Here is a 115343-nt window from a genome sequence, read left to right on the forward strand (position 1 = left end):
GGGGCGGATCGGCGCGCTGCTGGCCGACGAGGCACGGCACGGCGCCGGCCTCACCCGCGAGCTGCGGGCGGTCCTGGCCGCCGACCGGGACTGGCAGCGGGACATGGCGGTGGCGGAGCTGCGCGCCGCGCTGGGCGCCCGGGCGGACGGCCCGCACGCGGTGGTGTGCGTGGCGCCCTGGCCCTCGGCCGGCCCCGACGACGCGCCGTCCCTGCGCACGCTGCCCGGCGCGGAGGCCCTGTGCGCGCTCCCCTGGGGGGCGGACGGCCGGTGCCTGGCGGTGCTGGTCCGGCTGCGCTCGGCGGAGACCCCGGCCCCGGCGGCCTCGGTGGCGGGACGGCTGCTGGAGCGGGCCGGCGGGGCGTCCGCCGCGGGGGTCGCGGCGGGGCGGGCGGGCCTCGCGGAACTGGGGGCGGCCTGGCGGGAGGCGTCGGCGGCGGCCCGGGCGGCGCTGGCGGAGCCGCGCCTCGGCCCGACGGCCCCGTGGGCGTCGATCGGGCCCTACCGGCTGCTGACCTCGCTGCCGCCCGGCTCCGCCGACGACCCCGCCGTACGCGCCCTGTCGACCCCGGCCCACCGCGAACTGGCGCGCACCGCCGAGGCGTACCTGGACTGCGCGGGACAGGCCGGCCGTACGGCGGCCCGGCTGGGGATCCACCGGCAGACGCTGTACTACCGGCTGTCGCGGGTGGAGCAGCTGACGGGACTGGACCTGGACGACGGCGAGGACCGGCTGCTGCTGCACATGGCCCTCAAGGCGCGACGGCTCTGAGCCCGCCGCCCGCCGCCCGTTGACGGTCGGCGGTCGGCGGTCGGCGGTCGCGCGACCATGATCGAACCATTGTTGAAAATGATTGTCATCGTGCTACGGTCGGTGCACCCTTGAACGTTTGACGACCTCTCCGGAGTGCTCCGTGCGCCTGCCCGCCCGCCGTCTGCTGCCCGTACCGGCCCTCGCGGCCGCCTCCGCGCTGCTCGGCGGCTGCTTCGCCGGGAACGGGACCGCGGCCGGCGGCGCGGACGGCGGGCGGGTGCGGCTCGCGATGATGCAGCCGCCGCGCTCGGGCCTGTCCCCGCTGTCCGACGACGCCTTCAAGCTCTCGCGCTGGTCGACCGCCGAGACCCTGGTGAAGCTGGACGCGGCCGGTGACGCCCGCCCCGCGCTCGCCACCTCCTGGCGGCAGGACGGCCGGTCCTGGAGCTTCGAGATACGCGCCGGCGTCACCTTCCACGACGGCACGGAACTGGACGCCGAGGCCGTCGTGCGCTCGCTCACCCGGGCCGCCGGCGCCTCCCCCAAGCCCCGCATCCTGGACGGCGTCGAGCTGACCGCGCGGGCCGCCGACGCCGACACCGTCACCGTCACGACCGCCGCCGCCGACCCGCTGGTCCCGCAGCGGCTCAGTTCGCCGCAGCTGGCGGTCCTCGCCGCGAAGGCGTACACGGGCAGGACGGTGAACCCGGTCGGCGCCGGCACCGGCCCGTTCGAGCTGACGAAGGTCGAGGGCACCTCATCCGCCACCCTCGACCGCTACGACGCCTACTGGGGCGGCAGGGCGAAGGCCCCCGGCATCGACGTGCGGTTCGTGCCCGACGGCACCGCGCGGGCCGCCGCCCTGCGCAGCGGCGAGGCCGACATCGTGGAGGCGGTCCCCGTCTCCCAGGCCGCGCTGCTCGACGAGGACCTCGTCACCGAGGTGCCCATGCCGCGCACCAACACCCTGTACCTCAACACCCGCAAGGGCCCCTTCACGGACCCCGCGCTGCGGGCCGCCGCCCGTGCCGCGATCGACGCGGAGTCGATCGTGAAGGGCGTCTACGAGGGCCGCGCCGACGTGGCCGAGGGACTGCTCGGCCCGGCGCTGCCCTGGGCGGCGAAGCTGCGCGCGCCGGTCACCCGCGCGAAGGCCGGCGCCCCGGCGGGCCGGACCGTCACCCTCGGCACCTTCACCGACCGCGCCGAACTCCCCGAGGTCGCCGCCGCGCTGCAACAGCAGCTCCAGGAGGCCGGGTTCACGGTGAAGCTGGACGTGCGCGAGTACGCCAACATCGAGTCCGACGCGCTGGCGGGCGAGTTCGACGCCTTCGTCCTGTCCCGCGCGACCGTGCTGGACTCCGGCGACCCGGCCGCCTACCTCTACAGCGACTTCGCCTCCGACGGCTCCTTCAACATCGCCCAGCTCCGCGATCCCTCGGTGGACGCCCTGCTGAGGAAGGCCGGCGGGACGCCCACGGGTGACGCCCGCCGCAGGGCGGTGGTCGCCGCCGAGGCCGCCGTCCTCGCGACCGACGCCGCCGTGCCGATGCTGCACGAGCGGGTGATCCAGGGTGCCGCGGCCGGGGTCGTCGGCGCCGCCCACGACCCGCGCGAGCGGGAACTGGTCACGGCCGCCACCCACGTCAGGTGAGGCTCCGGCTCCCCCGGCCGCGTGCCGCCGGGCCGACCCGGTCCGTGTCCCTCCTCGCGGTCGTCACCGCCGTCGGCCTGCTGCCCTGGCTCTCCGGCCGCGACCCCGCCCTGTCCGTGCTGCGGGCCCGCTCCGCCGAGCAGGAGCCCACCCGGGAGGCCCTGGACGCCGTACGCCGTGACCTCGGTCTGGACGACGGGCCGCTGTCCCTGCTGGGCGGCTGGGCCGCCGGCCTGGTCCGCGGCGACCTCGGGACCTCCTGGGTGTCCGGCGCCGAGGTGGGCCCCTCCGTGCTGGCCGGTTTCCAGGTGTCGCTGGCCCTGATGGGCGCGGCGCTCGGAGTGGCGGTGCTGCTCGGCGCCGCGCTCGTCGCGCCGGTGCTGGTGCGCGGGCGGGCTTCGGCCGGCGCGGGCGCCGCCATGCTGGCCGCCGTACCGGAGTTCCTGTCGGCCACCGTCGGGCTGCTGGTGTGCGGGGTGTGGCTGGGGTGGCTGCCGACGTCCGGCTGGGAGGGCCCCTCGTCCATGGTGCTGCCCGCCGTCTCGCTCGGCGTCCCGGCGGGCGGCCTGCTCGGCCGTCTCGTCGCGGACGCGCTGCCGGCCGTCCTGGCGGAACGGTGGGTGGACCTGTGGCGGGGCGCCGGGGTGAGCCGCGCGCGGATCTCGGCCGCCGCCGTGCGCCGGGTACTGCCGCCCCTGGTCCCGCAGTTCGGGATGGCCGCCGTCGGCCTGACCGGCGGGGCGGTGGCGGTGGAGACGGTGTTCGCGGTCCCCGGCATCGGCCGTACGGCGCTGGGGGCGGCCAAGTCCCAGGACCTGCCGCTGCTCCAGGGCGCGGTCCTGTCCCTGCTGCTCCTCGGCCTGGCCATCGGCGCGCTGTCGGCTCTGGTACGGCGGCGGCTCCTCGGGCCCGCCCTGCGGGACGCCGCACTGGCACTGCCGCCGCCCCTGCCGGTCCGCGTCCGCCCGGCGGTCCCGCTGGTCCTGGCGGCGCTGCTCGCCACGGTCGTCGGGTGGGGCCTGCTGCGCGACCCCTACGCGGTGGACACGGCGGTCCGGCTGGTCCCGCCGTCCTGGGCGCATCCGCTCGGCACCGACGGACTCGGCCGTGACGTGCTGGCCCGCCTCGGGCACGGAGCGGCGTCGACGGTCGGCACGGCGGCGGCGGTCTGTCTGCTCAGCCTGCTCCTCTCCCTCGCGCTGGGCTTCCTGCCCGGGGTCGCGGCCGGCGCGGCGGACATCGCCAACGCGCTGCCCCCGGTGATCGCCGGCATCCTGGTCGCGGCCGTCTCGGGTCCCGGCACCGGCGGGGCGGCCCTCGCGGTCGCCCTGATCTCCTGGCCGCCGCTGGCCGCGCACGCGGCGGCACTGGTCCAGGAGGTGCGGGCGTCGGGGTTCCTCACCGCCCAGCGGGCCATCGGCGCGCCCCCGTCGTGGATCCTCACCCGCCACGTCCTGCCCGCGGTCGCCGCGCCCGTCGCCCGGCACGCCCTCCTCCGCCTGCCCGGCATCGCCCTCGCCCTGGCCTCCCTGGGCTTCCTCGGCCTCGGCGCCCGGCCCCCGGCCCCCGAGTGGGGCCTCCTCCTGGACGAGTCCCGCGCCTACGTGGAACGCGCCCCGTGGGCCGCCCTGTCCCCGGCGGTCGCCCTGGCCCTCCTGGCGGGGCTGGCGGTCTCGGGGGCGGCGTACGCCCGGGGCGTCACCCGGACCACCGGAGGGAGGCCGGGCGCCGATGCCTGAACCGACGACACAGCGGCCGGAGCGGTCAGGACGGCCGGAGCGACCGGGACGGCCGGAGCGGCCGGGACCGCCCGCCCCCCTGCTCTCGGTGCGCGACCTGCGGATCTCCTTCGGCGGCACCGAGGTCGTCCGCGGGCTCTCCTTCGACGTCCGGCCCCGTGAGGTCCTGGCGCTGGTCGGCGAGTCGGGTGCGGGCAAGTCCCTCACGGCGCGGGCCCTGCTCGGGATGCTCCCGCGCGGCGCGGCGACGGCCGGGGAGATCCGGCTGGACGGCTCCACGGACCTCGCCGCCGCCCGGGGCCGCCGTATCGCGCTCGTGCCGCAGGACGCCCTGTCCGCCCTGTCCCCCGTGCACCCCGTCGGCGACCAGCTCGCGGCCGTCGTGAGGTCGTTGCACCGCGTCTCCCGCTCCGAGGCCCGCGCCCGCGCGGTCGCCGCACTGGACCGGGTGGGCATCCCGGACGCCGCCCGCCGGGCGCGGGCGTATCCGCACGAGTACTCGGGCGGGATGCGCCAGCGGGCGGTGATCGCGATGGCGATGCTGGGCGCGCCCGGCCTGGTGGTCGCCGACGAGCCGACCACCGCCCTGGACGCCGGGCGCCGGGCCCAGGTGCTGCGGGTGCTCGCCGAGCAGCGGGAGGCGGCCGGTGCCGCGCTGCTCCTCGTCACCCACGACCTGGACGTCGTACGCGAGCACGCGGACCGGGTCCTGGTGATGTACGCGGGCCGGGCGAGCGAACTCGGTCCGGCGAAGGCCGTGCTGGACCGCCCGCGCGCGCCCTACACCGCCGGCCTCCTCGCCTCGCTCCCCCAGGACGGCCCCCGGCGCCGCAGGCTGCCCACCCTCCCCGGCACGCCGCCGGTGCCGGGCGCCCTGCCGCCCGGCTGCGCCTTCGCGCCGCGCTGCCCGCTGGCGGCGGACCTCTGCCGCACCGAGGAACCCGAGCCGCGCGGCACGGACGGACGCCTGGCCGCCTGCCACCGGACCGACGAGGTCCCGGCCGACCCGGCCACGCTGTTCCGGGAGGGACGACCGGCATGACCCACCTGCTCGACGTGCGCGGCCTCGTGGTCCGCTACGGCGCCGTCACGGCCGTGGACGGCGTCTCCTTCACCCTGGAGGCGGGCGAGACCCTCGCCCTCGACGGCCCGTCCGGCTGCGGCAAGTCGACCACGGCCCTGGCCGTCCTCCAGCTGCGCCGCCCGGACGCGGGCGAGGTCCGTTTCGAGGGGCGGGAGCTGACGGTGCTCAGCGAACGCGAACTGCGTCCCCTGCGTCCCCGCATGCAGCCGGTCTTCCAGGATCCCTACGGCTCCCTCGATCCGCGCCGGCGTGTCCGTGACGCGGTGGCGGAACCCCTGAAGGTCCAGGGCCGCTGGACCGACGCCGACGGTCCCGCCCGCGTGGCCGCGCTCCTCGACCGCGTCGGCCTGGACCCGGCGTACGGCGCGCGCCGCCCCCACGAACTCTCCGGCGGGCAGTGCCAGCGCGCCGGCATCGCCCGCGCCCTCGCCTCCGAGCCCCGGCTGCTGGTCCTGGACGAACCGGTGTCCGCCCTGGATCCGTCGGTCCGCGCCGGGGTCCTGAACCTCCTGGCCGACCTCCAGGACGACCTCGGCCTCGGCTACCTGTTCATCTGCCACGACCGGGCCGTCGTACGGCACTTCGCGGACCGGGTGGTGGAGATGCGCGACGGACGGGTCAGCCCTTCGCCGCCGCGATGATCCGGCGCAGCCCCTCGGCGAGCTGGTCCGCCTCGGGCGCGCTCTTCGGGTCGAAGGTCCACTGCGCGATGAGGCCGGTCATCAGGGTCACGTAGAACAGGCCGACGGTGTCCGCGGTCTCGTCGGAGACGTCCTCCTCGCAGCCGCCCATGAGCAGCGGGACGAGGCCCCGTCCGGCCTCCCGCTGGGCCCGCGCCAGATGGTCGCGCACCTCGGGCAGCTGGTCGCCCATGACGAGGATCTCCATGCTGAGCCGCCACAGCGAACCGGGCTCGCGCATGGTGTCGATGATGTTCGCCCACACGGAGCGGAAGCGTTCCGGCGAGCCGGGCTCCCCGGCCGGTCCCGCCCCGCCGCCTCCCGCGAAGGCGTCGCCCATCCCCTCGACCAGCGCCACGTAGGCCTGCGCCAGGAGCGCGTCCTTCGAACCGTAGTGGTAGCCGATCGAGGCCAGGTTGGTCCCCGACTCCTTGACGACGTCCCGCGCGGTGGTGCGCGCGAACCCCTTCCGGAGCAGGCAGCGCTTGGCGCCCTCGAGCAGATCCTCACGGTGTCCCATGCGGGGCAGCCTACTCCGCCGTCCATACGGATGTCCTACACGATCGTTTTATACAAACGTTCTAGACGTACGTTTAATACGGTCGTACAGTCGCCGGCATGACGAACTCGACGAGCACCTCCCCGGCCGTCCGTGCCGGACGCCGCGAATGGACCGCCCTCGGCGTGCTGATGCTTCCGCTGCTCCTGGTCTCGATGGACGTCTCCGTCCTCTACTTCGCCGTCCCGGCGATCAGCGCCGACCTGGAGCCGACCGGCACCCAGCAGCTGTGGATCTTCGACGTCTACGCCTTCGTCCTGGCGGGCCTGCTCATGACGATGGGCTCGCTCGGCGACCGCGTCGGCCACCGGCGGCTGCTGCTGACCGGAGCCGTGGCCTTCGGCACCGCCTCGCTCGTGGCGGCGTACGCGAACAGCGCGGAGACCCTGATCGCGGCGCGCACGGTCCTCGGCGTCGGGGGCGCGACCCTGATGCCGTCGACGATGGCCATGCTCCGCACGATGTTCACCGACCCCGGCCAGCGCGCGAAGGCGATCGGTCTGTGGTCCGGCGTGATGACGGCCGGGATCGCGCTCGGTTCGGTGATGAGCGGGGTGCTCGTCGAGCACTTCTGGTGGGGCTCGGTCTTCCTGGTCAACCTGCCCGCCATGGCACTGCTGCTGGTCCTCGGCCCGCTCCTGCTCCCCGAGGCCGGGAACCGTGCCGCCGGCCGCTTCGACCTGCCGAGCGTCCCGCTGTCCATGGCCGCCGTACTGCCCGTGGTCTACGGCCTGAAGGAGATCGCCTCCGAGGGCTGGAACGTCCGCTACGTCGTCCCGGTCGCCGTCGGCCTGCTCTTCGCGGCGCTCTTCGTCCACCGCCAGCGCACCTGCGCGTCACCGATGATCTCCCCGGACCTGTTCCGCGGCCGGGGCTTCGGCCCCGCGGTCGCCCTGAACCTCGTCTCGGCGTTCGGCGTCATGGGCTCGGCGTACTTCACCACGCAGTACCTGCAGTCCGTGCTCGGCAAGAGCGCCCTGGAGGCGGCCCTGTGGGCGCTGCTGCCCTCGGTGCCGATCGGCGCGGCGGCGCCGGTGGCCACCGGGCTGGTGCGCAAGGGCGTCGACCGCGCCCACGTCGTGACCGCCGGCTTCGTGATCGCCGTGTCCGGCTTCGGCCTGCTGGCCCTCGCGGGCACGGATGCGATGTGGCTGGTGCTGGCCTCCTGCGCGGTGCTCGCGGTCGGGAGCGTGGTGGTGATGTCCCAGATCATGGACCTCGCGATGGGCGCCGCCCCGGTGGAACGGGCCGGCGCCGCGTCGTCCCTGATGGAGACCGGCTCGGAGTTCGGCGGCGCGCTCGGCATGGCGGTCCTCGGCTCCGTCGGCACCGCGATCTACCGCCACGGGATCCCGGCCACGGCCCCTGGTCCGGCGCGCGAGACCCTGGGCGGCGCGCTGGCGGTGGCCGACCGGGTGCCGGGCCTCGCCACGGCCGCCCGGGAGGCGTTCACCGACGGGATGCAGGGGGCGGCGGTCACCGGGGCCGTACTGCTGGCGGGTGCCGCGGTGCTGGCCGCGGTCACGCTGCGGCGGGCCGGGGTGCACGAGCGGACGCGCGAGCGGACCCGCGGGCGGACGGACGGAACCCCGGACCGGCCGAGCGCGCTCGGCCGGTCCGGGGAAGCCTGAGGAAGAGGGGCCCGGCACGGGGGGGGGCCGGGGCGAGGGGGTCCGGGGCGAGGGGGTCCGGGGCGAGGGGGTCCGGGGCGGCGGCCCGGCCCCCTCGGCCGTGTCAGACCAGGTTCACCGCGCGCGCGGACGTCGCGCCGATCTCCGCGGCGACCTCGCTCAGCACCCCGGCGGGCACCGCGTCGTCCACGGTGAGGACGGCCAGCGCCTCGCCGCCGACGGCCGCGCGGGCGACCTGCATGCCGGCGATGTTGATGCCCGCCTCGCCGAGGATGCGCCCGACGGTGCCGACGACACCCGGACGGTCCTCGTAGCGCAGCACCGCCATGTGGTCGGCGAGCGCGAGGTCCACGTCGTACTCGCCGACCGCGACGATCTTCTGCAGGTGCTTGGGACCGGCCAGCGTGCCGGACACCGACACCTCCTCGCCGTTGCCGAGCGTGCCGCGCACGGTGACGACGTTGCGGTGGTCGGCCGACTCCGAGCTGGTGGTCAGCCGCACCTCGACGCCGCGCTCCTGGGCGAACAGCGGGGCGTTGACGTACGACACGGTCTCGTCGACGACGTCCTCGAAGACGCCCTTGAGGGCGGACAGCTCCAGCACCTTCACGTCGTGCTGGGTGATCTCGCCGTAGACCTCGACGTCCAGGCGGACGGCGACCTCGCCCGCGAGGGCGGTGAAGATGCGGCCGAGGCGCTCCGCGAGGGGCAGGCCCGGCTTGACGTCCTCGGCGATGACGCCGCCCTGGACGTTCACCGCGTCCGGGACCAGCTCGCCGGCGAGGGCGAGGCGCACCGAGCGGGCGACGGCGATGCCGGCCTTCTCCTGCGCCTCGTCGGTGGAGGCGCCGAGGTGCGGGGTGGCGACGACCTGGTCGAACTCGAACAGCGGGGAGTCCGTGCAGGGCTCCTTCGCGTACACGTCGAGGCCGGCGCCGGCGACCCGGCCCTCCTTCAGCGCCGAGTACAGCGCCTCCTCGTCGACGATGCCGCCGCGGGCCGCGTTGACGATCCGCACGCTCGGCTTGACCTTGCGCAGCGCCTCGTCGCCGATCAGGCCGACCGTCTCGGGGGTCTTGGGCAGGTGGACGGTGATGAAGTCGGAGACCTCGAGCAGCTCGTCCAGCGACAGGACCTTGACGCCCATCTGCGCGGCGCGCGCGGGCTGCACGTAGGGGTCGTAGGCGACGACCTTCATGCCGAAGCCGGACATGCGCTGGGCGACGAGCGCGCCGATGCGGCCGAGGCCCACGACGCCGAGGGTCTTCTCGGCCAGCTCCACGCCGGTGTACTTGCTCCGCTTCCACTCGCCGTTCTTCAGGGCGGCGTTGGCCTGCGGGATGTGGCGGGCGGTGGCGAGCAGGAGGCCGCAGGCCAGCTCGGCGGCGGTCACGATGTTGGAGGTGGGGGCGTTGACGACCATCACGCCGGCCTTGGTGGCGGCGGAGACGTCCACGTTGTCCAGGCCGACGCCGGCTCGTGCGACGACCCTCAGCTTGTTCGCGGCGGCGATCGCCTCGGCGTCCACCTTGGTGGCGGAGCGGATCAGGATCGCGTCGACGTCGGCGATGGCCGGGAGCAGTTCGGCTCGGTCCGCTCCGTTGCAGTGCCGGATCTCGAAGTCCGGACCGAGCGCGTCCACGGTCGCGGGCGACAGCTCTTCAGCGATGAGTACGACAGGTTTCGAGCTCACGTGAGTCCTCACAAGTCAGGGTGCACCTCCCATCCCTCGACGGCTATGGGGGCGCGTGCGGACGGCCGTCCCGACGGCCGCAGGCGGAGGAGGGGCTAGCCGCGTGGAAGACGCACGACGCTGTGGGCCTGACGCGTATTAGTGCAGCAGTGTAGTGCCGCGGCGAGAAACGTCTTGCGCCTCTGCGGAAGGATCACCCGTCCGTGGTCGGACGGGGTGGACAACACCATGGCACATGGCGTTACCCGGGGTTCGCCAAAGGGGCCGGAGCGCGCCGCTCCGGCCCCGGCGTGAGGCTTACGCCTCCTCGTCGACCCAGCTCATCAGCTTGCGGAGCTGCTTGCCGGTGGTCTCCAGCAGGTGCTCGGAGTCGGCCGTCTTGTACTCGTCGTACTTCTTCAGGCCGCCGTGGTACTCGTCCATCCACTGCCTCGCGAAGGTGCCGTCCTGGATCTCGGCGAGGACCTTCTTCATCTCGGCCTTGGTGGCGTCGGTGATGATGCGCGGGCCGGTGACGTAGTCGCCCCACTCGGCGGTCTCGGAGACCGACCAGCGCATCTTCTCCAGGCCGCCCTCGTACATGAGGTCCACGATCAGCTTCAGCTCGTGCAGGCACTCGAAGTAGGCGATCTCCGGCTGGTAGCCGGCCTCGACCAGGGTCTCGAAACCGGCCTTGACCAGCGCCGAGGTGCCGCCGCACAGCACGGCCTGCTCACCGAACAGGTCGGTCTCGGTCTCCTCGGTGAAGGTGGTCTTGATGACACCCGCGCGGGTGCCGCCGATCGCCTTGGCGTACGACAGGGCCAGCGCGAAGGCACCTCCCGTGGCGTCCTGCTCGACGGCCGCGATCGCGGGGACGCCGCGGCCCTCCTCGTACTGGCGGCGCACCAGGTGACCCGGGCCCTTCGGGGCGACCAGGGCGACGTCCACGCCGGCCGGGGCCTTGATGAAGCCGAAGCGCACGTTGAAGCCGTGCGCGAAGAACAGGGCGTCGCCGTCCTTCAGGTTCGGGGCGATGGACTCCTCGTAGACCTGGGCCTGGATCGGGTCCGGGATCAGGATCATGATGAGGTCGGCCTCGGCGGCGGCCTCCGCCGGGCTCACCACGCGCAGGCCCTGCTCCTCGGCCTTGGCCTTGGACTTGGAGCCCTCGTGCAGACCGACCCGCACGTCCACACCGGAGTCGCGCAGCGACAGGGCGTGGGCGTGGCCCTGGCTGCCGTAGCCGATGACCGCGACCTTGCGGCCCTGGATGATGGACAGGTCGGCGTCGGCGTCGTAGAACAGCTCGGCCACTTTGGGTTCTCTCCTTGGTGTGCAGGTGTTGCGTCCCACCGTATGACGGCGGGCGGAAGGGACGTTTCGGGGTCTCGGTATACGGGCGGCCGGTGTCGGCCGCCCGTGTTCCGTCGTTACGCCGACCGGTCGAGCGCGCGCAGGGAGCGGTCGGTGATCGAGCGGGAGCCGCGGCCGATCGCGATCGTGCCGGACTGGACCAGCTCCTTGATGCCGTACGGCTCCAGCATCTTGAGCATGGCGGAGAGCTTGTCGCTGCCGCCGGTGGCCTCGATGGTCACGGCCTCCGGGGAGACGTCCACGGTCTTGGCGCGGAACAGCTGGACGATCTCGACGATCTGCGAGCGCGTCTCGTTGTCGGCGCGCACCTTCACCAGGACGAGTTCGCGCTGAACCGCCGATCCGGGTTCCAGTTCGACGATCTTCAGCACGTTGACGAGCTTGTTGAGCTGCTTGGTGACCTGTTCGAGGGGCAGTTCCTCGATCACGTTCACCACGATGGTGATGCGCGAGATCTCGGGGTGCTCGGTGACGCCGACCGCGAGCGAGTCGATGTTGAAGCCTCGGCGGGAGAACAGGGCGGCGATCCGGGCGAGGATGCCGGGCGTGTTCTCCACCAGGACGGAGAGCGTGTGCTTGGACATGTGTCTGGGTCTTCCTCGCTCAGTCGTCTTCGTTGTCGCCGAAGTCGGGGCGGACGTCCCGGGCGGCCATGATCTCGTCGTTGGAGGTGCCGGCGGCGACCATCGGCCACACCATCGCGTCCTCGTGGACGATGAAGTCCACGACGACCGGGCGGTCGTTGATCGAGTTCGCCTCCTCGATGACCTTGTCCAGGTCGTCCAGGGACTCGCAGCGGATGGCGTGGCAGCCCATCGCCTCCGACAGCTTCACGAAGTCGGGGACGCGGGTGCCGTTGTTGGCCGCGGCGCCGTCCGCGTCCGGGCCGCTGTGCAGCACGGTGTTGGAGTAGCGCTGGTTGTAGAAGAGGGTCTGCCACTGGCGGACCATCCCGAGGGCGCCGTTGTTGATGATGGCGACCTTGATCGGGATGTTGTTCAGGGCGCAGGTGGTCAGTTCCTGGTTGGTCATCTGGAAGCAGCCGTCGCCGTCGATCGCCCAGACGGTCTTCGAGGGGACGCCCGCCTTGGCGCCCATCGCGGCGGGGACCGCGTAGCCCATCGTCCCGGCGCCGCCGGAGTTCAGCCAGGTGGCGGGCCTGTCGTACTTGATGAAGTGCGCGGCCCACATCTGGTGCTGGCCGACGCCCGCCGCGAACACCGTGCCCTCGGGCGCGAGCTGCCCGATGCGCTCGATGACCTGCTGGGGGGAGAGCGAGCCGTCCGCGGGCTGGTCGTAGCCCAGCGGGTAGGTCTCGCGCCAGCGGCTCAGGTCCTTCCACCAGGCGCTGTAGTCGCCCGGCCCGGTCTCGGTGTGCTCCTTCTGCACGGCCTGGATCAGGTCGGCGAGGACCTCGCGGGCGTCGCCCACGATCGGCACGTCGGCGGCGCGGTTCTTGCCGATCTCGGCCGGGTCGATGTCGGCGTGCACGATCTTCGCGTACGGGGCGAAGCTGTCGAGCCTGCCGGTGACGCGGTCGTCGAAGCGGGCACCGAGGGCGACGATCAGGTCGGCCTTCTGCAGTCCGGTGACGGCGGCCACCGAGCCGTGCATGCCGGGCATGCCCAGGTGCTGCGGGTGGGTGTCGGGGAACGCGCCCAGCGCCATCAGGGTGGTGGTGACGGGCGCGCCGGTCAGCTCGGCGAGGACCTTCAGCTCGGCGGTCGCGCCGGCCTTGAGGACACCGCCGCCCACGTAGAGGACCGGCCGCCTGGCGGCGGTGATCAGCTTGGCGGCCTCGCGGATCTGCTTGGCGTGCGGCTTGGTCACCGGGCGGTAGCCGGGCAGGTCCATGGTGGGCGGCCAGGAGAAGGTGGTCTTCGCCTGGAGGGCGTCCTTGGCGATGTCGACCAGGACCGGGCCGGGGCGGCCGGTGGAGGCGATGTGGAACGCCTGCGCGATGACCCGCGGGATGTCCTCGGCCTTGGTGACGAGGAAGTTGTGCTTGGTGATCGGCATGGTGATGCCGACGATGTCCGCCTCCTGGAAGGCGTCCGTGCCGATCGCCTTGGACGCGACCTGGCCGGTGATCGCGACCAGGGGCACCGAGTCCATGTGCGCGTCGGCGATCGGGGTGACCAGGTTGGTGGCGCCGGGGCCGGAGGTCGCCATGCAGACGCCGACCTTGCCGGTGGCCTGCGCGTAGCCGGTGGCGGCGTGGCCCGCGCCCTGCTCGTGACGGACCAGGACGTGGCGGACCCGGGTCGAGTCCATCAGCGGGTCGTAGGCAGGAAGGATCGCACCGCCGGGAATGCCGAATACCGTGTCGGCGCCGACCTCCTCGAGAGAACGGATGAGGGACTGCGCACCCGTCACGTGCTCGACGGACGCGGAGTGCTGTCCTCCGGATCGGGGCCGCGGCTGCGGGTGGTGGGCCCCGGTGGCCTGCTCGGTCATCGGCATTCTCTTCTCGATGCTGAGGGTTTTTGCGAGGTTCGTACGGTGTGCGACTGCTGGACGGCAGGTGCTGGTGCAACAAAAAACCCCTCGTGCCGAAAGGCAAGCGAGGGGAGCGCGCCGGAGTGGTCGCTGGGGATTCCGGATCGTCCTCCGGTGTGTCCCAGCTCAGCCGACGCGCTGTCCAAGTACGAGAATTCGGGTGCGCATGGCATTGACCCTCCCCCCGGCACGCACCGACTGTCAAGTGGGTGGGACGGGGGTCTCATCATGTGAACGCAGGGCCGTGCCGCCACCGAGGTTTCCGCCGCCCAGGACCGCCGGGACGCCCCGGGTGTACACCCCCGCCCCGCCTCCGGCGAACGCGGGCTCGGCGGGCTCGTGCGGCAGCGGGCAGCTGCCCCGGCCGAGCGCCCTGCGCAGCCGGTACTCGTCGAGCGGCCCGGCGAACGCCATGCCCTGCCCGTGCGTGCAGCCCATCGCGCGCAGGGCGACGACCTGCTCGGGCAGGTCCACGCCCTCGGCCACGGACTGGAGCCCGAGGTCGCCGGCGATCCGCAGCAGCCCACTGGTGATCTTGTGCAGCCGCGTGGACTCCACGACCCCCTCGACCAGGGTGCGGTCGAGCTTCAACACGTCCACGGGGAGCCGGCGCAGGGCCGTTATGGCCACGCCGCCGCCGAAGCCGTCCAGCGCGACGCGGACACCGAGGCGCCTGAGCGCGGCGAGCCGGCGTTCCAGTTCCTCCAGCGCCACCCCGGCCTCGATGTCGGTGAGCTCTATCACCAGCGAGCCGGACGGCAGCCCGTGCCGGGTGAGCAGCGCCTCGACGGACCCCGGCGGCAGTGAGCGGTCCAGCAGGCGGCGGGCGCCCAGCCGGACCACCACCGGTACGTTCAGTCCGCTCGCGGTGCGGTCGGCGGCCTGCTCGACGGCCCGCTCGAGCACCCAGCGGGCCAGCTCGGCGCTCCGGTCGCCCTCGTCCGCCGCGCGGAGGAACTCGGCGGGGGTGAACAGCACGCCCTGGGAGGACCGCCACCGGGGCTGCGCGGCGACCGACGAGATCCGGCCGTCCTCCAGCCGCACCACGGGCTGGTGCAGCAGCGCGAACTCGCCGTCGTGCAACGCGGCCCGCAGCCGCGTCGCCAGTGCCGCCTTCCGTACGACGTCCTGCTGCATCTGCGGCCTGTACAGCTCGACCCGGCCCTTGCCGGTCGCCTTGGCCCGGTACATCGCGAGGTCGGCGTTGCGCAGCAGTTCGCCGGCGCCCGCCCCCGCCTCGGCGAAGGCCACCCCGATGGAGGCGGCGACCCGCACCTCGTTGCCGTCGATCGGGTAGGGCTGGGAGAGCGTGATCCGCAGCCGGTCGGCGAGTTCCAGTATGTGGCCCTCGCGGGCGGCGCGGTCGCGGGTGCCGTCGCCGACGATCAGGGCGGCGAACTCGTCGCCGCCGAGCCGGGAGGCGGTGTCCCCCTGCCGGACGGCGTCCTGGAGCCTGCGGGCGGCCTGGACGAGGAGTTCGTCGCCGGCCTGGTGGCCGATGGTGTCGTTGACGGCCTTGAAGCCGTCGAGGTCGATGAAGAGGACCGCGGTGTTGCGCAGGGCGATGCCCCGGTCGGAGCTGCGGCGGCCGGAGAGCGCCTGCTGCACGCGCCGGGTGAACAGGGCGCGGTTGGGCAGGTCGGTGAGCGGATCGTGCTCGGCGTTGTGCTGGAGCTGGGCCTGGAGGCGCACCCGCTCGGTGACGTCCCGGCTGTTGAAGATCAGGCCGCCGTGGTGCCGGTTGACGGTGGACTCGACGTTCAGCCAGCCTCCCCCGCTCCCGGCCCCGCCCGAACGGGAGGTGCCCCCGTGGCCGGAGCGGAAGCGGCACTCGATGCGGGTGGTGGGTTCCTCCTGGGGGCTGGCGGCCAGGAAGCGGCGCACCTCGTGCACCACGCACCCCAGGTCCTCCGGGTGGATGAGGTCGGCCAGTTCGGTGCCCACCAGGTCCTCGGCGGACCGTCCGTAGACACCGGCGGCGGCCGGGGAGACGTAGCGCAGCACGCCGCTGGGGGCGGCGATCATGATGACGTCGCTGGAGCCCTGCACCAGGGAGCGGAAGTGGTTCTCCTTCTGGGCCAGTTCCTGGGTGAGGGTGATGTTGTCGAGCAGCATGATGCCCTGGCGCACCACGAGGGCCAGCACCACGGCGCCGCCGGTGAGGAGGACGACCCGGTCGACGCTGCGGCCGTTGAGGACGTTGTAGAGGATCCCCAGGGTGCAGACGGCGGCGGCGAGGTAGGGCGTGAGGGCGGCGAGGGAGCCGGTGATGGGGCGGGTGCCCGGGAAGCGGCTCGGGTCGGCTCCCCGCGCGGGCGGCCGGGGCGGACGGCCGCCGGTGCGCTGTCGGGGCAGGTGCTCGTGCACCACGCGCGGGTGCGCCGCGGCACTCGCGCGGTGGTGCCGGCCGGCGGCCCAGGGGGCGTAGGCGAGGAGCAGGGAGCCGGCGAACCAGCCGGCGTCGAGGAGCTGGCCCGAGCGGTAGTTGTGGTGCATCAGCGGCGAGGTGAACAGGGCGTCGCACATCACGGTCAGCGCGAGCGCGCTGACGGCGGTGTTGACCGGCGTGCGGTTCACGGGCGAGCGCCGGAAGTGCAGCACCAGCACCATGCTGACCAGGGCGATGTCGAGCAGCGGATACGCCAGGGTGAGGGCGGCGTGCGCCACGTCGGGTCCGTCGAGTTCCGCGGCCTGGGCGAGCGCGAGGCTCCAGGAGAGGGTGAGCAGGGAGCCGGCGATCAGCCAGGCGTCGAGCGCGAGACAGACCCAGCCGGCCCTGGTCACGGGCCGGGCGGCGAGCACCAGCAGGCCCACGATCGCGGGCGGCGCGAAGCACAGGAAGAACACGTCGGCGTAGCTGGGGCTGGGCACGGGGCGCTCCAGGACGACCTCGTACCACCCCCAGACCAGGTTGCCCAGGGCCGCCATCGCCGAGGAGAACGAGAACAGCAGCCAGGCCGGACGCAGGCGGACGCGGCGGGTGCGCGCGTAGAGGAAGCAGGACACGGAGGCGGCGCCGGCCGCCGCGGCCAGTCCGAAGTCACCCATGACGAGCGCGACCCGGCCGGACCCCCAGCCGAGCGCGGAACCGACGGCGTACCCCGCGCAGACCAGGGCCAGCAGGAGTTGGTGGACCGTGTTCGATCCGGGGCCGCCGGGGGACCGCGGCCCGGCGGGCGGCGCCCCCTCCGGGGCCTGCGTCCGCGGTGCTCCGTCGAGGAGGGTCGTGGAGGTCGGCGGTGAACTCACCGGGGCCTCCCGGTGCTTGCCGCTCCCGCGTCCCGCACGCCCCGGTGCGCCGGGTGGGCGTGGTCGCGGCGGCCGCCGTGTCCCCGGCGGTGACGGTCGCCGTGCCGGATCCGGTGGGCCGTGGGGCCGTCGCTCGCCCGCCCGGCCGTGCAACGGCGTCGTCGGCGGCGGCTCCGCCGCGTCGGGTCGTTCGTCCATAGGCCGTGCATCGCCCGTCGCCCCCCTCACAGTCTGAGATGTTCAACCCGGCGCCGAACGGTGCGCGGCGCAGCCCCTGTCGGGACGATACACCAGGATCGTCACTCAGGGACATAGCTTCTCTACGCTCAGTGACGACCGGCGACCGTGCCCGTACGGAACGCGTCCGGAGGGCTGCGGAGGGTGCCCGGAACGCGTCGCGCGCGTGCCGTGGTCCTCATGCCCCGTCGGCGGCGCCCGTCGTCAGGATCACGTTGCGCAGCGGCTCCCGGTTCACGAACCGGCCCAACTGGTCGGCCAGCAGCCGCTTGGCGCGCGGCAGGAAGGCGGAGGTGGGCCCGCCGACGTGCGGACTGATCAGGACGCCGGGCGCCCGCCACAACGGGTGGCCCGGGGGCAGGGGTTCGGGGTCGGTGACGTCCAGGGCGGCGGTGAGCCGGCCGCTCTCCAGCTCGGTGAGCAGGGCCTCGGTGTCGACGACCGCGCCGCGGGCGACGTTGACGAGCAGCGCGCCGTCCTTCATCCGGGCGAGGAAGCCGGCGTCCACCAGGCTGCGCGTGGTCTCGTCCAGGGGCGTGGAGAGGATGACGACGTCCGCCTCGGGCAGCAGTGCGGGCAGTTCGGTGAACGGGTGCACGGGGCCGCGCTCCGTAGCGCGCGCGGAGCGCGCGACGCGCGCCACCCGCGCGACCTCGAACGGCACGAGCCGGTCCTCGATCGCCGAGCCGATCGCGCCGTACCCGACGACGAGGACGTTCCGGTCGGCGAGCGCGGGGTGGAACCCGCTCTGCCAGTGGCCCTGTTCCTGGGCGCGCACGAACGCCGGGACGCCGCGCAGGGAGGCCAGCGTGAGGGTGAGCGCCAGCTCGGCGGTGCTCGCCTCGTGCACCCCGCGCGCGTTGCACAGCCGCACGCCGGACGGGAGGCCGGCCAGGCTCGCGATGACGTCGTCGACGCCGGCGGTGAGGGTCTGCACGACGCGGACCCGGCGCATCTTTGCCAGTGGGCGCACCTTCACGGACTGCCGCTTCATGTAGGGCACCACGTAGAAGACGCAGTCGGCGGGGTCGCCGGGGAACTCCTGCTCCCCGTCGGGGCCCCCGTCCCAGAAGAGGGGGTTGAGCCCCTCGGGGAGCCCTTCGATCTCGTCCGGCGGGATGGGCAGCCACACGTCAGCAGTCATGGTCGGGAGGCTATGTCAGGCACGCGCGCGTGCAGAGGTTAGGTTGGTGGGCCGGGCGAGGGAGGGTCACGAGCAGGTGGAGCGCAGGACGATCGGCGCGGCGGCGCTCGCGGTGGGGGCCGTCGGACTCGGGTGCATGCCGATGAGTTGGGGGTACAGCGGGTCGCGGCAGCGGGGCGACGAGTCGCTGCGGGCGCTGCACCGGGCGCTGGACCTGGGCGTCTCCCTGCTGGACACCGCCGACATGTACGGGCCGTTCACCAACGAGCTGCTGCTGGGGCGGGTGTTGAGGGAGCGGCGCGGGGACGCGTTCGTGTCGACGAAGGCGGGACTGCTGGTCGGCGACCAGCACATCGTGGCCAACGGCCGTCCCGGGTACGTGAGACGGGCGTGCGACGCGTCCCTGCGGCGGCTCCAGACGGACGTCATCGACCTCTACCAGCTGCACCGCGCCGATCCGGAGGTCCCGGTCGAGGAGACCTGGGGCGCGATGGCCGACCTGGTCCGGGCGGGCAAGGTGCGGGCGTTGGGGCTGTGCGCGGTGGGCGCGCGCGGCGGGCGCCGTGCGAGCGGCCGGCTGTACGACGCGACGATCCGGCAGCTGCTGCGGGTGCAGCAGGTCTTCCCGGTGAGCGCGGTGGAGGCGGAGCTGTCGGTGTGGTCGCCGGAGGCGCTGGACGCGCTGCTGCCGTGGTGCGAGGCGCGCGGCATCGGCTTCCTCGCGGCCATGCCCCTGGGGAATGGTTTCCTCACCGGCACGCTGACCCCCGGCGAGGGCTTCGAACGCGACGACATGCGGGCCCGGCACCCCCGGTTCACCGCCGAGATGATGGCCGCGAACCAGCCGATCGTCGTCGGTCTGCGCCGGGTGGCGGCCCGGCACGGCGAGGACGTGACGGCCGCGCAGGTGGCGCTGGCCTGGGTGCTGGCGCAGGGGCGGCACGTGGTGCCGGTGCCGGGGACCAAGCAGGAGCGGTGGGTGACGCAGAACGCGGGCGCGGCCCGGCTGCGGCTGACCGGGCGGGACCTGGCCGAGGTGGCGGCGCTGCCGGCGGCCCGGGGGTCGTGGGACTGAGGCCCGGGTCGCCGTCCGCGGCGGGGACGGGGAGCCGACGCCGCGCGGAAGGGGAGCCGGCGCCGCGCGGAAGACGGGGCCGGGCGCCGCACGGAAAACGGGGCCGGGCGCCGCGTCGGGTTCCGGAGATCGGGAACCCGTGGGGCGCGGGCGGTGTATGACAAGGGGAACCTGCCGCTGGACCGCCGCGTCGAAGGGACCGAGATCGTGCAACGTCGCTCAGTGACGGCCGTACTGGCCGCGAGTGTGCTCCTGCTGACGGCGGGCTGCTCCTCGGACGGCGGAGGGCCGCCGGGGGCCGCCCCGAGCCCGTCCGCGAGCCCCTCGGCCGCCGTCTCCCCGCCGGCCGCCGAGGAGACCCCGCCCGCGAAGGGCGCGGTCGCGGTGGTGCGTACCGTCGCCGAGGGGCTCGCCACCCCCTGGGGCCTCGCGCCGCTCCCCGAGGGCGGCCTGCTCGTGGCCTCCCGCGACGAGGGGACGATCACCCTGGTCGACACGGGCAGCGGGAAGAAGACCGAGCTGGGCGAGGTGCCGGGCGTCTCGGCGGCCGGCGAGGGCGGCCTGCTCGGCATCGCCCTGTCCCCGGACTACGCCTCGGACCGCATGGTCTACGCCTACTTCACCTCGGCGTCCGACAACCGCGTCGTACGCATGCTGTACGACGCCGAGCGGCCCGCCGGCGAGCAGCTGGGCGCGCCGGACACGGTCTTCCGGGGCATCCCCAAGGGCATGATCCACAACGGCGGGCGCATCGCCTTCGGCCCGGACCGGATGCTGTACGTGGGCACCGGCGAGAGCGGCCGGCAGGGTCTGTCCCAGGACAAGGGGTCGCTGGGCGGCAAGATCCTGCGGCTGACCCCGGAGGGCGAGCCGGCCGCGGGCAACCCCTTCCCCGGCTCCCCGGTGTACTCGTACGGCCACCGCAACGTGCAGGGCCTCGCCTGGGACGCGAAGCAGCGCCTGTTCGCCGCCGAGTTCGGCCAGAACACCTGGGACGAGCTGAACGCGATCGTGCCGGGCGGCAACTACGGCTGGCCGGAGGCCGAGGGCAGGTCCGGTGACGCGAAGTACCGCGATCCGGTCGCGCAGTGGCACACCGACGAGGCCTCGCCCAGCGGTGTGGCCCACGCCGGGGGCTCGATGTGGCTGGCGGGTCTGCGGGGGGAGCGCCTGTGGCGCGTCCCGCTGAAGGGCACGGCGGCGTCGGCCGCCCCGCAGGCGTTCCTGGAGGGGAAGTACGGCAGGCTGCGGACCGTCGTGGCGGCGGGCGGCGACAGGCTGTGGGTGACGACCAGCAACACCGACGGGCGGGGCACGCCGAAGAAGGGCGACGACCGGATCCTGGAGCTGAAGGTGAGCTGAGGCGTCAGGCCGCCCGCGGGCCCGCTCTCAGCCGCGGGGCTCCGCCGCCGGGGTCGCGCCCGCCCCGTCCGCGGGATCGGGCGGCCGCACGACGACCTTTCCGGACCCGAGGTCTATCGGCCCGTGTCCGGGGTCGGCGTCGCCGACGTCCTCCCGGGTCAGCTCCAGGCGGTTCTGCTCGTCACGGGTGTGCTTACGGCCGGGTGCGAACAGTTCCTCGAACATGGTGAACACGGCGCCTCCCCTGCCGGTTCCCACCAGGGTACGGCTCACCCCGCGGACGGCGCCCGGAGGGCGTCGGCCGGGAAGAGTTCCAGCCGGTGGGCCACCGCCGCCGCCTCGCCCCGTCCGGAGACGCCGAGCTTGGCCAGGATGTTGGAGACGTGCACGCTCGCCGTCTTCGGGGAGATGAAGAGTTCCTCGGCGATCTGCCGGTTGGTGCGGCCGGCCGAGACCAGGCGCAGGACGTCGCGCTCCCGGCCGGTGAGGCCGAGGGCCTCGACGGGGTCGGTGGCGGCCGGGGCCGGGCGGGGACCGGGCGTGAGGGGCAGCCGGGCGCGCCGGCCTAGCCGGGCGACGGCGTCACCGAGCGGTCGGGCGCCGAGGTGGGCGGCGACGGCGTGGGCGAGGCGGAGCAGCTCGGCGGCGCGGTCGCGTTCGTCGTCGCCGCCCTCGGTCAGCAGGGCCTCGGCCAGGCGGTAGCGGGTGCGGGCGAGGTCGTGGGGGCGCTCCGTCGTCTCGAAGGCGGTGACCGCCGCCGCCCAGTCCGGCGGGCCGTCGCGGCCCTCGGCGCGCAGCAGTTCGGCGCGCAGCCAGAGTTCGTGGGCCCGCCAGACGGGGACGACGGCGACGATCTTCTTCGCGGCCGCCCGGACGCGTTCGAGGAGTTCGGCGCGGCCCGGTTCGGCGGCGGGCAGGCCGCGGGCGTCGCCCTCGGCGGCGGCCACGGTGAGGAGCAGGGGCCAGGCGTACCGCTGGGCGCCGGGCGGGAAGCCCCGGTCGAGGACGCGGGTGAGGTGGGCGCGGGCCTCGGGGAGGCGTCCCTCGACGGCGGCGAGGGCGATGGCGAGGCGGGTGAGGGGGAGGTCGTGCTGGGGCGCGCGGTCGTGGGCACCGAAGAACTCCTGTGCCGCGGCCAGTTGGCGTCCGGCCTCGGCGTGGTCGCCCCGGTGCAGGGCGAGTTCGGCCCGCAGGGAGGCGTGGCCGCCCCGGATGCCCACGCCCTGGCCGATGCGGCCGACGGCGGCGCAGGCGCGGTCCGCCTCGTCCCAACGGCCCAGCGACAGCAGGGACTCGGCGAGGTTTCCCCAGATCCAGGCCTCCGTCTCGGACAGCCCGTGCCGTCGCGCGTAGGTGATGCCCTCCTCCAGGATCGGCAGCGCCTCGCCGGAGCGGCCGACCGCTTCGAGTTCGGAGGGGAGGTTGACGTAGGCGTTCAGCGCGACGGACGGGATGTCCTCCGCGAGGGCCTGGTCCTTGACGTCGTACAGCTCCGTGAGGCCGGGCTCGACGTGGCCGGCGTCGACCATGAGGACGCCGAGGATCTGGCGGGCGTCGAGTTCGATCTCGCGGACGCCGACCATGCGGGCGTACTCCACGGCGTGCTCGGCGGCGGCGTAGGCGTCGGGTCCGGGGGCGTGCAGCATGGACCAGTTGGCGACGTGGGTGAGCACCTCGGCGTGCACCTCGCTGGGCGGCAGGCCGCGCAGCAGGTCCTGCGCGACGGTCAGTTCCTCCCGGCCGCTGCCACGGCCCAGCGAGCGCGTCAGCCGGGAGCGCTGCACCCAGAACCAGGCCGTGCGCAGCGGGTCGTCGTCGTCCTCCAGGAGGCGCAGCGCCCGCTTGGTGATCTTCAGGGCGCGTTCGCGTTCCCCGCACAGGCGGCCGGCGACGGCGGCCTCGGCCATGAGGTCGAGGTAGCGCAGCGGGGTGGTGTCCGGGTCGCAGCCGCAGGCGGGGTAGGCCTCGGCGTAGTCGAGGGGGCGCAGCCGGTGCCGTACGTCCTCGGGGGCGGCGTCCCAGAGTTCCATCGCGCGTTCCAGGAGCCGCAGTTGCTCGCTGTAGGCGTGGCGGGAGCGGGCGGTGACGGAGGCGTCGAGGACGGCGGGGAGGGCCTTGGCCGGGTCGTGGGCGTGGTACCAGTAGCTGGCCAGGCGGGTGACGCGCTCGTCGGCGGGCACCAGCGTCGGGTCGGCCTCCAGGGCTTCGGCGTAGCGGCGGTTGAGGCGGGAGCGTTCGCCGGGCAGCAGGTCGTCGCCGACCGCCTCGCGGACCAGGGAGTGGCGGAAGCGGTAGCCGTCACCGCCGGGGGCGGCGAGCAGGAGGTTGGCGCCGACGGCGGCGCGCAGGGCCTCGATGAGGTCGTCCTCGGTGAGCCGGGAGACGGCGGCCAGCAGCCGGTGCTCGACGGTGGAGCCGCCCTCGGCGACGATCCGGGCGACCTTCTGGGCATGGTCGGGCAACGCCTCGACGCGGACGAGGAGCAGGTCGCGCAGGGTGTCGGTGAGGCCGGTGCAGCAGCCCTCGTGGGCGGCGACGGCCAGTTCCTCGACGAAGAAGGCGTTGCCGTCGGAGCGTTCGAAGATGTCGTCGACCTGGGCGGGATCGGGTTCGGCGGCGAGGATGCCGGCGATCTGGCGGCCGACCTCCTCGCGGGTGAGGCGGGCGAGTTCGAGGCGGCGGACGGTGCGCAGCCGGTCGAGTTCGGCGAGCAGGGGGCGCAGCGGGTGGCGGCGGTGGATGTCGTCGGAGCGGTAGGTGGCGAGGACGACGAGGCGGCCGGTGCGCAGGGTGCGCAGCAGGTAGGAGAGGAGGTGGCGGGTGGAGGCGTCGGCCCAGTGCAGGTCCTCCAGGGCCACCACGACGGTGCGGTCGGCGGCGACGCGCTCCAGGAGGCGGGCGGTGAGTTCGAAGAGGCGGGCCATGCTCTCCTCGTCGTGCCGGCCGCCGCTCGTCTCCCCCACCTCGGGCAGCAGCCGGGCGAGTTCCCCCTCCTGGCCGGCCGCGGCGGCGGCCAGGTCGTCCGGCAGGGCCCGGCGCAGGGCGCGCAGCGCGGTGGAGAACGGGGCGAAGGGCAGTCCGTCGGCGCCGATCTCGACACAGCCGCCGACCGCGACGACGGCTCCCCGGCGGTCGGCGGCGGCGGCGAACTCCTCGACGAGCCGGGTCTTGCCGACCCCGGCCTCACCGCCGATCAGCAGGGCCTGCGGCTCCCCCGCGGCGGCGCGTCGGAGCGCGTCGTTCAGGGTGTCCAACTCACCGGTGCGGCCGACGAAGACGGGGCTGACGGACCTGTTCTCCACGGGGGCGAGCATCGCACGGCGGTGCGAGGGGGGCCCAGCGGTTATCAGGGGCGCGGTCGTGACCTGCCACGCGGTCGTGACCGGCGGCGCGTCCGTTGCCGACGGCGCCGGTCCGCTGAATGCCGTCGCCGGCACGGCGGGTGTCGTTGCCGGCACGGCGGCGGTCGTGGGCGGGGCGGGGCGGCCGCCCCCCGTGCGGCCGCCCCGCCGTGTCCCGCTGCTCACGCGGTCCGGGCGGACCGGCGCCGGCGGGGGCGGCGGGTATGCGGTTCGCTCCGGGGTACCGCGGTGCGGGCGGCCCGCTCCGCGGCCTCCCGGCGGGCGGCGCGACGGCCGCGGACGGCCGCGCGGGCCAGCCGCTCGTCCTCGGCGCGGCGGAGCAGTTCGGCGGAACGGGCCTGCTGGAGCTCGTACGGGTACACGGTGGACGTCCCCCTGGAGGTCGGTGGAGCCGGCGCCGCCCGGTGCGGCGCTCTCGACGTCTCGACCTTCGTCGCCCAGGGGGGTCCACCGCATCGGGCGAGTTCCGCATCTTCGGGGCCGGGCGGGGCCTTAGACGCGCGGAAAGGGGCCCCGGTAGGCCCGTAAGGTGCTTACGGGCCTTACCGGGACCCCTCGTGCGGCGCGCCGGGTCAGCCGGCGGAGGGCAGTCCGAGCAGGGCGCCGGTGTACTTGAGGACGGCCAGGAGCAGGCCGATCACGCCCAGCGTGACGCCCGCCCAGGCGACGGACCTGATCCAGGGGGCCCGCACCCTGCCGGGAGCGCCGAAGGCCGGCCGGGCCAGCACCACGACGCCGGTGACGAGCGCGGCCAGCGCGAACAGGCCGGCCCACAGGGCGGTGGTCCGCCAGGCGTCGCCGTAGACGGCCTGGACCTGCTGGGCGACGCTCGCGGTCGACGACGTCTCCAGCTGGCCCACCAGGGTCTGGCGCGCGGAGGCGACGGTCCCGATCCAGCCGCCGTCGAGCGACACCAGGCCGAGCGCGGCCGAGACGACGGCGCCGGCGCCCAGGCCGACGGCCGGGCGGCTCTCCTCGACGGCGGCGCCGTCCCCGTCCTCCTCGCCGTCGCCGCTCCCCTCGCGGGCCTCGCTCTCGCCGCGGGCCTCGCTCTCGCCGCGGGCCTCGCCGCCGTGCTCGCCGTCGCCGCCGTCCCGCACACCGGCGGCGGGCCCGGGGGCCGGCGTCGCCCCGACCTTCGCGTCCTCCGCGTCCTCCGGGTCCTCCGCGGTGATGTCCACCGTCTTCTCGTCGCGCTTCGCCTCGGCGGCCTCGTCGGCTGTCCTGGTTCCCATGCCCCGCACCGTACGGACGCTCTCTGAGAGGTTCCTCAACGGTCGCTGTGAGCGGCACGCGCGCGTGCGGAACGCCACTCGGGGGCCAGCACGGACCACACTTCCAGGTCGTGGCGCACCCCGCGGTAGGGGAAGGCCTCGCGGCGCACTCCGTCGCGGGTGAAACCGAGCCGCCGGGCCACGGCGAGGCTGGGCGCGTTGCCCGCGGAGGCGACCCACTCGACGCGGTGGATGCCGCGCTGCTCGACGGCGTGGTCGATGAGCACCCGCATCGCGCGCGTGACGAGGCCGCGCCCGGTTCCGGCGGGCTCGAGCCAGCAGCCGACCTCGCAGTTCGCCTGGGCGGCGTCGAAGTTCAGGAAGAGCACGCCGCCGACCAGCTCGCCCGCCAGCCAGATGCCGTGCAGCGCACCGGTGTCGGCGGCGCGCATGTCGGCGTACCGCTGGAGCACCTCGCGCGCGCCGGGCACGTCGGTGGCCTTGGCGGCGAACGGGATGTACTGGTTGATGAACTCCCGTCCCCGCTCCAGGTGCGTCAGGAACTCCTCGTCGTGCCAGGGCTCCAGGGGCCGCAGTTCGGCCCCGTCACCCAGCGGTGTCGTGTACATCCTGCTGTCGCTCCCTCTCCGGTTCCGCCACGGCCCCGGTGAGCTTCTCATGGGCGGCCCGGCACTCGGGGGGTTCGATGCTGATCCGCGGCAGCCGCCGGTCGAGCCAGCGGGGCAGCCACCAGTTGGCGCTGCCGAGCAGGTGCATGAGCGCGGGCACGAGGAGGGTGCGCAGGACGAACGCGTCGAGGGCGACGGCGGCGGCCAGCGCGATGCCGAACATGGCGATCACCCGGTCGCCGCTGAGGACGAAGGCGAGGAAGACGGAGATCATGATGACCGCGGCGGAGTTGATCACCCGGCCGGTCTCGGCGAGCCCCACGCGCACGGCCCGCCGGTTGTCGCCGGTCTCCAGCCACTCCTCGTACATGCGGCTGACCAGGAAGACCTGGTAGTCCATGGAGAGGCCGAAGAGCACCGAGACCATGATCACGGGAAGGAAGGGCTCGATCGGCCCGGCCCGGCCCAGGCCCAGCGCCTCGCTCCCCCAGCCCCACTGGAAGACCATGACGACGACCCCGAAGGCGGCGGCGACGGCGGCCACGTTCATCACGGCGGCCTTGACCGGTATGCCGACGGAGCGGAAGGCGAGCAGGAGCAGCAGGCAGCCGAGGCCGACGACGGCGCCGACGAACAGCGGCAGCTTTCCGACGATGACCTCGGCGAAGTCGTCGTAGCCGGCGGTCACCCCGCCCACCTGGACGTCGAGGGAGGTGCCGGTCTCGGCCCGCGGCAGCACCTCGCCGCGCAGCAGGTCGACGAGGTCGCTGGTGCGTTCCGACTGCGGCGAGGACTCCGGTACGACGGTGAGGTACGCGGTGTTCCCGCCCGCCCCGTAGGTCACCGGGGCCACCGCGGCCACGCCCTCGGTGCCGCGCAGGGTGGCGTCGAGGTTGTCCAGGGCGAGCCGGTCCTCGGCGCCGCCGACGCGGGTGACCAGGGTCAGCGGGCCGTTGACGCCGGGCCCGAAGCCCTCGGAGAGGAGGTCGTAGGCCTGGCGGGTGGTGGTGGAGCCGGGGCGGTTGCCCTGGTCGGAGGTGCCGAGGCGGAGGGAGAGCGTGGGCAGGGCGAGCCCGGCGATCACGGTGAGGGCCAGCGCGCCGAGCAGCTTGGGCCGGCGCTCCACGAACGCCGACCAGCGGGCGGCGAGGCCGGCCGGCAGCTCGGGCTCGGGCCCGTGGTCGGCGAGGCGGCGGCGTTCGCGGCGGCTGAGGGCGCGCGGGCCGATGAAGGACAGCAGGGCGGGCAGCAGGGTGACGGAGGCGGCGACCGTCAGGACGACGGTCAGGGAGGCGGCGAGGGCCACGCCGTTGAGGAAGTCCAGGCGCAGGACGAGCATGCCGAGCAGTGCGATGCACACGGTCGCACCCGCGAAGACGACGGCCCGTCCGGTGGTGGCGACGGCGTTGACGGCGGCCTCGGCGACCGGCAGGCCGCGTTTGAGGCCGCGCCGGTGCCGGGTCACGATGAACAGCGCGTAGTCGATGCCGACGCCGAGGCCGACGAGCATGCCCAGCATGGGCGCGAAGTCGGCGACGGTCATGGCGTGCCCGAGCAGCACGATCCCCGCGTAGGCGGTGCCGACGCCGACCAGGGCGGTGGCGATGGGCAGCAGCGAGGCCGCGAGCGAGCCGAAGGCGAGGAACAGCACGACGGCGGCGACGGCCACGCCGACGACCTCGGCGAGGTGCCCGCCGGAGGACTCGGTGAGCGCGACGGCGCTGCCGCCCAGCTCCACCCGCAGCCCGTCCGTCCGCGCCGACGCGGCGGTGTCGACGACGGCCCACGCCTCGTCCCGGTCGATGCTCTCGGCGCCGTCCTCGAAGGTGACGGTGGCGTACGCCGTGCGGCCGTCGCCGCTGATCCGGTCGGCGCCCTGGTCGTCGTAGGGGCCGGCGACGGAGGCGACGCCGGGGAGGTCCGCGATCCTCGCGAGGGTGCGGGTCATGGTCTGCTCGACGGCGGCGGCGCGGACGGTGCCCGCGTCGGTGCGCCAGACGACGGTGTCGCTGTCACCGCCGAGGCCGGGGAATCCCTCCGCGAGCAGCCGGGCGGCCCGGCCGGACTCGGTGCCGGGGACGTCGTAGTCGTTGGAGTACGACGATCCCGCGATCACGGCGGCGGCGGCCGTCCCGCCGAGGGCGAGGAGCCAGAGCAGGACCGCGACGAGGCGCTGCCGGACACACCATTGTGCAAGGGCTGCCACGAAACATGCTCCCGGGGACTATGGGGATCTTTGGCCGGGAACATCCGCACACGAAAGGAACAGCCCGCAAAGAACGCATGAGCAAAGTGAGGCCACTCTCGCAGGCATAGATGATCGTTTGAGCGGTTCGTGGTCTTGTTCACAGCGTTGCGAGGGAAGTCACAGGGCGACGACGGCGCATCCGGGCGGCACGCATCGGCCCGGGAACTCCGGCCCGGGGGCTCCGGCCTGCCGGGCCGGACCCGCGCCCCGTCAGTCCGACTGGTCGCCGACGGCCATCACCATCACCCCGACGATCAGCAGCCACAGCGCGCGCCGGGTGCGGCCGCGGGAGCCCAGCAGCGCGGCGAGCGCGCACACGGCGGCGCCCAGGGCGTAGGCGGCGGGCACCAGGGCCGGGGCGGAACCGGTGAGGCGCAGGAGGGCCGCGGCGAACCCGGCGAGGGTGAGCAGGGCGCCGGTGCCGGCCGCCGTCCAGCGGGCCCGCCGGGCGTCCTCACCGGCGTGCTCGTCGGACTCGTCGTGCATGCCGGACTCGTCGTGCCCGCCGGGCTCGTCGTACCCGTCAAGCTCGTCGTGCCCGCCGGGTTCCCGGACGTCGGGGCCGTCCGCGCCGGTGCCCTCGGCGAGCGGGCCGGAAGGGGCCGTCTCGGCCGAGTCGGCCGTCTCGTCCATGTCGGCCATGTCGTGTGCCTCGGTCGCGTCGGTCCGTATGCCGTCCCGGGTGTCGGAATCGGTGCGTCCACTCATGGCGGGCGAGCGTAGCGCCTCGGTCCGGGAGACGGAGAAGGGGGATGCGCCCAGGTCGGCGCATCCCCCTCGGGGACCGGGGTCCGGGCTCAGCCCTCGCTGACGCCCAGCTTCTCCAGGATCAGCTCCTTGACGCGGGCCGCGTCGGCCTGACCGCGCGTGGCCTTCATGACCGCGCCGACCAGGGCGCCGGCCGCGGCCACCTTGCCGCCGCGGATCTTGTCGGCGACGCCCGGGTTGCCGGCGATGGCCTCGTCGACCGCGGTGCCGAGCGCCGAGTCGTCGGAGACGACCTTCAGCCCGCGCTGGTCGACGACCTCGTCCGGGGTGCCCTCGCCCGCGAGGACGCCCTCGATGACCTGACGGGCCAGCTTGTCGTTCAGGTCGCCCTTGCTCACCAGTTCGGTGACGCGGGCGACCTGCTCGGGCGTGATGGCCAGTTCGTCCAGTGCCTTGCCGGACTCGTTGGCGCTGCGCGCCAGTTCGCCCATCCACCACTTGCGGGCGGAGGCCGCGTCGGCACCGGCGTCGATGGTGGCGACGATCAGGTCCAGCGCACCGGCGTTGAGGATGGCCTGCATGTCCGTGGCCGAGATGCCCCACTCCGCCACCAGGCGGTTGCGGCGGACCAGCGGCAGTTCGGGCAGGGCGGCGCGGATCTCCTCGACCCACGCGCGCGAGGGGGCCACCGGCACCAGGTCCGGCTCGGGGAAGTACCGGTAGTCCTCGGCCTCCTCCTTCACGCGGCCCGAGGTCGTCGACCCGGTGTCCTCGTGGAAGTGCCGGGTCTCCTGGACGATCGTCCCGCCGTCGTTCAGCACGGCGGCGTGCCGCTGGATCTCGAAGCGGGCCGCACGCTCCACGGACCGCAGCGAGTTGACGTTCTTCGTCTCCGAGCGGGTGCCGAACTTCTCGGTGCCGTGCGGGCGCAGCGACAGGTTCACGTCGCAGCGCATCTGGCCCATCTCCATGCGGGCCTCGGAGACGCCGAGCGCCTTGATGACCTCGCGCAGCTCACGGACGTAGGCCTTGGCCACCTCGGGGGCGCGCTCCCCGGCACCCTCGATCGGCTTGGTGACGATCTCGATGAGCGGGATGCCGGCGCGGTTGTAGTCCAGCAGGGAGTGGGACGCGCCGTGGATGCGGCCGGTCGCGCCGCCCACGTGGGTCGACTTGCCGGTGTCCTCCTCCATGTGGGCGCGCTCGATCTCCACGCGGAAGGTCTCGCCGTCCTCCAGCTGGACGTCGAGGTAGCCGTTGAAGGCGATCGGCTCGTCGTACTGGGAGGTCTGGAAGTTCTTCGGCATGTCCGGATAGAAGTAGTTCTTCCGGGCGAAACGGCACCACTCGGCGATCTCGCAGTTCAGCGCGAGACCGATCTTGATCGCGGACTCGACGCCGGTCGCGTTGACGACGGGGAGCGCGCCGGGCATCCCGAGGCAGACCGGGCAGGTCTGCGAGTTGGGCTCGGCACCCAGCTCGGTCGAACAGCCGCAGAACATCTTGGTCTTGGTGCCGAGTTCGACATGGACCTCGAGGCCCATGACGGGGTCGTAGGACGCCAGCGCGTCCTCGTACGACACCAGGTCGGTCGTGATGGTCACGGTGAAACTTCCCTCTCAGCCCAGCAGGACGTCGTCGTCGCCCAGCCGCTTCAGCTCGCGGTAGAGAATGGCCAGGTTGGTGACGACCGCCGCGCCGGTCACGACGGCGTCCAGCAGCCGCAGCGTGTCGCTGTCGGTCCGGGCCTTCCTGATCTGTTTGACGACGCCGATCGCGCCGAAGGCCGACGTGGCCATCGAGACGTAGAGACCGGACTTGGACTTCTTGAAGCCCTTGGCCTTGGACAGTGTCTTGCTCACAGCGACGGAGCCTCCTCGAGCAGCGGGTGCCCCCACTTTTCCACGAAGGCGGCCTCGACGGCGGCGCCGACCTTGTACAGCCTGTCGTCCTTCAGCGCCGGGGCGATGATCTGGAGGCCGACGGGGAGGCCGTCCTCGGGGGCGAGACCGCAGGGCAGCGACATGGCCGCGTTGCCCGCCAGGTTGGTGGGGATGGTGCACAGGTCGGCCAGGTACATCGCCATCGGGTCGTCGGCGCGCTCGCCGATCGGGAAGGCGGTGGTGGGCGTGGTCGGCGAGACGATCACGTCGACCTGCTCGAAGGCCTTCTCGAAGTCGCGCGTGATGAGCGTGCGGACCTTCTGGGCGGAGCCGTAGTAGGCGTCGTAGTAGCCGCTCGACAGGGCGTACGTGCCGAGCATGATGCGGCGCTTGACCTCGGGGCCGAAGCCCGCCTCACGGGTGAGGGAGGTCACGTCCTCGGCGGAGCGCGTGCCGTCGTCGCCGGTGCGGACGCCGTAGCGCAGGCCGTCGAAGCGGGCGAGGTTGGAGGAGCACTCCGAGGGCGCGATCAGGTAGTACGCCGACAGCGCCAGGTCGAAGGACGGGCAGTCCAGTTCGACGATCTCGGCGCCCAGTTCCCTCAGCAGCGCGACGGACTCGTCGAACCGCTGGATGACGCCGGCCTGGTAGCCCTCGCCGCGGAACTGCTTGACGACGCCGACGCGCATGCCCGCCACGCTGCCGTTGCGGGCGGCCTCGACGACCGGCGGGACGGGGGCGTCGATCGACGTCGAGTCCAGCGGGTCGTGCCCGGCGATCACCTCGTGCAGCAGGGCCGCGTCCAGGACCGTGCGGGCGCAGGGCCCGCCCTGGTCGAGGGAGGAGGAGAAGGCGACCATGCCGTAGCGGGACACCGCGCCGTACGTCGGCTTCACGCCGACCGTGCCGGTGACGGCGGCCGGCTGGCGGATGGAGCCGCCGGTGTCGGTGCCGATGGCGAGGGGGGCCTCGTAGGAGGCGAGGGCGGCGGAGGAACCGCCGCCGGAGCCGCCGGGGATGCGGGTGAGGTCCCAGGGGTTGCCGGTGGGGCCGAACGCGCTGTTCTCCGTCGAGGACCCCATGGCGAACTCGTCCATGTTGGTCTTGCCGAGGATCACCACGTCGGCGGCCTTCAGCCGCTTGGTGAGCGTCGCGTCGTACGGCGGGATCCAGCCCTCGAGGATCTTCGAACCGACGGTCGTCGGGATGCCCTCGGTGGTGAAGATGTCCTTGAGCGCCAGGGGGACGCCGGCGAGCGGGCCGAGCTTCTCGCCGCGGGCCCGCTTCTCGTCGACGGCGCGGGCCTGGGCCAGCGCGCCCTCGCGGTCGACGTGCAGGAAGGCGTGCACCTTCTCGTCGACGGCCTCGATGCGGGCCAGGTGGGCCTCGGTGACCTCCACGGCCGTGAGGTCGCCGGAGGCGATCCTCGCGGCGATCTCGGCCGCGGTGAGCTTGATGCAGTGTTCGATGTTCTTGGCCGTCATTGCGGTTAGTCCTCCCCCAGGATCTGCGGCACCTTGAAACGCTGCTGCTCCTGGGCCGGGGCGCCGGAGAGCGCCTGCTCGGGGGTGAGCGACGGACGGACCTCGTCCGCGCGCATGACGTTGGTCAGCGGGAGCGGGTGCGAGGTCGGCGGTACGTCTTGGTCGGCGACCTCGCTGACGCGGGCGACCGCGCCGATGATGTCGTCCAGCTGTCCCGCGAAGTGGTCGAGCTCTTCGGGCTTCAGCTCCAGACGCGCCAGCCGGGCGAGGTGGGCGACCTCCTCGCGCGTGATGCCAGGCATGCAGCGTTCCTCTGGGGGTGAGTGAGTGTGCTTTGGGGTCCAATCCTATGGGGCGGCGGCGCGTCCCCGTTAAACGGTTTGCCGGGCGGCCCTCGCCGCCGCCCTCGTCGCGGCTTCGTCCCGGCCTTCGAGTCACCGCGCGAGGACGCCGACGGCGGGGCAGCGCCACCGGGAAGAGGCGCCCTCGCTCGGCCGGGCGGACGGCCGGGCGTGCGGGCGGGCGGGCGGGCGTGCGGGCGGGCGGGCGGGCGGGCGGGCGTGCGGGCGTGCGGGCGGGCGATCACTCCTCGGACGCCGCGGGCAGCGCCGCCGCCGCGGGCCGCTGCCAGCCCCGCGCCCCGCGGGCCCGCAGCCACGCGGTGGTCTCCTCCGGGGGCATCGCCGCCGCGACCAGCCACCCCTGCACGGCGTCGCAGCCGAGGTCGCGCAGCCGCTCCCACGTCTCGTCGTCCTCGACGCCCTCCGCGACCACGAGCAGCCCGAGGGAATGCGCGAGGTCGACCGTGCAGCGCACGATCTCCGCGTCCTCGGTGTCCACCGCCAGCCGGGCCACGAAGGACCGGTCGATCTTCAGCTCGCTCACCGGCAGGCGCCGCAGGTGGACCAGCGAGGAGTAGCCGGTGCCGAAGTCGTCGAGGGACATCTTCACGCCGTGCCCGGTGAGCGCGTTGAGGGTGTCGGCGGCGCGCTGGGGGTCCTCCAGGAGGACGTGCTCGGTGATCTCGAGCTGGAGCGCCGCCGCGGGCACCCCGTGCCGGGCGAGCCGGGCCGCGACGGAGCCGGCGAAGCCGGGGGTGTGCACGTCGCGCGGGGAGACGTTGACGGCGACGGGCACGTGCAGGCCCTGGGCGCGCCACCGGGCGACCTGGGCGAGGGCCGTGTCCAGCACGTACTCGGTGAGGTGGGGCATCAGTCCGGAGGACTCGGCGATCGCTATGAACTCGTCCGGCGGCACCTTCCCCCGCTCGGGGTGCACCCACCGCACCAGTGCCTCGAGCCCGGCGACCTGTCCGTCGAAGCGGACCTTGGGCTGGTAGTGGAGCTGGACCTCGTGCGCGTCGAGCGCGCGGCGCAGGTCGCCGAGCAGACCGAGCCGGTCGGGGGTGTTGGAGTCGCGCTTGGACTCGTAGACCTCGACTCCCGTACGGTCGCGTTTGGCCTGGTACATCGCCACGTCCGCCCGCCGCAGCAGCCCCTCCGCGTCGAGCGCGTGGTCGGGGAAGACGGCAACTCCGGCGCTGGCCTCCAGGACGAGGGTGAGCCCGTCGAGGTCGAGCGGTGAGCCGAGGCCGGCGACGAGTGCGCGGGCGACGCGGGTCGCGGAGGTCGTGGAGTCGGCGACGGGCAGTAAGACGGCGAACTCGTCGCCGCCGAGCCGCGCGACCTCGGCCCCGCGCGGGAGGGCCAGCCGGAGCCGGTCGGCTATCTGGAGCAGCAGCCGGTCCCCGGCGAGATGACCGAGCGTGTCGTTGACCGACCGGAACCGGTCGAGGTCGATCAGCATGAGCGCCGCGCGGGCGCCGATGCGTTCGGCGTCGTCGAGGGCGGTCCAGATCCGCTCCCCGAGCCACTGCCGGTTGGGCAGTCCGGTGAGCGGGTCGCGCAACTGCTCCTCGGCGCGGGCGCGGGCCATCCACAGCGTGGAGTCGAGGGCGATGAGCGGGATGGCGAACAGCGGCAGCAGAATCGGTTCGGCCACGGCGACGACGCACACCAGCGGGGCTATGCCCAGCAGGGCGACGGCGACCAGGCTCTGTCTGAACAGGGCCGTACGGGCGACGGTGGGCAGCCCGCCGGTGCGGGGCGTGTGCAGGTACCAGAGCAGGACGCGGGTGACGGCGAGGTAGGCGACGGCGACCAGCGCCACCTGGGGCGCGGTGGAGAGCGTCCAGGTGTCGGGGGTCCAGGGCCGCTCGACGGACGGCACCGGCCCGCACGCGGCGAGCAGCAGCGCGCCCGTGCCGATGCCGAGGATGTCCACCGCGCCGTGGAGTACACCCTGCCGCCAGCGGTGGCGGCGGGCTATGCCGACCAGGACGACGACGGTGAGGCTGACCAGACCGGCGGGCAGCCAGCCGTAGAGCAGCAGGACGGCGAGGGTGAGGGCGGCTCCGGAGCCGGTGCCGCCCCACCAGCGGGCCCGGCCCAGCATGACGAGGTGGCCGACGACGACGCCGGTCAGCACGGCCAGCGACCAGCCGACGGTGCCGGACGGGAACAGCGCGTGGCTGCTGGTGAAGGCCCGGTAGAAGGCGGCGCCCAGGGCGAACCCGGCGGTCGCGACGACGGCCGCCGGCAGCGCGGGCCAGGACGGGTGCCGTTCCGCGTCGGCCCCGTACGGTCCGGAGGGGACGGCGCCGTACGGGCCGGAGGCGTCGGGGCCGGGCGGGAACGCGGCGGGGGCACGCGGGTCCGTCCGGGTGAGCGGGTCGCCGGCGCGGGCCGGTCCGCCCGGGGGCCGCTCTGACCACGCCACCCACCGGCCGCCCCACCAGGCGTCGGTGACCCGGCGCCGGGGCAGCCCAGTGTCCGGGGCGGCGCTCTCGGTCGGTTCCATTCCCGTCCCTCTCACAGCCGGCGGTGCCCACGCCACGCGGTCCGCTGCCCGACGGCCTTGCGCGGGCGCCGCGTCGGAAGACCCTTGCCCCGCTCGTCAGGAGCGGGGGACGCCCGACCGCGGCGGGGCACGGCGGGCGCGTTTCTCAACAGTAGGCCGCGGAAGGCTTCCACGGGCAGCGGTCGTCGACGGTCGCCCGAATGCGCCCCCGGCACCCGTAAGCATCCGATATGCGCCGATCGGGTGGTCTTCGGCCGCCGGTCCTCACGACCCGTCGGCCGGCAGGGCGGCTTCGGCGGCCGCCTGCGGCCCCTGTTCGAGCAGGACCGTGAAGCCGTCCTCGTCCAGCACCGGCACCTTGAGCTGCACCGCCTTGTCGTACTTCGATCCGGGGCTGTCACCCACGACGACGAACGAGGTCTTCTTCGACACCGATCCGGTCACCTTCGCCCCGCGGCTCTGCAGGGCGTCCTTGGCGCCGTCCCGGGTGAAGTGCTCCAGGGTGCCGGTGACCACGACGGTGAGGCCCTCCAGCGGCCGCGGTCCCTCGTCCTCGCCGGAGCCCTCCTCCTCCATGCGGACGCCGGCGGCCTTCCACTTGCGGAGGATCTCGCGGTGCCAGTCCTCGGCGAACCACTCCTTGAGGGAGGCCGCGATGGTCGGGCCGACGCCTTCGGTGCCGGCCAGTTCCTCCTCGGTCGCCTGTTCGATGCGGTCGATGGAGCGGAACTCGCGGGCCAGCGCCTCGGCCGCGACCGGACCCACGTGCCGGATGGACAGTCCGGTGAGGACGCGGGCCAGCGGGCGCTCCTTGGCGGCCGCGATGGTCTCCAGCATGGCGAGCGCGTTCTTCTTCGGCTCGCCCTGCTGGTTGGCGAAGACGGTGGCGATCTTCTCCTCGCCGGTCTTCGGGTCCCGCTTGGGCAGACCGCTGTCCTGGTCGAGGACGTACGCCTTGATCGGCAGCAGCTGCTCGACGGTGAGGTCGAACAGGTCGCCCTCGTCGGCGAGCGGCGGCTCCGCGGGCTCCAGCGGCTTGGTGAGGGCCACGGCGGCGACGTACCCGAAGTGGTCGATGTCCAGGGCCCTGCGGCCCGCCAGGTAGAAGAGCCGTTCGCGCAACTGGGCGGGGCACGTACGGGCGTTGGGGCACCGCAGGTCGACGTCGGCCTCCTTCATCGGCCGCAGCGGTGTGCCGCACTCGGGGCACTCGGACGGCATCACGAACGCGCGCTCGCTGCCGTCCCGCAGGTCGGCGACCGGTCCGAGGATCTCCGGGATGACGTCACCCGCCTTGCGCAGCACCACGGTGTCGCCGATGAGGACGCCCTTGGCCTTGACCACGTCCTGGTTGTGCAGGGTCGCGAACTCGACCTCGGAACCGGCCACGGTCACCGGCTCGACCTGCGCGTACGGCGTGACGCGGCCGGTGCGGCCCACGCCGACGCGGATGTTGACGAGCTTGGTGTTGACCTCCTCCGGCGCGTACTTGTAGGCGATCGCCCAGCGCGGCGCGCGGGCCGTGGAGCCGAGCCGCCCCTGGAGCCGGATCTCGTCGAGCTTGACGACGACTCCGTCGATCTCGTGCTCCACGGAGTGCCGGTTCTCGCCGTAGTACGCGATGAACTCCCGTACGCCGTCGAGGCCGTCGACCACCTTGTTGTGCCGGGAGGTGGGCAGGCCCCAGGACTTGAGGAGGTCGTACGCCTCGGAGAGGCGGACGAGGCCCTCGTACCCCTCCAGGGCGCCGATGCCGTGGACCACCATGTGCAGGGGGCGGCCCGCGGTGACGCGCGGGTCCTTCTGGCGCAGGGAACCGGCCGCCGCGTTGCGCGGGTTGGCGAAGGGCTTGTCGCCGGCCTCGACCAGACGGGCGTTCAGCTCCTCGAACTTCTCCATCGGGAAGTAGACCTCGCCGCGGATCTCGACGAGGGAGGGGACGCCGTCGCCGGTCAGCCGGTCGGGGATGTCCGCGATGGTGCGCACGTTGGGCGTGATGTCCTCGCCCGTGCGGCCGTCGCCGCGGGTGGCCGCGCGGGTGAGCCGGCCGTTCTCGTACGTCAGGTTGACGGCGAGGCCGTCGACCTTCAGCTCGCACAGGAAGTGGTACGCGGAGGCGCCGACGTCCTTGTGGACGCGCTCGGCCCAGGCGGCCAGCTCCAGGTCGTCGAAGGCGTTGTCCAGCGAGAGCATGCGCTCGCGGTGCTGGACGGCGGTGAACTCCGTCTCGTACGCGCCGGCGACCTTCTGGGTGGGCGAGTCGGGGGTGCGCAGCCCGGGGTACCGCTCCTCCAGCGCCTCCAGCGAGCGCAGCAGGCGGTCGAACTCCGCGTCGCTGACGACGGGGGCGTCCTTCACGTAGTACCGGAAGCGGTGCTCCTCGATCTGCTCGGCGAGCTGCGCGTGCTGCTCCCGCGCCTCCGTGGGCACCGCCGTCTCCGCTTGCCTGTCGCCGGCCACCGTGTGGTCCTCCCGTTACTCTGGGTTGTCCGCGAGGGATCTCGCCGCCCGGACGCAGTGGGCGAGGGCCTGCCGCGCGTACGCGGGGGAGGCCCCCGCGAGGCCGCACGCCGGAGTGACCGTCACGGCCTCCGCGAGGAGGTCCGGTCGCAGTCCCAGCCTGCGCCACAGCGTCCTGACACCCATGACGCTACCGGCAGGGTCCGACAACGCGGTGTCCGTGCCCGGCACGACACCGACGAACAGCCGGGTACCCGCCTCCACCGCCTCGCCGATCGCCTCGTCGTCACGTTCGGTGAGGAGCGAGAAGTCGAACGAGACGGCCGCCGCACCGGCCCGGCGCAGCAGGGCGAACGGGACGTCCGGCGCGCACGAGTGCACCACGACGGGGCCGCCGCCGTGCACGTCCACGGTCTCGCGGAGCGTGGCCTCGACGACCTGGCGGTCCACGGCGCGGTACGTGCGGTAGCCGCTGGCGGACCGGACGCGGCCGCGCAGCACGGCGGTGAGGGAGGGCTCGTCGAGCTGGAGGACGACCTGGGCGCCCGGGACCCGGCGCCGCACCTCGGCGAGGTGCAGGCGCAGGCCCTCCGCGAGGGAGGCGGCGAGGTCGCGGCAGGCGCCGGGGTCGGAGAGGGCGGCCTCGCCGCCCCGCAGCTCCAGGGCGGCGGCGAGACTCCACGGGCCGACGGCCTGCACCTTCAGCTGCCCCTCGAAGCCCTGGGTGGCCTCCTCCAGGGCGTCGAGGTCCTCCCGCAGCCAGGACACCGCCCGCCGGGTGTCCCGGCCGGGCCGGTCGCCGAGGCGCCAGCCGCTGGGCTCCACGCGCGCGTACAGCTCGACGAGCATCCCGGCGGTGCGGCCGATCATGTCGGCGCCGGGGCCCCTGCCGGGCAGTTCGGCGAGGAAGGGGAGGTCCTCGAAGGACCCGGCGACCGTCCTGGCGGCCTCCCTGGCGTCACCGCCGGGCATCGAACCGATCCCCGTGGCGGGCCCGAACCTGAAGTGTGCGTTCACGGACGGAAGCCTACGTACTCCGGGTGCGCCCCCACACACCCCCGCGGCGGGGAGGCCCCGCCGCGCCCCCGCTACCGGCCCGGACGCACCGTCAGGTCGTTGACCTCCGCGTCCCGCGGCAGGTCGACCGCCATGAGGATCGTCGTCGCGACCGACTCGGGGTCGATCCACTCCCCGGGGTCGTAGGACTTCCCCTCCTGCTGGTGGACCTTGGCCTGCATGGGGCTGGCGGTGCGGCCGGGGTACACGGAGGTGACCCGCACCCCGTTGCCGTGCTCCTCGGCCCGCAGGGAGTCCGCCAGCGCCTTCAGCCCGTGCTTGGAGGCGGCGTAGGCCGACCAGTCGGCGCTCGCCCGCAGCCCCGCCCCGGAGTTGACGAACACCACGTGCCCGCGGGCCGTCCGCAGCTGCGGCAGGAAGTGCCGGGTCAGTTCGGCGGGGGCGATCAGGTTGACGTTGAGCTGGTGGCGCCACGCCTTGGGGGTCAGCTCGCCGACCGGCCCGAGGTCGACCACGCCGGCGACGTGCAGCAGTGAGTCCACCCGCTCCGGCAGCGACTGGTGGGAGAAGGCCCAGCTGAGCCGGTCGGGGTCCGCGAGGTCACCGACGAGCGTCCGCGCCCCCGGGAACTCGGCCGCCAGTTCCTTCGCCCGCCCCGCGTCCCGCGCGTGCAGCACGAGGTCGTCCCCGCGCGCGTGGAGCCGGCGGGCGACGGCCGCGCCGATGCCGGAGCCCGCCCCGGTGATCACATGAGTAGCCATGCCCGCCATGCTCGCACCACCGCAGGTCCGCCGGTCACCTCAGGTCCGCCGGTCGCCGTCGTCCGCCGGTACGCCGGTACGCAGGTCGCCGGTCCGTCGGTACGCCGGTCGCCGGTCGCCGGTCCGTCGGTCCGTCGGTCCGTCGGTCCGTCGGCTCAGGCGATGCCCCGGCTCTCCTCGAGGTAGGCGAGCGCCCCGACCGGCTCCTCCGCGAAGAACACCAGGTCCGTGAGGGGCCGGGGCAGGAACCCCTCGTCCTCCATGCGCCGGAACTGCTCCTTGAGGCCGTCGTAGAAGCCGGCGGTGTTCAGCAGGACGACGGGCATGTCGGTGTGGCCGTGCTTCTTCAGCTCCAGGATCTCGGTGGCCTCGTCCAGCGTCCCGGTGCCGCCCACCATGATCACCACCGCGTCGGCCTTCTCCAGGAGCAGCCGCTTGCGTTCGGCGAGGTCGTCCGCGATCACCATCTCGTCGGCGCCGGGCCGGGCCCTGGCCGCGAGGAAGCCCACGGAGACCCCGCAGAGCCGGCCGCCCGCCTCCTGCACGCCGTCGGCGACCACCTTCATCAGCCCGACGTCGGAGCCGCCCCACACGAGGGTGTGCCCGCCCTTGCCGAGCAGTTCGGCGAATTCACGGGCGGGTCCGGTGTAGCGGTCGTCGAGGTCGGCGGCGGAAAGGAAGACACAGATGCGCATGCCGCCACGGTACGCGGGAAGAATCGGCGGCCCGCGAGCGCTGTCCCCGGTATGGCCGACGGACACACGATCACGATCGAGCAGGGCACCCGGCACGTGCGGGTCGTCCACGGGGACCAGGTACTGGCCGAGACGGACCGGCCCCTGATCCTCAGGGAGACCGGCTGCCCGGTGCGCTACTACCTCCCCGCGGAGGACGTACGCCTGGACCTCCTCACCCCCTCCGACACCCACACCCACTGCCCGTTCAAGGGCACGGCGTCCTACTGGTCGCTGCCGGACGCGCCCGACCTCGCATGGGCGTACCCCGACCCGAAGCCGGACGTCGAACAGATCAGGGACCACCTGTGCTTCTACGAAGCGGAAGTGTCGTAGGCCGATAACTCCCCCGTCCTGGGGCAGTCTGCACAGGCATGGACAAGAAGACCCTTTCCCGTGACGGCACCTCCCTCGCGTACACCCGCGCCGGGCAGGGCCCCGCGGTCATCCTGGTGAGCGGGGCCATGTCGACGGGCGGCACGGTGGCACCCCTGGCCGGGCTCCTCGCCCGGCACCACACCGCCCTCTGGTACGACCGGCGGGGCCGCGGCGGGAGCGGCGACACGGCGCCGTACGCGGTGGAGCGCGAGGTCGAGGACCTGGCGGCGCTGATCGAGGCGGCGGGCGGGGAGGCGGCCCTGTACGGCGTCTCCTCGGGCGGCGCGCTGGCCCTGGAGGCGGCGGCCGCCGGGCTGCCGGTGAGCCGGGTGGCGGTGTACGAGGTGCCGTACACGGACTTCTCCGAGGGCGGCGCCGGGGAACACGCCGCCTACACCCGGAATCTGACGGAGGCACTGGAGCAGGACCGCCGCGGGGACGCGGTGGAACTGTTCCTGCGCCTGACGGGCCTCGCGGAGGAGATGATCCGGGGCGCCCGCCAGTCCCCGATGTGGCCCGCCATGGAGGCCATCGCCCCCACCCTGGCCTACGACGACGCCCTCCTGGGCGACGGCCTGGTCCCCCGCGAACGGCTCTCCTCGATCACCGTCCCGGTCCTGTCCCTGGCCGGCTCCGCCAGCCCGGCCTGGCTGCGCCGCGCCGCCGAGACGATCGCGGAGGCCGTGCCCGAGGGCACCTACCGCACCCTGGCGGACCAGACCCACATGGTGGACCCGAACGCGCTGGCGCCGGTGCTGGCCGAGTTCTTCGCGTCGTAGGATCGACGGTCACACGTGGCAGTCCACGCGCGGGTGGCGGCGCGGTCCTTCCCGTCACGTCACCCGCGCGCGTATCGGCTCCCCGGGGACCGGAATCGGTTGCCGTCATCGGCGGGACAGCGCCTCACGCTGCTCCACGCCACAGCTCCTGGCCGGACGGCTACGGCACCGGTGCCTCTGTGGCCCAGCAGCTTCCGTCAGGGTTGTACGTCCAGTGGCTGCTCACCCGATCGCCGTGGAGCGATGATCCGGTAGTGGTTGTCGAAGGACAGAATCGTGGGCCGCTGGAGCCGCCAGGCCAGACACGCGTTGACGGCATCGGTCAGGCCGATCGCCTGCCCCATGTAGTCACGCTGGATTTTCTCCGCCTCGCCGAGGAGCTTCCCGTCGACGACGGGGACGCGCGCGTAACCCGTCCCGACGAGGGCCCGCAAGCGGGATACGGCCTCTACGGCTTCCTTCTCCGAGGCCTGCTGGTGAAGGAGGTAGTCGAGCTCGGCAAGAACGAGGGGGGACAGGACGAGAATCCTGGCCACCCCGAAGGCATCGATTCCGTCCTGGTGCCGATCGTCGCGACGGTTGAAGGCGGCGAGCAGCACGCTGGTGTCGGCAACGGCGAGGTTGACGGGCTCGGTCACGTAGAGCTTCCACCCCGCAGGTATTCGCGGACGCGACTTGCCAGGTCGGGCGGCCCGTCGAAGATCCCCCACTCCTCGACCGCGTCACCGACGCTTCCCTCGGGGATGACGAGCTTCCCTGCGGCCCATTCGATGGCGAGCGCCTCGGGGGTTCGTCCGTCGAGGGCGGCAAGGTCGCGGAGGACGCCTGCCATCGCGCCCGAGACCGTGACATGAGCCTGGATCGGCTCAGGGTCCTGGGGTGGCAGGGCCTGGCTGTCTGCTGCCGAGATCATTGGATGCTCCTTCGGCTCCGGCTGTTCCGACTCTATATGCCAGAGGTCGAGGCAAATGATCCGAATCCGGCGGGTCCACACGACCAGGCCGAGACGCGTTCCCCGCCCTGAGCGCAAGAACACCGCTCCGGATCGTTCACCCCGTCAAGCGGCGAGCCCGGGCACGGAATCACTCCCGGACGACGGGCCTGGCGGGAGGGCGAGTTCGAACCAGCTCGTCTTGCCGGCGGGGCCGTACGGTCCCTCCCCCGTGCCACAGCCGCCCCGACGATCCGCACCCGTGTTATGCCTGTCCCGACCCGACCTTCACGCGGCGCCCCCGCTGCGCGAGTGTTCGCGGAGCGGGGAGGCCCGTGACCGTCCGGCAGCGGAGACCATCCCTGCGGGTGCGGGAGCAGTGACGACTCCGCCCCCTGTGGGGGTGCGCGGGATCATTTGGGGACGCCTGTCACAACAGGTCCGAGACCCCGCCCTTCCGCAGTAGCCATTCCCTGACCGAAGAAGCTTGGCCAAGGAGCCGTCTGACCTGCACCCCCTCTTCGCGCGAGGTCACCCTTGGTAGCGGGGTGAAGTCGTCGGGAATAACGTCCAGCAAGCTCAGCACGTGGCCTCCCTCCCGTGGAGCGATCAGCAGTTCGCACCGCAGGTGACGTGGAACGTCCGGGCGGTGGGACAGGCTGTGCCACAGGATCGGCCACAGGTAGTGGGTGCCGTCGGACGCCGCGTTCGCCTGCACCCACGCCGGATCCAACCGCTGGCTCAGGCCGAGGCCGCACGCCCGCTCCTCCAGCCTGAACAGCGAGGCCGAATCAATGACCTTCACCTCGCGAGGCAGCGGCTGGTCGAAGTCCATCACCCCATGCTGCCCAATAGCACCCCGCGTGGGGCAACCGACCCCAAAGAGTCGTTCCGCCAGGAGTTCTTAGCGCACGGCCTCGCCTGTCACTTGCCGTCGAGACGGATCGGATTCCATGCATAGGCTCTCGACGACTCCGGGGGTCAGGCCGCGAGGGTCGGCGGAAGTCCTGGGGTGAGGGCGAGTTCGAACCAGATCGTCTTGCCGACGGGGCCGTACGGTCCCTCCCCCGTGCCGCAGCCGCCCCAGCGGTCCGCGAGCAGGTCGAGGATCAGGAGACCTCGCCCTCCGTCGGCGCACGTCGGTACGACCGGGGACGAGACCATCGGCGGCAGGTCGGGGGCCATGTCCCAGACGCTGACACGGAGCACGGGGTCCAGCCAGTGCAGCCGGACGAACGCGGGCCCCTTGGTGTGCCGCACCGAGTTCGTCGCGAGTTCGGACGTCAACAGCTCCGCCCGCTCGACGAGTTCGGCGAGGCCGTGGGCGGTGAGGACGGCCCGGAGGGTGAGGCGGGCGATGCCGGGGGCGCGGGGATCGCAGGGGAAGTGGAGCTCGTAGCTCCAGGGGGCGGTGAAGGGGAGGGGCGCGGGGTGCGGAAGGGGTTCGGGGTCATCGGCGTGAGGGGTGAGGACTGTGGGGGGACGTGTCATGCGGCACCTCCGTTGGTGCGAGGTCGTGCGGTGAGTGCGCGGATGTGAGTCGCGCACGACGTGGCAGCGCGTTCCCCCTCCGTTCCCCGTGCGGTGTCTCTGCCGGGACGGCTGTCATCTTCCGGATGGACGGCGAGGCCCGGTGCGCTTCCGCCGAAGCGAGCATGAGGGAGTGGCCTGAGTCACAGGCTAACCACGTATTTAAAACGGGTGCTACCTCATTCACTAAAACGGATGAACTACAGGGTTTTCATGGACGCTGACTCGCCGAGATCGCCAAACTGTGCGTTCGAACGAGGAGTTGAGCTGTGGCCCCACGAAACGCACCCACAATTCGTCAGCGACGCTTCGGCGCTGAGCTTCGCCGGCTTCGTGACGCTGCCGGTATGTCCGCCCCTGTCGCCGCCGAGCGCCTGGGAGTGGACCGCACGATGATCTCCAACATCGAGTCGGGCCGCTTCGGCATCAGCGTGCAACGTCTACGCCGACTGGCAAGCATCTACGAGTGCGACGACAGCGCATTGATCGACGCCCTTGCCGACATGACGGGAGGACGCACAAGGGGCTGGTGGGACGATTATCGCGGCAAGATCCCGCCGGACTTTCTGGACGTGTCCGAGCTCGAGCACCACGCCACAGGCCTGCGCACTCTTCAGACCGCCCACATCCCCGGCCTGTTCCAGACCGAGGAGCACGCCCGCGCGCTGTTCGACCTCTTCGTCCCCGCGTTGCCACGGCTGGAGGTCGAACTGCGTGTGGCTCATCGCCTGGCACGGCATGACGTGGTGGCAGGCGACCTCGCCGTACCGTACGTGGGCTTGATCTACGAGGCCGCGCTTCACCTTCGGATCGGTGGGGACAAAGTGGCCAAGGCCCAGTTGAGGCATCTGCTGGAGGAGAGCGAACGCCCCAACGTCCGGCTGCTGGTGATTCCACTCGCGGCCGAAGGTTTTCCCATGGCCGGGGACGCGATGATGTACGCCGCTGCCGCGAACTCCCGTCTCGACACGGTCGAGGTGGACTCACCCATCGGTGCGGTCTTCTTCGACTCGCCGACTCAGCTGTCCAACTTCCGTCGACGGCTGGACTTGGTCGAACAGGTGGCGTTGAATCCGGATGAGTCGAGGAACCGCATCCTTGAGATTGCCAGAGAGCGGTAAGAGGTGCCCCGTTGACCAGGTTGAAGTGGATCAAGTCCTCGTACTCGGAGGCCTCGGGCAACGCCTGCGTCGAGATAGCCGCGCCGGGCCCCGAGAACATAGCCCTCCGGGAGAGCGAGAACCCGGCCCGTGTGCTGAACACGGACCGGGCTGTGCTGGGAGCGCTGGTGCGGGGTGTGAAGGCGGGGCTCGGAGGCTGAGTCGCGCCTGGGCGCGGCGGCTCCGGTCGCGGCTTCGCTCTCGGCGTTTCGTCGACGCGGGCCGGTCAGGCCACGCCCGCCCTCGCCCGTACCGTCGAGGCGATCGTCGCCGAGCCCACCACGCGGGTGCCGTCGTACAGGACGATCGCCTGGCCGGGGGCGACGCCGCGGACGGGCTCGGTGAAGGTGACCTCCAGGGTGCCGTCGACGAGTTCGGCCCTCACCTCGGTCTCGCCGCCGTGGGCGCGGAGCTGGGCCGTGTACGTGCCGGGGGCGGTGGGGGCGGTGCCGCACCAGCGGGGCTTGATCGCGGTGAGGGCGGTGACGTCGAGGGCGGCCGCGGGGCCGACCGTGACCGTGTTGTCCACGGGTGAGATGTCGAGGACGTAGCGCGGCTTGCCGTCGGGGGCCGGGGTGCCGATGCGCAGGCCCTTGCGCTGGCCGATGGTGAAGCCGTACGCGCCCTCGTGGGTGCCGATCCTGGCGCCGGTCTCGTCGACGATGTCGCCCTCCGCCTTGCCGAGGCGCTTGGCGAGGAAGCCCTGGGTGTCGCCGTCGGCGATGAAGCAGATGTCGTGGGAGTCGGGCTTCTTGGCGACCGCGAGTCCGCGGCGCTCGGCCTCCGCGCGGATCTCGTCCTTCGTCGTGACGGTGTCGCCGAGGGGGAACAGGGCGTGGGCGAGCTGCTTCTCGTCCAGGACGCCGAGGACGTACGACTGGTCCTTGGCCATGTCGGAGGCGCGGTGCAGCTCGCGGCTGCCGTCCTCGCGGACGATCACCTGGGCGTAGTGGCCGGTGCAGACGGCGTCGAAGCCGAGGGCCAGGGCCTTGTCCAGGAGCGCCGCGAACTTGATCTTCTCGTTGCAGCGCAGGCAGGGGTTGGGGGTGCGGCCGGCCTCGTACTCGGCGACGAAGTCCTCGACGACGTCCTCGCGGAAGCGGTCGGCGAGGTCCCAGACGTAGAACGGGATGCCGATGACGTCGGCGGCGCGGCGGGCGTCGCGGGAGTCCTCGATCGTGCAACAGCCCCGCGCGCCCGTGCGGAAGGACTGCGGGTTCGCGGAGAGTGCGAGGTGGACACCGGTGACGTCGTGGCCGGCTTCCGCGGCGCGGGCGGCGGCGACGGCGGAGTCCACTCCGCCGGACATGGCGGCGAGGACGCGGAGGGGGCGCGGCGAGGTCTCAGTCATAACCCCTCCAGGGTACGGGGCGCCGGGAACCGGGGCCCGCGCATATCCGTTGTGGATCTCGAGGGGCGAGGAAGGCGGGGCGAAGATGGGTGCGGAGTCGGGTTCGGGGACAGGCCCGGGGACGGGTTCGGGTGCGGAGGCGGGTGCCGGGGTGGGGTCGGGGGCGCGGAAGAAGGACGGGGACCGGCGGATCGGGCGGCGTGCGCTGCTGGTCGGCGGGGCGGCCGCCGCGGTGGGCACGGCCGTGCTGGCGCGGGACGAGCTGGCCAGACTGTGGTGGCGCATGCCGGGGGTGGAGAAGGCGCGGGTGCAGGGCGCGGTCGACTTCCGCGGCGCGCGGTGGCTGGCGGCCTCGACGGGCAACTTCCGCTGGGCGGACCGCCCTGACGACTACGACGTGGACATGATCGTCGTCCACGTCACCCAGGGCAGTCTGGCGAGCGCGGTGAAGGTCTTCCAGGACCCGGCCCACCGGGCGGCGGCCCACTACATCGTCGGCAAGGACGGCCGCGTCACGCAGATGATCCGCGAGCTGGACGTGGCGTTCCACGCGGGCAACCGCGCGTACAACGAGCGCAGTGTCGGCATAGAGCACGAGGGCTTCGTGGACCGCCCGCAGGACTTCACCGACGCGATGTACGCCGCCTCCGCGCGGCTGGCGGCCGGGATCTGCCGGCGGTACGGCATACCCGTCGACCGCGAGCACATCATCGGGCACGTGGAGGTGCCGGGGACGGACCACACCGACCCCGGTGAGCACTGGGACTGGGACCGCTACCTGCGGCTGGTGCGGGAGGCCCACGCGGCCACGGCGTGACCCCCGGTTGAGCGTGGCTCACGGTCGAGTGTGGCTCACGGACGGAGCGACTCGCGGGCGGAGCGACTCGCGGGCGGGACCGCTTACAGGCGGGCGCGGCTGCCCGGCCGGTGCGTCTGCCGGTCAAGGGTGCTTGCCGGTCGGGGGCGCCCGCCTGTCCGGTGCGGCCGCAGGTCGGGGCCGCCCCCCGGTCGGGTGGGGTCCCGGGGCGGGTGTGGCCCCGGGGCGAGTGTGGCCCCGGGGCGAGTGTGGCCCCGGGGCGAGTGAGCCCTTCGCTCAGGTGAGTCCCGCCGCGCGGGCCCGTTCCACGGCGGGTCCGATGGCCTTGGCGACCGCTTCGACGTCGGCCTCGGTGGAGGTGTGGCCGAGGGAGAAGCGCAGGGTGCCGCGGGCCAGGTCCGGGTCGGTGCCGGTGGCCAGCAGCACGTGGCTGGGCTGGGCGACGCCGGCGGTGCAGGCGGAGCCGGTGGAGCACTCGATGCCCTGGGCGTCCAGGAGCAGCAGCAGGGAGTCGCCCTCGCAGCCCGGGAAGGTGAAGTGGGCGTTGGCGGGGAGGCGGCCCCCCGGCGTCGGGTCGCCGCCGAGGACCGCGTCGGGGACGGCCTCACGGACGGCGGTGACCAGGGCGTCGCGCAGGGCGCCGACCTCGCGGGCGAACCACTCGCGCCGCTCGGCCGCGAGGAGGCCGGCGACCGCGAAGGAGGCGATCGCGGGGACGTCGAGGGTGCCGGAGCGGACCTGCCGTTCCTGGCCGCCGCCGTGCAGGACGGGCACGGGGGTGTGCTCGCGGCCCAGGAGGAGGGCGCCGATGCCGTAGGGGCCGCCGATCTTGTGGCCGGAGACGGTCATCGCGGCGAGGCCGGAGGCGGCGAAGTCGACGGGGACCTGACCGAAGGCCTGGACGGCGTCGGCGTGCAGGGGGACGCCGAACTCGGCGGCGACCAGGGCGAGTTCGCGGACCGGCATCACCGTGCCGATCTCGTTGTTCGCCCACATGACCGTGGCCAGGGCCACGTCGTCGGGATTGCGGGCGAGGGCCTCGCGCAGCGCTTCGGGGTGGACCCTGCCGTGGGCGTCGACGGGGAGGTACTCGACCGTCGCCCCCTCGTGCTCGCCCAGCCAGTGCACGGCGTCCAGGACGGCGTGGTGCTCGACGGGGCTGGCGAGGACGCGGGTGCGGGCGGGGTCGGCGTCGCGGCGGGACCAGTACAGGCCCTTGACCGCGAGGTTGTCGGCCTCGGTGCCGCCGGAGGTGAGGACGACCTCGCTGGGGCGGGCGCCGAGGGCTTCGGCGAGGGTCTCGCGGGCTTCCTCGACCGTACGGCGGGCCCGGCGGCCGGCCGCGTGCAGGGAGGAGGCGTTGCCGGTGACGCCCAGCTGGGCGACGAGTGCCTCTGCCGCCTCCGGAAGCATGGGCGTGGTTGCCGCGTGGTCGAGGTATGCCATGGTGAGCCGATTCTACGGGGCCCGGTGTGCGGAGCCTCGGCTGGTCACGGCTGTCTGCCGCGGGGGCACGCGGTTGCCTGCCGCAGGTGTGGGCAACCGCTTACTGCGGGTGCGCGCGGCCGCCTGCCACAGGTGTACGCGGACGCCTGCTGCGGGTGCGCGCGACCACCTGCCGCGGGTGTGCGCGGCGGGCAGTCGCCGGATCGGCCGACCCGACGGGCCGTGGGTCCTCTCGCGCCCCGGCGGCCTACGGGTCCGCATACGGCACGACGCGACTGTGGGTCCGCGTACGACCCGGCAGCCTGCGCCCCCGTACGGCACGACGGCCTGTGGCCCCGTACGGCACGACGGGCCTGACGCGCGGAGGCCTGCCGGCGGAGGTCCGCCGCCCGGAGACCCGGCCTGCGAGGGCCTGAGCTGCGCAGACCTGGCCCGCGGGCCGCCGCCCCCGACCGTGTCGAAACCATTGACATGATCGACACAGACTGCGATGTTGCATCCTCATCAGTTCTTGATGCTTTCTGTTCGAAGTCGGTCGGTTCTGTCGAGAATCACCGGGAGTCGCAGAACAGCGGGCTCAGGATCGGCAACTCCGCAGAACGGAGCACCTCGTTGCCCCGAAACCCCTTGGCGCGCGGCTCGCGCGGTTTCCGTGGTCTTGGTGTGGTGACCCTGGTGGCGGCCCTGGCCGGCGCACCGGCGGTCACGGGTTCCCCCGCCATGGCCCGGACCGGCGCGACCGGGACGTCGTGCGCCGCCCCGGCCTCCCCCGACTTCGGGTTCGACCTGACCGGCGGCGGCTGGCGCTTCCGCACGGGAGACGATCCCTCGTGGTCGGATCCGGCTCTCTCCGACAGTTCCTGGGACGGCTGGTCCGTCCCCGACAACTGGGGACAGACGGACCTGGCGTCGTACGACGGGTTCGCCTGGTACCGCAAGACCTTCACCCTCCCCGAGCGCCCCGAGGGCGTGACCGACGCCTCGGTGGTGGCCTCGCTCGGACGCGTCGACGACGCCGACCAGACCTTCCTGAACGGCGAGGAGATAGGCAGCACCGGCGCCTTCCCGCCGGCCTTCGACTCCGCCTGGGAGGTGCCCCGCACGTACTACCCGCCGGACGGGCTGCTGCACTGGGGCGGCACGAACGTGATCGCCGTGCGGGTCTACGACGGCACCGGCGGCGGCGGTTTCTACCAGGGTCCGGTCGGCCTGTACTCCAAGTCACGGCTGCGTGAACTGGCCGGGCTCACCACGACCCCGGCGAACGCCGCGCAGATCAAACACGCCTGCGCCGTGCTGGACGCCCAGCACCGGGCGGTGGAAGGCGGCCGGCTGTCCCGTTACGCCGCGACCCTGGACGACGGCTTCTTCCACCAGGGCGACACCCGGCGGCAGCGCCTCGACGAGGTGCGCGCGATGCTGCGCGGCGCCGGTCCGGTGACGCTGCGGGACCAGCAGGCCGAGGTCGTCGTGGACGGCCAGGGCCGTCTGGTCGTCGACACGATCCGCAGCTGGGTGGCGGCCGACGGAACCGTACTGACCCCGCCCACCCGGGAGTTCCTGTACATCGACCCGCGCCGCCCCAAGGAGCTGGGCGACCACGCCAGGTTCTTCCGGAACAGCTACCGGTCCGCGGCCATGGGCCGGCAGGTGGGCTTCAGCGTCTACCTCCCGCCCTCCTACACCCAAACCACGGCCCGCCGCTTCCCGACGGTGTTCATGCTGCACGGCTTCAACGGCAGCAACATCGAGTGGGAGGCCCGGGACATGGGCAAGGTCCTCGACCGGCTGTTCGCCGAGAAGGGCATGCGCGAGTCGGTGGTCGTCTTCCCCGACGGGGCCAGCGGATGGTGGACCGACTCCTCGGAGGGCAAGTACCGCACCATGGTCGCGCAGGAGCTGACACCGCTGGTCGACCGGACCTACCGCACCGTTCCCGATCGCGACCACCGTGGCCTCAGCGGGGTCTCGATGGGCGGTCACGGCGCGTTCACCCTGGGCCTGACGCGGCCCGACCTGTTCAGCTCGATCGCCAGTCACATGGGCGCGCTCAGCTTCCCGCCCCTGATCGGCACGCCCGAGGAGCGCGCGGCCAGTGCCGGGCAGCAGCCGATCAGGCTGGTCAACTCCATGACGTCCGCCCAGTTGAAGGAGCACACCTACTACTTCGACGGCGGTGACCAGGACGAGTACCGCTTCGGCCAGGCGGCCAGGGACATGGCCCAGGCCCTGTCCGCGAAGGGGATCTCCTACGACACCCAGAACGGCGACGGGCACCACGACGACGCGTACTGGATGCCCAAGCTGAACCGGTCCTTCGCCCTGCACAGCGCGCAGTTCGACGCCCACCCCTACCGCCAGCCGGCCGAGCCCCGGAAGCAGCACACGGACGGGTACACCTGGCCGTAAGCGGTCCGGCACCGAGGGCGCGGCCTCCCGCACCGGCGGTCCCCGCCACACCAGCGGTCCCCGCCACGCCGCAGCCACCGCACGCACCGATGCAGGTGCGTGCGGTGGCTGCGCGTACAGCCGGCCGCGCGGGAGGCCCGTCCGGACCCTAGAAGCTCCAGGAAACCGTCGAGTCCGCCTGCATGAAGAACGCCAGGACCAGGAGGTCGGCCACGCCCAGCGTGAGGCCCAGGGCGGCGCGGCCCCGGCGCTCCGTGCCCCGCCACAGGGCCACGGAGGCCAGGACGATGGCGATCGGGCCGAGGAAGACGTTGAGGACCAGGAGGCCGACGAGGCCCAGGATGAAGGACGCGACGGCCATGCCGTCGGTGTCCTGGGCGCCCGTGCGGCGCGTGGCCGGTGCGGTGAGCTGCATGTCGGTCGTTCCTTCCGTCAGCGGGTCGTGGTGCGGCGGCGGCCGTGGCGCTCGCGCAGCGCGAAGATGCCGAGCCAGGCGGCGATCACGGCGGCGGCGGCGAGGCTGAAGCCGAGCGGCGCGTGGGCCACGGTGCCCATGACGACGCCGAGCAGCAGAAGTGCGGCGACGAGGAACAGCATGGGATGGATCCCCCTCCGGGACGGTTGTCGCGTCCGTCTCTGGTCACGTTCCGGTGAACAGTTGTAGTTACACTTGTTCACTGACTACCCAGCCTAGCGCGCCTCGTGCTTGGCAATTACAGAGAACAGTTGTTAACTGGATGACATGAGTCACACCCTCGGCATCCGGCAGGCCCAGAAGCAGAAGACCCGGCAGGCACTCCTGGACGCCGCGCTGGGGCTGCTGGAGGACCAGAGCCTGAGCAGCCTCGGCCTGCGCGAGGTCACCCGCGCCGTCGGCGTCGCCCCGACCGCCTTCTACCGGCACTTCCGCTCCATCGCGGACCTGGGTGTGGCCCTGGTCGAGGAGGCGCTGGGCAGTCTGCACGCCATGATCGGGTCCACGGTGACCGCGGCCGACTCCAGCGACGAACGCATCGCACGGGCCGTCGACCTGATCGCCCGTCACGTCCACGCGTACCCCGCACACGTCCGGTTCATCGCCCGGGAGCGGCACGGCGGTGTCCAGCCGGTCCGGGAGGCGATCCGGGAGCAGCTCGGCCGCTTCGCCGAGGAGGTGTGCGCGGAGCTGGCCAAGGACCCCGCGGCCGAGGGGTGGAGCGAGGACGATCTGCTGATGCTCTCGCACCTCTACGTCGACCAGATGATCGTCACCGGCTCGCTCTTCCTGGAGGCGCGGGAGGCCCGGGAGTCCGGCAGGGCCCCGGACGGGGACCTGGACCGGGTCGTCCGGCTCGCGACCCGTCAGATGCGTCTCATCAGCATCGGCCGCCGGCACTGGCTCGACTCCTGAGACGGCGGGACGCACGGGGCTCGGGCGGGGCGGCGGAAACCGGCGGGGCGGCAGCGGGGAGAAGACGTACCGGCGTCGTCGGCGCACGCGTCATGAGAGACAGCTCCAGAAAGGACGAGGAAGGCCTGAGACCGCCACTCGACCAACGGCGTTCAGGCCTTCCTCGGGAACCTCTCTGTCCGTCTCCTGTCAATCGGGCAGAGCCCGGCTCAGGACGTTCACCCCGGGTCCGTGATCGACCGGGAGCGCCGTCACGCGAGGCGCACGCGCGCCAGCTGCCGCGACTGCGCCACCAACCGGCCCTCGCTGTCCCAGACCTCGCCGTCCTCCTCCAGGAACCCGCCCGCGAGGTTGCGGGTGGTGAGGGAGACGCGGACGGGGCCGGGGGCGGGACGGCAGCGGACGTGGACGGTCAGCTCGATCGTCGGGACCCATCCGGCGATGCCGAGGTCGAAGGCGGTGGGCGGCAGGGCGTCCACCGCGAGCAGCAGGGAGAGCGGGTCGGCGTCCCGGCCGTCGGCGAGCCCGAACCAGGCCCGCATCTCACCCCTGCCGGAGGGCTGTCCGAGCGCCCAGCCGACGGTCGAGGGGTCGAGCTTGAGCATCAGCCGCTCGGCGATGGGCTGCTGGTCGGCGCCGGGGGCGGGGACGGGCCCGTCCTCGGGGCCGAAGCACTGGCCGATCGGGGGGAAGGCGGGCGGCTCGGCGGAGGTGCGGACGTCGTCGGGGAGGTCGCCGAGGTCGCCGTAGGAGGCGAGGACGCGGATCCGTTCGACTTCGCGGCCCTCCTCGTCGTACTGGAAGAGGGAGGCCTGGCCGGTGGAGAGGGTGCGGCCGGCACGGACCGTCTCGGTGCGGACGACCGCCGGGCCCGGGCGGGAGGCGCTCAGGTAGTGGGCGGTGACCGTGAACGGGTCGCCGTGCGGCAGCGCGTCGGCGAGCGCGCGGCCGAGCACGGCGAGCAGGTAACCGCCGTTGACGGCGCCGAAGATGGTCCAGCCGGCCGAGAGTTCCGTGTCGTACACGCCGGGCTCGCGGAGGGTGACGGCGGTGTCCCGGTCGAACTCGCTGTCGCCGAGGGCGGCGGGGGCGATGGCTGCTTCAGACATGCGTGAACGGTACAACAGCGAAATACTAAGCGGTAGCTTTCCCCCGGTGTCCGTCCCGCTCCCGGACGCCGGGCGGGCGGTTTCCCGGCAAGTGTCCGCACTCGTCCGTAAACCTCGGAGCGCCGTTTCCCCTCTCCACAGACATGAGCCTGACCGGGACCCCGTTCCTCACCACCCTGATCGCGCTGTCCGTCGTCGCTCTCGCCGTGCCGCTGCTGCTGTGGTCGCGGCTGCCCGGACCCCCGGTCCTGCGGGTCGCGGCGCGGACGCTGATGCTGCTGTTCGCCCAGGGCACGGCCGTCGCGCTGGTCTTCACGCTGGTCAACAACGCCAACAACCTCTACGACGACTGGGCCGACCTGCTCGGCACCGGCAGCTACGTGCAGCGGGCCGCCGACCTCGGCCCCGACGGCACCGGCGGCACCGCCGTGGAGCGGCTGCCCCGGGTCCGGCAGACGTTCGCCCGGGCCGACGGGCCCGGCATGCGGGCGGCGGGCGGGGTGCGCGTCACCGAACTGCGGGGCCGCGTCTCCGGCGTGGACGCCGAGGTCTACGTGTGGCTGCCCCCGCAGTACGACGACCCCGCCCACCGGCACCGCACGTTCCCCGTCGTGGAGCTGCTGCCGGGGTACCCGGGGTCGCCGAAGTCGTGGTTCGGGGCGCTGGGCGTGCACGAGCAGCTGCTGCCGCTGATGCGGGAGGGCGAGGTGGCGCCGTTCATCCTGGTCGCGCCGCGCACCACCCTGCTGCCCGGCGTGGACACGGGCTGCGCCAACGTGCCCGGCACGGTCAACGCCGACTCCTGGCTGAGCGTGGACGTGCCGAAGATGGTGCGGGACAACTTCCGCGCCGATCCCGCCCCGCGGGGCTGGGCGGTCGCCGGCTACTCGGCGGGGGCGCACTGCGCGGCCAAGCTGGCCGTCGCCCACCCCGACCGCTACCGGGCGGCGGTCAGCCTGTCCGGCTACAACGACCCGATCGGCGAGCGCACCTCGCTCACCGCGCAGGATCCGGCCCTGCGCCGGGCGAACGACCCCCTCCTGCTGCTGCGCGGGGCCGCCGCCCCGCCCCCGGTCGCCCTCTACGTCTCCGGCCAGCCGCACGACGGCTACGAGGCGGGCCTGGCGCTGCGGCGGGCGGCCGAGGCCCCGACGGCCGTGCACGTCGTGTACGTCCCGAAGAGCGCGGGCGGTCACAACATGGCGCTGTGGCGGCCGCAGGCGGTGCCCGCCTTCCGCTGGCTGACGGTGCAGCTCGGCCGGCGGGACGCGGCCGGCGGCACTACTCCTCCCGCACCGTCGAGCGACGGTTCCACGCACGCGGCGCCCGCCAGTGGAACCGCATCGCGAGCAGCCGCAGGACGAAGGCCGTGAGCGCGGCCGTCCCGCTGGCGGCCGGGGTGAGGACGCCGTAGTGGAGGCAGACCGCCACCATGGTGGCGCCGACGACCGCCGGGACCGCGTAGAGGTCGCGGTCCCAGCGCAGCAGGGAGGGCACCTCGTTGGCGAGGACGTCGCGCAGCACGCCGCCGCCGACGGCGGTGGCCAGCCCGAGGGCGGCGGACGCGGTGAGGCCGAGGCCGTGGTCGTACGCCTTCACGGTGCCCGAGACGCAGAACAGGCCGAGGCCGGCCGCGTCGAAGACGTTCACGCCGGACTGGATGCGCTCCACGTGCGGGTGCAGGAAGAAGACGAGGAGGGCGGCGAGCAGCGGGGTGAGGAAGTAGCCCAGGTCCGTGAAGGCGGCGGGCGGCACCGCCCCGATGATCACGTCCCGGAAGATGCCGCCGCCCAGCGCGGTCACCTCGGCGAGCACGGCGATGCCGAAGACGTCGAAGTTCTTGCGCACGGCCAGCAGCGCGCCCGAGATCGCGAAGACGAAGATGCCGATCAGGTCGAGCGTGTGCTGGACGGATGGGCTGAAGAGTTGCTGGAGCACCCTACTATTCTCACCCAGCACAGAGCCCCTGCCTTACATTGCAAGGCAGGGGCTCGTGTGCTGCTTACTTCTCCTTGGCAGGAGGCTCCTCTTCGGAGGCAGCGGCCTGGGGGGCGGCGGCCTCGGGAGCGTCCGGCTCGGGAGACTCCGTGACCTCAGCCGTCTCCGGCGTCTCCGGCGCATCGGAGGACTCCGCGGCCACAGGGGCCTCGGGGACCTCGGTAGCCGAGGCCTTCGCCTCCGCCGCGGCCTTCGCCTCGGCGGCGACCTCAGCCACGGCCTCCGCCTCCGCCGCGGCCTCGGCCTCGGCCTCCGCGTCCGCCGCGGCCTTCGCCTCGGCGGCGACCTCCGCCGCGGCCTCGGCCACGGCTTCCGCCTCGGCCTCCGCCGCCACGGCCGCCGACGTCAGGGCCGACTCCGCGAGCACCTCGTCGGCCACCAGCTCCGCCGCCTCCTTCGCGGCGGTCAGCAGGACGGTGTCCTGCGGAGCCTGGTCCGCGAAGTTCTCCGGGTGGTGGCAGGCGACCTGCTGGCCGGGCCGCAGCTCGACGAGCTTGGGCTCGACGGTCTTGCAGATCTCCGTCGCCTTCCAGCACCGGGTGTGGAACCGGCAGCCGGTGGGCGGGGAGATCGGCGAGGGCACGTCGCCCTTGAGCAGGATGCGCTCGCTCTTGGCGTTCTTGCGGCTCGGGTCCGGGATCGGCACCGCCGACATGAGCGCCTTGGTGTACGGGTGCATCGGCGTCTTGTACAGCAGGTCGCGGTCCGCCAGCTCGACGATCTTGCCGAGGTACATCACCGCGATCCGGTCCGAGACGTGCCGGACGACCGAGAGGTCGTGCGCGATGATCACGTACGTCAGCCCCAGCTCCTGCTGGAGGTCGTCGAGCAGGTTCACCACCTGGGCCTGGATCGACACGTCGAGCGCCGAGACCGGCTCGTCCGCCACGACCAGCTTCGGGTTCAGCGCGAGCGCGCGGGCGATGCCGATGCGCTGGCGCTGACCGCCGGAGAACTCGTGCGGGTAGCGGTTGTAGTGCTCGGGGTTGAGACCCACGACCGACAGCAGCCGCTGCACTTCCTTCTTGATGCCGCCCTCGGGCGTGACGCCCTGGAGCTTGAAGGGAGCGCCGACGATCGTGCCGATGGTGTGGCGCGGGTTCAGCGACGAGTACGGGTCCTGGAAGATCATCTGCACGTCGCGGCGCAGCGGGCGCATGCCGCCGACGCCGAGGTGCGTGATGTCCTTGCCCTCGAACTCGATCGTGCCGCCGGTCGGTTCGAGCAGCCGGGTGATCAGCCGGCCCATCGTCGACTTGCCGCAGCCGGACTCGCCCACCACGCCGAGGGTCTCGCCGGAGCGGACCTCGAAGTCCAGGCCGTCCACCGCGTGCACGGCGCCGACCTGCCGCTGGAGCAGGCCCTTCTTGATCGGGAAGTGCTTCTGCAGCCCGGTCACCTTCAGCAGGACCTCGCCGGGGGCGGCGTCCTTGGTGAGGGTGGCGGCGCCGCTCGGCTCGCCGTCGGTCTGCGCGGGGATGCTCACCGCTTTCTCGTCACTCACAGCTTCGGCGCAATCTCTTCGGTCCAGATACGCTCCCGCTGCTCCTTGCCCAGGTGGCAGGCGGCCCAGTGCCGGCTGCCGACCTCGGCCAGCTCCGGGCGGACCGTGCGGGTGACGTTGTCCTTCGGGAGGTCCGCGTACGGGCAGCGCGGGTTGAAGGCGCAGCCGGACGGGACGTTGATCAGGGAGGGCGGGGAGCCCTTGACCGGGATCAGGCGCTCCTGCTGGTCGCGGTCGAGTCGCGGCATCGAGCCCAGCAGGCCCCAGGTGTAGGGGTGGCGGGGCTCGTAGAACACCTTCTCGGCCGGGCCGCGCTCGACGCACCGGCCGCCGTACATCACCAGGAGGTCGTCGGCCAGCTCGGCGACGACGCCCAGGTCGTGGGTGATGACGATGACCGCGGAGCCGAACTCCTTCTGCAGGTCGCGGATCAGGTCGAGGATCTGCGCCTGGACGGTGACGTCCAGGGCGGTCGTCGGCTCGTCCGCGATGAGCAGCTCGGGGTTGTTCACCAGCGACATCGCGATCATCGCGCGCTGGCGCATGCCGCCGGAGAACTCGTGCGGGTAGTTGTCCACCCGCTTGTCCGGCTGCGGGATGCCGACCCGGTCGAGCATCTCGACCGCGCGGCGCCTGGCGGTCTTCTTGTCCACCTTGTGGTGGATGCGGTACGCCTCCACGATCTGCTGGCCGATCGTGTAGTACGGGTGCAGCGCCGACAGCGGGTCCTGGAAGATCATCGCCATGTGCCGGCCGCGCAGCTTGCGCACGTGGTCGGGGTCGGCGGAGAGCAGCTCGGTGCCGTCCAGCCAGATCTCGCCGGAGATCTGGGCCTTGCGCTTGCCGTACTGGCCGGCGGTGTGCAGGCCCATGATGCCCAGCGAGGTCACCGACTTGCCGGAGCCCGACTCGCCGACGATGCCGAGGGTCTTGCCCTTCTCCAGCTGGAAGCTGAGCCCGTCGACGGACTTGACCAGGCCGTCGTCGGTCGGGAAGTGCACCTTCAGGTCGCGCACTTCGAGGAAGGCGCTCGGCGCGGGCGAGGCGGCGGTGGGTTCGCCCACGGCCGCTCCGCTCTTGCTGAGGTCGGTCATGCGAGCCTCACTCGGGGGTCGATCACGGCGTACAGGATGTCCACCACGAGGTTGGCGACGAGCACCGCGAGGGAAGTGATCAGGGTGACGCCCAGGATGACGGGCAGGTCCTGGTTCTTGATGGCGTTGAGGACCGCCTGGCCGAGGCCGGGCAGGTTGAACGCCGTCTCGGTCAGGATCGCGCCGCCGATGAGGGCGCCGAGGTCCATGCCCAGCATGGTGAGCAGCGGCGTCATCGTGGAGCGCATGGCGTGCTTGCCGATGACGACCTGCTCCTTGAGGCCCTTGGCGCGGGCGGTGCGGATGTAGTCCTCACCGAGGATCTCCAGCATGGTGGCCCTGGTGATGCGCGCGTACATCGCCGCGTACAGGAACGCCAGGGTGACCCACGGCAGGATCATTCCGCCGAACCAGCCGGAGAAGCTCTCGTCCAGCGGGACGAACTGGCCGTCGAACAGGTCCAGTCCGTAGACGAAGATCGACAGCGCGACCATGCCGGTGAAGTAGATGGGGAGGGAGACGCCCGACAGCGCGATGACCATCGCGCCGCGGTCCCACAGGCTGCCCCGCTTGAGCGCGGAGAGCACACCCGCCGAGACGCCGAGGATCAGCCACAGCACGGCGGCGCCGAGCGCGAGGGCCAGCGTCACCGGGAAGCGGTCCGTCAGCACCGGCCAGACGGCCTGCTCACTGCGGAAGGAGTAGCCGAAGCACGGCGCGGCGCAGTTGATGGAGTCGCCGCCGCCCGTGTAGGTGCGTCCGGCGAAGATCCCCTTGAAGAACTCCCAGACCTGGGCGTAGATCGGGTCGCCCAGACCCAGCTTCTCGCGCACACCCTCGACCGCGGCCGGGTCGGCCTGCTTGCCCACGAAGCTCAAGGCGATGTCGACGCCGGCCCACTTGGGGATGAGGAAGAAGATGCCGAAGACCACCATGACGATGACCACAAGCATCACTGCGGCGGCGAACAACCGCCTGATGAGGTAAGCGAGCACAGCTCTCGGCCCGCCGCGGACCGCGGGCCACCGGAGGTCTTCCGGTGGCCCGCGCTCACGCTGCGCCGGCCTTCACCTGCCTTTCGTGCCGTTCGGCGGGTGTGCCGGGACTACTTCTTCGGGTTCTTCAGACCGAGGTTCACGAAGTCGTACTGACCGCTGTAACCGTCGGTGGTGTAGACGTTCGCCAGGTTGTCCGAGCGCCAGTTGATGAACTTCTCGAAGACGAAGGGCAGGTAGTACGCGCCCTCCATCACCTTGTGGTTGATCTCCGTGGCGATCTTGGTCTTGCCGGCGTCGTCCAGGGTGGTGACGTACTGGGCGAACAGACCGTCGATGGTCTTGTCCTTGATGAGCGCGTAGTTGTTGTTACCGCTCTCCGCGATGTACTTGCTGCTCCACAGCGGAAGACCGTAGCCCTGGACCGAGGGGAAGTCCGGACCCCAGCCCATGATGATGATGCCGTAGCCCTTCTTCTTCACGTTCGAGGGGCTGCCGATGATGCCGGCGGTCTGCGAGCCGTCGTACTGGTCGATCTCGGCGGTGATGCCGATCTTCTTCAGCGAGGCCTGCAGGGACTGGGCCGTGGCCACCTCGACCGGCTTGTTGTTGCGGACCGCGATGGTGGTCTTGAAGCCGTTCGGCTGGCCGCAGGCCTTCAGGGCAGCCTTGGCCTCGGTGACGTTGCCGCTCTTGTTCTCACCGGCGATCTTGTACGGGTCGTACTTCTGGCCCTCGGCGCCCGGGACGGACGGCGGCAGCATGTTGGTGCCGATGTCGCCACCGGCGATCGGGCCACCGCGCGCGGTCTGGAGCGACACGTGGTCGGCGCCGAGGATGACGGCCTTGCGGCACTCGAGCTTGTCGAACGGCGCGACGCTCTGCGGGAAGACCGCGTAACGGACGTAGCCGGAGACCGGGTTGTCCAGGTTGGCCTTGTGCTGCTTCAGGGCGGTGGTGCGGCCCTGCGGCGACATGCCGGTCTGGTTCAGGTCGAGGTCCAGGTCACCGCTCAGCAGACGCTGGTCGAGCTGGTTGGCGTCCGAGAAGAACTTGATGGTGATCTCGTCCGGGTAGGCCTTGCGGACCGGGTCCGAGGCCTGCTTCCAGTTGGTGTTGCGGACCAGCTTGAGGTCCTTGCCCGGGCTGTAGGACGCGAACTTGTACGGGCCCGAGGAGAACGGCTTCAGGCCGTACTTGGCCTTGGTGTCCATGTCCTGGCGGACCGGCGAGGCCGAGACCAGGGCCAGCATCTCCTCGAAGTCCGAGTTGGCCACGGGGAGCTTGAAGACGATGGTCTTGTCGTCCGGGGTCTCGATGGACTTCAGACCGAGCTTGTCGGCGGAGGTGTCCTTGTAGGGACCCTTGTACTCGCCCTTGGGGTCGAGCACGTCCTTCAGGTACGTCGGACCGCCGGACAGGACGTCCTGCGCCCACACGCGCTCGATGCCGTACTTCACGTCCTTGGACGTGATCGGCTTGCCGTCCTCCCACGTGACGCCGTCACGCAGGGTGTACGTGTAGGTCTTGCCGTCGTCCGTGATCTTCGCGGTCGCGGTGGCGAGGTCCGGAGTGATCTCGGCGCCCGCGGCACCCGGCTCGGTCTTGTTCGTGACGAGCTGGCGGCTGTAGTAGCGCGCGAAGTTCCACATCATGCCGTAGTAACCGCGCGTGGTGTCCCACGAGTCGGCGTCCTGCGCGGCACCGAACTTCAGCGTGCCGCCCTTCTTGGCGGCGGACGCCTGGGCGACCTTGTTGTTCGCGGCGTCGAAGCCGGCGGCGCCGGTCTTCGAACCGTTGTCGCCGTCGTCCGAACCGCCGCCGCACGCCGCCGTGGTCAGCAGCGCGGCGACCGCGGCAGCAGCGGCAATAGCCTGCTTGCGCCGCCCTGAGGTGCGTTGGGTAGTCACGATCTCGGATCCTCCGGATAGATGAGAGACCCCGTGTAGGTGCCACGGGACAGTTGGGGTGCGGCGGCTCAGCGAGAGGCCTTCGGGTCCAGCGCGTCACGGACGCCGTCGCCGAAGAGGTTGAAGGCGAGAACGGTGATGAAGATCGCCAGGCCCGGGACCACCATGTACATGGGGTCGGACTCGTAGTAGTCGATCGCGCTCGACAGCATCTGCCCCCAGGAGGCGGTGGGCGGCTTGACGCCCACGCCCAGGAAGCTGAGTGCCGCCTCGGTGAGGATGTTGGTGGGGATCATCATCGTGGTGTAGACGACGATCGGGGCCACGAGGTTGGGCAGCAGTTCCTTGAACAGGATGTACAGCCGCCCGGCGCCCAGCGATCGGGCGGCCTCCACGTACTCGCGCTCTCGCAGGGAGAGGGTCTGACCGCGCACCACACGTCCGATGTAGGGCCAGCCGAAGAAGCCGATGACCAGGATCATCACGAAGACGCGCACGTTGGAGCCGGTGAGGCCCAGCAGGTTGCTCGGCATGACGGAGACCAGCGCGATGATGAACAGCAGCTGGGGGAAGGCGAGCAGGCCGTCCATGACCCGGCTGACGACCGAGTCGACCCAGCCGCCGAAGAAGCCGGCGAGGATGCCCAGGACGGTGCCGAGGATCACGGCGACGACGGCCGACAGGAAGCCGACCAGCAGGGAGATCCGGGCGCCGTAGAGGATGCGGGCGAAGATGTCGCGGCCGTTGACCGGCTCGACGCCCAGCAGGTGCTCGCCGCTGATGCCGCCGAGGGAGCCCGTGGGGGTGCCGAACAGCGGGTCGATGAGGTTCTCGTGGTACTCGTTCGGGTCCTGGCCCAGGATCGAGGTGATCACCGGGGCCAGCAGCGCGACCACGACGAGGAGGAGCACCACGATGCCGCCGGTCAGGGCGAGCTTGTCCCGCTTCAGGCGCTCCCAGGCGATCCGACCCAGGGAACGGCCCTGTACGGCCTTCGCGTCGGCGGTGGCCACCGCCGCTTCCTCGGCCGGGCTCGGGGCCGCTTCCGCGGTCGGCTCGTGCAATGGTGCCGTCATCTGGCAGGGACCCCTCTCAACCGGCGGTAGCCGGCCCACACTTGCCGCTGTAGCGGCGTGATCAGTCCGTCGTACACAGGGGCGAAAGCACCCCTGATGCGCGAGTCTTCAACGCTTTGGCGATCTGTAGCCAGACTTGAAGGGGAAAGGATGCGTAAACGTGATGCTCTCAGGAGGATTCCGTTATCCGGACGGTGGGTAACGGGGGGCGGACACCCGCGAATTGGTGCAAAGTCACCCATAAACGGACTTAACGCACCGATCTACGCGCGAAGATTCACCGGGCCGACTCGTCGGGCCGACGCACGGAGACGGACGGAGACGGACGGCGAACAGCGGACGGCGGACACATCAGTGGCGACCGGTCGGCGGGAAGCCGTAGCCGCCCGCGGGGGCCGGCGCGGGCGGCGCCGCGGGGGCGTGCGCCTCGCGGTCGTAGAAGGGGCGGGCGTGGGCGCGCATCCAGAGGACCACCGGGTCGTAGTCGTCGCTCATGGTGACCGTGGACACCGGCAGGCCGTCCGGCACCGCGCCGACGGACTGCTGCATCATCGCCCGCACCGCGTCCACGGCCTGCGGGGAGGTGTCGTACACGTCGAGCCCGAGGGCGAGGTAGGGCGCGCCGAGGGCCGGCTGGACCCAGGCGCGGCGCAGGGAGCGCAGGGCCGGGGTGCGGTGGGCGTTCTGCGCGAGCAGGGCGTAGAACTGGGGGATCTCGATGGCCGGCTCGGACAGCCGCAGCGGCCCGGCCGGCTGGCGGTCCAGGCCGGTGGCGATCCGCCGCAGGTCGAGCCAGGGGATGCCGACGCCGCCGCCGGGGGCGTGCGGGTTCAGCCAGAGGCCGTGGTGGTCGGGGTAGAGCGTGCGGGCCGCGTCCAGCCCGTCGATCACCTCGTACGACCGGTTCCAGCCGCTCGCGGACAGTTCCCGGGCGGAGGTGACACAGGGGGCGTAGCCGTGTCCCTCGACGTCCATCGTGCCGTACTGGGCGTCGGCGGAACCGGCCTGACCCTGCCACAGGAGCATCCACACCTGGCCGGTGCCCGGGGTCGCGAGGGCGCGCAGGAGTGCCTCGTAGGCGTCGTAGCGCCCGGGGGTCACCTGGCGCAGCATGTGCTCGACCTGCCCGGCCGCGATGCCGCTGGCGCTCACCTGTACCGCCCCTTCGATAAGTTGCCCCGCTTTCGGGAGACCAGCTTAGGTGTCTTCGCCGACAACGGGTCCCCCCGAGGGGCCGGGTCGTCCGCCGCCGGCGGGACCGGCCCGGCGGGCTCCCGGCGGGGCCTCGCGGCACCGCCGCCCACCGGCGCGGACGTCACCCCGCGGGATGCCTTCAGTGGATCCGGGAGTAGAAGGGCCGCACGCGCTCCTTCAGCCACCGGGCCACCGGGTCCTCCGTCACGTCGAGCAGGACGAGGTTGACCGGCCAGGGGGCCGGGACCCGGCCGAGCGCCCTGCCGAGGGCCTCCAGGGGCAGCGCCCGCAGATCGCCCTCCGCCAGGGAGAGTTCGACGCCGACGAACATCACGGGGTCGGCCGTCTCGATCGCGGCGAGGCAGCGGCGGGCGGTCAGGACGACGCCGGTCGCCTCGAACTCGGCGGTGGCGGCGGACAGGAAGTCCACCGGGTCGTCCTGCCAGTCGGGCTCGTAGAGGCGGACCCGGCCGCCGCCGGCGGGACCGTCCAGCGGGGTGCGGCCGGCCCGGCACAGCTCGGCGACGGCCATCGGGGGCAGCGGGATGCCGACCGTGCCGTCCGGGTTCACCAGGACGCCGACCTGCGGGGGCAGCCCGCGGGCGAACTCGACGGCCGGGGCGACGGTGTACGACATGTGCGCGCCGACGACCTGCCGGAACTGCTCCTCGGAGCTGAACACGGGCACGTACGCCTGGCCCTCCAGCTCCAGGGTGGGCAGGTCCAGGGGGCCGCTGTGCGGGCCGCCCCCGGCGGGCAGCGGCACCCACACGAAGCTGCGGCCGAGCACCTCCACGATCCGTCCGCCGGCCCCGGGCACGCCGAGGGAGGCGGAGAGCACCTCCTCCAGCTCGTTGCCGGGCCATCCGCCGTGCGGATGGGGGTGCGCCTGTGCCGGGAAGTCCGCGGGGAAGTCCGCCGGGGGGAAGTCCATCTGCCTACCGCCTGCTGGGAACCACTGGGTGTGACTCGAAAGGCTATCGGGTACCGGGCCCGTCCCCGCGTCCCCGCATCCACCGGACGTCCTGACGACCGGGGCCGAGGGCCGGGGCCGGGGGCAAGGAGCCGGGGCCAGGGGGCGGGGGCCGGGGCCGGGGGGCGGGGGCCGGGACGGCGGCGGTGCGCCGGTCGCGGGGTCCGGCCCGCGCGGCGGGCCCGCCGACCGGCGAACCCCGGAACCGCCCGCCGGCCCGACGACCGGGGCCCCGAACCCGCCCGACGACCGGCGACCACGAGCCCCAGTCCCACGCAGCGGCCCGGCCGCCCGGCGGCCGCGGGCCCCGGATGCGCCCGGCATCCCGGCGGCACGGCGCCGCCGCGACAACCGGCGAATCCCGAACCCGCCCGGGGTCCGGCGACCACGAGCCCCAGTCCCACGCAGCGGCCCGGCCGCCCGGCGACCACGAGCCCCGGATGCGCACGGCATCCCGGCCTCCCGGCAGCCCGGTGGCCGCGGGTCCGAAGCCCCCGGGCTCGCGCGGCAACCGCGGCCCGGAGCCCCGCGCCCTTCCCGGTCAGCCGGTGAAGCCGATGCGGCGGAGGGTGTCGGCCGCGGCGCGGTCCAGGAGGACCGTCGAGCCGCAGCCCGCGGGGAGGCGGCCCCGCTCCGCCGCGCGCAGCAGGCGGGAGGCGGCACGGCGGTGGCGGCGGAAGGCGTACCGGGAGACGCCCCGGCCGCGCTCGCGCTGGCCCTCCAGCGCGGTGTCCACGGTGACGTCGAGCAGCACCAGGTGCAGGCTGCCGCCGCGGCGGCGGGCCTCGCGGGCCAGCCAGGCGCGCACCCAGGCCTGCGTGCCGCAGTCGTGGACGACGACGCCCCCGCCGGTGCGCAGGGCGCGGCGCAGACCGGCGTAGTGGGCGAGGCGGACGAGGGGGCGGTAGAGGGCGTAGGGCAGGGCGCGCGGCATGCGGGCGTCCCAGCGGTCGCGGGTGTCCTGGGAGTCGACGCGGACGCCCGTGACCGCGCGCTTCATCAGCGTCGACTTGCCGCTGCCGGGCAGTCCCGTGACCACGACCAGGTCGCGGGGCGCGAACAGCAGGCCGTGCGGGCTGCGGCCGTCGCGGTCGCGCAGGTCGCGGACGACCGGGGCGGGCGGTGCGTCGGCCGCCTCCCGGACGGAGGTCTGCGGCTGCGCGGGCAGTGCGAGCGCCGGGCCCGTCCCGAGTGCCGTGGTCCTGTTCACCGTGTTCGTCCTCCCCTGGGGTCAGACATGTCTTGTCCCCGTCGAGCGTAAAGAGAAGGTAATCCGGTTCGCCTCGCGTTTTCATGCGCTTACCGCCACAGGCCGGTTACAGATGCGGGCCTGCCGGGATCGGGCGGGGCGTGCGATGATGGCCGCGCCAACTGCATACCGGCCGTTTGAATCCGCGCGGGAGAGTCCCCACCGTCAGCATCGCTGGGGCGCCGAAGGAGCAAGTCCCTCCCTTGAATCTCTCAGGCACCGTTACCGCGCGGGCGAGGCACATCTGAAAAGCGGGCCGCCCTCCGGTGGCCCCACCCAAGGTGCAAGCCGTGACCGACCCGCGCGGAGGGTCACGGCGAACCTCTCAGGTTCCGATGACAGATGGGGAGGAAAGCCCTCGCCGTCATGCCTTGGGAGACGAACGCCCGATGAGCAGTACCCCGCTCCGCCACACCGCCCTCGACGCCCTGCATCGTTCGCTGGGCGCGACCATGACCGACTTCGCCGGCTGGGACATGCCCCTGCGCTACGGCTCCGAGCGCGACGAGCACAACGCCGTACGCACCCGGGCCGGCCTCTTCGACCTCTCGCACATGGGCGAGATCACCGTCACCGGCCCGCAGGCGGGCGCCCTGCTGAACTTCGCGCTGGTCGGGAACATCGCGGCCGTGGGCGTGGGCCGGGCCCGCTACACCATGATCTGCGACGCCGACGGCGGCATCCTCGACGACCTCATCGTGTACCGGCTCGCCGACACCGAGTTCATGGTCGTCGCCAACGCCTCCAACGCCCAGGTCGTCCTGGACGCGCTCACCGAGCGCGCCGGCGGCTTCGACGCCGAGGTGCGCGACGACCGCGACGCCTACGCGCTGCTCGCCGTCCAGGGCCCGGAGTCCCCCGGCATCCTGAAGTCGCTGACCGACGCCGACCTCGACGGCCTGAAGTACTACGCCGGCCTGCCCGGCACCGTCGCCGGCGTCCCCGCGCTCATCGCCCGCACCGGCTACACCGGCGAGGACGGCTTCGAGCTGTTCGTGAAGCCGGAGCACGCCGTCGAGCTGTGGCAGGCCCTGACGAAGGCCGGCGAGGCCGCCGGCCTGATCCCCTGCGGCCTGTCCTGCCGGGACACGCTCCGCCTGGAGGCGGGCATGCCGCTGTACGGCCACGAGCTGTCGACCGCGCTGACCCCCTTCGACGCCGGGCTCGGCCGGGTCGTGAAGTTCGACAAGGACGGCGACTTCGTGGGCCGCGCGGCGCTCGCCGCCGCCGCCGAGCGCGCCGCGACGAACCCGCCGCGGGTCCTCGTCGGCCTGGTCGCCGAGGGCCGCCGCGTCCCGCGCGCCGGGTACGCCGTGGTCACGGGCGGCGAGGTGGTCGGCGAGGTCACCTCCGGCGCCCCCTCCCCCACGCTGGGCAAGCCGATCGCGATGGCCTACGTCGACGCCGCGCACGCGGCACCGGGCACGCCGGGTGTCGGCGTGGACATCCGGGGCAGCCACGAGCCGTACGAGGTCGTGGCGCTGCCGTTCTACAAGCGCCGGAAGTAGAGACTGGCGCACGGCCGCGGAGACCGGGCCCCGGCCGGCCCCGCACGTGACCCCGCGCACATCCGCGCTGCTCACGTGCGTCTCCAGCAGTCCCCCTTCATCAGCACTCCCTCGCGTACAGGAGAATTCAGGCCATGAGCAACCCCCAGCAGCTGCGTTACAGCAAGGAGCACGAGTGGCTGTCGGGCGCCGAGGACGGCGTCTCGACGGTCGGCATCACGGAGCACGCGGCCAACGCGCTCGGCGACGTGGTCTTCGTCCAGCTCCCCGAGGTCGGTGCCACGGTGACCGCGGGCGAGTCCTGCGGCGAGCTGGAGTCGACCAAGTCGGTCAGCGAGCTGTACGCGCCGGTCACCGGCGAGATCGCCGAGGTCAACCAGGACGTCGTGGACGACCCGTCGCTGGTGAACTCCGCCCCCTTCGAGGGCGGCTGGCTGTTCAAGGTACGCGTCACGGACGAGCCGGCCGAGCTGCTCTCCGCCGACGAGTACACCGCCTTCATCGCCGGCTGAGAGGTCGAAAGACGCATGTCTGTCCTGAACACGCCCCTGCACGAGCTCGACCCGGAGATCGCCGCGGCGGTCGACGGCGAGCTGCGCCGCCAGCAGTCCACGCTCGAGATGATCGCCTCGGAGAACTTCGCTCCGCTGGCCGTCATGGAGGCGCAGGGCTCGGTCCTGACCAACAAGTACGCCGAGGGCTACCCCGGCCGCCGCTACTACGGCGGCTGCGAGCACGTCGACGTGGCCGAGCAGATCGCGATCGACCGGGTCAAGGAGCTGTTCGGCGCCGAGTACGCCAACGTCCAGCCGCACTCGGGCGCCTCCGCCAACCAGGCCGCCCTGTTCGCGCTGGCCCAGCCCGGCGACACCATCCTGGGCCTGGACCTGGCGCACGGCGGTCACCTGACCCACGGGATGCGGCTGAACTTCTCCGGCAAGCAGTTCGACGTGGTCGCCTACCACGTGGACGAGGCCGGCCTGGTCGACATGGCCGAGGTCGAGCGGCTCGCCAAGGAGCACCGCCCGAAGGTGATCATCGCGGGCTGGTCGGCGTACCCGCGGCAGCTGGACTTCGCCGAGTTCCGCCGGATCGCCGACGAGGTCGAGGCGTACCTGTGGGTGGACATGGCGCACTTCGCCGGTCTGGTCGCGGCGGGCCTGCACCCGAACCCGGTGCCGTACGCGGACGTGGTCACCTCCACGACCCACAAGACGCTGGGCGGTCCGCGCGGCGGCATCATCCTGGCGAGGAAGGAGTTCGCGAAGAAGCTGAACTCCTCCGTCTTCCCCGGCTTCCAGGGCGGCCCCCTGGAGCACGTCATCGCGGCGAAGGCGGTGTCCTTCAAGGTCGCGGCCTCGGACGACTTCAAGGAGCGCCAGCGCCGTACGGTGGAGGGCGCGCGGATCCTCGCCGAGCGGCTGACCGCGCCGGACGCCCGGGAGGCCGGGGTCGACGTCCTGTCCGGCGGCACCGACGTGCACCTGATCCTGGTGGACCTGCGCGAGTCCGAGCTGGACGGGCAGCAGGCCGAGGACCGTCTCCACGAGGTCGGCATCACGGTCAACCGCAACGCGGTCCCGAACGACCCGCGGCCCCCGATGGTCACCTCGGGCCTGCGCATCGGCACGCCCGCCCTCGCCACCCGCGGCTTCACGGCCGAGGACTTCGCCGAGGTCGCGGACGTGATCGCGGAGGCGCTCAAGCCGGCCCACGACGCGGAGGCGCTGAAGGCCCGGGTCGTGGCCCTTGCCGAGAAGCACCCGCTCTACCCCGGCCTGAGCAAGTAGTTCCCGTTTTCCGACGGTTTTTCGATGGGTGTCCCGCACACTGGTCGGTGGGCGGGACACCCATCGGAAACTTCCCGCACCACCCCCGTATGGAGGAGTCCCCGTGGCCATCTCGGTCTTCGACCTGTTCTCGATCGGCATCGGCCCGTCCAGCTCCCACACGGTCGGCCCGATGCGGGCGGCGCGCATGTTCGCGCGGCGCCTGCGCAACGAGGGCGTGCTGGACTCCGTCGCGTCCGTGCGCTCCGAGCTGTACGGCTCCCTGGGCGCGACCGGCCACGGCCACGGCACGCCGAAGGCCGTCCTGCTCGGCCTGGAGGGCGACTCGCCGCGCACGGTGGACGTGGAGACGGCGGACGCCCGGGTGGAGCGGATCAAGGACTCGGGCCGCATCCGGCTGCTCGGTGAGCGCGAGATCCCGTTCTCCTTCGACGACGACCTCGTCCTGCACCGCCGCGAGACCCTCCCGTACCACGCGAACGGCATGACGCTGTGGGCGTACGACGACGGGGGCGCGGAGCTGCTGTCGAAGACGTACTACTCGGTGGGCGGCGGGTTCGTCGTCGACGAGGACGCGGTCGGCGCGGACCGGATCAAGCTGGACGACACGGTCCTGAAGTACCCCTTCCGCACGGGTGACGAGCTGCTGCGGCTGACGCAGGAGACGGGGCTGTCGATCTCCTCGCTGATGCTGGAGAACGAGCGGGCCTGGCGCACCGAGGAGGAGATCCACGAGGGGCTGCTGGAGATCTGGCGGGTGATGCAGGCCTGCGTGGCCCGCGGCATGTCCCGCGAGGGCATCCTGCCGGGCGGCCTGCGGGTGCGCCGCCGCGCCGCCATGACGGCCCGTCAGCTCCGGGCGGACGGCGACCCGTTGACCCATTCCATGGAGTGGATCACGCTGTACGCGATGGCGGTGAACGAGGAGAACGCGGCGGGCGGCAGGGTGGTCACCGCCCCCACGAACGGCGCGGCCGGCATCATCCCCGCGGTCCTGCACTACTACGTCAACTTCATCCCCGGCGCCGACGAGGAGGGCGTCGTCCGCTTCCTCCTGGCCGCCGGCGCGATCGGCATGCTCTTCAAGGAGAACGCCTCCATCTCCGGCGCCGAGGTCGGCTGCCAGGGCGAGGTGGGCTCCGCCTGCTCCATGGCGGCGGGCGCGCTGGCGGAGGTGCTCGGCGGCTCCCCCGAACAGGTCGAGAACGCCGCGGAGATCGGCATGGAGCACAACCTCGGTCTCACCTGCGACCCGGTGGGCGGCCTGGTCCAGATCCCCTGCATCGAGCGCAACGGCATGGCCGCGGTGAAGGCGGTCACGGCGGCCCGCATGGCCATGCGCGGCGACGGCTCGCACAAGGTCTCCCTCGACAAGGTCATCAAGACGATGAAGGACACCGGCGCGGACATGTCGGTCAAGTACAAGGAGACGGCCCGCGGCGGGCTGGCGGTGAACATCATCGAGTGCTGAGCCCCCGTCGGCACGCCGGGGGACGGAAGCGGAGGTTCCGGCGTCGGCGTGTCGGGGCATAAGACAACTCCCCTTCCTTCTGCTGCACTTCCGGGAGTCGCCCCATGCTCCGTGGTGTCGATGTCAGCGCCTACCAGTCCTCCGCCTACGCGACGGACGGCCTCTCCTTCGTCTTCGTCAAGGCGACGGAGGGCCGTACGTACGTCAACTCCAGGCTCGCCGCCCAGACGAAGCGGGCGCGGGACGCCGGCCTGGTCGTCGGCTTCTACCACTTCCTCTGGCCGGGCAACCTCGGCGCCCAGGCGGAACACTTCCTGGCGAAGGCGCCGGAGCGCCCCGGTGACATCCTCGCCGTCGACTGGGAGACGACGGGCGAGGGCACCCACGCGAGCAACGCCGAGAAGGACCGCTTCATCCGCAGGCTCAAGGAGCTGCGGCCGCGCAACCGGGTCGTCCTGTACTGCAACCGGACCTACTGGCTGAACGTCGACGACACCTCGTACGCCGGCGACGGCCTGTGGATAGCCGACTACGTCACCGCGGGCAAGCCCCGCATCAAGGCGAAGTGGCGCTTCCACCAGTACACGGACGAGCCCCTCGACAAGAACGTGGCGAGGTTCGCCGACCGGGCGGCGCTGCGGGCGTGGGCGACCGTGGGGTGAGCCGGCTCAGCCCCGGAAGGCCTCCGGGCGCTCCGGGGAGGCCGCCGCCAGGGCCCGGGTGACCTCGTCGACGCCGCCGCGCAGGCCGTACACCGGGGTGTCGGGCTGCTGGCGCCAGGAGTCGTCGATGCCGCCCGCGTCGACCGTGTCGAAGCCGAGTTCGTCGATCAGGGACCGGACCTTGGCCTTGGCGGCCTCGTCGTCGCCCGCGACGGGCAGGGCCATGCGGCCGGGGGCGCCGGCCGGGAGGGGGCGGTCCAGGATGTCCTGGGCGTAGGTGCCGTTGAACGCCTTGACCACCGGGTGTCCGATCCGGCGCTCCGTCCAGCGGCTCTCGGTGAGGCCCTCGTCCTCGATGGCGTCGATCCGGCCGTCGCGCTGCTGCGGGTAGTAGTTGCCGGTGTCGATGACGGCGACGCCCTCGGCCGCGCCGTCGAGGATGCCGGAGGGCAGGTCCGGGACCGCCTTGAGCGGGATCGTGACGACGACGATCTCGGCGCCGCGCGCCGCCTCGGTGACCTCGACGGGTGTCGCGCCCGTCTCCTTCGCCAGCTCCGTGAGCGTCTGCGGGCCGCGGGAGTTGGCCACGGAGACGTCGTGGCCGAGGGCGGTGAGCCGCCGGGTGAGGTTGCCGCCGATGTTGCCCGCGCCGATGATGCCGATCTTCACGTCAGGTCCTTCCCGAAGATTTCATGCACATGCATGCTTTCGGTGGCTCAACCACGGCCGGCCGCCGCCTATTCCGCTCCGCCGCCGTACGGGTGAAGCGCGGATGCCGGAGGACGCCGGAGGGGTGTCCCGCGGCGGCCGCCGGACACCCCTCCGTCACGCGTCACTTGCCCAGGTAGGCCCAGAACTCGTCGAACGACAGGACCTTGTCGCCGTCCAGGTCGCGGGTCTTGATGACGGCCTCGGCGACCGTGTCGGTGACGTGCCAGTCGCCCCCCTGGGCCAGGGCGGTCTTGAACTCGACCGCGGTGATGAACCCGTCACCGTCCGCGTCGATCCGCTGGAACTGCTTGCGTGCCTCTTCGATGTCCGCCACCGGTCCGCCCCTCTTCGTCATACCTTGCGGTGCTGCGTTGCCGTCGTTCTGACGCAGGTCAGATTAACGGGCCGGGTGAGCACGCGGTGCGGCCGCCCTCAGGAGGCCACCCGCAGCAGGAGCACCGACCGGGCCGGGACCGTCACCCCCGTCCCCGCCCGGTGCGTGACGGCCGGGGCGGTGTCCTGGTCCTCGCGGGAGGTGTCCACCACGACCTCGTAGCGGTCCGCCCAGGGCGGGCCCGGCAGGACGAAGTGGGCGGGGCGGTCGCCCGCGTGCAGGAGGGCGAGGAAGCCGTCGTCCGTGACCGGGGCGCCCCGCTCGTCGCGGCCGGGGATGTCCCGGCCGGAGAGGTACATGCCGAGCGTCGCCGCGGGCGCGTACCAGTCCCCTTCCGTCATCTCCGTGCCGCGGGCGGTGAACCAGGCCAGGTCGCGCAGCCCGTCCGCGGAGTGGGGGCGGCCGGAGAAGAACGCCCGGCGGCGCAGCACGGGATGGCGGTGGCGCAGGGCGATCAGGCGGGCGGTCAGGTCGTGCAGGGCCTTCCAGCCGGGGTCCTCCAGCAGGCTCCAGTCCAGCCAGCTGGTCTCGTCGTCCTGGCAGTACGCGTTGTTGTTGCCGCGCTGGGTGCGGCCCAGCTCGTCGCCCGCGACCAGCATCGGCACGCCGGTCGACAGCAGCAGCGTGGTCATCAGGTTGCGCAGCTGCCGCCGCCGCAGCGCGCGCACCCCCTCGTCGTCCGTCTCCCCCTCGGCGCCGCAGTTCCAGGAGCGGTTGTCGTCCGTGCCGTCCCGGTTGCCCTCGCCGTTGGCCTCGTTGTGCTTGCGCTCGTAGGACACGAGGTCGCGCAGGGTGAACCCGTCGTGGGCGGTGACGAAGTTGACGGAGGCGTAGGGGCGCCGGCCGCCCCAGGCGTACAGGTCGCTGGAACCGGACAGGCGGTAGCCCATCTCGCGGACGTCCGGCAGGGCGTGCCGCCAGAAGTCGCGCACGGTGTCGCGGTAGCGGTCGTTCCACTCCGTCCACAGCGGGGGGAAGGCGCCCACCTGGTAGCCGCCCGACCCCACGTCCCAGGGTTCCGCGATCAGCTTCACCCGCCGCAGCACCGGGTCCTGCGCGATCACCGCGAGGAACGGCGACAGCATGTCCACGTCGTGCATGGAGCGGGCGAGGGCGGCGGCCAGGTCGAAGCGGAAGCCGTCGACGCCCATCTCCGTGACCCAGTAGCGCAGCGAGTCCGTGATCAGGCGCAGCACGTGCGGCTGGACGACGTGCAGGGTGTTGCCGCAGCCCGTGTAGTCGGCGTACCGGCGGGCGTCGGGCTGCAGGCGGTAGTAGCCGCGGTTGTCGACGCCCTTCAGGGACAGCGTCGGGCCCAGCTCGCCCGCCTCCGCGGTGTGGTTGTAGACCACGTCGAGGATGACCTCGATGCCGGCCGCGTGCAGCGCGCGCACCATCCGCTTGAACTCGCCGACCTGTCCGCCCGTCGTCCCGGCGGAGGCGTACCCGGCGTGCGGGGCGAAGTAGCCGATGGAGTTGTAGCCCCAGTAGTTGCGCAGTCCCCGGCGCAGCAGGTGGTCCTCGTGGGCGAACTGGTGGACCGGGAGCAGTTCGACGGCCGTGACGCCCAGGCCGGCCAGGTGCTCGATGGCGGCCGGGTGCGCCAGGCCGGCGTAGGTGCCGCGCAGTTCCCCGGGGACGCCGGGGTGGCGCATGGTGAAGCCGCGGACGTGCAGCTCGTAGATGACCGAGTCCGCCCAGGGGGTCTTGGGGCGGCGGTCGTCGGACCAGTCGTCGTCGTCGTGGACGACGACGCCCTTGGGGACGTGGGGCGCGGAGTCCCGCTCGTCGCGGACGGTGTCGGCGACCTGCTGCTGGGGCCAGTCGCGGACGTGCCCGTACACCTCGGGCGGCAGGCCGAACTCGCCGTCCACGGCGCGGGCGTACGGGTCGAGGAGCAGCTTCGCCGGGTTCCAGCGGGCGCCGGTCCACGGGTCCCAGCGGCCGTGCACCCGGTAGCCGTAGCGCTGGCCGGGCATCACGCCGGGCACGAAGCCGTGCCAGATCTCGTGCGTGAGTTCCGTCAGCCGGGCGCGGGTCTCGCGGCCCCGGTCGTCGAAGAGGCACAGCTCGACGGCCTCCGCGCCGCCCGCCCACAGGGCGAAGTTGGTGCCGGCGACCCCGTCGGGGCCGACCCGGAAGCGGGCCCCGAGGGGCGTGGACGCGCCGGGCCACACGGGCACGCCGGGCGTCCTGCGCGACGCCCCGTCCACGACGACGTACCCGGCGGGGCGCTTCTCCGCCACCGCCTCCTGCTCGGCTGCGCTGGACACCGTTCAGCCTCCCGCGGCTCGTGGCACGACGCGGGTCCGGGGCGTACGGCGTCCCGGCCGCTGCTCCCTCGGCGTCGTCCTCCCCCCTGTTCTGCCCAGCGCGTGCCTCGCACTCACGTTTCCCCGGGGCGTGCCCCGTCGTTGGACAGCGCGTGAGGCACGTAACTGGGCGCGCACGGCGCGCGGGGGTCGCACTGACCGCCGTACTGACATGGGCAGGACTGCTGGCGGGAGCCGCCGGATGCAGCGGGGGCGGCGGGCTCGACCGCGTGCTGGGCGGGCCCCCGGCATCCGAGGACGTCATCCGGGTCACCCCGCGGGACGGCAGCCGGGAGGTGCGTCCCGGCCAGGCGCTGCGGGTCCGGGTGCCCGACGGGCGACTGGAGTCGGTGCGGGTCCGCAAGCAGCAGGACGCGCGGGAGAGCGAGGTGCCGGGCCTGATCTCCGCGGACGGCCGCGGCTGGAGCCCGGCGGACGGCCGGCTCGCGCTCGCCGCCCGGTACACGGTCGACGCGGTCGCCGTGGACGGCGACGGACGCCGCTCGGCCCGGCACACCACGTTCACGACGTACGTCCCCGAGGAGCGGTTCATCGGGTACGTCACGCCGGAGAACCGCTCGACGGTCGGCACGGGGATGATCGTGTCCCTGGAGTTCAACCGGGAGATCCGGAACCGGGCCGCCGTCGAGCGCGCCGTCCGCGTGAGCGCCGAGCCGGCCGTCGAGGTGCGGCCGCACTGGTTCGGCGCCTCCCGGCTGGACTTCCGCCCCGAGCGCTACTGGAGGCCCGGCACCCGCGTCACCGTCTCCCTGCGCTTCCGCGACGTCGAGGGGGCGCCCGGCGTCTACGGGCTCCAGGACAGGACGTTCTCCTTCGCCGTCGGCCGCCACCAGGTCTCCCTCGTCGACGCCGCCGACCACACCATGCAGGTGCGGCGCGAGGGCGAACTGCTCGCCACCGTGCCCATCACCGCCGGGGCGCCGAAGACGACCACGTACAACGGCAAGATGGTGGTCACGGAGATGCTGGAAGTGACCCGGATGAACGGCGCCACCGTCGGCTTCAGGAAGAAGAACGGCAAGAGCGAGTACGACATCCCGGACGTGCCGCACGCGATGCGGCTCACCGAGTCGGGCACCTTCCTGCACGGCAACTACTGGGCGTCGCCGCGGGACTTCGGGCGGGTCAACCTCAGCCACGGGTGCGTGGGGCTCAGGGACGTGAAGGGCGGCGGCGCGGACACCCCCGCGGGCTGGTTCTTCGACCGCAGTCTCGTCGGGGACGTCGTCGAGGTGGTCCGCAGCAAGGACAGGACGGTCGCCCCGGACAACGGGCTCGGCGGCTGGAACATGAACTGGAGGCGGTGGACCGCCGGCAGCGCGGTGAACTGACGTCCGCACGCCCTTCCCCTCCCCCCTCCCCTCCCCCGGCCGAAGTTGGGACGGAACGGTGACACTCCGGGGTCACCGGGCCCGCTGACCATGTGGTTAATATGCGCGCAGCGCAGGGGACGTGCCTGCGTGCGGGCCTGACCGGCCCGGGGGAGGGGAGAACGGACTTGAACGTGCGACCGATATCGGGGGCATCGGTTGGCGGACGCCCACGCGTCCGCGACAGGCGGCTGGCGCTGGTCGTCGGAGGGTTGCTGCTGACCGTCACGGCCTGCGGGGGCGGGGCGTCCGGGGCGGAGGAGACGAAGGACGGCAAGGGCGCGGGCGCCGCGACCGCGGCGAGCGGGCAGTCGGAGGCGGTCGTCTCGATCGCCCCGAAGGACGGCGCGAAGTCCGTCGACACCAGCGGCGCCCTGAAGGTGACGGCCGCCAAGGGCAAACTGACCGAGGTCGTCGTCAAGGACGCCGAGGGCGCGAAGGTCGAGGGCACGATCTCCGCGGACGGCGCCGGCTGGACGCCGAGCACCCACCTGGCCGCCGCCACCAAGTACCAGGTGCACGCGGTCGCCAAGGACGCCGAGGGCCGTACGGCCGCCGAGGACGCGTCCTTCACCACGCTGACGCCCGAGAACACCTTCGTCGGCACCTTCACGCCGGAGGACGGCTCCACCGTCGGCGTCGGCATGCCGTTCTCGCTCCGCTTCACGCGGGGCATCACCGCGCCCGACGACGTCGAGAAGGCCGTCAGGATCACCACGGTCCCGGCCGTCGACGTGCAGGGCCACTGGTTCGGCAACGACCGCCTCGACTTCCGGCCCGAGAAGTACTGGAAGGCCGGCACCAAGGTGACGGTCGAGCTGAACCTCGACGGCGTCGAGGGCCGCAAGGGCGTCTACGGCAAGCAGTCCAAGAAGATCTCCTTCACCATCGGCCGCGACCAGGTGTCCGTCGTGGACGCCAAGAAGCAGACGATGAAGGTGATGCGGGAGGGCAAGGTCGTCAAGACCATCCCGGTCACCACCGGCAAGGCCGGCTACGCCACCTGGAACGGCCAGATGGTCATCAGTGAGAAGTTCACGGTGACCCGCATGAACGGCGACACGGTCGGCTACGACGGCGAGTACGACATCAAGGACGTCCCGCACGCCATGCGGCTGACCGACTCCGGCACCTTCGTGCACGGCAACTACTGGGGCGGCGACGCCTTCGGCAACTACAACGCCAGCCACGGCTGCATCGGCCTGCGGGACGTGCGCGGCGGCTACGACAGCGGCGTGCCGGCCGCCTGGTTCTTCAACCAGTCGATGACCGGCGACGTGGTGGTCGTGAAGAACTCCACCGACCCGGTGGTCTCCCCCTCCAACGGCCTCAACGGCTGGAACATCCCGTGGGCGGAGTGGACGAAGTAGGTCCCGGGCGGATCGTCTCCGGCGGCGGGGGGGGGGGGGGGGGGCCCCCCCCCCCCGCCCCCCCCCCCCGGGGGGCCCGGCCCCCCCCCCCGGGGCGGGGGGGGGGGGCCCGCCCCCCCCCCCCCCGGGGGGGGGGCGGCCGGGGGGGGGGGGGGGGGGGGGGGGGGGGGGGGGGGGCCCCCCCCCCCCCCCCCCGCCGCCCCGGCCGCTGAGCCCCGCCCCCCCGGCCGCTGAGCCGCGGCGCGCGGGCCGCGGCTCAGGAGGCCAGCCAGTCGTCCACCCCCGACAGCAGCTTCCGCCGCACGTCCTCCGGGGCCGCCGAACCCCGGATCGAGTGGCGGGCCAGCTCGGCCAGCTCCTCGTCCGTGAAGGCGTGGTGGCGGCGGGCCAGCTCGTACTGGTCGGCCAGCCGGGAGCCGAACAGCAGGGGGTCGTCGGCGCCCAGGGCCAACGGCACCCCGGCCTCGTACAGGGTGCGCAGCGGCACGTCCTCCGGCTTGTCGTAGACGCCCAGGGCCACGTTCGAGGCGGGGCAGACCTCGCAGGTGACGCCGCGCTCGGCGAGCCGCCTCATCAGCCGCGGGTCGTCCGCCGCCCGGACGCCGTGCCCGATCCGCGTGGCGTGCAGGTCGTCGAGGCAGTCCCGCACCGAGGAGGGCCCGGCCAGCTCGCCGCCGTGCGGCGCCGACAGCAGACCGCCCTCCCGGGCGATGGCGAAGGCGCGGTCGAAGTCCCGCGCCATGCCCCGGCGCTCGTCGTTCGACAGCCCGAAGCCCACCACGCCCCGGTCGGCGTAACGCACGGCCAGCCGGGCCAGCGTGCGGGCGTCCAGCGGATGCCTCATCCGGTTCGCCGCCACCAGCACCCGCATCCCGAGCCCGGTCTCCCGGGCCGCCGACTCCACGGCGTCCAGGATGATCTCCAGCGTCGGGATCAGCCCGCCCAGCCGCGGCGCGTACGACGTCGGGTCCACCTGGATCTCCAGCCAGCCCGAACCGTCCTTCACGTCCTCCTCGGCGGCCTCGCGCACCAGCCGCCGGATGTCCTCGGCCTCCCTGATGCAGGAGCGGGCCGCGTCGTACAACCGCTGGAAGCGGAACCAGCCCCGCTCGTCGGTCGCCCGCAGCCGGGGCGGCTCCCCACTGGTCAGGGCCTCGCTCAGCGTCTCCGGCAGACGCACGCCGTACTTGTCGGCGAGTTCCAGCACGGTGCCGGGCCGCATCGACCCGGTGAAGTGCAGGTGCAGATGGGCTTTCGGCAGCTCAGAGACATCACGTACACGCTCCATTCCGGAATCCTGCCGTACGCCGGGGCCGTCCGGGTAGCCGTTTCCCCGAACGTGGTCCCGCTCGCACACGGCAGCGGGCCGCCTCCCGGAGGAGACGGCCCGCGGCCTCGCGCACGGGGCGGGTCAGTCCCTGGCCTCCGCCAGCAGCTTCTGGATCCGGCTCACGCCCTCGACGAGGTCCTCGTCGCCGAGCGCGTACGACAGCCGCAGGTAGCCCGGCGTGCCGAAGGCCTCGCCCGGGACGACCGCGACCTCGGCCTCCTCCAGGATGAGCGCTGCCAGCTCGACGGAGTCCTGCGGGCGCTTCCCCCGGATCTCCTTGCCGAGCAGGGCCTTCACCGACGGGTAGGCGTAGAAGGCGCCCTCGGGCTCCGGGCAGAGCACCCCGTCGATCTCGTTGAGCATGCGCACGATGGTCCGGCGGCGGCGGTCGAACGCCTCCCGCATCGTCGCGACCGCGTCCAGGTCACCGGAGACGGCGGCCAGCGCGGCCACCTGGGCCACGTTCGAGACGTTCGAGGTGGCGTGCGACTGGAGGTTCGTCGCCGCCTTCACCACGTCCTTCGGGCCGATGATCCAGCCCACCCGCCAGCCCGTCATCGCGTACGTCTTGGCGACGCCGTTGACCACGATGCACTTGTCGCGCAGCTCGGGCAGGACCGCCGGCAGCGAGACGAACTTCGCGTCGCCGTAGACGAGGTGCTCGTAGATCTCGTCGGTCATCACCCACAGGCCGTGCTCCACGGCCCAGCGGCCGATCGCCTCCGCCTCGGCCTCGCCGTAGACGGCGCCGGTCGGGTTGGACGGGGAGACGAACAGGACGACCTTGGTCCGCTCCGTGCGCGCCGCCTCCAGCTGCTCCACGCTGACGCGGTAACCGGTCGTCTCGTCGGCGACGACCTCCACCGGGACACCGCCGGCCAGCCGGATCGACTCGGGGTACGTCGTCCAGTACGGCGCCGGGACGATGACCTCGTCGCCCGGGTCGAGGATCGCGGCGAAGGCCTCGTAGATGGCCTGCTTGCCGCCGTTGGTGACGAGGATCTGCGCCGGGTCGACCTCGTAGCCGGAGTCGCGCAGCGTCTTCGCGGCGATCGCGGCCTTCAGCTCGGGCAGGCCGCCGGCCGGCGTGTAGCGGTGGTACTTCGGGTTCTTGCAGGCCTCGACCGCGGCCTCGACGATGTAGTCCGGGGTCGGGAAGTCGGGCTCACCGGCGCCGAAGCCGATCACCGGCCGCCCGGCGGCCTTCAGTGCCTTGGCCTTGGCGTCCACGGCGAGGGTGGCGGACTCGGAGATCGCACCGACCCGGGCGGAGACCCGGCGCTCGGTGGGAGGGGTTGCAGGGCTCATGACCCCATGTTTTCAGACCGGAAACCCGCCCGGCACACGGGTTTCACGGACTGAACAAGGACGGGTCCCCTGGCGAACACCCGTGCCGATCCGGGCGGTGGCCTGGCGATCTTCCGGCCGTTTCCCGGCGATCTTCCGCCGCCGGGGCTCTCACGGGCGCTTCACGTTCGACGAGGAGCCCCGGAACACGTACACTCCTACGTCGTTGGCCTTCGACAGCCGTGCCACAACCGGTGCACACCAAGCATCCGGATGGATGCGGTACGTTGGGGGACACACAAAGGGTCGTAGCTCAATTGGTAGAGCACTGGTCTCCAAAACCAGCGGTTGGGGGTTCAAGTCCCTCCGGCCCTGCTACACACTCCTTCGCCAGGCAGTGTGCGCATGTACGTACAGAAATGCACCGCCGTGCGGCTCAGACCGGGCGCGGCACGGCCACGACCCGGGAACAGGTGAGGACGAATGGCGGACGCCGTGGGCTCCATCGACACGCCTGATGCCCAGGACGAGGTGCCTGAGGCGCAGAAGAAGTCCCGCAAGGGCGGCAAGCGCGCCAAGAAGGGCCCGCTGAAGCGGCTCGCGCTCTTCTACCGCCAGATCGTCGCGGAGCTTCGCAAGGTCGTCTGGCCGACGCGGGGCCAGCTGACGACGTACACCATGGTCGTGATCGTGTTCGTGGTGATCATGATCGGTCTGGTGACCGTGATTGACTATGGACTCGACCACGCCGCGAAGTACGTATTCGGCTGAGCCGAGAGCGAAGGGCGCCGGGTGATCGGCGCCCCTTTCGCGTGTTCCACCCCCATGTATCCAGGAAGAAGCAGCCACCGTGTCTGACCAGAACCTGAACGACGCCATCGAGCCGGACGAGTCGGCTGACGACGAGCTCGACATCGTCGAGGGCGCTGACGAGGACCTGGACGAGTCCGAGGCTGCCGACGCCGAGGCGGGCGAGCCCGCGGAGGAAGCCGCGCTGCGCGTCGAGGACGAGGGCGCCGACGCCGAATCCGGCGACACCGACTCGGACGGAGAGGACTCCGGCGAAGAGGCCTCCGAGGACGACGAAGCCGTCGCGGAAGAGGCCGAGGAAGCCGAGCCGGCCGAGCCCGTCGACCCCGTGGCCGCCCTGCGCGAGGAACTCCGCACCCTGCCCGGCGAGTGGTACGTCATCCACACGTACGCCGGCTACGAGAACCGCGTGAAGACCAACCTCGAGCAGCGCGCCGTCTCGCTGAACGTCGAGGACTTCATCTTCCAGGCCGAGGTGCCGCAGGAAGAGGTCGCGCAGATCAAGAACGGCGAGCGCAAGACGATCCGTCAGAACAAGCTCCCCGGCTACGTGCTGGTGCGCATGGACCTGACGAACGAGTCCTGGGGCGTCGTCCGCAACACGCCCGGCGTCACCGGCTTCGTGGGCAACGCCTACGACCCGTACCCGCTGACCCTGGACGAGATCGTCAAGATGCTCGCCCCGGAGGCCGAGGAGAAGGCCGCCCGCGAGGCCGCCGAGGCCGAGGGCAAGCCGGCTCCGCAGCGCAAGCTCGAGGTCCAGGTCCTGGACTTCGAGGTCGGCGACTCGGTCACCGTCACGGACGGCCCGTTCGCCACGCTCCAGGCCACGATCAACGAGATCAACGCCGACTCGAAGAAGGTCAAGGGCCTCGTCGAGATCTTCGGCCGCGAGACCCCGGTCGAGCTGAGCTTCGACCAGATCCAGAAGAACTAGCCCCTTCGGGCGACTTCTGGAACGCAAGCCTCCGACCAGGTCAGGTGGCCGCTCGCGCGGTGCCTGACCTGCTCGGTTTTTGGCCGCACAGGGATACCCGTTATCGTTGTGCGGTATGCCTCCATCCGGATCATCCGGACCGGACGGCTGAAAACTCTCACTAGGACCCGGAGAGAGCAATGCCTCCCAAGAAGAAGAAGGTCACGGGGCTCATCAAGCTCCAGATCAACGCCGGTGCGGCGAACCCCGCCCCGCCGGTCGGCCCCGCGCTCGGCCAGCACGGCGTCAACATCATGGAGTTCTGCAAGGCCTACAACGCCGCGACCGAGTCGCAGCGTGGCTGGGTGATCCCGGTGGAGATCACGGTCTACGAGGACCGCTCCTTCACCTTCATCACCAAGACGCCGCCGGCCGCGAAGATGATCCTCAAGGCCGCGGGTGTCGAGAAGGGCTCGGGCGAGCCGCACAAGACCAAGGTCGCCAAGATCACCGAGGCGCAGGTCCGCGAGATCGCCACGACCAAGCTTCCCGACCTGAACGCCAACGACCTGGACGCCGCGTCGAAGATCATCGCCGGCACCGCCCGTTCCATGGGCATCACGGTCGAGGGCTGAGTTCCCAGCCCCGCAGCACCTTCGTAGCAGCCGCGGCTCCGGCCGCACGTGGCAGGGCCTGCTCGGCCCGTACCACGACTCCTCAGAACCCCCAGGAGCAGTAGTGAGCAAGCGCAGCAAGTCTCTCCGCGCTGCGGACGCCAAGATCGACCGGGAGAAGCTGTACGCCCCGCTCGAGGCCGTCCGTCTCGCCAAGGAGACCTCCACGAGCAAGTTCGACGGCACCGTCGAGGTCGCCTTCCGTCTGGGTGTCGACCCGCGCAAGGCCGACCAGATGGTCCGTGGCACCGTGAACCTGCCGCACGGCACCGGCAAGACCGCCCGGGTCCTGGTCTTCGCGACCGGTGACCGTGCAGCGGCCGCGGAGGCCGCGGGCGCCGACATCGTCGGCTCCGACGAACTGATCGACGAGGTCGCGAAGGGCCGTCTGGACTTCGACGCCGTCGTCGCCACCCCGGACCTCATGGGCAAGGTCGGCCGCCTCGGCCGCGTGCTCGGTCCGCGTGGTCTGATGCCGAACCCGAAGACCGGCACCGTCACCCCCGACGTGGCCAAGGCCGTCACCGAGATCAAGGGCGGCAAGATCGAGTTCCGCGTCGACAAGCACTCGAACCTCCACTTCATCATCGGCAAGTCGTCCTTCGACGACACCCAGCTGGTGGAGAACTACGGCGCGGCCCTGGAGGAGATCCTCCGCCTGAAGCCGTCCGCCGCCAAGGGTCGCTACATCAAGAAGGCCGCGATCAGCACCACGATCGGCCCCGGCATCCAGGTCGACCCCAACCGCACCCGGAACCTCCTCGTCGAGGAGGACCCGGCCGCGGTCTGAACCTGACGGTTCGCATCGGTCGGCGACGAGCCCCGCAACCTTCCGAGGTGCGGGGCTCGTCCCTTTTCCCGTACGGCTGTCGGTGCCGTGCGTTACCGTGCGAACACGGGGACAAGATGGGGGTGAGGGTATGAAGGGCACCGGTGCGCGCCGGACCGGCCTCTCGATCGTCGCGGCGGCCCTGCTGACCGGGGCGGCCGCCTGCAGCTCGGGCCCGGGAACCTCCGACGGGGCCGACGGGTCCGACGGGGACGAGACCTCCGCCTCCTCCTCGGCCTCCACCGCGCCCCCCGCGTCCTCCGGCGAGGGCGGGGGCACCCGCGTCGGCCCGATGGCCGCGCTGCGCAGCGCGGAGAAGTCCACCGGCGGCGCCGACTCCGCCAAGGTCGAGTCGACGACCACCATGGGCTCGGTGATGGCGATGACGGCCGACGGCTCCCTCGGCTGGGGCGACGGCCTCACCGGCACCCTCACCATCACCTACACCGGCGGCACCACGGCCGACACCATGCGGCAGCTGGGCACCACCTCGATGCAGGCCCGCTATCTGCCCGACGCGTACTACGCGCGCATGGGCGACGCCTTCGCCGAGCAGACCGGCGGCAAGCACTGGATCAGGTACCCGTACGACGCGCTGGAGACCCTCGGAGGCGGCTCGGGGGCGTATCTGAGGAACCAGATGGAGAACTCCACCCCGAACCAGTCGGTGAAGCTCCTGCTGGCCTCCGGGGACGTACGCAGGGTCGGCGAGGAGAGCGTCCGCGGCGAGCGGACCACGCACTACTCGGGCACCGTCGAGGTCGCCGACCTCGCCGGCCGCGACTCCGGCCTCAGCGAGAGCCAGCTCGCCGACCTGAGGAAGCAGCTGGAGCAGGCCGGCGTCACCACCGAGACCGTCGACATCTGGGTCGACGAGGACGACCTGCTGGTCAAGAAGGTGGAGAAGGGCCGGTCGGCGAACGGCACGTACAGCCAGACCGCCTACTACAGCGACTACGGAACCCCGGTCGACGTGGAGGCGCCCCCGGCGGCCGACACCGCCGACTTCTCGGAACTGCTCCGGCAGCAGGGGACCGGCTCCACGCCCTGAGGGCCGGCCACCGGGAATTCAGGGGACCTGGCCCCCGTCTCCGGGATACCTTCACCCCCTCGCCGTGAACCGGCCAGGTGTTCACCGTGTGCTGCGTGGGGGAACGTGCATGAGATCTTCCGTGGGTGTCCTCGGGCTGTCCGTCCTGCTCGTCACGGGCTGTGCGGCGGCGTCGGAGGGCGCGGCGGACGGGGGCGGCCCGACGGCCGCGGCCGCGGCCGTCACGCGGGCCGCGGAGAGGACGGAGCGGATCGGCTCCCTGCGCTACCGGATGACCGGCCGGACGCCGGAGGAGGGCCGGATCAGGGCCGAGGCCGCGATGGCCGTGGAGCCGCCGGCCATGAGCCTGCGGACGACCGTCCTCGGCGGCCCCGACAAGGGTGCCGGCGAGGTCCGCCTCGTCGGCGGAGTGGTGTACGTCGGCAGCGACGAGGCCGACGAGGACGGCAGGCACTGGATGCGGTTCGGGGCGCCCGGCAGCTCCGACACCCCGAGCGGCGTCAAGGCCGACACCACGTCGCTCGCCGACAGGGTCCGCCGCAACCCGGTCCACGAGAGCACCTTCCTCACCGCGGCCGACGACCTGAGGACGACCGGCACGGAGACCGTCGACGGCGTGGCCACCACCCACTACGAGGGCACGGCCGGCATCGACGAGATCCGGGCCTCCTACCGCGACGAGGCCGAGAGCGTCCGCCGGCAGCGCGAGCAGTCCCTCGCGCAGTACGAGAAGCTCGGCGTCGACGAACTGGACATGGACGTCTGGATCGACGGGGACGGCCGCGTCAAGCAGCTGCGGCTCCAGGGCTTCGGCCGGCACGGCCAGCTCGACCTCACCACCACCTTCCTCGACTTCGGCGGGCCCGTCACCGTGCAGGCCCCGCCCGCCTCGGACACCGTCGACCTGGCCGAGGAGAGGAAGAAGGCCGGCCGCTGAGCCCCCTCGCGGGCGGGGCGCCGGGACCCCTCACGGGCGGATTTGCCTGACGGCGATCCGTTCCCGTACGCTCCTGGAGAAGCCAAAGACCGCTGGTCGTTGCCGTGCGCTCGCGAGAGGGTGCGGTGGCCGAAGGATCCGCTGATATGCGGACGACCCGCGCAGGTGATCGTGGAAGTGCTCCCGGACCGTGATCCGTACACGGATCTCGTTCGGTCGAGCTCTCGCCCCGTGCGCCTGCGCCGGGGCGTTTCGTTTGTCCCAGCCCCTTCCGAGCGGTCGTCAACACCCGGAAGGAGGCCGACGCTCATGGCAAGGCCCGACAAGGCTGCCGCGGTGGCCGAGCTCGCGGAGCAGTTCCGCAGCTCGAACGCCGCCGTGCTGACCGAGTACCGGGGTCTCACCGTGGCGCAGCTCAAGTCGCTGCGTCGTTCGCTCGGTGAGAACGCCCAGTACGCCGTGGTGAAGAACACGCTGACCAAGATTGCGGCCAACGAGGCCGGGATCTCGACGCTCGACGACCTGTTCAACGGTCCGACGGCAGTTGCCTTCGTCACCGGTGACCCGGTGGAGTCGGCGAAGGGTCTTCGTGACTTCGCCAAGGACAACCCCAACCTCGTCATCAAGGGCGGTGTCCTTGACGGCAAGGCGCTGTCCGCCGACGAGATCAAGAAGCTTGCGGACCTCGAGTCCCGCGAGGTTCTGCTCTCCAAGCTGGCGGGTGCCTTCAAGGGCAAGCAGTCCCAGGCTGCACAGCTCTTCCAGGCGCTTCCCTCGAAGCTCGTCCGCACCGTGGACGCCCTTCGCGCCAAGCAGGAAGAGCAGGGCGGTGCCGAGTAACTCGGCTCGCGCATTGACCGCCGCCTGAGGCAGCGGTCTTAGCGGGCCGACCGTACGCCCGCCGAACAAGTACATCCGGCACCTGCCGAATTAGTGGAAGGATCGCCCACCATGGCGAAGCTCAGCCAGGAAGACCTGCTCGCGCAGTTCGAGGAGATGACCCTCATCGAGCTCTCCGAGTTCGTGAAGGCGTTCGAGGAGAAGTTCGACGTCACCGCCGCCGCCGCGGTCGCCGTCGCCGCCCCGGGTGCCCCGGGCGCCCCGGTCGAGCAGGAGGAGGAGAAGGACGAGTTCGACGTCATCCTCACCGGTGCGGGCGACAAGAAGATCCAGGTCATCAAGGTCGTGCGTGAGCTGACCTCCCTGGGTCTGAAGGAGGCCAAGGACCTCGTGGACGGCGCCCCGAAGCCCGTCCTCGAGAAGGTCGCCAAGGACGCCGCCGAGAAGGCCGCCGAGTCCCTCAAGGGCGCCGGCGCCTCGGTCGAGGTCAAGTAACACCCTGCGGCCGGCGACGGCCGCGGCGAAGGACGGAACAGTCCCTCCGGGGCTGTAACGCCGACGCACCGAGGAGCGATCATCCATCCGGGTGGTCGCTCTTCGGCGTTCCCGAGGGGCGGTCGCGGTTGCCCTGCTCCTCGGTTCGCGAGGGGTATGGTGATCTTCGTCGTGTCTCCGGGCGCCCCGCGTTCGGGCGCGGGGGCCTTGACGAACCGCACGCAGCGCGCAATTCTCAGGACGCGTCGTCACAAGGATCCGTATCCGAGGCATGGATCGACGGCGAAGAGGGCAGTATCACCGTGCGTTGAGGGCTACCGGACCGAGGGCGTTGAGAGCTACGAGGGTCTCGAAAAACCCGCACTGGACATCAGTGTGCCAAGTGGCTACACTGACCCTTTGCGCTGCCTGTTAGCTGTCCCCTGCCCGTCACCAGGGGCATGCCCTCACCCGAGCATCGATGACTGGACCCTTTCCGACCTGGCCTTTCGGCTGATTCCGGGGAGTCCGTCCCGTTGTGCGGAAGAGGGGCCGGTACGCGCGTAGTGAGTCCGAGCCCTCGGAAGGACCCCCTCTTGGCCGCCTCGCGCAACGCCTCGACCGCGAATACGAACAACGCTGCCAGCACCGCCCCGCTGCGCATCTCCTTTGCAAAGATCAAGGAGCCCCTCGAGGTTCCGAACCTCCTCGCACTGCAGACCGAGAGCTTCGACTGGCTGCTCGGCAACGAAGCGTGGAAGGCTCGCGTCGAGGAGGCTCTCGAGAACGGTCAGGACGTCCCCACCAAGTCCGGCCTCGAGGAGATCTTCGAGGAGATCTCCCCGATCGAGGACTTCTCCGGGTCGATGTCGCTGACCTTCCGCGACCACCGTTTCGAGCCGCCGAAGAACAGCATCGACGAGTGCAAGGACCGCGACTTCACGTACGCGGCCCCGCTCTTCGTGACGGCCGAGTTCACGAACAACGAGACCGGCGAGATCAAGTCCCAGACGGTCTTCATGGGCGACTTCCCGCTCATGACCAACAAGGGCACCTTCGTCATCAACGGCACCGAGCGTGTCGTCGTGTCGCAGCTGGTCCGTTCGCCCGGCGTCTACTTCGACTCCTCCATCGACAAGACGTCCGACAAGGACATCTTCTCCGCCAAGATCATCCCGTCCCGGGGTGCCTGGCTGGAGATGGAGATCGACAAGCGCGACATGGTCGGCGTCCGCATCGACCGCAAGCGCAAGCAGTCCGTCACCGTCCTCCTGAAGGCTCTCGGCTGGACCACCGAGCAGATCCTCGAGGAGTTCGGCGAGTACGAGTCGATGCGCGCCACCCTGGAGAAGGACCACACCCAGGGCCAGGACGACGCGCTCCTGGACATCTACCGCAAGCTGCGTCCGGGCGAGCCGCCGACCCGTGAGGCCGCTCAGACGCTGCTCGAGAACCTCTACTTCAACCCCAAGCGCTACGACCTCGCCAAGGTCGGCCGCTACAAGGTGAACAAGAAGCTCGGCGCCGACGAGCCGCTGGACGCCGGCGTGCTCACCACCGACGACATCATCGCCACGATCAAGTACCTGGTGAAGCTGCACGCCGGTGAGACCGAGACGCTCGGCGAGTCGGGCCGCTCGATCATGGTCGAGACCGACGACATCGACCACTTCGGCAACCGCCGCATCCGCAGCGTCGGCGAGCTGATCCAGAACCAGGTCCGTACGGGTCTCGCCCGTATGGAGCGCGTCGTGCGCGAGCGCATGACCACCCAGGACGTCGAGGCGATCACGCCGCAGACCCTGATCAACATCCGGCCGGTCGTCGCCTCCATCAAGGAGTTCTTCGGCACCAGCCAGCTGTCGCAGTTCATGGACCAGAACAACCCGCTGTCGGGTCTGACGCACAAGCGTCGTCTCAACGCGCTCGGCCCGGGTGGTCTCTCCCGTGAGCGGGCCGGCTTCGAGGTCCGTGACGTCCACCCCTCGCACTACGGCCGCATGTGCCCGATCGAGACGCCGGAAGGCCCGAACATCGGTCTGATCGGCTCGCTCGCCTCGTACGGCCGGATCAACCCGTTCGGTTTCATCGAGACGCCGTACCGCAAGGTCACCGGTGGTGTCGTCACCGACGAGGTCGACTACCTCACGGCCGACGAAGAGGACCGGTTCGTCATCGCGCAGGCCAACGCGCCGCTGAGCGACGAGTTCCAGTTCGAGGAGGCCCGCGTCCTGGTCCGCCGTCGTGGCGGCGAGGTCGACTACGTCCCCGGTGACGACGTCGACTACATGGACGTCTCCCCGCGCCAGATGGTGTCGGTCGCGACCGCCATGATCCCGTTCCTCGAGCACGACGACGCCAACCGTGCCCTCATGGGCGCGAACATGATGCGCCAGGCCGTCCCGCTCATCAAGAGCGAGGCGCCGCTCGTCGGCACCGGCATGGAGTACCGCTCCGCGGTCGACGCCGGCGACGTGGTCAAGGCCGAGAAGGACGGTGTGGTCCAGGAGGTCTCCGCGGACTACATCACCACCACCAACGACGACGGCACGTACATCACGTACCGCCTGGCCAAGTTCTCGCGCTCCAACCAGGGCACCTCGGTCAACCAGAAGGTCATCGTCAACGAGGGCGACCGGATCATCACCGGTCAGGTCCTCGCCGACGGACCGGCGACCGAGAACGGCGAGATGGCGCTGGGCAAGAACCTGCTCGTGGCGTTCATGCCGTGGGAGGGTCACAACTACGAGGACGCGATCATCCTGTCGCAGCGCCTCGTGCAGGACGACGTCCTCTCCTCGATCCACATCGAGGAGCACGAGGTCGACGCCCGTGACACCAAGCTCGGCCCCGAGGAGATCACCCGGGACATCCCGAACGTCTCCGAGGAGGTCCTCGCCGACCTCGACGAGCGCGGCATCATCCGCATCGGCGCCGAGGTCGTCGCCGGCGACATCCTGGTCGGCAAGGTCACGCCCAAGGGCGAGACCGAGCTGACCCCGGAGGAGCGCCTGCTGCGCGCCATCTTCGGCGAGAAGGCCCGTGAGGTCCGTGACACCTCGCTGAAGGTGCCGCACGGCGAGATCGGCAAGGTCATCGGCGTCCGCGTCTTCGACCGTGAGGAGGGCGACGAGCTGCCGCCGGGCGTGAACCAGCTGGTTCGCGTCTACGTGGCGCAGAAGCGCAAGATCACGGACGGTGACAAGCTCGCCGGCCGCCACGGCAACAAGGGCGTCATCTCGAAGATCCTGCCGATCGAGGACATGCCGTTCCTGGAGGACGGCACCCCGGTCGACATCATCCTCAACCCGCTCGGTGTGCCGTCCCGGATGAACCCGGGACAGGTCCTGGAGATCCACCTCGGCTGGCTCGCCAGCCGCGGCTGGGACGTCTCCGGCCTCGCGGAGGACTGGGCGCAGCGCCTCCAGGCGATCGGCGCCGACAGCGTCGCCCCCGGCACCAACGTCGCCACCCCGGTGTTCGACGGCGCCCGCGAGGACGAGCTGACCGGTCTGCTGCAGCACACCATCCCGAACCGCGACGGCGGGCGCATGGTGCTCCCGTCCGGCAAGGCCCCGCTGTTCGACGGCCGCTCGGGTGAGCCGTTCCCGGAGCCGATCTCGGTCGGCTACATGTACATCCTCAAGCTCCACCACCTGGTCGACGACAAGCTGCACGCCCGTTCGACCGGTCCGTACTCGATGATCACCCAGCAGCCGCTGGGTGGTAAGGCCCAGTTCGGTGGCCAGCGCTTCGGTGAGATGGAGGTGTGGGCGCTGGAGGCGTACGGCGCCGCCTACGCCCTCCAGGAGCTGCTGACCATCAAGTCCGACGACGTCACCGGCCGCGTGAAGGTCTACGAGGCCATCGTCAAGGGCGAGAACATTCCCGAGCCCGGCATCCCCGAGTCCTTCAAGGTGCTCATCAAGGAGATGCAGTCCCTGTGCCTCAACGTGGAGGTGCTGTCCTCGGACGGCATGTCCATCGAGATGCGCGACACCGACGAGGACGTCTTCCGCGCTGCGGAAGAGCTCGGCATCGACCTGTCCCGGCGCGAGCCGAGCAGCGTCGAAGAGGTCTGACGGGAGTCAGGCGGGGCCTCTCGTGCAGAGGCCCCGCCGATCCCGCGACCCCCGTTTCAGACCACAGACTTACAACCCTGAGAGGGATTGACGCATAGTGCTCGACGTCAACTTCTTCGATGAGCTCCGGATCGGTCTGGCCACCGCTGACGACATCCGTCAGTGGAGCCACGGCGAGGTCAAGAAGCCCGAGACCATCAACTACCGCACCCTCAAGCCCGAGAAGGACGGACTCTTCTGCGAGAAGATCTTCGGTCCGACCCGGGACTGGGAGTGCTACTGCGGCAAGTACAAGCGCGTCCGCTTCAAGGGCATCATCTGTGAGCGCTGCGGCGTCGAGGTGACCCGCGCCAAGGTGCGCCGCGAGCGGATGGGCCACATCGAGCTGGCCGCTCCCGTCACGCACATCTGGTACTTCAAGGGTGTCCCGAGCCGGCTGGGCTACCTGCTCGACCTGGCTCCCAAGGACCTCGAGAAGGTCATCTACTTCGCGGCGTACATGATCACGTACGTCGACGAGGAGCGCCGCACGCGTGACCTGCCCTCGCTGGAGGCGCACGTCTCCGTCGAGCGGCAGCAGATCGAGAACCGCCGGGACGCCGACCTGGAGGCCCGCGCCAAGAAGCTCGAGACCGACCTGGCCGAGCTCGAGGCCGAGGGTGCCAAGGCCGACGTGCGCCGCAAGGTGCGCGAAGGCGCCGAGCGGGAGATGAAGCAGCTGCGCGACCGCGCCCAGCGCGAGATCGACCGTCTCGACGAGGTGTGGACCCGCTTCAAGAACCTCAAGGTCCAGGACCTCGAGGGCGACGAGCTGCTCTACCGCGAGCTGCGCGACCGCTTCGGCACGTACTTCGACGGTTCGATGGGTGCCGCGGCGCTGCAGAAGCGCCTGGAGTCCTTCGACCTCGACGAGGAGGCCGAGAAGCTCCGCGAGATCATCCGCACCGGCAAGGGCCAGAAGAAGACCCGCGCGCTCAAGCGCCTCAAGGTCGTCTCCGCGTTCCTGCAGACCAGCAACAGCCCCAAGGGCATGGTGCTGGACTGCGTCCCGGTCATCCCGCCGGACCTGCGTCCGATGGTGCAGCTGGACGGTGGCCGCTTCGCGACCTCCGACCTGAACGACCTGTACCGCCGCGTCATCAACCGCAACAACCGCCTGAAGCGCCTTCTCGACCTCGGTGCGCCCGAGATCATCGTGAACAACGAGAAGCGCATGCTCCAGGAGGCCGTGGACGCGCTGTTCGACAACGGCCGTCGCGGCCGTCCGGTCACCGGTCCCGGCAACCGCCCGCTGAAGTCCCTCAGCGACATGCTGAAGGGCAAGCAGGGCCGCTTCCGCCAGAACCTGCTCGGCAAGCGCGTGGACTACTCCGCGCGTTCCGTGATCGTCGTCGGTCCGCAGCTGAAGCTGCACCAGTGCGGTCTGCCGAAGGCGATGGCGCTGGAGCTGTTCAAGCCGTTCGTGATGAAGCGCCTGGTCGACCTGAACCACGCGCAGAACATCAAGTCGGCCAAGCGCATGGTCGAGCGCGGCCGCACCGTGGTGTACGACGTCCTCGAAGAGGTCATCGCCGAGCACCCGGTGCTGCTGAACCGCGCGCCCACCCTGCACCGCCTCGGCATCCAGGCCTTCGAGCCGCAGCTGGTCGAGGGCAAGGCCATCCAGATCCACCCGCTCGTGTGCACCGCGTTCAACGCGGACTTCGACGGTGACCAGATGGCCGTGCACCTGCCGCTGTCCGCGGAGGCGCAGGCCGAGGCCCGCATCCTGATGCTGTCCTCGAACAACATCCTCAAGCCCGCCGACGGCCGTCCGGTGACGATGCCGACCCAGGACATGGTCCTCGGTCTGTTCTTCCTCACCACCGACGGCGAGCTGCGCGACGTCAAGGGCGAGGAGCGTTCCTTCTCGTCCGTGGCCGAGGCGATCATGGCGTTCGACGCCGGCGAGCTGTCGCTGCAGTCGCGCGTCGACGTCCGCTTCCCGGTGGGCACCATCCCGCCGCGCGGCTGGACCCCGCCGGCGCAGGAGGACGGGGACGACCGCGTCGGGGAGGGGGAGTGGCAGCAGGGTGACTCGTTCCGGCTGCGGACGACCCTGGGCCGCGCGCTCTTCAACGAGCTGCTGCCCGAGGACTACCCGTTCGTCGACTACGAGGTCGGCAAGAAGCAGCTCTCGGAGATCGTCAACGACCTCGCCGAGCGCTACCCCAAGGTCATCGTGGCGGCGACGCTCGACAACCTGAAGGCGGCCGGCTTCTACTGGGCGACCCGCTCCGGCGTCACCGTGGCCATCTCCGACATCGTCGTCCCCGACGCGAAGCGGGCGATCGTCCAGGGCTACGAGGCGCAGGACGAGAAGGTCCAGAAGCAGTACGAGCGCGGTCTGATCACCAAGGAAGAGCGCACGCAGGAGCTCATCAAGATCTGGACCAAGGCGACCAACGAGGTCGCCGAGGCGATGAACGCGAACTTCCCGAAGACCAACCCGGTCTCGATGATGGTCAACTCGGGTGCTCGCGGAAACATGATGCAGATGCGTCAGATCGCCGGTATGCGTGGTCTGGTGTCGAACGCGAAGAACGAGACCATCCCGCGTCCGATCAAGGCCTCGTTCCGTGAGGGCCTGTCCGTGCTGGAGTACTTCATCTCCACCCACGGTGCCCGTAAGGGTCTGGCGGACACCGCCCTGCGCACCGCCGACTCGGGTTACCTCACCCGTCGTCTGGTGGACGTCTCGCAGGACGTCATCATCCGCGAGGAGGACTGCGGCACCGAGCGCGGCCTCAAGCTGGCCATCGCCGAGCGCGGCGAGGACGGCGTGCTGCGCAAGGCGGACAACGCCGAGACCAGCGTGTACGCGCGCTGCCTCGCCGAGGACATCGTCGTCGACGGCAAGGTGCTCGCCCCGGCGGGCGTCGACCTCGGTGACGTCCTCATCGACCAGCTGGTCAAGGCCGGCGTCGAGGAGGTCAAGACCCGCTCGGTCCTGACCTGCGAGTCCGCCGTCGGCACCTGCGCCATGTGCTACGGCCGTTCGCTGGCCACCGGCAAGCTGGTCGACATCGGTGAGGCGGTCGGCATCATCGCCGCCCAGTCCATCGGTGAGCCCGGCACCCAGCTGACGATGCGTACCTTCCACACCGGTGGTGTGGCCGGCGACGACATCACCCAGGGTCTGCCGCGTGTCGTCGAGCTCTTCGAGGCCCGTACCCCGAAGGGTGTCGCCCCGATCTCCGAGGCCTCCGGCCGCGTGCGGATCGAGGAGACCGAGAAGACCAAGAAGATCGTCATCACGCCGGACGACGGCAGCGACGAGACGGCGTTCCCGATCTCGAAGCGCGCCCGTCTGAAGGTCGCGGAGGGCGAGCACGTCGAGGTGGGCCAGCAGCTCACCGTGGGTACCCAGAACCCGCACGACGTGCTGCGCATCCTGGGCCAGCGTGCCGTCCAGGTCCACCTGGTGGCCGAGGTCCAGCGGGTGTACAACTCGCAGGGTGTGTCGATCCACGACAAGCACATCGAGATCATCATCCGGCAGATGCTCCGCCGCGTGACGATCATCGAGTCCGGCGACGCCGAGCTGCTGCCCGGCGAGCTGGTCGAGCGCTCGAAGTTCGAGACCGAGAACCGTCGTGTGGTGCAGGAGGGCGGTCACCCGGCCTCCGGTCGTCCGCAGCTCATGGGTATCACCAAGGCCTCGCTGGCCACGGAGTCCTGGCTGTCGGCGGCGTCCTTCCAGGAGACGACCAGGGTGCTGACGGACGCGGCGATCAACGCCAAGTCCGACTCCCTGATCGGCCTCAAGGAGAACGTCATCATCGGTAAGCTCATCCCGGCCGGTACGGGTCTGTCCCGCTACCGCAACATCCGGGTCGAGCCGACCGAGGAGGCCAAGGCCGCGATGTACTCGGCCGTCGGCTACGACGACATCGACTACTCGCCGTTCGGCACCGGCTCCGGCCAGGCCGTCCCGCTGGAGGACTACGACTACGGTCCGTACAACCAGTAAGGCGTACGTCTGAAGCACTGAAGGGCGGTCACCCGTGCGGGTGGCCGCCCTTCGGCGTGTCCGCGGCCCCGCGCGGCGGCGCGGCCGCCTCCGTGCGGGGCCCGTGACCCGCCGGGGCACCCGGGCGTACGCCCCGCCGCCCTCGCCCGCTTCCCGGCCCGCCGGCGGCCTCCCGGGGCCGCCTCCGCCCCGTCACCGGGACGGCACAGAGGCGGGTGGGGGGAACCATCGCGGTCCGCCGAGCGTAGGAGAATGATGGGAGGCAGTTCACGCCGAGCGGGGGAGGTGTCCGTGTCGTATCCGTCGCCATGGCAGCCGTGGCAGGGCCAGAGCGGTCCGCCGATGCTGGCCGCCCACGCGGACCGGGAGCGCACCGTCGACGTGCTCAGAGCGGGTTTCGCCGAGGGCCGTCTCCAGCAGGTGGAGTTCGAGCGCCGGGTGGCGCGCGCGTACGAGGCCCGCACGGTCGGCGAGCTGTCGCTGATCGTCGCCGACCTGCCGCAGGGCCCCGTCGCCGCGCAGCCGTCCGTCCCGCGGCCGCACGGCTACCCGATGCAGGTCCCGCGGACCTTCCTGCCCGCCCCGCCGCCGACGAACGGCAAGGCGGTCGCCTCCATGGTCTGCGGCGTCCTCACCACGATGACGATGGGCGTCACCGGCATCCCCGCGGTGATCCTCGGGCACTCGGCCAGGGCCGAGATCCGCCGTACCGGTGAGGGCGGCGACGGCTTCGCCATGGCCGGCCTCGTCCTGGGCTGGCTGTCGGTGGCGGGCTGGGCGGTCTTCCTGGCCGTCCTGTTCATGGCGGCGGTCGCGTCGAACTGAGACCGGCTCGCGGCGCGGCGCGCTGCGGTGCGCTGCGGGGCGCCGGTTCGGCGGTGTCCGTCAGGGAATGCCCAGCTCGAACATGACGTAGTGGGCGTACCAGCCCGAGGCGACGGCGGCCGTGGTGAAGAAGACCGCCAGGCTCGGCCACTTCAGGCGGCCCAGCGCCGCCGCGGGGGCCAGGAGCAGCGGGAAACAGGGCAGCAGGTAGCGCGGTGTGTTGCCGAACATCTGCTGGGTGCCGAGCACGGTCACCACGCTGGCCAGCGTGTACGCGACGAGTACCAGCGGCGGCTTCCTCCGCAGCATCAGCGCGATCAGGAACGGCAGTGCCAGCACCACCTGGACGGCTATCAGGTCGGGGACGGCGAAGGCGAACAGGTAGTCGTGCCGGCCGACGGCCGTGTCGCCCAGCACGTCGAGGGTGTAGGCGCCGAAGTCGAAGTAGTGCGCCCAGCCCTCGCGCTGGAGCGTGAAGTACGCCGTCAGGTCGCCCATGCTCAGCCCGACCCAGGCGACGTAGGTGAGCAGGCCGAGCGGCGCGGCGACCATCGCGTACACGGGTCCCGCCACCCCGTGCTCGCGCCTGCTGTCGCGCCGGGCGAGGGTGACCAGCGCGGCGAGCCCGACCGCGCCGATGAGCGCGGCGGAGGTGGGCCGGTTCAGCCCGGCGGTGAAGGCCAGGAGCCCGGCCGTGAGCCACCGGCCCTTCATCACGGCGTAGCAGCACCAGGCGGCGATGGCCACGAACAGGGACTCCGAGTACACCGCCCACTCGACGCCCGCGCCCGGTACGACCGCCCACAGCCCGGCGGCCAGGGTGCCGGCCCGCGCCCCCGCGAGCGCGGCGACGACGGCGTAGATCCCGGCGGCGGCGACGAAGGACGCGAGCACCGAGACGAGGATCCCGGACCCGAACAGACCCAGCCCGGTGATCTCGGACACCCCGCGGACCAGCCCCGGGTACAGCGGGAAGAAGGCGACGGAGTTCTGCTCGACCGTGAACAGGCCGCCCGGCGCGAGGGGGGTCAGGGGCCGCGGGTCGTACCCCTTCTCTGCGACCTGGAGGTACCACCAGCCGTCCCAGGTGGCGAGCACGTCCCACCAGTGGGCGCCGCCGCCGAAGCGGGGCTGCTTCTCCCGGTAGTCCCCGGCGGCCTCGAGCAGGAACGCGAAGACGGTGAGCCCGACCAGCTTCGTGACGCCGTACAGGAGCAGCGGGGCACGGTACGGTCGTAGACCGTCCGGCAGCGTGAGCCGGCGCGGCGTCCAGGGCCGCCCCTGCCGCCCGTCGGGCTCGTCGGGTCCGTCGGGCATCGCGGAGTCCGCCGCGGCGTCGCTGCGGGCCGTGCTCATGACTGGGGTCCCCCCTCGGACGACCGGCCGGAGCCGGCCGGGCGACCGCCGTCCGGACGATCGTGAAGTGTGGTCATAAGATCGCAACAGCGTCGCACATGTGCGGCACGGCTTGGGGGGAGGACGGGTGCCTGAAGCGCCGGACACCACGGCGGCGGTGACCGTCTTGTCGGTCGTCATACCCATGTACAACGAGGAAGAGGTCCTTCCCGCGCTGGTCAGCAGGCTGCGCCCGGTCCTGGCCGGGATGGGCGTCGGCTACGAGGTCGTCGCCGTCGACGACGGCAGCACCGACCGCACCGCCGAGCTGCTCGCCGCGTTCCGTCTCGGCTGGCCCGAGCTGCGCGTGATCGGCCTGCGCCGCAACTCCGGCCACCAGGCGGCCCTCACCGCGGGCCTGGACCGGGCCCACGGCGCGTACGTGGTGAGCCTCGACGCCGACCTCCAGGACCCGCCCGAGAAGATCCCCGACATGCTGGCGCTGGCCCGCGCCGAGGGCCTCGACATCGTCTACGGCATCCGGGCCGACCGGGCCAGCGACACCGGCTTCAAACGGTGGACCGCCAGCCTGTACTACCGGCTCGTCCGCCGCCTGGCCGGCCCCTCCGTGCCCGCCCAGGCCGGTGACTTCCGGCTGCTCAGCCGGGCCGCCGTCGACGCCCTCAAGGCGCTGCCGGACCAGCAGCGCGTCTACCGCCTCCTGGTGCCCTGGCTCGGCTTCCCGAGCGGCCAGGTCGCCTACGAGCGCGCCCCGCGGCCCGCGGGCCACAGCAAGTACCCCCTGGGCCGGATGATCCGCCTCGCGATCGACAGCGTCACCGGCTTCTCGGCGGCCCCGCTGCGCATCGCCACCTGGCTCGGCGGCTTCGCCTTCCTGGTCTGCCTGGCCCTGATGGTCTACACGCTCGGCGCCCACGCCCTGGAGCACACCGTCCCCGGCTGGACCTCCCTGTTCACCGGCGTCCTGTTCATCGGCGCGGTCCAGCTGATCTGCGTCGGCCTGCTCGGCGAGTACGTGGGGCGCATCTACACGGCCGTGCAGAACCGTCCGACGTACTTCGTCGGCCACGACACGGCGCACGGGGCGGCGGGCCCCCGCACCGCGCTCCCTGAGACCGCCGCGCTCCCTGAGACCGCGCCCGCCGCGCCCGCCGCCCCCGCCGCGGTCCCGGGACCCGCGCCCGCCGCGGAGGCCGGGAGTCCGCTACCACAGGGGCCGTCGGGGGCGCGGATGTGACCTCGGTGTGTCGGCGGCGCGGCTTCTGTTTTGACCGGAGAGAGTGCGCTGGGTACGCTCAGACCTTGTGCCTGGGGTGTGCCCTGGCCTTCGTGCGTGCCTTCAACCGCACAGGGGCCTAAGGAGCGGCCACCGCGATCCACGCCTCTTCCCGCCTCGCGGCGGAAGTGCGCCGGGTCCGACACACCCGACCGCGTGGGTCGGCGAAGTTCCAGGTTAGCTGTACAAATCGGCACACAGAAACCGGAGAAGTAGTGCCTACGATCCAGCAGCTGGTCCGTAAGGGCCGGCAGGACAAGGTCGAAAAGAACAAGACGCCCGCACTCGAGGGTTCCCCTCAGCGTCGCGGCGTCTGCACGCGCGTGTTCACGACCACCCCGAAGAAGCCGAACTCGGCCCTGCGTAAGGTCGCGCGTGTGCGTCTGACCAGCGGGATCGAGGTCACTGCTTACATTCCGGGTGAGGGACACAACCTGCAGGAGCACTCCATCGTGCTCGTGCGTGGTGGCCGTGTGAAGGACCTGCCGGGTGTTCGCTACAAGATCATTCGCGGTTCCCTCGACACCCAGGGTGTCAAGAACCGCAAGCAGGCCCGCAGCCGCTACGGCGCCAAGAAGGAGAAGTAAGACATGCCTCGTAAGGGCCCTGCCCCGAAGCGCCCGGTCATCATCGACCCGGTCTACGGTTCTCCTCTTGTCACGTCGCTCATCAACAAGGTGCTGCTGAACGGCAAGCGCTCCACCGCCGAGCGCATCGTCTACGGCGCCATGGAGGGCCTGCGCGAGAAGACCGGCAACGACCCGGTCATCACGCTGAAGCGCGCTCTCGAGAACATCAAGCCGACCCTCGAGGTCAAGTCCCGCCGTGTCGGTGGCGCGACCTACCAGGTCCCGGTCGAGGTCAAGCCCGGCCGCGCGAGCACCCTGGCGCTCCGCTGGCTCGTCGGCTACTCCCGCGCCCGTCGCGAGAAGACCATGACCGAGCGTCTGCTCAACGAGCTGCTCGACGCCTCCAACGGCCTCGGTGCGGCCGTGAAGAAGCGCGAGGACACCCACAAGATGGCCGAGTCCAACAAGGCCTTCGCGCACTACCGCTGGTAGTCGCTACCCACATCGAGACCGAGAGAAGACTGAAGCCTTATGGCTACCACTTCACTTGACCTGGCCAAGGTCCGCAACATCGGGATCATGGCCCACATCGACGCGGGCAAGACGACCACCACCGAGCGGATCCTGTTCTACACCGGTGTGTCCTACAAGATCGGTGAGGTCCACGACGGCGCTGCCACCATGGACTGGATGGAGCAGGAGCAGGAGCGTGGCATCACGATCACCTCTGCTGCCACCACCTGTCACTGGCCGCTCGCCGACGTCGACCACACCATCAACATCATCGACACCCCGGGCCACGTCGACTTCACCGTCGAGGTGGAGCGTTCGCTCCGCGTGCTCGACGGTGCCGTGACGGTGTTCGACGGCGTCGCGGGTGTCGAGCCCCAGTCCGAGACCGTGTGGCGTCAGGCGGACCGCTACGGCGTCCCGCGCATCTGCTTCGTCAACAAGCTCGACCGGACCGGTGCCGAGTTCCACCGCTGTGTCGACATGATCAGCGACCGCCTGGGTGCGACGCCGATCGTGATGCAGCTCCCGATCGGTGCCGAGGCCGACTTCAAGGGCGTCGTCGACCTGGTCACGATGAAGGCCTTCGTGTGGTCCGCCGAGGCGGAGAAGGGCGAGATGTACGACGTCGTCGACATCCCGGCCACCCACACCGAGGCTGCCGAGGAGTACCGCGGCAAGCTCGTCGAGACCGTCGCCGAGAACGACGACGAGATCATGGAGCTGTACCTGGAGGGCCAGGAGCCTTCCGTGGAGCAGCTGTACGCCGCGATCCGTCGCATCACCATCGCGTCCGGCAAGTCCGACGGCGTCACGGTCACCCCCGTGTTCTGCGGTACCGCGTTCAAGAACAAGGGCGTCCAGCCCCTGCTCGACGCGGTCGTGCGCTACCTTCCCTCCCCCCTGGACGTCGAGGCCATCGAGGGCCACGACGTCAAGGACCCGGAGCTGGTCGTCAAGCGCAAGCCGTCCGACGACGAGCCGCTGTCGGCGCTCGCGTTCAAGATCATGAGCGACCCGCACCTGGGCAAGCTCACCTTCGTCCGGGTCTACTCGGGCCGCCTGGTGTCCGGCACCGCCGTGCTGAACTCCGTCAAGGGCAAGAAGGAGCGCATCGGCAAGATCTACCGCATGCACGCGAACAAGCGTGAGGAGATCGAGGCGGTCGGCGCCGGCGACATCGTCGCCGTCATGGGTCTGAAGCAGACCACGACCGGCGAGACGCTGTGCGACGACAAGGCGCCGGTCATCCTGGAGTCCATGGACTTCCCGGCCCCGGTCATCCAGGTCGCCATCGAGCCCAAGTCCAAGGGTGACCAGGAGAAGCTGGGTATCGCCATCCAGCGTCTCGCGGAGGAGGACCCCTCCTTCCAGGTCCACTCGGACGAGGAGACCGGCCAGACCATCATCGGCGGTATGGGCGAGCTGCACCTCGAGGTGCTGGTCGACCGCATGCGCCGTGAGTTCAAGGTCGAGGCCAACGTCGGCAAGCCGCAGGTCGCGTACCGCGAGACCATCCGCAAGTCGGTCGACCGGCTCGACTACACGCACAAGAAGCAGACCGGTGGTACCGGTCAGTTCGCCAAGGTGCAGATCGCGATCGAGCCGATCGAGGGCGGCGACGCCTCGTACGAGTTCGTGAACAAGGTGACCGGTGGCCGCATCCCGAAGGAGTACATCCCTTCGGTGGACGCCGGTGCGCAGGAGGCCATGCAGTTCGGCATCCTCGCCGGTTACGAGATGACCGGCGTGCGCGTCACCCTGCTCGACGGTGGCTACCACGAGGTGGACTCCTCCGAACTCGCCTTCAAGATCGCCGGTTCGCAGGCGTTCAAGGAGGCCGCGCGCAAGGCCAGCCCCGTGCTGCTCGAGCCGATGATGGCCGTCGAGGTCACCACGCCCGAGGACTACATGGGTGAGGTCATCGGCGACATCAACTCCCGCCGTGGCCAGATCCAGGCCATGGAGGAGCGCGCCGGCGCCCGCGTCGTGAAGGGCCTCGTGCCGCTCTCGGAGATGTTCGGCTACGTCGGAGACCTCCGCAGCAAGACCTCGGGTCGCGCAAGCTACTCGATGCAGTTCGACTCCTACGCCGAGGTTCCGCGGAACGTCGCCGAGGAGATCATCGCGAAGGCCAAGGGCGAGTAACGCACTCCGTTCACACGCCGTAGGCTTGACTCCGGAGCCTCTTGGGGCGAACGGCCGCATTCCCGGCCTTTCGCCCCTGGGCCCGGGCATTCCAGCAAAGATCACCTGGCGCCGATGAAGTAAGGCGTACCAGAACCACTCCCAGGAGGACCCCCGTGGCGAAGGCGAAGTTCGAGCGGACTAAGCCGCACGTCAACATCGGCACCATCGGTCACATCGACCACGGTAAGACGACCCTCACGGCCGCCATTACCAAGGTGCTGCACGACAAGTACCCGGACCTGAACGAGGCCTCGGCCTTCGACCAGATCGACAAGGCTCCCGAAGAGCGCCAGCGCGGTATCACCATCTCCATCGCGCACGTCGAGTACCAGACGGAGACGCGTCACTACGCGCACGTCGACTGCCCGGGTCACGCGGACTACATCAAGAACATGATCACCGGTGCTGCCCAGATGGACGGCGCCATCCTCGTGGTCGCCGCCACCGACGGCCCGATGCCGCAGACCAAGGAGCACGTGCTCCTGGCCCGCCAGGTCGGCGTTCCGTACATCGTCGTCGCCCTGAACAAGGCCGACATGGTGGACGACGAGGAGATCCTGGAGCTCGTCGAGCTCGAGGTCCGTGAGCTCCTCTCCGAGTACGAGTTCCCGGGCGACGACCTGCCGGTCGTCAAGGTGTCCGCTCTCAAGGCGCTCGAGGGCGACCCGGAGTGGGCCCAGACCGTCCTCGACCTGATGCAGGCCGTCGACGAGTCCATCCCGGAGCCCGAGCGTGACGTCGACAAGCCGTTCCTCATGCCGATCGAGGACGTCTTCACGATCACCGGTCGCGGTACGGTCGTCACCGGCCGTATCGAGCGTGGTGTCCTGAAGGTCAACGAGACCGTCGACATCATCGGCATCAAGACCGAGAAGACCACCACCACGGTCACCGGCATCGAGATGTTCCGCAAGCTGCTCGACGAGGGCCAGGCCGGTGAGAACGTCGGTCTGCTGCTCCGCGGCATCAAGCGCGAGGACGTCGAGCGCGGCCAGGTCATCATCAAGCCGGGTTCGGTCACCCCGCACACCGAGTTCGAGGCGCAGGCGTACATCCTGTCCAAGGACGAGGGCGGCCGCCACACGCCGTTCTTCAACAACTACCGCCCGCAGTTCTACTTCCGTACCACGGACGTGACCGGCGTCGTGACCCTCCCCGAGGGCACCGAGATGGTCATGCCGGGCGACAACACCGAAATGAAGGTGGAGCTGATCCAGCCCATCGCCATGGAGGAGGGCCTGAAGTTCGCCATCCGTGAGGGTGGTCGGACCGTGGGCGCCGGCCAGGTCACCAAGATCAACAAGTAAGTCCTTGTTGTTCGACCTGGTTGCTCCAGCCTGAGCTGAGCACCTGAGAGGGCCCGTACGACTCCGGTCGTACGGGCCCTTTCGCCTGCCCGCGAGCTGCCGGAGACGCTGGGTGTGCCGCATGTGCGACAGGTGAACCATGGACAAACGTTCGGCTGTGGGGCCTGTGAGGCGGCTGTCCCGGCCCTAGCCTGATGCGTCGGACCCCCCGACGAGGATGACTGGCTTGGCTCTCACCCGCGGCGCGCAGCCGCTTCCCCCGCTCGCCGTGCTGCCGCCGACCGGCACCCCGCACGTCCGCGAACGACGCCCCCGCCTCTACGCCGTGGACGGCATCCGGCTGCTGGCCGCCCTGATGGTCGCGCTCCACCACTACGCGGGCACCTACCGGGTGGACCGCCCCGGCAACCCGATCTGGGGCCGCCCGGTCTCGGAGATCATGCCGACGGTGTTCCACGTGGCGTCCTACGGCTGGATCGGCGTGGAGATCTTCTTCGTCATCAGCGGCTTCGTGATCTGCATGTCCTGCTGGGGCCGCACGCCCCACCAGTTCTTCGTCTCCCGGGTGATCCGGCTGTACCCGGCGTACTGGTTCGCGGTGCTGTTCACCACGGGCGTGCTGGCGGCGGTACCGGGCGTCTGGGAGCGGCTGCGCGCCCGGGACGTCCTGCTGAACCTGACGATGCTCCAGTCCGGCTCCGGCGTGCGCAACGTGGACGGCGTGTACTGGACGCTCTGGTCGGAGCTGCGCTTCTACCTGCTGTTCCTGGTGGTCGTCGCGACCGGCCTGACGTACCGCAAGGTCGTCCTGTTCTGCTGCGTGTGGGGCGCGGCGGCCATGCTCGCCCCGGTGTCCGGCCTGCCCCTGCTGGTGCTGCTGGCCAACCCCGAGGGCGCCTGGTACTTCATCGCCGGCCTCGCCCTCTACCTCATGCACCGCTTCGGCCAGGACCTGCTCCTGTGGGGCATCCTCGGCACGGCCTGGCTGATGGGGCAGCGGGAGCTGGGCATGCGCGTCGACCAGGTCGAGCACGTGTCGAGCTGGCGGGGCGCGGTGCTGATCTTCACCCTGTTCCTGCTGCTGATGGTGGCGGTGGCCCTCGGCCGCACCGACCGCGTCCGGTGGCGCTGGCTGGTGACGGCGGGGAGCCTGACGTACCCCCTCTACCTCATGCACTACGCGGCCGGTACGGCGATCATCAGCCGCCTGCACGACGAGCTGGACGCCCGGCTCCTGGTGGCGGCGTTGATCGCCGGTTTCCTGCTGCTGAGCTGGGCGGTGCACCGGTTCGTGGAGCGGCCGCTGGCGGGCGCGGTGAAGCGAGGGCTGGAGGGCGCGTTCGCCCGGGCGCGGAGCGGCGGGGGATAGGCCGGCCGGCGCGGCTGGCCGGCCGATCGGATCTGCCCCCGTCCGCCTTCTCCTTCCCCTGTCCGCCTTCTCCTTCCCCTGTCAGCCTTCGCCGCCCCCGTCTGGCTTCTCCGTCCTCTCCGTCCGCCGCTCCGGCGTCAGGCGGAGAACGCCACGGCGAGCAGCGCGAGGATCCCCACCGGGAACACCGTGATCGCCAGCGCGGCGCAGGCCGCCAGGACGCGCGGCGTGCGCATCGAACGCCGGTGGGGCAGTGCCCAGGCCACGGCGAAGAGCGCCAGGGCCGTGTGGAGCATGCCCCCGTACTGCTCCATGCCGGCATGGGCGAGCACCATGCCGTACTCGAGCGCGAGAAGCGGCACACCGGGCACGGAGACGATGAGGGGCGCCTTCCACCAGGTTCTGTGGGGGACGTGGGACGGCCGTGGGTCCTTCGCTGTCATGGGCCCACTTCAGCAGCGACGGCGGCGCGGGGGCATCGGGGCGGATACTCACACGCGCCGTCGATCGTCTGAGTACGGGGAGACCGGGGCCGCGCGGGCCGCGTGACGGTGGCCTCCTGCCGTGCCGGGGTGGCGCGATACGGTACATGCCCATCGGGACCACGGGGACGCGTGTCGTCGCGTGGTGCGTGTGCAGTGATGACGGGGACGACGGGGACGACGGGGAGACGCGCATGGTGTGGGAAGAGTGGGAGCAGCTGAAGAGCGCGGCGGCCGAGCAGCACGGGACGCGGATGCAGCTGAACCAGGTGCCGCTGGATCCGGGTGGGAGCGGCGGCGGCACCTTGGTGTCGAACAAGCCCGCCTGGTCCAAGGCGGGCCGGGACGTCGGTTCGCTCCGCGACGACATCGCCAAGGCCGTGGGGAAACTGACGGACGGACAGCAGGGCCTGGGCGAGGACGCCGGCTGCCTGACGGCGGCGGCGCAGAAGGACGTCCACACGTCCTGGGAGACGTACGTCAAGAAGGTGAGCGGACGCTGCGGGAAGCTCGCCGGTCTGCTGGAGAAGGCGGGCAACGACCAGTTGAGGACCGACGAGGCGATCGAGGCCGAGATCGGCAACCTGAAGGTGGAGTACGGGGACACGCCCGCTGTCGGCGGCAAGGGCTGAGGGAGGTAACGGGACGTCATGGACCTCGCAACGCTCAAGGCCCTCAAGCCCTCCGAGTACTCGGAGGCGGCCGACGGATACCGCACCACCTCGGACATGGCGAGCGCGGCCAAGGACCGCGTCGAGAACCAGATCGTCGTGGCCATGAGGAACTCGCTGAAGGGCGAGGCGGCGACGGCGGCGATCGGACAACTGGGGGAGCTCGGCAAGAACTTCCATTACATCCAGGTCGAGTGCGGTCTGGTGAGCGCCGCGCTGGAGGCGTTCTCCTGGGAGATGGCGGCCGCCAAGTCCAAGCTCGACGCCGCCCTCGAAGGCGCGCGGGCCGCGAAGCTCACGGTGAACGCCGACGGCTCCATCACCTACCCGGCCGGCGGGGAGAAGGACGCCGACGGCAAGATTCCCGACGGCGGCACGGTGAGCGGCCTGACGGACGGTACGGCCGCGGCGATCGGCCGGCAGTCGGCCAACTTCGACCCCAACCCGAACCACCGTCTCGCCCAGGACTACGCCGACCAGATCGCCGCGGCGCTCAAGGAGGCGACGGAGGCCGACGGGAAGTGGGCGCCGAAGCTGCGCGCGCTGAAGGCGGACGACGACCTGACCGTCTCCGACGGCGACTGGTCCGACGCGGCCTCGGACACGAGCGGCGTCAAGGACGCGGGCACGAAGTACCTCGACTCCCTGCCCCAGCCGCCCAAGGACGGCCTCCCGGCGAGCAACGCGGAGTGGTGGAAGGGCCTCGACGCGGAGCAGCAGGCGGCGTGGATCTCCCTGCGCCCCGACGCCGTGGGAGCCCTGGACGGCCTGCCGGCCACGGTCCGGGACGAGGCGAACCGCATCGTGTTCGACGAGACGCGCGGCAAGATGCAGACCGAGCTGAACTCGATGCCCAAACCACCGCTCAACGAGTGGACCTGGATCACCGCGGGGGGCTACCCGTCGAAGGTCCACACCGACGAGTGGATGGACTGGCACCGGCAGTACGGGGACCGGTACGAGCACCTGACGGGGTCTCTGAAAGGCATGCAAGCCATCCAGAAGCGCTTCGACCAGACCGGCACGAACGGGCTGCCCGAGGCCTACCTGCTGGGGTTCAGCACCGACGACGACGGTCGGGCGATCGTCGCCAACGGAAACCCGGACACCGCCGATCACACGGCGGTCTACGTCCCGGGTACGACGTCGGATCTGCCGGGCATCGAGGGGGACGTCAACCGGATGGTCAACCTCTGGCACTCGGCCGAGGCCAAAGCCCCTGGGCAGTCCGTTTCGACGATCACCTGGATCGGCTATGACGCGCCTGACGACGTCGTCAAGGACGCGCCGTTCAAACACTACGCGTACGACGGTGCGCCGGCGTTCCGCGAATTCATGGATGGTCTCGATGCGTCGCACTCCGGTGACACGCCCTCCCACACGACCGTGATCGCGCACTCGTACGGGACGACCCTCGTGGGTGCCGCGGCCGAGACCGGGCATCTCAATGCCGATGACCTCGTCTTCGCGGGCAGTCCCGGCGTCAGGGTTTCCGGCGCCGACGAATTGGACGTTCCCAAGGGACACGTGTGGAACGAGGAGGCCGAGGGAGACGTGGTTCCCGACATCGGCCGCTGGGGCCACGGCGGTGACGGTTTCATCATCCCCAGTGATCACGAGTTCGGCGCCAACCAGATGACGACGGACACCGAGGGGCACAGCGGGTACTGGGACACGGGCTCGGCCGGGGACTCGACGAGCCTGTTGAACCAGGCCCTGGTCGTCGTCGGGAAGGGGGACGACGTGGCCTTGAAGCCGCCGCCCGACCCGTGGGCGCACGTGAAGTAGGAAGTGCACAGCCCCCAACCCGTCCGACGAGTTAAGGCCCTCGACGTGAAGAACAAACTGAGTGCTCCGGCGCTCATCGTCCCCCTGATCATCACCACCCTCACCGGATGCAGCATGACTGACGACAACTCCGACGCCATTCCGTCCGCCGGCACGGCCACCTCACGGGAGGCCTCAGACGCGATGGAAAAGGTGTCCAGCGGCATTTACGACCTGCTGGGTATCAAGGGAAAGGCCTCCGACAGCCGTCCGACGGTCCTGGACTGTCCGGGCAAGGACAAGAAGACCTACTTCCGGATCCTGCACCCCTGGAGCTTCGTCCCGGCGTCGGCGAGTGACCTCGACGTGGCGATGGAGCGGCTCAAGACGGAACTGCCGAAAGACGGATGGGAGATCGTCGACTACGGGCCGGACACCAGCAAGAACAAGAACATCAACCTGACCGCCGACAACGACCGGAAAAAGGTCAGCGTGAAGGCCATCGCGATGGCGAAGGACGAGCCTCCGCTGCTGACTCTGGACATCATCTCGGGCTGCTACAAGGTTCCCGAAGGCCAGGAGGTCGAGCGTTTCTGATGGCCAGTGCGAGGCCACTGATCGCGCTGTCCGTTCTTGCGCTCGCGACGGGCTGCTCGTCCACTGCGGGCAGTGAGGGCCCGGTGGACGAGCTCGGGGCCCGGTCCGTCGCGGCGGTCAAGACCGAGATCTCGGAGCTGTCCAGCCGGCTTTTCGACGCCATGGGCATCAAGGACAAGGCCATGGAGCCGGAGCCGAGCGTTCAGCCGTGCGACTCCGGAGAGGAAGACTCGGGGGAGTCGTACAGGATCCGGCATCCCTGGTCGGCGTACGGGGCGGGGAACGACGTCATGGAGAAGGGGATGGCCAATCTGCGTCAGGAATTCCCTGATCAAGGTTGGAAAATCGAAAAGGCCGGTGACGACGGCAGCAGGAACAAGAACATGCAGATCCTGGCTGTCCACACAAAGACGCTCAGTCAGGCTGAAATCACCTGGCTCAAAGGGCTGGACGGCCACGAGCCGCTCATCGAGGTGAACCTGTACTCAAGGTGCTTCAGGTCTGCGAGTGACTCAGAGCAGAGGTGATCGGCCGGTCAGGAACCGTTCGGTGTGGTGGGAGGAGACCCGGCCGTGCCGCGTCCCCTACCGCGCCGTCGGCCCGCTGGACGGGCCCTCGGCAGGCATTACCCAACCGCAGCGGGTGCGGGGGACCGGCCCGTCACTCGTCCCCGAAGATCTCCTCGGCCGCCGGCGCCGTGACGGCGCGGGTGAGCCAGTGGCGGAGGACCTCGGGGTCGGTGCAGTCCATGACGCGCCCGCGGACGTCCTCGGAGACGTCGAGGCCCCGTTGTTCCAGGATCATGAGGATGTCCTCGGCACGCCCTTGGGCGCGGCCTTCGTCGCGGATTTCCTCGGAGATGTACGACGTGCAGAAGGAAAGGTCCACGGTCACCAGGTTCCTCCAGAGATGCTTGGCCGGGCGGTTGCCCAGGTCCTGTGCGGTGAATTCGACGACGGGCTCCGCGATGTCCTCGGGCACGTCCCGCGATGCTGGGGACGCGCCAGGATGCCGGGCAGCCATCGGGAAGGAGTTTCTCCTCGGTGGTGGGGCCCTCACGCCGGGAGCGGCGTCCCGGCGGGGGCCGATGCGTGTCCGCGGTCGTTCGCGCCGAGCGTAGGGGGGTCCGGGACCCGGACGTCCGGTCGGACCGGTGATGTTCACCCACCCGAGTGGGTGCGGACCTCGGGCAGGTGGGGCGGGGTGGCCGCCTGGGGCCGGAAGCCCGGCGGGATACCGGGCGAACGTGGATGTCAGACCTATTCCGGGCGACCTGTTCTCACATAGTGGCGTATGGACCGTGGGCCGCCGGTCCTCGTGTTACACACGGGTAACACCGAAGTTTCCCGCGCGCGGCAAAGGCGCCGAGCGCCAGCCCCCACCGAACGGATCGGGCCGGATCACCGGCTGCCCGGTCCCCGGTGGCAGCCGTGCCAGAAAGGGCTCCCGTGACGACGCGACCCGAGATCACCTCGCTCGAACATCTGCATGTCGAACTCGTGCGCCGCAATCCGGCGGAACCCGAGTTCCACCAGGCCGCGCGCGAGGTGCTGGACAGCCTCGGCCCAGCGCTCGCGGCGCGCTCCGAGTACCGGGACCCGGGACTCGTCGAGCGGCTGATCGAGCCGGAGCGGCAGGTCATCTTCCGCGTGCCGTGGACGGACGACAACGGCCGGGTGCACGTCAACCGGGGCTTCCGGATCGAATACAACAGCGCCCTCGGCCCGTACAAGGGCGGTCTGCGCTTCCACCCCTCGGTGAACCTCGGCATCATCAAGTTCCTCGGCTTCGAGCAGATCTTCAAGAACGCGCTGACCGGGCTCGGCATCGGCGGCGGCAAGGGCGGCAGCGACTTCGACCCCCAGGGTCGCAGCGACGCCGAGGTCATGCGGTTCTGCCAGTCCTTCATGACCGAGCTGTACCGGCACATCGGCGAGTACACCGACATCCCGGCCGGTGACATCGGCGTCGGCACCCGCGAGATCGGCTACCTGTTCGGCCAGTACCGGCGGATCACCAACCGCTGGGAGGGCGGCGTGCTGACCGGCAAGAGCGCCGGCTGGGGCGGCTCGCTGATCCGGCCCGAGGCGACCGGATACGGCAACGTGCTGTTCGCGGAGGCCATGCTGCGCGCCCGCGGCGAGGACCTGGAGGGGCAGACGGCGGTCGTCTCCGGCTCCGGGAACGTCGCGATCCACACCATCCAGAAGCTGGCCGCCCTCGGCGCCCACCCGGTCACCTGCTCCGACTCCGGCGGCTACGTCGTCGACGACAAGGGCATCGACCTGGAACTGCTGCGCCAGGTCAAGGAGGTCGAGCGCGGCCGGGTGAGCACGTACGCCGAGCGGCGCGGCGGCTCCGCGCGGTTCGTGCCCGGCGGGCGGGTCTGGGAGGTCCCGGCCGACGTCGCGCTGCCGTCCGCCACGCAGAACGAACTGAACGCCGAGGACGCGGCCGTCCTCGTCCGCAACGGCGTGAAGGCGGTCTCCGAGGGCGCGAACATGCCGACCACGCCGGAGGCCGTGCAGCTGTTCCAGCGGGCCGGCGTCGCCTTCGGCCCCGGCAAGGCGGCCAACGCGGGCGGGGTCGCGGTGAGCGCGCTGGAGATGACGCAGAACGCGTCGCGCACGTCGTGGAAGGCCGACCAGGTCGAGGACGAGCTGGCCCGGATCATGACCGACATCCACACCACCTGCGCCGAGACCGCCGAGCGCTACGGCGCCCCCGGCGACTACGTGGCGGGCGCGAACATCGCCGGCTTCGAGCGGGTGGCGGACGCGATGCTGGCGCAGGGCGTCATCTGACGCACCCGCGTGACGCGGTACGGCTTCGGGCCGTCACGGCGTCACGGCGTCACGGCGGCACGGCGGCAGGCCGTCACGGAGCGGACAGGCCGGCCGGGGGAGAGGCGGCGGAAGCGAGCGGGGGGTGCCGGGCGGGCGGGGTCGCGGGACGCCCACCGGTTCCCCGGCCGGCCCCGGCGGTCCCGCCGCCGTCGCCATGTCGCCCTCGCGGCGGAGGAGTTCGGCCCGGTGCGGGGGCCGGCCCGGAAGGACAACCGGCAGGCGCGCCGACCACCGGCCGGGGCGGGGGACCCATGCCCGCCCCGGCCCCTCCGACTACCCCACACGGCCCTGGCGCCCGTACGCCCCGCCCGGGAAGACTTGCGGTCATGCAGACGAAGCTCTCCCTCGACGCGCTCGCCCGCGAACAGCTCGAACGCGCCGCCGCCTCCTCCACCGGCCGCAGCGCGAGCACCGTCTACGGCGGTCACGACCACGCTCTGCGCCAGACCCTCCTCGCCCTGACCGCCGGCACCTCCCTCGCCGACCACGAGAGCCCCGGCGAGGCGACGCTGCTGGTGCTGCGCGGACGGGTCCGGCTCACCAGCGGTGACACCGCGTGGGAGGGCCGCGCCGGCGACCTCCTCGTGATCCCGCGGGCCCGCCACGGCCTGGAGGCGACGGAGGACTCCGCGGTCCTCCTCACGGTCGCCGCACAGGGCTGACCGGCTCGTAAGGACGTCGCCCACGCCGTACGGCCACGTGTCGTACGGCCGCGGTCGTACGCACTCCGGCCGGGCGCCGCCCTCGGTCCCGACGGGACCGCGGAGGCGTGCCGGTGGCCGCACGAGGCCGACTGCCCGGAAACGAGAGCCGATCGTGTTTGACCCACGTCACTCCGGGGGTAATCTGTTCGGCCCGATTGGCCAGGCCCCCGCCCCATATGGCAGACTGTCCGAGTTGCTCGGCCGAGTGTTGATGCTGCGCGCCTCCCGCCGGGAGGACCGGAAGCGAGTCCCACAGTACTCGTCGCCCCAACTGCCTCACGGCAGCGCTGGGGCGGACGTACGGGAATCTTCCGGGAAGCGTGGGTGCGACACCGACCAGGCACCCGGTGGGCCTTCCGCCCCCGGTCTGCGGTTCCGGTAGGGCCGTGTGCATTCCCCGCAGGGATGTTCGAACACTGGGACATCCGTGTCAGCGGGAGCGCGACACACCCGACCGCGTGGGTCGGAGGAAACGGTAAGGGGCCCACCAGGTCCAGAGCGTGAGAAGAGACAGGACTACTGAGTAGCCATGGCGGGACAGAAGATCCGCATCCGGCTCAAGGCCTACGACCACGAGGTCATCGACAGCTCGGCGAAGAAGATCGTCGAGACGGTGACGCGTACTGGTGCGTCGGTCGCGGGCCCGGTGCCGCTGCCCACTGAGAAGAACGTGTACTGCGTCATCAAGTCGCCGCACAAGTACAAGGACTCGCGCGAGCACTTCGAGATGCGCACGCACAAGCGCCTGATCGACATCCTCGACCCGACCCCCAAGACCGTTGACTCTCTGATGCGACTCGACCTCCCGGCCGGTGTCGACATCGAGATCAAGCTCTGAGGCCGGTGATCTGAAGATGACCAAGCAGATCAAGGGCATCCTGGGCGAGAAGCTCGGCATGACGCAGGTGTGGGACGAGAACAACCGTGTTGTTCCGGTCACCGTCGTCAAGGCCGGCCCCAACGTCGTCACCCAGGTGCGTACGAACGACGCCGACGGCTACGAGTCGGTGCAGATCGCCTTCGGCGAGATCGACCCGCGCAAGGTGAACAAGCCCCTCAAGGGCCACTTCGCCAAGGCCGACGTCACTCCCCGCCGCCACCTCGTCGAGATCCGTACCGCTGACGCCAGCGAGTACACCCTCGGCCAGGAGATCACCGCCGAGGTGTTCGAGGCCGGCATCAAGGTCGACGTGACCGGCAAGAGCAAGGGCAAGGGCTTCGCCGGTGTCATGAAGCGTCACAACTTCAAGGGCCTCGGCGCCGGACACGGCACCCAGCGCAAGCACCGCTCCCCCGGTTCCATCGGTGGCTGCGCCACCCCGGGCCGCGTGTTCAAGGGCCTCCGCATGGCGGGTCGCATGGGCAACGAGCGGGTCACCACCCAGAACCTGACCGTCCACGCCGTTGACGCGGAGAAGGGTCTGCTGCTCATCAAGGGCGCGGTTCCCGGTCCGAACGGCGGCCTCGTCCTGGTCCGCACCGCGGCCAAGGGGGCCTGAGGTAACCGATGAGCACTGTTGACATCCTTTCGCCTGCAGGCGAGAAGACCGGTAGCGTCGAGCTCCCCGCGGAGATCTTCGGCGTGGAGAAGGTCAGCATCCCGCTGATCCACCAGGTCGTCGTCGCGCAGAACGCCGCTGCCCGTCAGGGCACGCACAAGACCAAGCGCCGCGGTGAAGTCCGCGGTGGTGGCAAGAAGCCGTACCGCCAGAAGGGCACCGGCCGCGCCCGTCAGGGTTCGACCCGCGCGCCGCAGTTCGCCGGTGGTGGCGTCGTGCACGGTCCCGTGCCGCGTGACTACTCGCAGCGGACCCCGAAGAAGATGAAGGCCGCGGCCCTGCGCCACGCCCTTACCGACCGGGCCCGCCACAACCGCATCCACGTCGTCACCGGCGTGATCGAGGGCGACACCCCGTCCACGAAGTCCGCCCGGACGCTGTTCGGCAAGATCTCGGAGCGCAAGAACCTGCTCCTGGTCGTCGACCGCGCCGACGAGGCCGCGTGGCTGTCCGCCCGCAACCTGCCCCAGGTGCACATCCTGGAGCCGGGCCAGCTGAACACGTACGACGTGATCGTCTCGGACGACGTGGTCTTCACCCAGGCCGCTCTTGAGTCCTTCGTGTCCGGCCCGAACAAGGCCAACGACACCGAAGGGAGTGACGCCTGATGGCTACGCGTCACCCGAGCATCGCCTCCAAGGCGGCCAAGGCCGCCAAGGCCGCGCGCGTCGCCAAGGCGAAGCGCCACGAGGCCGAGGGCAAGAACACCGTCGTCACCCCGGTCAGCAAGTCGTTCACGGACCCCCGTGACGTGCTGCTGAAGCCGGTCGTGTCGGAGAAGAGCTACGCGCTGCTCGACGAGGGCAAGTACACCTTCATCGTCGCGCCCGGCGCCAACAAGACCCAGATCAAGCAGGCCGTCCAGGCGGTCTTCTCGGTCAAGGTCACCGGGGTCAACACGATCAACCGCCAGGGCAAGCGCAAGCGCACCAAGACCGGTTTCGGTCAGCGCGCTTCCACCAAGCGCGCGATCGTGACCCTCGCTGAGGGCGACCGTATCGACATCTTCGGCGGTCCGACCGCGTAAGCGGTTCGGAGCGTCCAGATAATCGGAAACTTCCGAGGACTGAGAGACAATGGGTATCCGCAAGTACAAGCCGACTACGCCGGGCCGTCGTGGCTCCAGCGTCGCCGACTTCGTCGAGGTCACGCGGTCCACGCCGGAGAAGTCGCTGGTCCGCCCGCTGCACAGCAAGGGCGGCCGTAACAACGCCGGTCGTGTGACCGTTCGCCACCAGGGTGGCGGACACAAGCGCGCCTACCGAGTGATCGACTTCCGTCGTCACGACAAGGACGGCGTGCCGGCGAAGGTCGCGCACATCGAGTACGACCCCAACCGCACCGCGCGCATCGCGCTGCTGCACTACGCGGACGGCGAGAAGCGCTACATCCTCGCCCCGCGCAACCTGCAGCAGGGTGACCGCGTCGAGAACGGTCCCGGGGCCGACATCAAGCCGGGCAACAACCTGGCCCTCCGCAACATCCCGGTCGGTACCACGATCCACGCGATCGAGATCCGTCCCGGTGGCGGTGCCAAGTTCGCCCGCTCCGCCGGTGCCTCCGTGCAGCTGCTCGCGAAGGAGGGCACCATGGCCCACCTCCGCATGCCGTCCGGTGAGATCCGCCTGGTCGACCAGCGCTGCCGCGCCACGGTCGGCGAGGTCGGCAACGCCGAGCAGAGCAACATCAACTGGGGCAAGGCCGGCCGCAAGCGCTGGCTGGGCGTCCGCCCGACCGTCCGCGGTGTGGCGATGAACCCGGTCGACCACCCCCACGGTGGTGGTGAGGGCAAGACCTCCGGTGGTCGCCACCCGGTCAGCCCCTGGGGTCAGAAGGAGGGTCGTACTCGTTCGCCGAAGAAGGCTTCGAACAAGTACATCGTCCGCCGCCGCAAGACGAACAAGAAGCGCTAGGAGCGGGTTTAGATGCCGCGCAGTCTCAAGAAGGGGCCCTTCGTCGACGACCACCTGATCAAGAAGGTGGACGTACAGAACGAGGCAGGCACCAAGAACGTCATCAAGACCTGGTCCCGTCGCTCGATGATCATTCCCAGCATGCTGGGTCACACGATCGCGGTGCACAACGGCAAGACCCACATTCCGGTGTTTGTCACCGAGTCGATGGTCGGCCACAAGCTCGGCGAGTTCTCGCCGACGCGCACCTTCCGGGGTCACGTCAAGGACGACCGGAAGTCGAAGCGCCGCTAACGCGGGGTGGAATGACCATGACAGACACTGGAAGGACAACCATGGAAGCCAGGGCCCAGGCGCGGTACATCCGCGTCACGCCCATGAAGGCCCGCCGCGTGGTGGACCTTATTCGTGGCATGGACGCCACGGAGGCTCAGGCGGTCCTGCGTTTCGCCCCGCAGGCCGCGAGCGTGCCGGTCGGCAAGGTGCTGGACAGCGCCATCGCCAACGCCGCGCACAACTACGACCACACTGACGCCGACAGCCTCTTCATCTCCGAGGCGTACGTCGACGAGGGCCCGACCCTGAAGCGGTTCCGTCCGCGTGCCCAGGGCCGCGCCTACCGGATCCGCAAGCGGACCAGCCACATCACCGTGGTCGTCAGCAGCAAGGAAGGGACCCGGTAATGGGCCAGAAGGTTAACCCGCATGGGTTCCGGCTCGGCATCACCACGGACTTCAAGTCCCGTTGGTACGCCGACAAGCTGTACAAGGACTACGTCAAGGAAGACGTCGCCATCCGTCGGATGATGACGTCCGGCATGGAGCGCGCCGGCATCTCGAAGGTGGAGATCGAGCGCACCCGTGACCGCGTGCGTGTGGACATCCACACCGCTCGTCCGGGCATCGTCATCGGCCGCCGTGGCGCCGAGGCCGACCGCATCCGCGGCGACCTCGAGAAGCTCACGGGCAAGCAGGTCCAGCTGAACATCCTCGAGGTCAAGAACCCCGAGACGGATGCCCAGCTGGTCGCGCAGGCCGTCGCCGAGCAGCTCTCCTCCCGCGTCTCCTTCCGCCGTGCCATGCGCAAGAGCATGCAGTCGGCGATGAAGGCCGGCGCCAAGGGCATCAAGATCCAGTGCGGTGGCCGCCTCGGTGGCGCCGAGATGTCCCGCTCGGAGTTCTAC

Annotated in this window: 102 protein-coding genes, 1 tRNA gene, 1 pseudogene and 1 riboswitch (2 of these 105 only partly in view); of the genes and pseudogenes, 55 read left to right on the forward strand and 49 right to left on the reverse strand. The window is 71.5% G+C overall.

Annotated elements, in window-relative coordinates; translation table 11 throughout:
* From ACF09K_RS00980 to ACF09K_RS01000, 5 genes are all read left to right on the forward strand, one after another.
* On the forward strand, positions 1 to 772 hold the 3' portion of the coding sequence (locus ACF09K_RS00980) for a PucR family transcriptional regulator (RefSeq protein ID WP_392240364.1). It extends 416 nt beyond the left edge of the window; only the last 772 of its 1188 coding nucleotides appear in the window; its start codon lies off the left edge, out of view; its stop codon occupies positions 770 to 772.
* A gap of 142 nt (positions 773 to 914) precedes the next feature.
* Positions 915 to 2408 carry an ABC transporter substrate-binding protein gene (locus ACF09K_RS00985; RefSeq protein WP_392240992.1) on the forward strand — a complete coding sequence of 498 codons (1494 nt, stop codon included), beginning with the start codon at positions 915 to 917 and terminating at the stop codon, positions 2406 to 2408.
* A gap of 44 nt (positions 2409 to 2452) precedes the next feature.
* Positions 2453 to 4147 carry an ABC transporter permease subunit gene (locus ACF09K_RS00990; protein WP_392240365.1) on the forward strand — a complete coding sequence of 565 codons (1695 nt, stop codon included), beginning with the start codon at positions 2453 to 2455 and terminating at the stop codon, positions 4145 to 4147.
* Entirely contained in the window at positions 4140 to 5189 is a 1050-nt protein-coding gene (locus tag ACF09K_RS00995) for an ABC transporter ATP-binding protein (protein WP_392240366.1), read from the forward strand. Before ACF09K_RS00990 ends, ACF09K_RS00995 begins: the two co-directional genes overlap by 8 nt.
* Positions 5186 to 5872: an ATP-binding cassette domain-containing protein gene (locus ACF09K_RS01000; RefSeq protein WP_392240367.1), complete on the forward strand. Its 687-nt coding sequence runs from the start codon at positions 5186 to 5188 to the stop codon at positions 5870 to 5872. The genes ACF09K_RS00995 and ACF09K_RS01000 overlap by 4 nt, the downstream gene beginning before the upstream one ends.
* Here ACF09K_RS01000 and ACF09K_RS01005 read toward each other — a convergent pair.
* Positions 5850 to 6431, reverse strand: a complete 582-nt coding sequence (locus ACF09K_RS01005) for a TetR/AcrR family transcriptional regulator (RefSeq protein WP_392240368.1) — start codon at positions 6429 to 6431, stop codon at positions 5850 to 5852. The genes ACF09K_RS01000 and ACF09K_RS01005 overlap by 23 nt on opposite strands.
* A gap of 98 nt (positions 6432 to 6529) precedes the next feature.
* Here ACF09K_RS01005 and ACF09K_RS01010 point away from each other — a divergent pair, with 98 nt between their 5' ends.
* Complete coding sequence (locus ACF09K_RS01010) at positions 6530 to 8101, forward strand: MFS transporter (RefSeq protein ID WP_392240369.1); 1572 nt, start codon at positions 6530 to 6532, stop codon at positions 8099 to 8101.
* 103 nt (positions 8102 to 8204) lie between these two features.
* On the opposite strand, the gene serA is transcribed toward ACF09K_RS01010, so the two are convergent.
* The 6 genes from serA to ACF09K_RS01040 all read right to left on the reverse strand — a co-directional run bounded on the left by serA (position 8205) and on the right by ACF09K_RS01040 (position 18279).
* On the reverse strand, positions 8205 to 9794 hold the full coding sequence (serA, locus tag ACF09K_RS01015; protein WP_392240370.1) for a phosphoglycerate dehydrogenase: 1590 nt from the start codon (positions 9792 to 9794) through the stop codon (positions 8205 to 8207).
* 297 nt (positions 9795 to 10091) lie between these two features.
* Entirely contained in the window at positions 10092 to 11090 is a 999-nt protein-coding gene (ilvC, locus tag ACF09K_RS01020; protein WP_392240371.1) for a ketol-acid reductoisomerase, read from the reverse strand.
* Between the two features lie 116 nt (positions 11091 to 11206).
* Positions 11207 to 11734, reverse strand: coding sequence for an acetolactate synthase small subunit (gene ilvN, locus ACF09K_RS01025; RefSeq protein ID WP_356562102.1), 528 nt, complete (start codon positions 11732 to 11734; stop codon positions 11207 to 11209).
* 19 nt (positions 11735 to 11753) lie between these two features.
* A complete protein-coding gene (locus ACF09K_RS01030) occupies positions 11754 to 13607 on the reverse strand; it encodes an acetolactate synthase large subunit (protein ID WP_392240372.1) in 1854 nt (617 codons plus the stop codon).
* A gap of 243 nt (positions 13608 to 13850) precedes the next feature.
* On the reverse strand, positions 13851 to 16898 hold the full coding sequence (locus ACF09K_RS01035; protein WP_392240373.1) for a putative bifunctional diguanylate cyclase/phosphodiesterase: 3048 nt from the start codon (positions 16896 to 16898) through the stop codon (positions 13851 to 13853).
* Between the two features lie 415 nt (positions 16899 to 17313).
* The gene (locus ACF09K_RS01040) at positions 17314 to 18279 is read right to left on the reverse strand and encodes a 2-hydroxyacid dehydrogenase (RefSeq protein ID WP_392240374.1); all 966 of its coding nucleotides are present in this window, start codon (positions 18277 to 18279) and stop codon (positions 17314 to 17316) included.
* Between the two features lie 76 nt (positions 18280 to 18355).
* Between ACF09K_RS01040 and ACF09K_RS01045 the strand changes: the two genes are divergently transcribed.
* The gene (locus ACF09K_RS01045) at positions 18356 to 19354 is read left to right on the forward strand and encodes an aldo/keto reductase (RefSeq protein ID WP_392240375.1); all 999 of its coding nucleotides are present in this window, start codon (positions 18356 to 18358) and stop codon (positions 19352 to 19354) included.
* Positions 19355 to 19576: 222 nt separating this feature from the next.
* Positions 19577 to 20716, forward strand: a complete 1140-nt coding sequence (locus ACF09K_RS01050) for a PQQ-dependent sugar dehydrogenase (RefSeq protein WP_392240376.1) — start codon at positions 19577 to 19579, stop codon at positions 20714 to 20716.
* 27 nt (positions 20717 to 20743) lie between these two features.
* On the opposite strand, the gene ACF09K_RS01055 is transcribed toward ACF09K_RS01050, so the two are convergent.
* The 16 genes from ACF09K_RS01055 to ACF09K_RS01130 form a co-directional block, all read right to left on the reverse strand.
* Positions 20744 to 20941: a DUF6191 domain-containing protein gene (locus tag ACF09K_RS01055; RefSeq protein WP_392240994.1), complete on the reverse strand. Its 198-nt coding sequence runs from the start codon at positions 20939 to 20941 to the stop codon at positions 20744 to 20746.
* 44 nt (positions 20942 to 20985) lie between these two features.
* A complete protein-coding gene (locus ACF09K_RS01060; RefSeq protein ID WP_392240377.1) occupies positions 20986 to 24030 on the reverse strand; it encodes an AAA family ATPase in 3045 nt (1014 codons plus the stop codon).
* Between the two features lie 209 nt (positions 24031 to 24239).
* The gene (locus ACF09K_RS01065) at positions 24240 to 24440 is read right to left on the reverse strand and encodes a hypothetical protein (RefSeq protein WP_392240378.1); all 201 of its coding nucleotides are present in this window, start codon (positions 24438 to 24440) and stop codon (positions 24240 to 24242) included.
* A gap of 210 nt (positions 24441 to 24650) precedes the next feature.
* On the reverse strand, positions 24651 to 25313 hold the full coding sequence (locus ACF09K_RS01070; protein ID WP_392240379.1) for a hypothetical protein: 663 nt from the start codon (positions 25311 to 25313) through the stop codon (positions 24651 to 24653).
* A gap of 35 nt (positions 25314 to 25348) precedes the next feature.
* Positions 25349 to 25921, reverse strand: a complete 573-nt coding sequence (locus tag ACF09K_RS01075; RefSeq protein WP_392240380.1) for a GNAT family N-acetyltransferase — start codon at positions 25919 to 25921, stop codon at positions 25349 to 25351.
* Positions 25899 to 28127 carry an MMPL family transporter gene (locus tag ACF09K_RS01080; RefSeq protein WP_392240381.1) on the reverse strand — a complete coding sequence of 743 codons (2229 nt, stop codon included), beginning with the start codon at positions 28125 to 28127 and terminating at the stop codon, positions 25899 to 25901. Before ACF09K_RS01080 ends, ACF09K_RS01075 begins: the two co-directional genes overlap by 23 nt.
* 252 nt (positions 28128 to 28379) lie before the next feature.
* Complete coding sequence (locus ACF09K_RS01085) at positions 28380 to 28655, reverse strand: hypothetical protein (protein WP_392240996.1); 276 nt, start codon at positions 28653 to 28655, stop codon at positions 28380 to 28382.
* A gap of 311 nt (positions 28656 to 28966) precedes the next feature.
* Complete coding sequence (gene gatB / locus ACF09K_RS01090; RefSeq protein WP_392240382.1) at positions 28967 to 30481, reverse strand: Asp-tRNA(Asn)/Glu-tRNA(Gln) amidotransferase subunit GatB; 1515 nt, start codon at positions 30479 to 30481, stop codon at positions 28967 to 28969.
* 15 nt (positions 30482 to 30496) lie between these two features.
* Positions 30497 to 30739 (reverse strand): hypothetical protein, encoded by a 243-nt coding sequence (locus ACF09K_RS01095; protein WP_382793859.1) that lies wholly within the window; start codon positions 30737 to 30739, stop codon positions 30497 to 30499.
* Entirely contained in the window at positions 30736 to 32244 is a 1509-nt protein-coding gene (gene gatA / locus ACF09K_RS01100) for an Asp-tRNA(Asn)/Glu-tRNA(Gln) amidotransferase subunit GatA (protein ID WP_392240383.1), read from the reverse strand. Before gatA ends, ACF09K_RS01095 begins: the two co-directional genes overlap by 4 nt.
* A gap of 5 nt (positions 32245 to 32249) precedes the next feature.
* Positions 32250 to 32546, reverse strand: a complete 297-nt coding sequence (gene gatC / locus ACF09K_RS01105) for an Asp-tRNA(Asn)/Glu-tRNA(Gln) amidotransferase subunit GatC (RefSeq protein ID WP_018531282.1) — start codon at positions 32544 to 32546, stop codon at positions 32250 to 32252.
* Positions 32547 to 32826: 280 nt separating this feature from the next.
* A complete protein-coding gene (locus tag ACF09K_RS01110; RefSeq protein ID WP_392240384.1) occupies positions 32827 to 35103 on the reverse strand; it encodes a putative bifunctional diguanylate cyclase/phosphodiesterase in 2277 nt (758 codons plus the stop codon).
* A 264-nt stretch (positions 35104 to 35367) separates the two neighbouring features.
* Positions 35368 to 37563 (reverse strand): NAD-dependent DNA ligase LigA, encoded by a 2196-nt coding sequence (gene ligA / locus ACF09K_RS01115; protein ID WP_392240385.1) that lies wholly within the window; start codon positions 37561 to 37563, stop codon positions 35368 to 35370.
* Between the two features lie 15 nt (positions 37564 to 37578).
* A complete protein-coding gene (locus tag ACF09K_RS01120; protein WP_392240386.1) occupies positions 37579 to 38580 on the reverse strand; it encodes a methionine synthase in 1002 nt (333 codons plus the stop codon).
* Between the two features lie 71 nt (positions 38581 to 38651).
* On the reverse strand, positions 38652 to 39350 hold the full coding sequence (locus ACF09K_RS01125) for an SDR family oxidoreductase (protein WP_392240387.1): 699 nt from the start codon (positions 39348 to 39350) through the stop codon (positions 38652 to 38654).
* Positions 39351 to 39496: 146 nt separating this feature from the next.
* Entirely contained in the window at positions 39497 to 40036 is a 540-nt protein-coding gene (locus tag ACF09K_RS01130) for a TIGR00730 family Rossman fold protein (RefSeq protein WP_392240388.1), read from the reverse strand.
* A gap of 51 nt (positions 40037 to 40087) precedes the next feature.
* On the opposite strand from ACF09K_RS01130, the gene ACF09K_RS01135 reads away from it, so the two are divergent.
* A complete protein-coding gene (locus ACF09K_RS01135) occupies positions 40088 to 40411 on the forward strand; it encodes a DUF427 domain-containing protein (RefSeq protein ID WP_392240389.1) in 324 nt (107 codons plus the stop codon).
* Between the two features lie 38 nt (positions 40412 to 40449).
* Entirely contained in the window at positions 40450 to 41232 is a 783-nt protein-coding gene (locus ACF09K_RS01140; protein WP_392240390.1) for an alpha/beta fold hydrolase, read from the forward strand.
* 197 nt (positions 41233 to 41429) lie between these two features.
* Here ACF09K_RS01140 and ACF09K_RS01145 read toward each other — a convergent pair whose 3' ends face one another.
* The 4 genes from ACF09K_RS01145 to ACF09K_RS01160 all read right to left on the reverse strand — a co-directional run bounded on the left by ACF09K_RS01145 (position 41430) and on the right by ACF09K_RS01160 (position 43654).
* Positions 41430 to 41870, reverse strand: a complete 441-nt coding sequence (locus ACF09K_RS01145) for a type II toxin-antitoxin system VapC family toxin (RefSeq protein WP_392240391.1) — start codon at positions 41868 to 41870, stop codon at positions 41430 to 41432.
* Positions 41867 to 42145 (reverse strand): hypothetical protein, encoded by a 279-nt coding sequence (locus ACF09K_RS01150; RefSeq protein WP_392240392.1) that lies wholly within the window; start codon positions 42143 to 42145, stop codon positions 41867 to 41869. Before ACF09K_RS01150 ends, ACF09K_RS01145 begins: the two co-directional genes overlap by 4 nt.
* A 448-nt stretch (positions 42146 to 42593) precedes the next feature.
* Positions 42594 to 42998, reverse strand: a complete 405-nt coding sequence (locus tag ACF09K_RS01155; protein WP_392240393.1) for a hypothetical protein — start codon at positions 42996 to 42998, stop codon at positions 42594 to 42596.
* Positions 42999 to 43144: 146 nt separating this feature from the next.
* Positions 43145 to 43654, reverse strand: coding sequence for an ATP-binding protein (locus ACF09K_RS01160; protein ID WP_392240394.1), 510 nt, complete (start codon positions 43652 to 43654; stop codon positions 43145 to 43147).
* Positions 43655 to 43962: 308 nt separating this feature from the next.
* Between ACF09K_RS01160 and ACF09K_RS01165 the strand changes: the two genes are divergently transcribed.
* Positions 43963 to 44814, forward strand: a complete 852-nt coding sequence (locus ACF09K_RS01165) for a helix-turn-helix domain-containing protein (RefSeq protein WP_392240395.1) — start codon at positions 43963 to 43965, stop codon at positions 44812 to 44814.
* Between the two features lie 11 nt (positions 44815 to 44825).
* Positions 44826 to 45014, forward strand: a complete 189-nt coding sequence (locus ACF09K_RS01170) for a DUF397 domain-containing protein (protein ID WP_392240396.1) — start codon at positions 44826 to 44828, stop codon at positions 45012 to 45014.
* A 65-nt stretch (positions 45015 to 45079) separates the two neighbouring features.
* Here the strand turns inward: ACF09K_RS01170 and mnmA are convergent, their stop codons facing one another.
* Complete coding sequence (gene mnmA, locus ACF09K_RS01175; protein ID WP_392240397.1) at positions 45080 to 46204, reverse strand: tRNA 2-thiouridine(34) synthase MnmA; 1125 nt, start codon at positions 46202 to 46204, stop codon at positions 45080 to 45082.
* Between the two features lie 85 nt (positions 46205 to 46289).
* Between mnmA and ACF09K_RS01180 the strand changes: the two genes are divergently transcribed.
* Positions 46290 to 47021, forward strand: a complete 732-nt coding sequence (locus tag ACF09K_RS01180) for an N-acetylmuramoyl-L-alanine amidase (protein WP_392240398.1) — start codon at positions 46290 to 46292, stop codon at positions 47019 to 47021.
* A 276-nt stretch (positions 47022 to 47297) separates the two neighbouring features.
* Here ACF09K_RS01180 and ACF09K_RS01185 read toward each other — a convergent pair whose 3' ends face one another.
* Entirely contained in the window at positions 47298 to 48467 is a 1170-nt protein-coding gene (locus tag ACF09K_RS01185; RefSeq protein ID WP_392240399.1) for a cysteine desulfurase family protein, read from the reverse strand.
* A gap of 663 nt (positions 48468 to 49130) precedes the next feature.
* On the opposite strand from ACF09K_RS01185, the gene ACF09K_RS01190 reads away from it, so the two are divergent.
* A complete protein-coding gene (locus ACF09K_RS01190; protein ID WP_392240400.1) occupies positions 49131 to 50876 on the forward strand; it encodes an alpha/beta hydrolase-fold protein in 1746 nt (581 codons plus the stop codon).
* 148 nt (positions 50877 to 51024) lie between these two features.
* Here ACF09K_RS01190 and ACF09K_RS01195 read toward each other — a convergent pair whose 3' ends face one another.
* A complete protein-coding gene (locus tag ACF09K_RS01195; protein ID WP_392240401.1) occupies positions 51025 to 51291 on the reverse strand; it encodes a DUF4190 domain-containing protein in 267 nt (88 codons plus the stop codon).
* A 17-nt stretch (positions 51292 to 51308) separates the two neighbouring features.
* A complete protein-coding gene (locus ACF09K_RS01200; protein WP_363091835.1) occupies positions 51309 to 51473 on the reverse strand; it encodes a hypothetical protein in 165 nt (54 codons plus the stop codon).
* Between the two features lie 145 nt (positions 51474 to 51618).
* Between ACF09K_RS01200 and ACF09K_RS01205 the strand changes: the two genes are divergently transcribed.
* Positions 51619 to 52266, forward strand: coding sequence for a TetR family transcriptional regulator (locus ACF09K_RS01205; RefSeq protein WP_392240402.1), 648 nt, complete (start codon positions 51619 to 51621; stop codon positions 52264 to 52266).
* 251 nt (positions 52267 to 52517) lie between these two features.
* Here the strand turns inward: ACF09K_RS01205 and ACF09K_RS01210 are convergent, their stop codons facing one another.
* Positions 52518 to 53375, reverse strand: a complete 858-nt coding sequence (locus ACF09K_RS01210; protein ID WP_392240403.1) for a thioesterase family protein — start codon at positions 53373 to 53375, stop codon at positions 52518 to 52520.
* A 143-nt stretch (positions 53376 to 53518) separates the two neighbouring features.
* On the opposite strand from ACF09K_RS01210, the gene ACF09K_RS01215 reads away from it, so the two are divergent.
* A complete protein-coding gene (locus tag ACF09K_RS01215; RefSeq protein WP_392240404.1) occupies positions 53519 to 54748 on the forward strand; it encodes an alpha/beta hydrolase in 1230 nt (409 codons plus the stop codon).
* On the opposite strand, the gene ACF09K_RS01220 is transcribed toward ACF09K_RS01215, so the two are convergent.
* The 9 genes from ACF09K_RS01220 to ACF09K_RS01260 all read right to left on the reverse strand — a co-directional run bounded on the left by ACF09K_RS01220 (position 54657) and on the right by ACF09K_RS01260 (position 65329).
* A complete protein-coding gene (locus tag ACF09K_RS01220; RefSeq protein ID WP_392240405.1) occupies positions 54657 to 55313 on the reverse strand; it encodes a trimeric intracellular cation channel family protein in 657 nt (218 codons plus the stop codon). The two genes, ACF09K_RS01215 and ACF09K_RS01220, sit on opposite strands and share 92 nt — an antisense overlap.
* Before the next feature lie 64 nt (positions 55314 to 55377).
* On the reverse strand, positions 55378 to 56877 hold the full coding sequence (locus tag ACF09K_RS01225; RefSeq protein WP_392240406.1) for an ABC transporter ATP-binding protein: 1500 nt from the start codon (positions 56875 to 56877) through the stop codon (positions 55378 to 55380).
* Positions 56874 to 57971: an ABC transporter ATP-binding protein gene (locus ACF09K_RS01230; protein ID WP_392240407.1), complete on the reverse strand. Its 1098-nt coding sequence runs from the start codon at positions 57969 to 57971 to the stop codon at positions 56874 to 56876. The genes ACF09K_RS01225 and ACF09K_RS01230 overlap by 4 nt, the downstream gene beginning before the upstream one ends.
* A complete protein-coding gene (locus ACF09K_RS01235; RefSeq protein WP_392240408.1) occupies positions 57968 to 58966 on the reverse strand; it encodes an ABC transporter permease in 999 nt (332 codons plus the stop codon). Before ACF09K_RS01235 ends, ACF09K_RS01230 begins: the two co-directional genes overlap by 4 nt.
* A gap of 110 nt (positions 58967 to 59076) precedes the next feature.
* The gene (locus tag ACF09K_RS01240; RefSeq protein ID WP_392240409.1) at positions 59077 to 60876 is read right to left on the reverse strand and encodes an ABC transporter substrate-binding protein; all 1800 of its coding nucleotides are present in this window, start codon (positions 60874 to 60876) and stop codon (positions 59077 to 59079) included.
* Positions 60877 to 60944: 68 nt separating this feature from the next.
* Positions 60945 to 61952 (reverse strand): ABC transporter permease, encoded by a 1008-nt coding sequence (locus tag ACF09K_RS01245; RefSeq protein ID WP_392240410.1) that lies wholly within the window; start codon positions 61950 to 61952, stop codon positions 60945 to 60947.
* A 351-nt stretch (positions 61953 to 62303) separates the two neighbouring features.
* The gene (locus tag ACF09K_RS01250; protein WP_392240411.1) at positions 62304 to 63104 is read right to left on the reverse strand and encodes an enhanced serine sensitivity protein SseB C-terminal domain-containing protein; all 801 of its coding nucleotides are present in this window, start codon (positions 63102 to 63104) and stop codon (positions 62304 to 62306) included.
* A 181-nt stretch (positions 63105 to 63285) separates the two neighbouring features.
* Positions 63286 to 64080, reverse strand: coding sequence for an enhanced serine sensitivity protein SseB (locus ACF09K_RS01255; protein WP_392240412.1), 795 nt, complete (start codon positions 64078 to 64080; stop codon positions 63286 to 63288).
* A 580-nt stretch (positions 64081 to 64660) separates the two neighbouring features.
* Positions 64661 to 65329 carry an AAA family ATPase gene (locus tag ACF09K_RS01260; RefSeq protein ID WP_392240413.1) on the reverse strand — a complete coding sequence of 223 codons (669 nt, stop codon included), beginning with the start codon at positions 65327 to 65329 and terminating at the stop codon, positions 64661 to 64663.
* 177 nt (positions 65330 to 65506) lie between these two features.
* Positions 65507 to 65606: riboswitch (glycine riboswitch) on the forward strand.
* Between the two features lie 151 nt (positions 65607 to 65757).
* On the opposite strand from ACF09K_RS01260, the gene gcvT reads away from it, so the two are divergent.
* The 5 genes from gcvT to ACF09K_RS01285 all read left to right on the forward strand — a co-directional run bounded on the left by gcvT (position 65758) and on the right by ACF09K_RS01285 (position 70799).
* Positions 65758 to 66876: a glycine cleavage system aminomethyltransferase GcvT gene (gene gcvT, locus ACF09K_RS01265; RefSeq protein ID WP_392240414.1), complete on the forward strand. Its 1119-nt coding sequence runs from the start codon at positions 65758 to 65760 to the stop codon at positions 66874 to 66876.
* Positions 66877 to 67010: 134 nt separating this feature from the next.
* Complete coding sequence (gene gcvH / locus ACF09K_RS01270; RefSeq protein WP_363091817.1) at positions 67011 to 67388, forward strand: glycine cleavage system protein GcvH; 378 nt, start codon at positions 67011 to 67013, stop codon at positions 67386 to 67388.
* Between the two features lie 15 nt (positions 67389 to 67403).
* Positions 67404 to 68666, forward strand: coding sequence for a serine hydroxymethyltransferase (gene glyA, locus ACF09K_RS01275; protein ID WP_392240415.1), 1263 nt, complete (start codon positions 67404 to 67406; stop codon positions 68664 to 68666).
* A 103-nt stretch (positions 68667 to 68769) separates the two neighbouring features.
* A complete protein-coding gene (locus ACF09K_RS01280) occupies positions 68770 to 70137 on the forward strand; it encodes an L-serine ammonia-lyase (RefSeq protein ID WP_392240416.1) in 1368 nt (455 codons plus the stop codon).
* A gap of 104 nt (positions 70138 to 70241) precedes the next feature.
* Positions 70242 to 70799 carry a glycoside hydrolase family 25 protein gene (locus tag ACF09K_RS01285; protein ID WP_392240417.1) on the forward strand — a complete coding sequence of 186 codons (558 nt, stop codon included), beginning with the start codon at positions 70242 to 70244 and terminating at the stop codon, positions 70797 to 70799.
* Positions 70800 to 70805: 6 nt separating this feature from the next.
* Here ACF09K_RS01285 and ACF09K_RS01290 read toward each other — a convergent pair whose 3' ends face one another.
* The 3 genes from ACF09K_RS01290 to glgX all read right to left on the reverse strand — a co-directional run bounded on the left by ACF09K_RS01290 (position 70806) and on the right by glgX (position 74177).
* Complete coding sequence (locus ACF09K_RS01290) at positions 70806 to 71468, reverse strand: NADPH-dependent F420 reductase (RefSeq protein WP_392240418.1); 663 nt, start codon at positions 71466 to 71468, stop codon at positions 70806 to 70808.
* A gap of 163 nt (positions 71469 to 71631) precedes the next feature.
* The gene (locus tag ACF09K_RS01295; RefSeq protein ID WP_392240419.1) at positions 71632 to 71844 is read right to left on the reverse strand and encodes an EF-hand domain-containing protein; all 213 of its coding nucleotides are present in this window, start codon (positions 71842 to 71844) and stop codon (positions 71632 to 71634) included.
* A gap of 98 nt (positions 71845 to 71942) precedes the next feature.
* Positions 71943 to 74177 carry a glycogen debranching protein GlgX gene (gene glgX / locus ACF09K_RS01300; RefSeq protein WP_392240420.1) on the reverse strand — a complete coding sequence of 745 codons (2235 nt, stop codon included), beginning with the start codon at positions 74175 to 74177 and terminating at the stop codon, positions 71943 to 71945.
* 152 nt (positions 74178 to 74329) lie between these two features.
* Between glgX and ACF09K_RS01305 the strand changes: the two genes are divergently transcribed.
* Positions 74330 to 75568, forward strand: coding sequence for an Ig-like domain-containing protein (locus tag ACF09K_RS01305; RefSeq protein WP_392240421.1), 1239 nt, complete (start codon positions 74330 to 74332; stop codon positions 75566 to 75568).
* A 167-nt stretch (positions 75569 to 75735) separates the two neighbouring features.
* Positions 75736 to 76977, forward strand: coding sequence for an Ig-like domain-containing protein (locus ACF09K_RS01310; RefSeq protein ID WP_392240422.1), 1242 nt, complete (start codon positions 75736 to 75738; stop codon positions 76975 to 76977).
* A gap of 256 nt (positions 76978 to 77233) precedes the next feature.
* Here the strand turns inward: ACF09K_RS01310 and ACF09K_RS01315 are convergent, their stop codons facing one another.
* Both ACF09K_RS01315 and ACF09K_RS01320 read right to left on the reverse strand, forming a co-directional pair.
* Positions 77234 to 78265 (reverse strand): adenosine deaminase, encoded by a 1032-nt coding sequence (locus ACF09K_RS01315; RefSeq protein WP_392240423.1) that lies wholly within the window; start codon positions 78263 to 78265, stop codon positions 77234 to 77236.
* A gap of 123 nt (positions 78266 to 78388) precedes the next feature.
* A complete protein-coding gene (locus ACF09K_RS01320) occupies positions 78389 to 79615 on the reverse strand; it encodes a pyridoxal phosphate-dependent aminotransferase (RefSeq protein WP_392240424.1) in 1227 nt (408 codons plus the stop codon).
* 281 nt (positions 79616 to 79896) lie between these two features.
* Here ACF09K_RS01320 and ACF09K_RS01325 point away from each other — a divergent pair.
* From ACF09K_RS01325 to ACF09K_RS01380, 12 genes are all read left to right on the forward strand, one after another.
* Positions 79897 to 79969 (forward strand) — tRNA-Trp (locus tag ACF09K_RS01325).
* A 108-nt stretch (positions 79970 to 80077) separates the two neighbouring features.
* Positions 80078 to 80365: a preprotein translocase subunit SecE gene (gene secE, locus ACF09K_RS01330; RefSeq protein WP_356560341.1), complete on the forward strand. Its 288-nt coding sequence runs from the start codon at positions 80078 to 80080 to the stop codon at positions 80363 to 80365.
* A gap of 79 nt (positions 80366 to 80444) precedes the next feature.
* Positions 80445 to 81341, forward strand: a complete 897-nt coding sequence (gene nusG, locus ACF09K_RS01335) for a transcription termination/antitermination protein NusG (protein ID WP_392240425.1) — start codon at positions 80445 to 80447, stop codon at positions 81339 to 81341.
* 179 nt (positions 81342 to 81520) lie between these two features.
* Positions 81521 to 81955 (forward strand): 50S ribosomal protein L11, encoded by a 435-nt coding sequence (rplK, locus tag ACF09K_RS01340; RefSeq protein WP_020132675.1) that lies wholly within the window; start codon positions 81521 to 81523, stop codon positions 81953 to 81955.
* A gap of 103 nt (positions 81956 to 82058) precedes the next feature.
* A complete protein-coding gene (gene rplA, locus ACF09K_RS01345) occupies positions 82059 to 82784 on the forward strand; it encodes a 50S ribosomal protein L1 (protein WP_319673713.1) in 726 nt (241 codons plus the stop codon).
* A 130-nt stretch (positions 82785 to 82914) separates the two neighbouring features.
* Positions 82915 to 83874 (forward strand): hypothetical protein, encoded by a 960-nt coding sequence (locus ACF09K_RS01350; protein ID WP_392240426.1) that lies wholly within the window; start codon positions 82915 to 82917, stop codon positions 83872 to 83874.
* A 109-nt stretch (positions 83875 to 83983) separates the two neighbouring features.
* A complete protein-coding gene (locus ACF09K_RS01355; RefSeq protein ID WP_392240427.1) occupies positions 83984 to 84811 on the forward strand; it encodes a hypothetical protein in 828 nt (275 codons plus the stop codon).
* Between the two features lie 309 nt (positions 84812 to 85120).
* Entirely contained in the window at positions 85121 to 85651 is a 531-nt protein-coding gene (rplJ, locus tag ACF09K_RS01360; protein WP_363089021.1) for a 50S ribosomal protein L10, read from the forward strand.
* Positions 85652 to 85762: 111 nt separating this feature from the next.
* Positions 85763 to 86146 carry a 50S ribosomal protein L7/L12 gene (gene rplL / locus ACF09K_RS01365; RefSeq protein ID WP_392240428.1) on the forward strand — a complete coding sequence of 128 codons (384 nt, stop codon included), beginning with the start codon at positions 85763 to 85765 and terminating at the stop codon, positions 86144 to 86146.
* A gap of 575 nt (positions 86147 to 86721) precedes the next feature.
* The gene (gene rpoB / locus ACF09K_RS01370; RefSeq protein ID WP_392240429.1) at positions 86722 to 90207 is read left to right on the forward strand and encodes a DNA-directed RNA polymerase subunit beta; all 3486 of its coding nucleotides are present in this window, start codon (positions 86722 to 86724) and stop codon (positions 90205 to 90207) included.
* 97 nt (positions 90208 to 90304) lie between these two features.
* Positions 90305 to 94219, forward strand: coding sequence for a DNA-directed RNA polymerase subunit beta' (locus ACF09K_RS01375; protein ID WP_392240430.1), 3915 nt, complete (start codon positions 90305 to 90307; stop codon positions 94217 to 94219).
* A gap of 342 nt (positions 94220 to 94561) precedes the next feature.
* Complete coding sequence (locus ACF09K_RS01380) at positions 94562 to 95044, forward strand: DUF1707 and DUF4190 domain-containing protein (protein WP_392240998.1); 483 nt, start codon at positions 94562 to 94564, stop codon at positions 95042 to 95044.
* 60 nt (positions 95045 to 95104) lie between these two features.
* Here the strand turns inward: ACF09K_RS01380 and ACF09K_RS01385 are convergent, their stop codons facing one another.
* Positions 95105 to 96400: a hypothetical protein gene (locus ACF09K_RS01385; RefSeq protein WP_392240431.1), complete on the reverse strand. Its 1296-nt coding sequence runs from the start codon at positions 96398 to 96400 to the stop codon at positions 95105 to 95107.
* A gap of 127 nt (positions 96401 to 96527) precedes the next feature.
* Here ACF09K_RS01385 and ACF09K_RS01390 point away from each other — a divergent pair, with 127 nt between their 5' ends.
* From ACF09K_RS01390 to ACF09K_RS01415, 6 genes are all read left to right on the forward strand, one after another.
* Positions 96528 to 97637: a glycosyltransferase family 2 protein gene (locus ACF09K_RS01390; RefSeq protein ID WP_392240432.1), complete on the forward strand. Its 1110-nt coding sequence runs from the start codon at positions 96528 to 96530 to the stop codon at positions 97635 to 97637.
* Positions 97638 to 97891: 254 nt separating this feature from the next.
* A complete protein-coding gene (gene rpsL / locus ACF09K_RS01395) occupies positions 97892 to 98263 on the forward strand; it encodes a 30S ribosomal protein S12 (RefSeq protein WP_003948652.1) in 372 nt (123 codons plus the stop codon).
* Between the two features lie 3 nt (positions 98264 to 98266).
* On the forward strand, positions 98267 to 98737 hold the full coding sequence (gene rpsG / locus ACF09K_RS01400) for a 30S ribosomal protein S7 (protein ID WP_030345396.1): 471 nt from the start codon (positions 98267 to 98269) through the stop codon (positions 98735 to 98737).
* 39 nt (positions 98738 to 98776) lie between these two features.
* Complete coding sequence (gene fusA, locus ACF09K_RS01405; RefSeq protein WP_392240433.1) at positions 98777 to 100903, forward strand: elongation factor G; 2127 nt, start codon at positions 98777 to 98779, stop codon at positions 100901 to 100903.
* Between the two features lie 155 nt (positions 100904 to 101058).
* A complete protein-coding gene (tuf, locus tag ACF09K_RS01410) occupies positions 101059 to 102252 on the forward strand; it encodes an elongation factor Tu (protein ID WP_363089027.1) in 1194 nt (397 codons plus the stop codon).
* Between the two features lie 217 nt (positions 102253 to 102469).
* On the forward strand, positions 102470 to 103621 hold the full coding sequence (locus ACF09K_RS01415; protein WP_392240434.1) for an acyltransferase family protein: 1152 nt from the start codon (positions 102470 to 102472) through the stop codon (positions 103619 to 103621).
* Between the two features lie 137 nt (positions 103622 to 103758).
* On the opposite strand, the gene ACF09K_RS01420 is transcribed toward ACF09K_RS01415, so the two are convergent.
* On the reverse strand, positions 103759 to 104064 hold the full coding sequence (locus ACF09K_RS01420; protein WP_392240435.1) for a hypothetical protein: 306 nt from the start codon (positions 104062 to 104064) through the stop codon (positions 103759 to 103761).
* Positions 104065 to 104297: 233 nt separating this feature from the next.
* Here ACF09K_RS01420 and ACF09K_RS01425 point away from each other — a divergent pair, with 233 nt between their 5' ends.
* From ACF09K_RS01425 to ACF09K_RS01440, 4 genes are all read left to right on the forward strand, one after another.
* Positions 104298 to 104735 carry a hypothetical protein gene (locus ACF09K_RS01425; protein ID WP_392240436.1) on the forward strand — a complete coding sequence of 146 codons (438 nt, stop codon included), beginning with the start codon at positions 104298 to 104300 and terminating at the stop codon, positions 104733 to 104735.
* An 18-nt stretch (positions 104736 to 104753) separates the two neighbouring features.
* Positions 104754 to 106562: an alpha/beta hydrolase gene (locus ACF09K_RS01430; protein ID WP_392240437.1), complete on the forward strand. Its 1809-nt coding sequence runs from the start codon at positions 104754 to 104756 to the stop codon at positions 106560 to 106562.
* Positions 106563 to 106607: 45 nt separating this feature from the next.
* Positions 106608 to 107138, forward strand: a complete 531-nt coding sequence (locus tag ACF09K_RS01435) for a hypothetical protein (RefSeq protein ID WP_392240438.1) — start codon at positions 106608 to 106610, stop codon at positions 107136 to 107138.
* 83 nt (positions 107139 to 107221) lie between these two features.
* Positions 107222 to 107665, forward strand: a complete 444-nt coding sequence (locus tag ACF09K_RS01440; protein ID WP_392240439.1) for a hypothetical protein — start codon at positions 107222 to 107224, stop codon at positions 107663 to 107665.
* Positions 107666 to 107798: 133 nt separating this feature from the next.
* Here ACF09K_RS01440 and ACF09K_RS01445 read toward each other — a convergent pair.
* A pseudogene (locus ACF09K_RS01445) lies at positions 107799 to 108137 on the reverse strand (hypothetical protein); the annotation flags it as partial.
* Between the two features lie 449 nt (positions 108138 to 108586).
* Between ACF09K_RS01445 and gdhA the strand changes: the two are divergent.
* The 10 genes from gdhA to rpsC form a co-directional block, all read left to right on the forward strand.
* Entirely contained in the window at positions 108587 to 109942 is a 1356-nt protein-coding gene (gene gdhA / locus ACF09K_RS01450; RefSeq protein WP_392240440.1) for an NADP-specific glutamate dehydrogenase, read from the forward strand.
* A gap of 368 nt (positions 109943 to 110310) precedes the next feature.
* Entirely contained in the window at positions 110311 to 110646 is a 336-nt protein-coding gene (locus tag ACF09K_RS01455; RefSeq protein WP_392240441.1) for a cupin domain-containing protein, read from the forward strand.
* A 571-nt stretch (positions 110647 to 111217) separates the two neighbouring features.
* Positions 111218 to 111526 carry a 30S ribosomal protein S10 gene (gene rpsJ, locus ACF09K_RS01460; RefSeq protein WP_003948644.1) on the forward strand — a complete coding sequence of 103 codons (309 nt, stop codon included), beginning with the start codon at positions 111218 to 111220 and terminating at the stop codon, positions 111524 to 111526.
* A gap of 16 nt (positions 111527 to 111542) precedes the next feature.
* The gene (gene rplC / locus ACF09K_RS01465; RefSeq protein ID WP_073491919.1) at positions 111543 to 112187 is read left to right on the forward strand and encodes a 50S ribosomal protein L3; all 645 of its coding nucleotides are present in this window, start codon (positions 111543 to 111545) and stop codon (positions 112185 to 112187) included.
* Positions 112188 to 112195: 8 nt separating this feature from the next.
* Positions 112196 to 112855, forward strand: a complete 660-nt coding sequence (rplD, locus tag ACF09K_RS01470; protein ID WP_382785971.1) for a 50S ribosomal protein L4 — start codon at positions 112196 to 112198, stop codon at positions 112853 to 112855.
* Positions 112855 to 113274 carry a 50S ribosomal protein L23 gene (gene rplW, locus ACF09K_RS01475; RefSeq protein ID WP_392240442.1) on the forward strand — a complete coding sequence of 140 codons (420 nt, stop codon included), beginning with the start codon at positions 112855 to 112857 and terminating at the stop codon, positions 113272 to 113274. Before rplD ends, rplW begins: the two co-directional genes overlap by 1 nt.
* Before the next feature lie 49 nt (positions 113275 to 113323).
* Complete coding sequence (gene rplB, locus ACF09K_RS01480) at positions 113324 to 114160, forward strand: 50S ribosomal protein L2 (RefSeq protein ID WP_030039757.1); 837 nt, start codon at positions 113324 to 113326, stop codon at positions 114158 to 114160.
* 12 nt (positions 114161 to 114172) lie between these two features.
* Positions 114173 to 114454: a 30S ribosomal protein S19 gene (rpsS, locus tag ACF09K_RS01485; protein WP_363089032.1), complete on the forward strand. Its 282-nt coding sequence runs from the start codon at positions 114173 to 114175 to the stop codon at positions 114452 to 114454.
* Between the two features lie 41 nt (positions 114455 to 114495).
* Positions 114496 to 114843: a 50S ribosomal protein L22 gene (rplV, locus tag ACF09K_RS01490; RefSeq protein WP_003974262.1), complete on the forward strand. Its 348-nt coding sequence runs from the start codon at positions 114496 to 114498 to the stop codon at positions 114841 to 114843.
* Positions 114843 to 115343, forward strand: partial view of a 30S ribosomal protein S3 gene (rpsC, locus tag ACF09K_RS01495; protein WP_366059592.1) — the 5' portion only. It continues 333 nt past the right edge of the window; only the first 501 of its 834 coding nucleotides appear in the window; the start codon lies at positions 114843 to 114845; its stop codon lies off the right edge, out of view. Before rplV ends, rpsC begins: the two co-directional genes overlap by 1 nt.

It is taken from the genome of Streptomyces sp. NPDC014882, from assembly GCF_043081325.1.
Lineage (GTDB): Bacteria > Actinomycetota > Actinomycetes > Streptomycetales > Streptomycetaceae > Streptomyces.

Bases quoted from the DNA above. Each gene is read 5' to 3' on its own strand.
- ACF09K_RS00995 (WP_392240366.1), top strand. From the start codon at position 4,140: ATGCCTGAACCGACGACACAGCGGCCGGAGCGGTCAGGACGGCCGGAG.
- ACF09K_RS01000 (WP_392240367.1), top strand. From the start codon at position 5,186: ATGACCCACCTGCTCGACGTGCGCGGCCTCGTGGTCCGCTACGGCGCC.
- ACF09K_RS01005 (WP_392240368.1), bottom strand. From the start codon at position 6,431: ATGGGACACCGTGAGGATCTGCTCGAGGGCGCCAAGCGCTGCCTGCTC.
- ACF09K_RS01010 (WP_392240369.1), top strand. From the start codon at position 6,530: ATGACGAACTCGACGAGCACCTCCCCGGCCGTCCGTGCCGGACGCCGC.
- ilvN (WP_356562102.1), bottom strand. From the start codon at position 11,734: ATGTCCAAGCACACGCTCTCCGTCCTGGTGGAGAACACGCCCGGCATC.
- ACF09K_RS01030 (WP_392240372.1), bottom strand. From the start codon at position 13,607: ATGACCGAGCAGGCCACCGGGGCCCACCACCCGCAGCCGCGGCCCCGA.
- ACF09K_RS01040 (WP_392240374.1), bottom strand. From the start codon at position 18,279: ATGACTGCTGACGTGTGGCTGCCCATCCCGCCGGACGAGATCGAAGGG.
- ACF09K_RS01055 (WP_392240994.1), bottom strand. From the start codon at position 20,941: ATGTTCGAGGAACTGTTCGCACCCGGCCGTAAGCACACCCGTGACGAG.
- ACF09K_RS01060 (WP_392240377.1), bottom strand. From the start codon at position 24,030: ATGCTCGCCCCCGTGGAGAACAGGTCCGTCAGCCCCGTCTTCGTCGGC.
- ACF09K_RS01070 (WP_392240379.1), bottom strand. From the start codon at position 25,313: ATGGGAACCAGGACAGCCGACGAGGCCGCCGAGGCGAAGCGCGACGAG.
- ACF09K_RS01075 (WP_392240380.1), bottom strand. From the start codon at position 25,921: ATGTACACGACACCGCTGGGTGACGGGGCCGAACTGCGGCCCCTGGAG.
- ACF09K_RS01085 (WP_392240996.1), bottom strand. From the start codon at position 28,655: ATGCACGACGAGTCCGACGAGCACGCCGGTGAGGACGCCCGGCGGGCC.
- gatA (WP_392240383.1), bottom strand. From the start codon at position 32,244: ATGACGGCCAAGAACATCGAACACTGCATCAAGCTCACCGCGGCCGAG.
- gatC (WP_018531282.1), bottom strand. From the start codon at position 32,546: ATGCCTGGCATCACGCGCGAGGAGGTCGCCCACCTCGCCCGGCTGGCG.
- ACF09K_RS01110 (WP_392240384.1), bottom strand. From the start codon at position 35,103: ATGGAACCGACCGAGAGCGCCGCCCCGGACACTGGGCTGCCCCGGCGC.
- ACF09K_RS01125 (WP_392240387.1), bottom strand. From the start codon at position 39,350: ATGGCGGGCATGGCTACTCATGTGATCACCGGGGCGGGCTCCGGCATC.
- ACF09K_RS01130 (WP_392240388.1), bottom strand. From the start codon at position 40,036: ATGCGCATCTGTGTCTTCCTTTCCGCCGCCGACCTCGACGACCGCTAC.
- ACF09K_RS01135 (WP_392240389.1), top strand. From the start codon at position 40,088: ATGGCCGACGGACACACGATCACGATCGAGCAGGGCACCCGGCACGTG.
- ACF09K_RS01140 (WP_392240390.1), top strand. From the start codon at position 40,450: ATGGACAAGAAGACCCTTTCCCGTGACGGCACCTCCCTCGCGTACACC.
- ACF09K_RS01150 (WP_392240392.1), bottom strand. From the start codon at position 42,145: ATGATCTCGGCAGCAGACAGCCAGGCCCTGCCACCCCAGGACCCTGAG.
- ACF09K_RS01155 (WP_392240393.1), bottom strand. From the start codon at position 42,998: ATGGACTTCGACCAGCCGCTGCCTCGCGAGGTGAAGGTCATTGATTCG.
- ACF09K_RS01160 (WP_392240394.1), bottom strand. From the start codon at position 43,654: ATGACACGTCCCCCCACAGTCCTCACCCCTCACGCCGATGACCCCGAA.
- mnmA (WP_392240397.1), bottom strand. From the start codon at position 46,204: ATGACTGAGACCTCGCCGCGCCCCCTCCGCGTCCTCGCCGCCATGTCC.
- ACF09K_RS01180 (WP_392240398.1), top strand. From the start codon at position 46,290: ATGGGTGCGGAGTCGGGTTCGGGGACAGGCCCGGGGACGGGTTCGGGT.
- ACF09K_RS01185 (WP_392240399.1), bottom strand. From the start codon at position 48,467: ATGGCATACCTCGACCACGCGGCAACCACGCCCATGCTTCCGGAGGCG.
- ACF09K_RS01195 (WP_392240401.1), bottom strand. From the start codon at position 51,291: ATGCAGCTCACCGCACCGGCCACGCGCCGCACGGGCGCCCAGGACACC.
- ACF09K_RS01200 (WP_363091835.1), bottom strand. From the start codon at position 51,473: ATGCTGTTCCTCGTCGCCGCACTTCTGCTGCTCGGCGTCGTCATGGGC.
- ACF09K_RS01205 (WP_392240402.1), top strand. From the start codon at position 51,619: ATGAGTCACACCCTCGGCATCCGGCAGGCCCAGAAGCAGAAGACCCGG.
- ACF09K_RS01210 (WP_392240403.1), bottom strand. From the start codon at position 53,375: ATGTCTGAAGCAGCCATCGCCCCCGCCGCCCTCGGCGACAGCGAGTTC.
- ACF09K_RS01215 (WP_392240404.1), top strand. From the start codon at position 53,519: ATGAGCCTGACCGGGACCCCGTTCCTCACCACCCTGATCGCGCTGTCC.
- ACF09K_RS01230 (WP_392240407.1), bottom strand. From the start codon at position 57,971: ATGACCGACCTCAGCAAGAGCGGAGCGGCCGTGGGCGAACCCACCGCC.
- ACF09K_RS01245 (WP_392240410.1), bottom strand. From the start codon at position 61,952: ATGACGGCACCATTGCACGAGCCGACCGCGGAAGCGGCCCCGAGCCCG.
- ACF09K_RS01255 (WP_392240412.1), bottom strand. From the start codon at position 64,080: ATGGACTTCCCCCCGGCGGACTTCCCCGCGGACTTCCCGGCACAGGCG.
- gcvT (WP_392240414.1), top strand. From the start codon at position 65,758: ATGAGCAGTACCCCGCTCCGCCACACCGCCCTCGACGCCCTGCATCGT.
- gcvH (WP_363091817.1), top strand. From the start codon at position 67,011: ATGAGCAACCCCCAGCAGCTGCGTTACAGCAAGGAGCACGAGTGGCTG.
- glyA (WP_392240415.1), top strand. From the start codon at position 67,404: ATGTCTGTCCTGAACACGCCCCTGCACGAGCTCGACCCGGAGATCGCC.
- ACF09K_RS01285 (WP_392240417.1), top strand. From the start codon at position 70,242: ATGCTCCGTGGTGTCGATGTCAGCGCCTACCAGTCCTCCGCCTACGCG.
- ACF09K_RS01315 (WP_392240423.1), bottom strand. From the start codon at position 78,265: ATGGAGCGTGTACGTGATGTCTCTGAGCTGCCGAAAGCCCATCTGCAC.
- ACF09K_RS01320 (WP_392240424.1), bottom strand. From the start codon at position 79,615: ATGAGCCCTGCAACCCCTCCCACCGAGCGCCGGGTCTCCGCCCGGGTC.
- secE (WP_356560341.1), top strand. From the start codon at position 80,078: ATGGCGGACGCCGTGGGCTCCATCGACACGCCTGATGCCCAGGACGAG.
- rplK (WP_020132675.1), top strand. From the start codon at position 81,521: ATGCCTCCCAAGAAGAAGAAGGTCACGGGGCTCATCAAGCTCCAGATC.
- ACF09K_RS01350 (WP_392240426.1), top strand. From the start codon at position 82,915: ATGAAGGGCACCGGTGCGCGCCGGACCGGCCTCTCGATCGTCGCGGCG.
- ACF09K_RS01355 (WP_392240427.1), top strand. From the start codon at position 83,984: ATGAGATCTTCCGTGGGTGTCCTCGGGCTGTCCGTCCTGCTCGTCACG.
- rplJ (WP_363089021.1), top strand. From the start codon at position 85,121: ATGGCAAGGCCCGACAAGGCTGCCGCGGTGGCCGAGCTCGCGGAGCAG.
- rplL (WP_392240428.1), top strand. From the start codon at position 85,763: ATGGCGAAGCTCAGCCAGGAAGACCTGCTCGCGCAGTTCGAGGAGATG.
- ACF09K_RS01380 (WP_392240998.1), top strand. From the start codon at position 94,562: ATGCTGGCCGCCCACGCGGACCGGGAGCGCACCGTCGACGTGCTCAGA.
- ACF09K_RS01385 (WP_392240431.1), bottom strand. From the start codon at position 96,400: ATGAGCACGGCCCGCAGCGACGCCGCGGCGGACTCCGCGATGCCCGAC.
- rpsG (WP_030345396.1), top strand. From the start codon at position 98,267: ATGCCTCGTAAGGGCCCTGCCCCGAAGCGCCCGGTCATCATCGACCCG.
- fusA (WP_392240433.1), top strand. From the start codon at position 98,777: ATGGCTACCACTTCACTTGACCTGGCCAAGGTCCGCAACATCGGGATC.
- ACF09K_RS01415 (WP_392240434.1), top strand. From the start codon at position 102,470: ATGACTGGCTTGGCTCTCACCCGCGGCGCGCAGCCGCTTCCCCCGCTC.
- ACF09K_RS01420 (WP_392240435.1), bottom strand. From the start codon at position 104,064: ATGACAGCGAAGGACCCACGGCCGTCCCACGTCCCCCACAGAACCTGG.
- ACF09K_RS01425 (WP_392240436.1), top strand. From the start codon at position 104,298: ATGGTGTGGGAAGAGTGGGAGCAGCTGAAGAGCGCGGCGGCCGAGCAG.
- ACF09K_RS01430 (WP_392240437.1), top strand. From the start codon at position 104,754: ATGGACCTCGCAACGCTCAAGGCCCTCAAGCCCTCCGAGTACTCGGAG.
- ACF09K_RS01455 (WP_392240441.1), top strand. From the start codon at position 110,311: ATGCAGACGAAGCTCTCCCTCGACGCGCTCGCCCGCGAACAGCTCGAA.
- rpsJ (WP_003948644.1), top strand. From the start codon at position 111,218: ATGGCGGGACAGAAGATCCGCATCCGGCTCAAGGCCTACGACCACGAG.
- rplC (WP_073491919.1), top strand. From the start codon at position 111,543: ATGACCAAGCAGATCAAGGGCATCCTGGGCGAGAAGCTCGGCATGACG.
- rplD (WP_382785971.1), top strand. From the start codon at position 112,196: ATGAGCACTGTTGACATCCTTTCGCCTGCAGGCGAGAAGACCGGTAGC.
- rplW (WP_392240442.1), top strand. From the start codon at position 112,855: ATGGCTACGCGTCACCCGAGCATCGCCTCCAAGGCGGCCAAGGCCGCC.
- rplB (WP_030039757.1), top strand. From the start codon at position 113,324: ATGGGTATCCGCAAGTACAAGCCGACTACGCCGGGCCGTCGTGGCTCC.
- rpsS (WP_363089032.1), top strand. From the start codon at position 114,173: ATGCCGCGCAGTCTCAAGAAGGGGCCCTTCGTCGACGACCACCTGATC.
- rplV (WP_003974262.1), top strand. From the start codon at position 114,496: ATGGAAGCCAGGGCCCAGGCGCGGTACATCCGCGTCACGCCCATGAAG.